The sequence below is a fragment of the Streptomyces sp. NPDC003393 genome, assembly GCF_053589015.1.
The window spans coordinates 170,963-284,921 of sequence record NZ_JBSFRB010000004.1 but is presented as its reverse complement, the minus strand read 5'-3'; the positions used below and the strand labels follow the sequence as shown (position 1 = coordinate 284,921).

Annotated in this window: 93 protein-coding genes, 1 tRNA gene, 3 pseudogenes and 1 riboswitch (2 of these 98 cut by a window edge); of the genes and pseudogenes, 40 read left to right on the top strand and 57 right to left on the bottom strand. The window is 71.2% G+C overall.

Annotated elements, in window-relative coordinates:
- Both ACWDUZ_RS06665 and ACWDUZ_RS06660 read right to left on the bottom strand, forming a co-directional pair.
- Positions 1–939: the 5' portion of a phosphomannomutase/phosphoglucomutase gene (locus ACWDUZ_RS06665; RefSeq protein ID WP_451630687.1), read on the bottom strand. Its footprint begins 426 nt before the window's first position; the window shows 939 of its 1,365 coding nt (coding positions 1–939); the start codon lies at positions 937–939; the stop codon falls past the left edge of the window.
- 245 nt (positions 940–1,184) lie between these two features.
- Positions 1,185–1,610, bottom strand: a complete 426-nt coding sequence (locus ACWDUZ_RS06660) for a DUF3499 domain-containing protein (protein WP_030182488.1) — start codon at positions 1,608–1,610, stop codon at positions 1,185–1,187.
- A 384-nt stretch (positions 1,611–1,994) separates the two neighbouring features.
- Between ACWDUZ_RS06660 and ACWDUZ_RS06655 the strand changes: the two genes are divergently transcribed.
- On the top strand, positions 1,995–2,444 hold the full coding sequence (locus ACWDUZ_RS06655; RefSeq protein WP_451630710.1) for a metallopeptidase family protein: 450 nt from the start codon (positions 1,995–1,997) through the stop codon (positions 2,442–2,444).
- Positions 2,445–2,520: 76 nt separating this feature from the next.
- On the opposite strand, the gene ACWDUZ_RS06650 is transcribed toward ACWDUZ_RS06655, so the two are convergent.
- The 3 genes from ACWDUZ_RS06650 to ACWDUZ_RS06640 form a co-directional block, all read right to left on the bottom strand.
- Positions 2,521–4,029, bottom strand: coding sequence for a DUF5719 family protein (locus tag ACWDUZ_RS06650; RefSeq protein ID WP_451630686.1), 1,509 nt, complete (start codon positions 4,027–4,029; stop codon positions 2,521–2,523).
- A complete protein-coding gene (locus ACWDUZ_RS06645; RefSeq protein ID WP_451630685.1) occupies positions 4,026–7,862 on the bottom strand; it encodes a glycosyltransferase in 3,837 nt (1,278 codons plus the stop codon). Before ACWDUZ_RS06645 ends, ACWDUZ_RS06650 begins: the two co-directional genes overlap by 4 nt.
- 229 nt (positions 7,863–8,091) lie before the next feature.
- Positions 8,092–8,355 carry a WhiB family transcriptional regulator gene (locus ACWDUZ_RS06640; protein ID WP_003975777.1) on the bottom strand — a complete coding sequence of 88 codons (264 nt, stop codon included), beginning with the start codon at positions 8,353–8,355 and terminating at the stop codon, positions 8,092–8,094.
- A 682-nt stretch (positions 8,356–9,037) separates the two neighbouring features.
- On the opposite strand from ACWDUZ_RS06640, the gene ACWDUZ_RS06635 reads away from it, so the two are divergent.
- The 4 genes from ACWDUZ_RS06635 to ACWDUZ_RS06620 all read left to right on the top strand — a co-directional run bounded on the left by ACWDUZ_RS06635 (position 9,038) and on the right by ACWDUZ_RS06620 (position 13,103).
- A complete protein-coding gene (locus ACWDUZ_RS06635; protein ID WP_451630684.1) occupies positions 9,038–9,556 on the top strand; it encodes a cysteine dioxygenase in 519 nt (172 codons plus the stop codon).
- Positions 9,557–9,702: 146 nt separating this feature from the next.
- Positions 9,703–10,662: a 2-phospho-L-lactate transferase gene (gene cofD, locus ACWDUZ_RS06630; RefSeq protein WP_451630683.1), complete on the top strand. Its 960-nt coding sequence runs from the start codon at positions 9,703–9,705 to the stop codon at positions 10,660–10,662.
- A complete protein-coding gene (locus ACWDUZ_RS06625) occupies positions 10,659–11,966 on the top strand; it encodes a coenzyme F420-0:L-glutamate ligase (RefSeq protein WP_451630682.1) in 1,308 nt (435 codons plus the stop codon). Before cofD ends, ACWDUZ_RS06625 begins: the two co-directional genes overlap by 4 nt.
- Positions 11,967–12,074: 108 nt before the next feature.
- Positions 12,075–13,103, top strand: coding sequence for a DNA-3-methyladenine glycosylase family protein (locus tag ACWDUZ_RS06620; protein ID WP_451630681.1), 1,029 nt, complete (start codon positions 12,075–12,077; stop codon positions 13,101–13,103).
- 75 nt (positions 13,104–13,178) lie between these two features.
- Here the strand turns inward: ACWDUZ_RS06620 and ACWDUZ_RS06615 are convergent, their stop codons facing one another.
- The gene (locus ACWDUZ_RS06615) at positions 13,179–14,261 is read right to left on the bottom strand and encodes a sugar phosphate nucleotidyltransferase (RefSeq protein ID WP_451630709.1); all 1,083 of its coding nucleotides are present in this window, start codon (positions 14,259–14,261) and stop codon (positions 13,179–13,181) included.
- A 255-nt stretch (positions 14,262–14,516) separates the two neighbouring features.
- Positions 14,517–15,161 (bottom strand): annotated as a pseudogene (locus tag ACWDUZ_RS06610) (peptidoglycan recognition protein family protein); the annotation flags it as partial.
- Positions 15,162–15,292: 131 nt separating this feature from the next.
- Between ACWDUZ_RS06610 and ACWDUZ_RS06605 the strand changes: the two are divergent.
- The 4 genes from ACWDUZ_RS06605 (at position 15,293) to ACWDUZ_RS06590 (ending at position 21,471) form a co-directional block, all read left to right on the top strand.
- Entirely contained in the window at positions 15,293–16,048 is a 756-nt protein-coding gene (locus tag ACWDUZ_RS06605) for a TIGR03089 family protein (RefSeq protein WP_451630680.1), read from the top strand.
- 369 nt (positions 16,049–16,417) lie between these two features.
- Positions 16,418–17,689 carry an LCP family protein gene (locus tag ACWDUZ_RS06600; RefSeq protein WP_451630679.1) on the top strand — a complete coding sequence of 424 codons (1,272 nt, stop codon included), beginning with the start codon at positions 16,418–16,420 and terminating at the stop codon, positions 17,687–17,689.
- A 229-nt stretch (positions 17,690–17,918) separates the two neighbouring features.
- Positions 17,919–19,697, top strand: a complete 1,779-nt coding sequence (locus tag ACWDUZ_RS06595; protein ID WP_451630678.1) for an LCP family protein — start codon at positions 17,919–17,921, stop codon at positions 19,695–19,697.
- A gap of 91 nt (positions 19,698–19,788) precedes the next feature.
- Positions 19,789–21,471, top strand: coding sequence for an LCP family protein (locus ACWDUZ_RS06590; RefSeq protein ID WP_451630677.1), 1,683 nt, complete (start codon positions 19,789–19,791; stop codon positions 21,469–21,471).
- Between the two features lie 60 nt (positions 21,472–21,531).
- On the opposite strand, the gene ACWDUZ_RS06585 is transcribed toward ACWDUZ_RS06590, so the two are convergent.
- Positions 21,532–22,563, bottom strand: a complete 1,032-nt coding sequence (locus ACWDUZ_RS06585; RefSeq protein WP_451630676.1) for a glycosyltransferase family 2 protein — start codon at positions 22,561–22,563, stop codon at positions 21,532–21,534.
- A 128-nt stretch (positions 22,564–22,691) separates the two neighbouring features.
- Here ACWDUZ_RS06585 and ACWDUZ_RS06580 point away from each other — a divergent pair, with 128 nt between their 5' ends.
- Positions 22,692–24,203, top strand: a complete 1,512-nt coding sequence (locus ACWDUZ_RS06580) for an LCP family protein (RefSeq protein ID WP_451630675.1) — start codon at positions 22,692–22,694, stop codon at positions 24,201–24,203.
- A gap of 13 nt (positions 24,204–24,216) precedes the next feature.
- Here ACWDUZ_RS06580 and ACWDUZ_RS06575 read toward each other — a convergent pair whose 3' ends face one another.
- Positions 24,217–24,774 carry an acyl-CoA thioesterase gene (locus tag ACWDUZ_RS06575; protein ID WP_451630674.1) on the bottom strand — a complete coding sequence of 186 codons (558 nt, stop codon included), beginning with the start codon at positions 24,772–24,774 and terminating at the stop codon, positions 24,217–24,219.
- Positions 24,775–24,893: 119 nt separating this feature from the next.
- Between ACWDUZ_RS06575 and ACWDUZ_RS06570 the strand changes: the two genes are divergently transcribed.
- Positions 24,894–26,222, top strand: coding sequence for an LCP family protein (locus tag ACWDUZ_RS06570; RefSeq protein ID WP_451630673.1), 1,329 nt, complete (start codon positions 24,894–24,896; stop codon positions 26,220–26,222).
- Between the two features lie 95 nt (positions 26,223–26,317).
- Here the strand turns inward: ACWDUZ_RS06570 and ACWDUZ_RS06565 are convergent, their stop codons facing one another.
- Entirely contained in the window at positions 26,318–26,680 is a 363-nt protein-coding gene (locus ACWDUZ_RS06565) for a four-helix bundle copper-binding protein (RefSeq protein WP_451630672.1), read from the bottom strand.
- A 175-nt stretch (positions 26,681–26,855) separates the two neighbouring features.
- Positions 26,856–27,740 (bottom strand): hypothetical protein, encoded by an 885-nt coding sequence (locus ACWDUZ_RS06560; RefSeq protein WP_451630671.1) that lies wholly within the window; start codon positions 27,738–27,740, stop codon positions 26,856–26,858.
- 505 nt (positions 27,741–28,245) lie between these two features.
- Between ACWDUZ_RS06560 and ACWDUZ_RS06555 the strand changes: the two genes are divergently transcribed.
- Entirely contained in the window at positions 28,246–28,473 is a 228-nt protein-coding gene (locus tag ACWDUZ_RS06555) for a DUF2945 domain-containing protein (RefSeq protein WP_451630670.1), read from the top strand.
- A 6-nt stretch (positions 28,474–28,479) separates the two neighbouring features.
- The gene (locus ACWDUZ_RS06550; RefSeq protein ID WP_451630669.1) at positions 28,480–28,812 is read left to right on the top strand and encodes a DUF3140 domain-containing protein; all 333 of its coding nucleotides are present in this window, start codon (positions 28,480–28,482) and stop codon (positions 28,810–28,812) included.
- A 178-nt stretch (positions 28,813–28,990) separates the two neighbouring features.
- On the opposite strand, the gene ACWDUZ_RS06545 is transcribed toward ACWDUZ_RS06550, so the two are convergent.
- Positions 28,991–30,148 (bottom strand): acyl-CoA dehydrogenase, encoded by a 1,158-nt coding sequence (locus ACWDUZ_RS06545; RefSeq protein WP_451630668.1) that lies wholly within the window; start codon positions 30,146–30,148, stop codon positions 28,991–28,993.
- 186 nt (positions 30,149–30,334) lie between these two features.
- Between ACWDUZ_RS06545 and ACWDUZ_RS06540 the strand changes: the two genes are divergently transcribed.
- On the top strand, positions 30,335–31,678 hold the full coding sequence (locus ACWDUZ_RS06540) for a UDP-glucose dehydrogenase family protein (protein ID WP_451630667.1): 1,344 nt from the start codon (positions 30,335–30,337) through the stop codon (positions 31,676–31,678).
- Positions 31,679–31,796: 118 nt separating this feature from the next.
- Here the strand turns inward: ACWDUZ_RS06540 and ACWDUZ_RS06535 are convergent, their stop codons facing one another.
- Positions 31,797–32,303: a CGNR zinc finger domain-containing protein gene (locus ACWDUZ_RS06535; RefSeq protein WP_451630666.1), complete on the bottom strand. Its 507-nt coding sequence runs from the start codon at positions 32,301–32,303 to the stop codon at positions 31,797–31,799.
- A gap of 115 nt (positions 32,304–32,418) precedes the next feature.
- Here ACWDUZ_RS06535 and ACWDUZ_RS06530 point away from each other — a divergent pair, with 115 nt between their 5' ends.
- Positions 32,419–32,778 carry a VOC family protein gene (locus ACWDUZ_RS06530; protein ID WP_451630665.1) on the top strand — a complete coding sequence of 120 codons (360 nt, stop codon included), beginning with the start codon at positions 32,419–32,421 and terminating at the stop codon, positions 32,776–32,778.
- A gap of 220 nt (positions 32,779–32,998) precedes the next feature.
- Here the strand turns inward: ACWDUZ_RS06530 and ACWDUZ_RS06525 are convergent, their stop codons facing one another.
- The 3 genes from ACWDUZ_RS06525 to ACWDUZ_RS06515 all read right to left on the bottom strand — a co-directional run bounded on the left by ACWDUZ_RS06525 (position 32,999) and on the right by ACWDUZ_RS06515 (position 35,903).
- Complete coding sequence (locus tag ACWDUZ_RS06525; RefSeq protein ID WP_451630664.1) at positions 32,999–34,177, bottom strand: dipeptidase; 1,179 nt, start codon at positions 34,175–34,177, stop codon at positions 32,999–33,001.
- 5 nt (positions 34,178–34,182) lie between these two features.
- Positions 34,183–34,686 carry a 5-(carboxyamino)imidazole ribonucleotide mutase gene (gene purE, locus ACWDUZ_RS06520; protein WP_451630708.1) on the bottom strand — a complete coding sequence of 168 codons (504 nt, stop codon included), beginning with the start codon at positions 34,684–34,686 and terminating at the stop codon, positions 34,183–34,185.
- Between the two features lie 77 nt (positions 34,687–34,763).
- Complete coding sequence (locus tag ACWDUZ_RS06515) at positions 34,764–35,903, bottom strand: 5-(carboxyamino)imidazole ribonucleotide synthase (protein ID WP_451630663.1); 1,140 nt, start codon at positions 35,901–35,903, stop codon at positions 34,764–34,766.
- A 219-nt stretch (positions 35,904–36,122) separates the two neighbouring features.
- Between ACWDUZ_RS06515 and ACWDUZ_RS06510 the strand changes: the two genes are divergently transcribed.
- Entirely contained in the window at positions 36,123–36,677 is a 555-nt protein-coding gene (locus ACWDUZ_RS06510) for a GtrA family protein (protein ID WP_451630707.1), read from the top strand.
- 49 nt (positions 36,678–36,726) lie between these two features.
- On the opposite strand, the gene ACWDUZ_RS06505 is transcribed toward ACWDUZ_RS06510, so the two are convergent.
- Together ACWDUZ_RS06505 and ACWDUZ_RS06500 are read right to left on the bottom strand one after the other, a co-directional pair.
- Positions 36,727–37,998, bottom strand: a complete 1,272-nt coding sequence (locus ACWDUZ_RS06505; protein WP_451630662.1) for an ATP-binding protein — start codon at positions 37,996–37,998, stop codon at positions 36,727–36,729.
- A 54-nt stretch (positions 37,999–38,052) separates the two neighbouring features.
- Positions 38,053–38,730 (bottom strand): response regulator transcription factor, encoded by a 678-nt coding sequence (locus ACWDUZ_RS06500; RefSeq protein WP_451630661.1) that lies wholly within the window; start codon positions 38,728–38,730, stop codon positions 38,053–38,055.
- Positions 38,731–39,292: 562 nt separating this feature from the next.
- Here ACWDUZ_RS06500 and ACWDUZ_RS06495 point away from each other — a divergent pair.
- Positions 39,293–40,789, top strand: a complete 1,497-nt coding sequence (locus ACWDUZ_RS06495) for an oligopeptide:H+ symporter (RefSeq protein WP_451630660.1) — start codon at positions 39,293–39,295, stop codon at positions 40,787–40,789.
- 138 nt (positions 40,790–40,927) lie between these two features.
- Here ACWDUZ_RS06495 and ACWDUZ_RS06490 read toward each other — a convergent pair whose 3' ends face one another.
- Complete coding sequence (locus tag ACWDUZ_RS06490; RefSeq protein WP_451630659.1) at positions 40,928–41,476, bottom strand: ATP-binding protein; 549 nt, start codon at positions 41,474–41,476, stop codon at positions 40,928–40,930.
- Positions 41,477–41,747: 271 nt separating this feature from the next.
- Positions 41,748–42,125: an STAS domain-containing protein gene (locus tag ACWDUZ_RS06485; RefSeq protein ID WP_451630658.1), complete on the bottom strand. Its 378-nt coding sequence runs from the start codon at positions 42,123–42,125 to the stop codon at positions 41,748–41,750.
- 239 nt (positions 42,126–42,364) lie between these two features.
- Here ACWDUZ_RS06485 and ACWDUZ_RS06480 point away from each other — a divergent pair, with 239 nt between their 5' ends.
- The gene (locus ACWDUZ_RS06480) at positions 42,365–43,303 is read left to right on the top strand and encodes an RNA polymerase sigma factor SigF (protein WP_451630657.1); all 939 of its coding nucleotides are present in this window, start codon (positions 42,365–42,367) and stop codon (positions 43,301–43,303) included.
- A gap of 196 nt (positions 43,304–43,499) precedes the next feature.
- Here the strand turns inward: ACWDUZ_RS06480 and hutI are convergent, their stop codons facing one another.
- The 4 genes from hutI to hutU form a co-directional block, all read right to left on the bottom strand.
- Complete coding sequence (gene hutI / locus ACWDUZ_RS06475) at positions 43,500–44,678, bottom strand: imidazolonepropionase (protein WP_451630656.1); 1,179 nt, start codon at positions 44,676–44,678, stop codon at positions 43,500–43,502.
- Positions 44,679–44,704: 26 nt separating this feature from the next.
- Entirely contained in the window at positions 44,705–46,051 is a 1,347-nt protein-coding gene (locus tag ACWDUZ_RS06470) for a formimidoylglutamate deiminase (protein WP_451630655.1), read from the bottom strand.
- The gene (locus tag ACWDUZ_RS06465) at positions 46,051–47,253 is read right to left on the bottom strand and encodes an allantoate amidohydrolase (protein ID WP_451630706.1); all 1,203 of its coding nucleotides are present in this window, start codon (positions 47,251–47,253) and stop codon (positions 46,051–46,053) included. Before ACWDUZ_RS06465 ends, ACWDUZ_RS06470 begins: the two co-directional genes overlap by 1 nt.
- A gap of 185 nt (positions 47,254–47,438) precedes the next feature.
- Positions 47,439–49,103 carry a urocanate hydratase gene (gene hutU, locus ACWDUZ_RS06460; protein ID WP_451630654.1) on the bottom strand — a complete coding sequence of 555 codons (1,665 nt, stop codon included), beginning with the start codon at positions 49,101–49,103 and terminating at the stop codon, positions 47,439–47,441.
- 173 nt (positions 49,104–49,276) lie between these two features.
- Here hutU and ACWDUZ_RS06455 point away from each other — a divergent pair, with 173 nt between their 5' ends.
- The 5 genes from ACWDUZ_RS06455 to ACWDUZ_RS06435 all read left to right on the top strand — a co-directional run bounded on the left by ACWDUZ_RS06455 (position 49,277) and on the right by ACWDUZ_RS06435 (position 53,091).
- Positions 49,277–50,665 carry a diaminopimelate decarboxylase gene (locus ACWDUZ_RS06455; RefSeq protein ID WP_451630705.1) on the top strand — a complete coding sequence of 463 codons (1,389 nt, stop codon included), beginning with the start codon at positions 49,277–49,279 and terminating at the stop codon, positions 50,663–50,665.
- A gap of 170 nt (positions 50,666–50,835) precedes the next feature.
- On the top strand, positions 50,836–51,228 hold the full coding sequence (locus ACWDUZ_RS06450) for a hypothetical protein (protein ID WP_451630653.1): 393 nt from the start codon (positions 50,836–50,838) through the stop codon (positions 51,226–51,228).
- Positions 51,225–52,181 carry a hypothetical protein gene (locus ACWDUZ_RS06445; protein WP_451630652.1) on the top strand — a complete coding sequence of 319 codons (957 nt, stop codon included), beginning with the start codon at positions 51,225–51,227 and terminating at the stop codon, positions 52,179–52,181. The genes ACWDUZ_RS06450 and ACWDUZ_RS06445 overlap by 4 nt, the downstream gene beginning before the upstream one ends.
- A gap of 13 nt (positions 52,182–52,194) precedes the next feature.
- On the top strand, positions 52,195–52,698 hold the full coding sequence (locus ACWDUZ_RS06440) for a roadblock/LC7 domain-containing protein (protein WP_451630651.1): 504 nt from the start codon (positions 52,195–52,197) through the stop codon (positions 52,696–52,698).
- Positions 52,699–52,716: 18 nt separating this feature from the next.
- Positions 52,717–53,091 (top strand): hypothetical protein, encoded by a 375-nt coding sequence (locus tag ACWDUZ_RS06435; protein ID WP_451630650.1) that lies wholly within the window; start codon positions 52,717–52,719, stop codon positions 53,089–53,091.
- Here the strand turns inward: ACWDUZ_RS06435 and ACWDUZ_RS06430 are convergent, their stop codons facing one another.
- Both ACWDUZ_RS06430 and ACWDUZ_RS06425 read right to left on the bottom strand, forming a co-directional pair.
- Entirely contained in the window at positions 53,092–53,712 is a 621-nt protein-coding gene (locus tag ACWDUZ_RS06430; protein WP_451630649.1) for a hypothetical protein, read from the bottom strand.
- Positions 53,713–53,826: 114 nt separating this feature from the next.
- Positions 53,827–54,669: a MurR/RpiR family transcriptional regulator gene (locus tag ACWDUZ_RS06425; RefSeq protein WP_451630648.1), complete on the bottom strand. Its 843-nt coding sequence runs from the start codon at positions 54,667–54,669 to the stop codon at positions 53,827–53,829.
- 299 nt (positions 54,670–54,968) lie between these two features.
- Between ACWDUZ_RS06425 and ACWDUZ_RS06420 the strand changes: the two genes are divergently transcribed.
- Positions 54,969–55,409: a hypothetical protein gene (locus ACWDUZ_RS06420; protein WP_451630647.1), complete on the top strand. Its 441-nt coding sequence runs from the start codon at positions 54,969–54,971 to the stop codon at positions 55,407–55,409.
- 335 nt (positions 55,410–55,744) lie between these two features.
- Here ACWDUZ_RS06420 and ACWDUZ_RS06415 read toward each other — a convergent pair whose 3' ends face one another.
- Positions 55,745–57,133, bottom strand: coding sequence for a cystathionine beta-synthase (locus ACWDUZ_RS06415; protein WP_451630646.1), 1,389 nt, complete (start codon positions 57,131–57,133; stop codon positions 55,745–55,747).
- A 157-nt stretch (positions 57,134–57,290) separates the two neighbouring features.
- On the opposite strand from ACWDUZ_RS06415, the gene ACWDUZ_RS06410 reads away from it, so the two are divergent.
- The 3 genes from ACWDUZ_RS06410 to ACWDUZ_RS06400 all read left to right on the top strand — a co-directional run bounded on the left by ACWDUZ_RS06410 (position 57,291) and on the right by ACWDUZ_RS06400 (position 60,898).
- On the top strand, positions 57,291–58,316 hold the full coding sequence (locus ACWDUZ_RS06410; protein WP_451630645.1) for an SGNH/GDSL hydrolase family protein: 1,026 nt from the start codon (positions 57,291–57,293) through the stop codon (positions 58,314–58,316).
- A 217-nt stretch (positions 58,317–58,533) separates the two neighbouring features.
- On the top strand, positions 58,534–59,754 hold the full coding sequence (locus tag ACWDUZ_RS06405) for an acetyl-CoA C-acetyltransferase (protein WP_451630644.1): 1,221 nt from the start codon (positions 58,534–58,536) through the stop codon (positions 59,752–59,754).
- 313 nt (positions 59,755–60,067) lie between these two features.
- Positions 60,068–60,898 (top strand): hypothetical protein, encoded by an 831-nt coding sequence (locus ACWDUZ_RS06400; protein ID WP_451630643.1) that lies wholly within the window; start codon positions 60,068–60,070, stop codon positions 60,896–60,898.
- Between the two features lie 85 nt (positions 60,899–60,983).
- Here the strand turns inward: ACWDUZ_RS06400 and ACWDUZ_RS06395 are convergent, their stop codons facing one another.
- Positions 60,984–61,295: a hypothetical protein gene (locus ACWDUZ_RS06395; RefSeq protein WP_451630642.1), complete on the bottom strand. Its 312-nt coding sequence runs from the start codon at positions 61,293–61,295 to the stop codon at positions 60,984–60,986.
- 101 nt (positions 61,296–61,396) lie between these two features.
- On the opposite strand from ACWDUZ_RS06395, the gene ACWDUZ_RS06390 reads away from it, so the two are divergent.
- Positions 61,397–61,624, top strand: a complete 228-nt coding sequence (locus tag ACWDUZ_RS06390) for a DUF4287 domain-containing protein (RefSeq protein ID WP_030164109.1) — start codon at positions 61,397–61,399, stop codon at positions 61,622–61,624.
- Positions 61,625–61,758: 134 nt separating this feature from the next.
- Here ACWDUZ_RS06390 and ACWDUZ_RS06385 read toward each other — a convergent pair whose 3' ends face one another.
- The 6 genes from ACWDUZ_RS06385 to ACWDUZ_RS06360 all read right to left on the bottom strand — a co-directional run bounded on the left by ACWDUZ_RS06385 (position 61,759) and on the right by ACWDUZ_RS06360 (position 67,750).
- The gene (locus ACWDUZ_RS06385) at positions 61,759–62,685 is read right to left on the bottom strand and encodes a Bax inhibitor-1/YccA family membrane protein (RefSeq protein ID WP_451630641.1); all 927 of its coding nucleotides are present in this window, start codon (positions 62,683–62,685) and stop codon (positions 61,759–61,761) included.
- Positions 62,686–62,900: 215 nt separating this feature from the next.
- A complete protein-coding gene (locus ACWDUZ_RS06380; RefSeq protein WP_451630640.1) occupies positions 62,901–64,076 on the bottom strand; it encodes a 4-hydroxybenzoate 3-monooxygenase in 1,176 nt (391 codons plus the stop codon).
- A gap of 208 nt (positions 64,077–64,284) precedes the next feature.
- Entirely contained in the window at positions 64,285–64,941 is a 657-nt protein-coding gene (locus ACWDUZ_RS06375; RefSeq protein WP_451630639.1) for a hypothetical protein, read from the bottom strand.
- A gap of 276 nt (positions 64,942–65,217) precedes the next feature.
- Positions 65,218–67,152: a hypothetical protein gene (locus ACWDUZ_RS06370; protein WP_451630638.1), complete on the bottom strand. Its 1,935-nt coding sequence runs from the start codon at positions 67,150–67,152 to the stop codon at positions 65,218–65,220.
- Between the two features lie 113 nt (positions 67,153–67,265).
- On the bottom strand, positions 67,266–67,484 hold the full coding sequence (locus tag ACWDUZ_RS06365; RefSeq protein ID WP_451630637.1) for a hypothetical protein: 219 nt from the start codon (positions 67,482–67,484) through the stop codon (positions 67,266–67,268).
- A gap of 50 nt (positions 67,485–67,534) precedes the next feature.
- Positions 67,535–67,750 (bottom strand): hypothetical protein, encoded by a 216-nt coding sequence (locus ACWDUZ_RS06360; protein ID WP_451630636.1) that lies wholly within the window; start codon positions 67,748–67,750, stop codon positions 67,535–67,537.
- A gap of 241 nt (positions 67,751–67,991) precedes the next feature.
- On the opposite strand from ACWDUZ_RS06360, the gene ACWDUZ_RS06355 reads away from it, so the two are divergent.
- Positions 67,992–68,390 (top strand): helix-turn-helix domain-containing protein, encoded by a 399-nt coding sequence (locus tag ACWDUZ_RS06355; protein WP_451630635.1) that lies wholly within the window; start codon positions 67,992–67,994, stop codon positions 68,388–68,390.
- 162 nt (positions 68,391–68,552) lie between these two features.
- On the top strand, positions 68,553–68,813 hold the full coding sequence (locus ACWDUZ_RS06350) for a hypothetical protein (RefSeq protein WP_229903480.1): 261 nt from the start codon (positions 68,553–68,555) through the stop codon (positions 68,811–68,813).
- Between the two features lie 245 nt (positions 68,814–69,058).
- On the opposite strand, the pseudogene ACWDUZ_RS06345 reads toward ACWDUZ_RS06350, so the two are convergent.
- Positions 69,059–69,465: pseudogene (locus tag ACWDUZ_RS06345) on the bottom strand (DUF1684 domain-containing protein).
- Between the two features lie 323 nt (positions 69,466–69,788).
- Positions 69,789–69,871, bottom strand: a tRNA-Leu gene (locus ACWDUZ_RS06340).
- A gap of 468 nt (positions 69,872–70,339) precedes the next feature.
- On the opposite strand from ACWDUZ_RS06340, the gene ACWDUZ_RS06335 reads away from it, so the two are divergent.
- Together ACWDUZ_RS06335 and ACWDUZ_RS06330 are read left to right on the top strand one after the other, a co-directional pair.
- On the top strand, positions 70,340–71,110 hold the full coding sequence (locus tag ACWDUZ_RS06335; protein WP_451630634.1) for an ABC transporter ATP-binding protein: 771 nt from the start codon (positions 70,340–70,342) through the stop codon (positions 71,108–71,110).
- A 51-nt stretch (positions 71,111–71,161) separates the two neighbouring features.
- Complete coding sequence (locus ACWDUZ_RS06330) at positions 71,162–73,690, top strand: ABC transporter permease (RefSeq protein ID WP_451630633.1); 2,529 nt, start codon at positions 71,162–71,164, stop codon at positions 73,688–73,690.
- Positions 73,691–73,759: 69 nt separating this feature from the next.
- Here the strand turns inward: ACWDUZ_RS06330 and ACWDUZ_RS06325 are convergent, their stop codons facing one another.
- Positions 73,760–75,067 (bottom strand): class I SAM-dependent methyltransferase, encoded by a 1,308-nt coding sequence (locus ACWDUZ_RS06325; RefSeq protein ID WP_451630704.1) that lies wholly within the window; start codon positions 75,065–75,067, stop codon positions 73,760–73,762.
- A gap of 215 nt (positions 75,068–75,282) precedes the next feature.
- Positions 75,283–76,665 carry an NAD(P)/FAD-dependent oxidoreductase gene (locus ACWDUZ_RS06320; protein WP_451630632.1) on the bottom strand — a complete coding sequence of 461 codons (1,383 nt, stop codon included), beginning with the start codon at positions 76,663–76,665 and terminating at the stop codon, positions 75,283–75,285.
- Positions 76,666–77,242: 577 nt separating this feature from the next.
- Between ACWDUZ_RS06320 and ACWDUZ_RS06315 the strand changes: the two genes are divergently transcribed.
- Both ACWDUZ_RS06315 and ACWDUZ_RS06310 read left to right on the top strand, forming a co-directional pair.
- Positions 77,243–77,515: a type II toxin-antitoxin system Phd/YefM family antitoxin gene (locus ACWDUZ_RS06315; protein WP_451630631.1), complete on the top strand. Its 273-nt coding sequence runs from the start codon at positions 77,243–77,245 to the stop codon at positions 77,513–77,515.
- Positions 77,512–77,781, top strand: coding sequence for a type II toxin-antitoxin system RelE family toxin (locus ACWDUZ_RS06310; protein WP_451630630.1), 270 nt, complete (start codon positions 77,512–77,514; stop codon positions 77,779–77,781). The genes ACWDUZ_RS06315 and ACWDUZ_RS06310 overlap by 4 nt, the downstream gene beginning before the upstream one ends.
- Positions 77,782–77,785: 4 nt before the next feature.
- On the opposite strand, the gene ACWDUZ_RS06305 is transcribed toward ACWDUZ_RS06310, so the two are convergent.
- The 8 genes from ACWDUZ_RS06305 to ACWDUZ_RS06270 form a co-directional block, all read right to left on the bottom strand.
- Positions 77,786–78,727 (bottom strand): Ppx/GppA phosphatase family protein, encoded by a 942-nt coding sequence (locus tag ACWDUZ_RS06305; protein ID WP_451630629.1) that lies wholly within the window; start codon positions 78,725–78,727, stop codon positions 77,786–77,788.
- Entirely contained in the window at positions 78,724–79,272 is a 549-nt protein-coding gene (locus ACWDUZ_RS06300; RefSeq protein WP_451630628.1) for a DUF501 domain-containing protein, read from the bottom strand. Before ACWDUZ_RS06300 ends, ACWDUZ_RS06305 begins: the two co-directional genes overlap by 4 nt.
- 26 nt (positions 79,273–79,298) lie before the next feature.
- The gene (locus ACWDUZ_RS06295; protein WP_451630627.1) at positions 79,299–79,784 is read right to left on the bottom strand and encodes an FtsB family cell division protein; all 486 of its coding nucleotides are present in this window, start codon (positions 79,782–79,784) and stop codon (positions 79,299–79,301) included.
- A 121-nt stretch (positions 79,785–79,905) separates the two neighbouring features.
- The gene (eno, locus tag ACWDUZ_RS06290) at positions 79,906–81,192 is read right to left on the bottom strand and encodes a phosphopyruvate hydratase (RefSeq protein WP_451630626.1); all 1,287 of its coding nucleotides are present in this window, start codon (positions 81,190–81,192) and stop codon (positions 79,906–79,908) included.
- Positions 81,193–81,488: 296 nt separating this feature from the next.
- The gene (locus ACWDUZ_RS06285; protein WP_451630625.1) at positions 81,489–82,181 is read right to left on the bottom strand and encodes a transglycosylase family protein; all 693 of its coding nucleotides are present in this window, start codon (positions 82,179–82,181) and stop codon (positions 81,489–81,491) included.
- A gap of 4 nt (positions 82,182–82,185) precedes the next feature.
- Positions 82,186–82,351: riboswitch (cyclic di-AMP (ydaO/yuaA leader) on the bottom strand.
- Positions 82,352–82,533: 182 nt separating this feature from the next.
- Positions 82,534–83,655 (bottom strand): transglycosylase family protein, encoded by a 1,122-nt coding sequence (locus tag ACWDUZ_RS06280; RefSeq protein WP_451630624.1) that lies wholly within the window; start codon positions 83,653–83,655, stop codon positions 82,534–82,536.
- A 159-nt stretch (positions 83,656–83,814) separates the two neighbouring features.
- Entirely contained in the window at positions 83,815–85,155 is a 1,341-nt protein-coding gene (locus ACWDUZ_RS06275; RefSeq protein WP_451630623.1) for a cytochrome P450 family protein, read from the bottom strand.
- 100 nt (positions 85,156–85,255) lie between these two features.
- Positions 85,256–86,644 carry an alpha/beta fold hydrolase gene (locus ACWDUZ_RS06270; RefSeq protein ID WP_451630622.1) on the bottom strand — a complete coding sequence of 463 codons (1,389 nt, stop codon included), beginning with the start codon at positions 86,642–86,644 and terminating at the stop codon, positions 85,256–85,258.
- Positions 86,645–86,893: 249 nt separating this feature from the next.
- On the opposite strand from ACWDUZ_RS06270, the gene ACWDUZ_RS06265 reads away from it, so the two are divergent.
- On the top strand, positions 86,894–87,895 hold the full coding sequence (locus ACWDUZ_RS06265) for a helix-turn-helix domain-containing protein (RefSeq protein ID WP_451630621.1): 1,002 nt from the start codon (positions 86,894–86,896) through the stop codon (positions 87,893–87,895).
- Here the strand turns inward: ACWDUZ_RS06265 and ACWDUZ_RS06260 are convergent.
- The 4 genes from ACWDUZ_RS06260 to ACWDUZ_RS06245 form a co-directional block, all read right to left on the bottom strand.
- Positions 87,892–88,881: a nucleoside triphosphate pyrophosphohydrolase gene (locus ACWDUZ_RS06260; RefSeq protein ID WP_451630620.1), complete on the bottom strand. Its 990-nt coding sequence runs from the start codon at positions 88,879–88,881 to the stop codon at positions 87,892–87,894. The genes ACWDUZ_RS06265 and ACWDUZ_RS06260 overlap by 4 nt on opposite strands.
- 40 nt (positions 88,882–88,921) lie before the next feature.
- Positions 88,922–89,563 carry a SurA N-terminal domain-containing protein gene (locus tag ACWDUZ_RS06255; protein ID WP_451630619.1) on the bottom strand — a complete coding sequence of 214 codons (642 nt, stop codon included), beginning with the start codon at positions 89,561–89,563 and terminating at the stop codon, positions 88,922–88,924.
- 159 nt (positions 89,564–89,722) lie between these two features.
- Positions 89,723–90,346: a hypothetical protein gene (locus ACWDUZ_RS06250; RefSeq protein ID WP_451630618.1), complete on the bottom strand. Its 624-nt coding sequence runs from the start codon at positions 90,344–90,346 to the stop codon at positions 89,723–89,725.
- Positions 90,347–90,460: 114 nt separating this feature from the next.
- A complete protein-coding gene (locus ACWDUZ_RS06245; RefSeq protein ID WP_451630617.1) occupies positions 90,461–91,288 on the bottom strand; it encodes a glycoside hydrolase domain-containing protein in 828 nt (275 codons plus the stop codon).
- 410 nt (positions 91,289–91,698) lie between these two features.
- Here ACWDUZ_RS06245 and ACWDUZ_RS06240 point away from each other — a divergent pair, with 410 nt between their 5' ends.
- Both ACWDUZ_RS06240 and ACWDUZ_RS06235 read left to right on the top strand, forming a co-directional pair.
- Positions 91,699–92,409 (top strand): hypothetical protein, encoded by a 711-nt coding sequence (locus ACWDUZ_RS06240; RefSeq protein ID WP_451630616.1) that lies wholly within the window; start codon positions 91,699–91,701, stop codon positions 92,407–92,409.
- 55 nt (positions 92,410–92,464) lie between these two features.
- Positions 92,465–92,845: a hypothetical protein gene (locus ACWDUZ_RS06235; RefSeq protein WP_451630615.1), complete on the top strand. Its 381-nt coding sequence runs from the start codon at positions 92,465–92,467 to the stop codon at positions 92,843–92,845.
- Positions 92,846–92,856: 11 nt separating this feature from the next.
- On the opposite strand, the gene ACWDUZ_RS06230 is transcribed toward ACWDUZ_RS06235, so the two are convergent.
- Positions 92,857–93,288 carry an ATP-binding protein gene (locus ACWDUZ_RS06230; protein WP_451630614.1) on the bottom strand — a complete coding sequence of 144 codons (432 nt, stop codon included), beginning with the start codon at positions 93,286–93,288 and terminating at the stop codon, positions 92,857–92,859.
- Between the two features lie 133 nt (positions 93,289–93,421).
- Here ACWDUZ_RS06230 and ACWDUZ_RS06225 point away from each other — a divergent pair.
- The 3 genes and pseudogenes from ACWDUZ_RS06225 to ACWDUZ_RS06215 form a co-directional block, all read left to right on the top strand.
- Positions 93,422–93,808 (top strand): annotated as a pseudogene (locus ACWDUZ_RS06225) (DUF5753 domain-containing protein); the annotation flags it as partial.
- 4 nt (positions 93,809–93,812) lie between these two features.
- A complete protein-coding gene (locus tag ACWDUZ_RS06220; RefSeq protein WP_451630613.1) occupies positions 93,813–94,010 on the top strand; it encodes a DUF397 domain-containing protein in 198 nt (65 codons plus the stop codon).
- 324 nt (positions 94,011–94,334) lie between these two features.
- Positions 94,335–96,038 carry a multicopper oxidase family protein gene (locus tag ACWDUZ_RS06215; protein WP_451630612.1) on the top strand — a complete coding sequence of 568 codons (1,704 nt, stop codon included), beginning with the start codon at positions 94,335–94,337 and terminating at the stop codon, positions 96,036–96,038.
- 58 nt (positions 96,039–96,096) lie between these two features.
- On the opposite strand, the gene ACWDUZ_RS06210 is transcribed toward ACWDUZ_RS06215, so the two are convergent.
- From ACWDUZ_RS06210 to ACWDUZ_RS06185, 6 genes are all read right to left on the bottom strand, one after another.
- A complete protein-coding gene (locus ACWDUZ_RS06210; protein WP_451630611.1) occupies positions 96,097–96,462 on the bottom strand; it encodes a hypothetical protein in 366 nt (121 codons plus the stop codon).
- 13 nt (positions 96,463–96,475) lie between these two features.
- Positions 96,476–107,572, bottom strand: a complete 11,097-nt coding sequence (locus tag ACWDUZ_RS06205) for a LamG-like jellyroll fold domain-containing protein (protein ID WP_451630610.1) — start codon at positions 107,570–107,572, stop codon at positions 96,476–96,478.
- 271 nt (positions 107,573–107,843) lie between these two features.
- Positions 107,844–108,617 (bottom strand): tetratricopeptide repeat protein, encoded by a 774-nt coding sequence (locus ACWDUZ_RS06200; RefSeq protein ID WP_451630609.1) that lies wholly within the window; start codon positions 108,615–108,617, stop codon positions 107,844–107,846.
- An 85-nt stretch (positions 108,618–108,702) separates the two neighbouring features.
- Positions 108,703–108,852, bottom strand: a complete 150-nt coding sequence (locus tag ACWDUZ_RS06195) for a hypothetical protein (protein ID WP_451630608.1) — start codon at positions 108,850–108,852, stop codon at positions 108,703–108,705.
- Positions 108,853–109,001: 149 nt separating this feature from the next.
- Positions 109,002–109,505 carry a hypothetical protein gene (locus ACWDUZ_RS06190; RefSeq protein ID WP_451630607.1) on the bottom strand — a complete coding sequence of 168 codons (504 nt, stop codon included), beginning with the start codon at positions 109,503–109,505 and terminating at the stop codon, positions 109,002–109,004.
- Between the two features lie 106 nt (positions 109,506–109,611).
- Positions 109,612–113,959, bottom strand: the 3' portion of a protein-coding gene (locus ACWDUZ_RS06185) for a LamG-like jellyroll fold domain-containing protein (RefSeq protein ID WP_451630606.1). It continues 6,344 nt past the right edge of the window; the window shows 4,348 of its 10,692 coding nt (coding positions 6,345–10,692); its start codon lies beyond the right edge, outside the window — the gene reads right to left on this strand; the stop codon is at positions 109,612–109,614.

Genomic DNA, 113,959 nt, shown 5'->3' with positions numbered 1-113,959 from the left:
GATGAAGGAGTGGCCCACCCGGGTGCGGACCGGGGTGCCGCCGTTCTCCTCGACCACCTCCGGGACCGACCAGGAGGTGATCAGGTTGTGGATGATCACGCCCTGTCCGCCGTGCCGGGCCAGCTCGCGGGCGGCGACCAGCGCGGTGATCGCGGACGGGGAGACCGGCTCGCCGTGCTCGTCGACCACGAAGCAGCGGTCGGCGTCGCCGTCGAAGGCCAGGCCGAGGTCGGCGCCCTCCTGACGGACCCGCTTCTGGAGGTCGACGAGGTTCGCCGGGTCCAGCGGGTTCGCCTCGTGGTTGGGGAAGGTGCCGTCGAGTTCGAAGTACATCGGGACGAGGTCGACGGGCGAACCGGTCAGGACCGTGGGGACGGTGTGGCCGCCCATGCCGTTGCCCGCGTCGACGACGACCTTCAGGGGGCGGATGGCGGAGACGTCGACGAGGGAGCGCAGATGGGCCGCGTAGTCGTCCAGGGTGTCGCGCCGGGTGATCGTGCCCACCCGCACGGCCGGTTCGGGGGCGCCCGACTCGCTCCACCGTTCGACCAGTTCGCGGATCTCGGTCAGGCCCGAATCCTGGCCGACGGGCGCCGCGCCCGCGCGGCACATCTTGATGCCGTTGTACCGCGCCGGGTTGTGCGAGGCGGTGAACATGGCGCCCGGCAGGCCGAGCGCGCCCGAGGCGTAGTAGAGCTGGTCCGTCGAGCACAGGCCGATCTCGGTGACGTCGACGCCGAGCCGGGCGGCGCCGCGCGCGAAGGCACCGGCCAGGCCGGGCGAGGAGGGCCTCATGTCGTGCCCGGTCACGATGGCGTCGGCGCCGGTCACCCGGGCGAAGGCCGCGCCGAGGAGTTCGGCCAGCGACTCGTCCCACTGGTCCGGGACCACACCGCGCACGTCGTACGCCTTCACGATCTGCGACAGATCAGCAGCCACGGCCAACCCTTCTGGAGTTCCATCGGTCACCACAAACTACCCGTCCCGATCGGCGGGGCCGACGGGTGCGTGACTGTGTACTCGTACTGGTGGACGTGCGCGGACGTACCGCCGGGGAGACTCGGATGGACCGATGGGACAACTCGGAAGGGCCGGCGAGGCGTTGGGCCGTGTCCTCGGCCTGCCCGGCGCCTGCGGCCCGGCTGGTGGGCGCGCCTCGGCGCACGCGGTGGTGAACGGTTTTGTCAGTTGTCCGGTGACCGGAGCACCCTCAGGTGACCGCGGCGCGCGACCTCCATCGGGTCGGCACCGCGCGCTCCGCCGCCACCGGCCTGGGCCGCCCGCTCCTGGGGGCGGGCCGCCTCACGCACCGCGTTGGCAAGCGCTTCCAGGTCGTCGCCGCTGGGGCGGGCGGGCGCCGAACCGTCGAGCAGTCGTACGACCTCCCAGCCGCGCGGGGCGGTGAGGCGCTCGGAGTGCTCGGCGCACAGGTCGTAGCAGTGGGGTTCGGCGTAGGTGGCGAGCGGACCGAGGACCGCGGTCGAGTCGGCGTAGACGTACGTCAGCGTCGCTACGGCGGGACGGCCGCAAGCGGTGCGCGAACAGCGACGTACAGGGCTCACGACGTTGGACGGTACCGCACTCTTGAGCGGGCCGCGACGACTCTCCACCAGGTCACCCCACCGTGTCGTGCTTCAAGCCCCTTCGGGAACACCCCTCTGACCTGCACAGACGGCCGAGAAGGCGATCTCCGGCCCATCCTGCCCCGGTCACGACTGGGTACAAACACCGTCAATCGTCTCGAGATCGACGGTCTCGGAGAGTTACGGAAACGAGCCAGGCTTGGCCGGAATCGATACCAAGTGAGCAGTCGTCGTGACCGATATGACCGGTCGTCGTGACGTGTGTGACCGGTCGTCGTGGCCTGTGTGACCGGTCGTCCTGACCGGCCGCCGTGATCCGCGACCGCGCGGACGGCCGGTGTCCGGCACGTGTCCGGCATGCCGCGCCGGGCACGGGCGTGATCAGTCGGCGGGGACTACGCTTCAGCAGTGATGGACAACCGTGTACCGCCCCGCTCCGCCGCCCCGGGGCCTCGACGACGTGATCGCCACGGCCGGGGCATGCGCGGCCCGATCGCACCGCCCCAGGTGCCGCTCGCCGCGAGCCGTGCCGAGGCGTTCGCGGATCTGGTGCAGGACTCCGTGGAGCGTCTGGAGCGACGCTGGCCGCAGCTGGCCGACATCGACTTCGTGGTGCTGGAGGTACCGCGGCTGGACGGGCCCGGGCAGCCCTGGATCGACGAGCCGGTGCCGCTGGGCGGCACGATGCCCGCACGGGACGGCCACCAGGCGCGGGTGGTCGTCTACCGGCGGCCGGTGGAGATCCGCAGCAAGGGGCGTGACGAGCGGGCCGCCCTGGTGCACGAGATCGTCGTCGAGCAGGTGGCCGAGCTGCTCGGGCTGACACCGGAGACGGTGGATCCCCGGTACGGAGAGGACTGAGGCGGGGCCGGACCTGGCTGGATCAGATCCCGCCCGCAGAGGCTTTCGCCCAGGGTCCCCGTCCCTCTGGCCGGGTTCAGGACTTTTGCAGCACCGACACGTCCTCGTCCGCATGCGGCACCGACACCGTCCCCCGGTCGTCGGGCAGGGTCTGGACCGTGAACCCGGGGACGCCGTTCTCCGTGGCGGTCAGGGTGCGCGCCCCGTACACCGGGCCGCCGGACAGACGCTCCACCGTCAGGGCGTAGGTGCCCTTCAGCCCGGACGGGGCGGGCGGGGTGATGTCCTGGGTCGTGCCCGCCTTGATCGTGTACGTCTTCGTCACCGCCGTACCGCCCTCGCTGCCCGCCGATGCCGTGACCTTGACCTGCGCGGCGGCGGTGGGGGCGGTCAGGGAGAGCGTCGAGCCCTTCCCGCTGTTGTCGGCGGACGTGGCGCGCGCGGCGACGGGAGCGGTCGCGGGGATGAACGCCGTCTCCTGCTTGCCGCCCTTGCCGCGGGTCACCCGCAGCGCGGCGACCACCGGCACGGACGGGGAGGTCTGGGTCAGCACCAGCGAGCCGGCCTCCCCGCGGGTGAGGTCGCCCAGGTCGACGCCGGTCGTCATCCCGCCCTTGAGGTGCACGGTGTCGTGGCCCGCGGGCGTGATCAGCCCGGACGCCGAGGCCAGTCGCACCTTGAGGTCGGTGTCGGCGTCGGCCGGGGTGAAGGCGACCAGCCGCACGGAGGTGGCGTCCTTGGGGATGCCGGGCAGGACGAGGCTGTCCGCCGGGTCCGCGGCGGCCGCCAGCCAGTCACCGCCGATCTTGTCGTCCAGAGCCTGCACCGCCGCGCCGACCCGGCCGCTGCGCACGCTCACGTGCACCGTGAGGTCCTCCTGCGGCGCGTCGGCGAGCGTGGACAGCAGAACGGGCTCGCTGGAGTGCGGTGCGACGGTGATGCCCTCCCCCACCGTCGACTTCACGGCGCCGTCCTTGCCGTAGAGCCCGATGTCGACGACGGCGGCGGAGTCGTCCGGGTTGGTCAGGTGCACGTAGTCGGAACGGCCGGCCGCGGTGCTGGCGCCGGGAAACCAGAACTCGGTGTCCGGGGCGGTGCAGTCCACGCCCAGCAGGCCCCGGCCGGTGCCGGCGGCGACCTCGGTGGTCTGCTGCATCGTCCAGCCGGGCGCGAACCTGCCCTCGGCGGTGCCGATCAGCGCGGGCGCGTCCCCGCCCGAGGTGTCGCCAGTGACCGGCTTGCCGGGCTCCTTCGGCTGCAGGACCGGCTTGGGGGCCTTCTTCTTGCCGTCCTTCTCGCCCTTGTCGTCGCCGGTCGTGGCCGACTCTTCGGCGGCGGACTGGAGTCGGGCCTCGCCGTCGCCGTCCGCGCCCGTGGTCACGGGGGTGAAGGACGTGTACGAGGTGTCGGCGATGTCCGAACTGCTCGGGGCCGGGCACACCAGGGTGGTGCGCTCGACGGGCAGCCGCGCGGCCGCCTTGGCGTTGCCGGCGCCCGTCGCGTCCGGGGTGTCCAGCGCGGCGAATCCGGTGACAGCGGCGAGCGCGGCCACACCGGCGATCAGGGACAGGGTCGTGCGGTTCACTGCTGGCTCCCGTCGGGCCGCTCACTGCCGATGCCGTGCGCGTGGTCCTGCGCGTGGTGCTGTGCCGGGTCGTACGGCTCCCTGTAGCCCTGGTCGTACGGGTCCTCGTAACCCTGGTAGGCCGTGGGGTCGTAGGGGCCCGCCGGCGTCCCACCGCCGTAGGCGTACGGGTCGTACTGTCCGCCCTGGTACGAGCCGGCCTGGCCGCCCTGGTAGGGGTCCTCGTAGGCGCCTGCCGGGTACTGCCGGTCCTGGGCGGGGGCGTTCTGGTACTGCTCGCCGCCGTAGGCGCCGTACTCGGTCGCCGTTCCGGCACCGGGGGCCCCGGCGTAAGCGGTGGTGTCCCAGTCGTCGTAGGACTGCTGGCGCGGTACGGCGGGAGCCTCCGCCGGAGGAGGAGGCAGGGTGTCCGCGTCCTGCGGCTGGGGTTCGCGGGCGGCCTCCTCGGCCTCCGCCTGGGCGCGCAGCCGGCGGGCCCGGCGCCCCTCGCCGCTGATCGCCTCCGCGGGAACGGGCTGCTCCTCGGGCAGGTCGTCGTCGACGTCGCGGCGCCGACCGGGCAGGGCGAGGACGACGAGGACGACGGCGAGCAGGCCCTGGGCCCACAGCCAGGCGGTGTGGCCGATCGGGTCGTCGAAGGTGACGTCGAGCTTGCCGCCGGACGCGGGGAGCTGGAAGCCCTGGGCCCAGCCGTCGAGGGTGGTGCGGGTGAGCGGCTTGCCGTCCAGGGTGGCCGTCCAGCCCGGGTCGGCGACGTCGGCCAGGCGCAGGACGCGGCCCGCGGCGCCGGCCGGGATCGTGGTGTGGATCTCGACGGGTCCGGCGGCGACGGGCCGCGCCGCGCCGGCTGCGGAGGCCGCCCCCGAGTCCTCGCCCGAGTCCCGGCCGGAATCCGAGCCGGAGGCGGGCACGACGACGGCGCGCGAGACCTCCCGGTCCACCCGCCACAGGGCGCTGCCGTCCTGCTGGCTGAGCCGGCTCAGGCCGGGGGTGGAGTCCAGGACGCGGCTGATCTCGCGGGGCGCGCCCTTGTGGACGAGGACGTAGCGCACGGCGAAGCCGCCGAGCTGGTTCGCCTGGTCCGCGCCGGAACCGGCGACCAGATTGGCGACGACCTTGTCGAGCCTGCTGTTTCCGCCGTCCGCCGCGACCAGTTCGGCGTCGCCCATCCGGACCCCGAAGCCGCGCACGAGCATGTAGCCGACGTGGGCGGCGGAGTCACTGTCGATGACCAGGGTGCGGGCCTGGTCGCGGGTGCTGCTCTCCTCGGCGACGAACGCGGGCACCTGCGCCACGTCGCGCCGCTCCAGCGGGCCGTCGGCGCCGCGGATCATCCAGCCGGCGACGACGAGCAGCGGACCCGCCGCCGAGGCGAAGGCGACGAGCGCGGCGACCGGCTGGCGCCAGCCGAAGCTCTGCTCGGCCACGCGCGCGCGTGCCCCGTCGGCACCGAGCACGGCGGCGGCCAGCAGGGCGATGCCCTCGACGAGGGTGGCCGGGCCGGCCCAGGCGGAGTCGTTGGACAGGACCGCGAAGACGAGCGCCACCAGGGCGACCGCCCAGCTGGTCCAGATGGCGAACTGCCGCTCCGAACGCAGCAGCGCGGCCAGCGCGGCCAGGACGATGCCGATCAGCATCAGCCCGTGCACCGTGCCCGGGCCGCCCGGGGAGGCGCCCAGCAGGTCGAGGGCGGAGGCGGCGGAGGAGCCGTACTCCAGTCCGGCCTCCTTGAAGAAGCCGAACGGCAGCAGCGACAGCGACCAGGGCGCGAGGGCGAGCAGCGGGGTGCCCAACTGGGCCAGGAAGCGGAGCGCGTGGGCGACGATGTCGCCGCGGCGCACGGCCAGGACACCGACGCCGAGGACGAGGGCGAGCGGCCAGACGATGGGCGTGAACGCGGTGGCGAGGGTCAGCAGCAGCGCGTACGCCCAGGTGGCGCGCCAGCTGCCGCGGGCGCCGGAGGCCCGTGCCAGGCCGCTCGCGGCGATGCCCGCGCGGGCGATGAGCGGCAGCAGCACGGCCAGTACGGCGGTGCCGATCCGGCCGCCGGCCAGCGCGCCGGTGGTGGCGGGCAGGAAGGCGTAGACGACGGAGGCCCAGGCACGCAGCAGTCGCGAGGGAACGAGCGGGCGAGAGGCGAAGTAGGCGGTGAACCCGGCCAGCGGTACCGAGCCGATGAGCAGGACGGTGACGGCCAGTCCGCTCGAGCCGAGCAGCACCGAGGCGAGCATCGCCACCAGCGCCAGGTACGGCGGGGCGGACGGGGTGCCGCCGGTGCCGACCGGGTGCCAGGAGTCCAGGTAGCGCGACCACAGCTCGGAGGAGTCGGCCGGGGCGGGCAGCAGGGCACCGCCCGCGAGCGCGCCCGGGCCGAACAGGTTCCGGCAGGCGGCGAGGGTGACGAGCAGCAGCACCAGGAAGAGGACCGGGCCCGGTCTGCGGGCGATCCGCTTGAGCCGGGCGAACTGTTCGATCTCCAGGAAGTCCGCGTCGTCGCCGCCGGGCCCGGACTCGATCGCGCCGCCGTGTCGGCCGGCCGAGGAGACCTCGGGGTCGGAGCGGCCGACCAGGTTGCTCGCGACCTGTTCGACGGTGGCCCGGATCGTCGCTCCGGGCGGCGGGAACAGGGCCCTCAGCTCGCCCTTGTCGATCTGCGGCCTGCCGCGCCGGCGCCGGCCGGCGATGATCCGCTCGGGCCTCAGCAGTGTGCCCATCAGGCCGCGGATCTCGTCGACGGCCTGTCCGGGGACCTTGCCGACGAGGTAGGCGAGGGTGCGCAGCAGGGTGCCGAGGACGAGGCGCAGCAGCACCCAGGGCAGCGCGGCGGTACGGGTGTTGACGAGGAGGGTGTAGACGGCACCGGCCTTGTCGACCTTGTGCGGGGAGGCGGTGGTGCGGCCGACGCAGTCGACGGTGCGGCGCTCGCGGGAGGCGGCCTCGGCGTGCCGTACGACGGCCTCGGGGGCGACGAGGACGCGGTGACCGGTGGCGTGGGCGCGCCAGCACAGGTCGACGTCGTCGCGCATCAGGGGCAGTCGGCGGTCGAACCCGCCGAGCTGTTCGAAGATGTCACGCCGGATCAGCATTCCGGCGCTGGAGACCGACAGCACGGTCCGGACGTGGTCGTGCTGGCCCTGGTCCTGTTCACGGCGGTCCAGCCCGGTCCAACGGCGGCCGGAGTTGGCGATGCTGACGCCCACTTCGAGAAGCTGTCGCCGGTCGTACCAGCCGCGCAGCTTCGGGCCGACCACGGCCACGTCCTCGCGGCCGAGTTCGTACTCGTTGTCGACGACCCGCAACAGCTCGGCCAGGGCGTCGGGCTCGGGGGCGCAGTCGTCGTGCAGCAGCCAGAGCCACTGCACCGGTTCGCCGTGGGGGAGTTCGGGCAGGTCGTAGGCGTCGTCGCGCCAGGAGCGCGTGACGGGGTCCCAGCCGCTGGGGCGCCTGAGGTACGGCAGTTCGTCCGGGGTGAGGACCGGGGCGATGCGCGTGGCCTCGTCGACGGCCTGTCCGAAGCCGGTGCGGCGGGCCAGGTGCAGCACGCGGTCGGCGCCGAGGGCGTCGGTGAGCACCTGGGCGGACGCGTCCGCGCTGCCGGTGTCGGCGGCCACGGCGTACTGCACGGGGCGTTCCTGGCCGAGCAGGCCCGCGAGCGCGTCGGGCAGCCAGCGGCCGCCGTCGTGGGAGACGAGGACGGCGGTGACGACGTGCCGCGGGAACTCCGGCGGCCGGCTGGGGTCGGACTGCGGGGCGAACTGCGTCGCGCCCGCGGAGTCCGACGGCGCTGCGGCGGCGACGCCGTAGTGGGCTGCCGTATGGCTGTGCACGGACATCGAGATACACGGCCCCGGTTCGGTGGACTGCGGTGGACGCCTGTGCCCCTGGGAGCGGCTCGGCGTCTCGGACGAGCGACCACACTACTGGCTGGCCATGACGGCGGCCCGCCGCCTGTGGATAACCCACCGGCGACGGGCCGTTCGTGATGGTTGTGCGGGGAATGTACGCGTACGTCCAGTGGTCGGACGGTGACCGGGCGCCGGAGGGACGGCGGCCGACGTGCCGTCAGACGGCGGCCTTCTTCAGCCGGCGCCGCTCACGCTCGGAGAGGCCGCCCCAGATGCCGAAGCGCTCGTCGTTGGCGAGGGCGTACTCGAGGCACTCGGAGCGGACCTCGCAGGCGAGGCAGACCTTCTTGGCCTCGCGGGTGGAGCCGCCCTTCTCGGGGAAGAAGGACTCGGGGTCGGTCTGGGCGCACAGCGCGCGCTCCTGCCAGCCGAGTTCCTCGTCCGCGTCGTCGACCAGCAGTTGCTGCACCAGCTCGGTCATGTGCGCCCCTCGTCTGTCTTTCGCGTCCCCGTGATGTAGCCGTTACCGATCCCGGCTGAACGACACGAGTGAAATTACAAGTGTGCTGCTCCGGGCGAGTCAAGCCGAGATCTGCTATTGGGCCCCTTATTCACTCTGCGGAACCAAGGCCATGCGGAAAGTGTTCAAATCGGCATAAACCTTGACACACAGCCGAGGTCCTGACGGTCCGTCGCCCCGCGCGGAGCCCTCACCGAGCCCTCATGAGGAAGGACGCCCGGACCTTCGATCTCGTTCCGACACGCACGCCTCCGCGACCCTGATCACAGTCGGATCACGGGATCGCAACGGGGTTTGCGCGCCCGGCATGTGCGCCATGTGTCCCGCGCTCCGGCCGAGCAAACCTTTCACTTACCAGATGAACCGGATGAGGTGAAACATGTCCCACATTCCGGGCGTCGAGTTGACACGCATGGTGTGAACCGGTGTGCTTGTGGGCATGCTCGCGAACTCGGCACCCACCTCGACCCGCACCGCCGGGTCCCACGGTGCTGCCCGCGCTCGCTGTAGCTGTCGCTGTTCCGGCTGTTGAGCCCCCGCGCGCACGCGCGCTCCAGCCGCCGTCCGGGCCCCTTCCGACACCGCTGTGCGGCCCGGCGTCCGTTCCCTCCGACCGGCCCCACCGAGGAACCACGACACCCTCATGAACAGCGACAGCGACCTCCAGATCGCCGGCGACATCCTCGAAGTCCCGCACCTGCTCCAGACCCCGCGCGAGCACCCGGCCACCGTGGCCGAGTTCGCCGGCCTGGCCCGTTCCGTCGCGGCCGACCGCGCCCAGTGGGAGCACCTCGTCCGGTACGACGCCACCACTCGCTGGTACCACCGGCTCAGCACCGGTCCCGGCTACGAGGTGTGGCTGCTGTCCTGGGTGCCCGGCCAGGGCAGCGGGCCGCACGACCACGGCCGCTCCTCCGGCGTGCTCACCGTCCTGGACGGCACCCTGACCGAGCACACCCGGCGGGGCACGCGCGCGCTGGACGCGGGCGCGCAGCGCGTGTTCGCCCCGGGATACGTGCACGAGGTCGTCAACGACGCGCTGCGGCCGGCGGTCAGCCTGCACGTCTACTTCCCGGGACTGACCGAGATGCCGATGCACTCCACCGCGTCCTGCTCGGGGGCCGGGGCCGCGCAGCCGGTGGTGGGCGTCGTCGGAGCGTAGGACTCCGGCGTGCGGGGCGCCCGGCGCACAGGAGTCCGGCCGGAGGGCGGGGCGCGGCGTCGCCGTGCCGGCACCGCGTAGTCACAACGGACACCAGTTGTCGTCCCGGCACCGCGATGTCGTACCCGCCTGACAGACTTGGCCCCATGCGCATTGTGGTTCTGGCAGGCGGCATCGGTGGTGCCCGGTTCCTGCGCGGTCTGAAGCGGGCCGTGCCGGACGCGGACGTCACGGTCATCGGCAACACCGGCGACGACATCCACCTCTTCGGGCTGAAGGTCTGCCCGGACCTGGACACGGTGATGTACACGCTGGGCGGCGGCATCAACGAGGAGCAGGGGTGGGGGCGGGCGGACGAGACCTTCCACCTCAAGGAGGAGCTGGCGGCGTACGGCGTCGGGCCCGAGTGGTTCGGCCTGGGCGACCGGGACTTCGCCACGCACATCGTGCGGACGCAGATGCTGGGCGCGGGCTATCCGCTCAGCGCGGTCACCGAGGCGCTGTGCGACCGCTGGCAGCCGGGCGTGCGGCTGATCCCGATGAGCGACGACCGCGTGGAGACGCATGTCGCCGTCGAGATCGACGGCGAACGGAAGGCGGTCCACTTCCAGGAGTACTGGGTGCGGCTGCGCGCGTCCGTGCCCGCCGAGGCCGTCGTGCCGGTGGGCGCGGAACACGCCAAGCCCGCGCCCGGCGTGCTGGAGGCGATCGCCGAGGCGGACGTGATCCTCTTCCCGCCGTCCAACCCGGTCGTCTCCGTCGGCACCATCCTGGCCGTGCCCGGCATCAGGGAGGCGATCGCCGACGCCGGGGTGCCGGTGGTGGGCCTGTCCCCCATCGTCGGGGACGCTCCCGTGCGCGGGATGGCCGACAAGGTGCTCGCCGCGGTGGGCGTGGAGTCCACCGCCGCGGCGGTGGCCGAGCACTACGGCTCGGGGCTGCTCGACGGCTGGCTCGTCGACACGGTGGACGCGGCCTCGGTGGAACGGGTGGAGGCGGCCGGGATCCGGTGCCGGGCGGTGCCGCTGATGATGGCCGACGTCGACGCCGCCGCGCAGATGGCGCGGGAGGCACTGACGCTGGCGGAGGAGGTGCGGGCGGCTTGAGCGAACAGGCGCCCGGGTACCGGGTCTGGACGATCACCGGGATCCCCGAGGTCCAGGAGGGCGACGACCTCGGCAAGCTGATCGCGGCCGCCGAGCCGGGACTGGCCGACGGCGACGTGCTGCTGGTCACCTCCAAGATCGTGTCGAAGGCGGAGGGCCGCGTCGTCGCGGCGGCCGACCGGGAGGCCGCGATAGACGCGGAGACCGTACGGGTCGTGGCCCGGCGCGGACCGCTGCGGATCGTGGAGAACCGGCAGGGCCTGGTCATGGCGGCGGCCGGCGTCGACGCCTCCAACACCCCTTCCGGAACGGTGCTGTTGCTGCCCGAGGACCCCGACGCGTCCGCGCGCGCGATCCGGGAGGGGCTGCGCGACGCGCTCGGCGTCGACGTCGGCGTCGTCGTCACCGACACCTTCGGGCGGCCGTGGCGCGCGGGACTCACGGACGTCGCGATCGGCGCGGCGGGGGTGCGCGTGCTGGACGATCTGCGCGGCGCCACGGACACGCACGGCAATCCGCTCAGCGCGACGGTCGTGGCCACCGCGGACGAGCTGGCGTCCGCCGGTGACCTGGTGAAGGGCAAGGCGGCCGGACTGCCCGTCGCCGTGGTGCGCGGCCTGGCCCATGTGGTGTCCGGGGAGCACGGCGAGGGAGCGAGGGCCATGGTGCGCGACGCGCGCGACGACATGTTCCGGCTCGGCACCTCCGAGGCGGTGCGGCAGGCGGTGACCCAACGGCGTACGGTGCGGGCGTTCACGGACGAACCCGTCGACCCCGGGGCGGTACGGCGGGCGGTGGCCGCCGCCGTGACCGCGCCGGCGCCGCACCACACGACGCCGTGGCGGTTCGTGCTGCTGGAGTCCGCCGAGTCGCGGACCCGGCTGCTGGACGCCATGCGGGACGCGTGGATCGCCGACCTGAGACGGGACGGCAAGACGGAGGAGTCGATCGCCAAGCGGGTACGCCGGGGCGACGTGCTGCGGAACGCGCCGTACCTGGTGGTCCCCTGCCTCGTCATGGACGGCTCGCACACCTACGGCGACGCGCGGCGGGACGGGGCCGAGCGCGAGATGTTCGTGGTCGCCGCGGGCGCGGGCGTGCAGAACTTCCTGGTGGCGCTGGCCGGGGAGCGGCTGGGCTCCGCGTGGGTGTCGTCGACGATGTTCTGCCGCGACGTGGTGCGCGAGGCGCTCGGCCTTCCGGAGACCTGGGATCCGATGGGCGCGGTGGCGGTCGGGCATCCGGCGGAGCCGCCGCGACCGCGGCCGGAACGGGAGGCGGGGGCGTTCATCGAGGTGCGATGAACCCTCCTTCCTCCGTCCGGCTTCCGCCGGCTTCCGGGCACGACCGCTCGGTCCCGTCGGTCTCGTACGTTTCGCAGCACCACTCCGGCGACCTCTGGGGACTCATTCGTGGCAGGACGTTTCGCTCCGCGGCCCACGCGTACGACCGTGCGCGGCGGGCATGTCGCCGTGCCGCCGGGCGGTGCGGCGCCCGCCGGTGGTGTGCCCCGGCAGGCCGCCGCGCCGGGACGGGTGCGCACCTGGGTGCCGGACGGACCGCTGGACCTCGGGCTGGTGCTCGGGCCGCTGCGGCGCGGGCCGGGCGATCCGACCTTCCGTGCGACGCCCGACGGGTCCGTGTGGCGGGCCAGCCGTACGCCGCTGGGGCCCGGGACGCTACGGGTCTTCGCGCGCGGCGGGGAGGTGTGCGGCCAGGCGTGGGGGCCGGGGGCCGAGTGGCTGCTGGAGCGGCTGCCCGAGCTGCTCGGTGCCGCCGACGACCCGTCCTTGTTCGAGCCGAGACACCGGCTGCTCGCGCTGACCCGGCACCGGCGGCCGGGGCTGCGGCTGACCCGGACCGGGCTGGTGCTGGAGTCGCTGATCCCGTCGGTCCTGGAGCAGAAGGTCACGACGGTGGAGGCGTACGCGGCGTGGCGGACGCTGGTGCGCAGGTACGGGGAGCCGGCGCCCGGCCCGGCACCGGCACGGATGTACGTCATGCCGGCGCCGCGCACCTGGGCGCTGATTCCCTCGTGGGACTGGCACCGGGCCGGGGTCGACGACAAGCGGGCGTCCACGGTGCTGCGGGCGGTGCGGGTCGCGGCGCGGCTGGAGGAGGCGGTGCGGATGCCTCCGGCGGCGGCACGGGAACGGCTGGAGCTGGTGTCCGGGATCGGGCCGTGGACGTCGGCGGAGACCGTGCAGCGCAGTCATGGCGCGGCGGACGCGGTGACGGTGGGGGATCTGCATCTGCCGGGGATCGTGGGGTTCGCGCTGGCGGGGGACCGGTATGCGGACGACGCGGAGATGCTGCGGTTGCTGGAGCCGTATGCGGAGCAGGGGCAGCGGCACCGGGCGGCCCGCTTGATTCTGCTGAGTGGGCGGGTGCCGCCTCGGCGCGGGCCGCGGATGCCGGTCGGTGACATCGGGCGCTTGTGAGTCACGGCGGTGTGACGCGGGGCGGGGCGCCCCGCGTGCGGAGGCACCACGGCCCGCAGCCGGACACCGGTGGGTCTACTGGTCCGAGGAGAATCTCACCGCGCCCGCCGGGATTCGCGCGTCGCACCAGATGCGTACGCCGTCGCGGAGTTCGTTGTCGGGGCCGACGATCGCGCCGTCGCCGATGACCGTGCCGGTGAGGACGGAGCGGGTGCCGATGCGGGCGCGGGTGCCGATGAGGGAGTCGGTGATGACGGCGCCGGGTTCGATGACGGCGCCGGGCAGGATCGTGCTGCCGGACACCCGCGCGCCCTCGGCCACCAGTGCGCCCTCGCCGACCACCGTGCCGGCCGTCAGCTTGGCGTCGGGGGCGACGACGGCCGTGGGCAGGACCAGGCGGTCGCCGCAGCGGCCGGGGACGGCCGGGGAGGGGGCGCGGCCCAGGACCAGGTCGGCTGAGCCGCGGACGAACGCGGCCGGGGTGCCGAGGTCGAGCCAGTAGGTGGAGTCCACCGTGCCCTGGAGGTGGGCGCCGGCGGACAGCAGGTCCGGGAAGGTCTCACGCTCCACCGACACCGGGCGGCCCCGCGGGATCGTGTCGATGACCGAGCGGCGGAAGACGTACACCCCCGCGTTGATCTGGTCGGTGACGATCTCCTCCGGGGTCTGCGGCTTCTCCAGGAAGGCCAGCACGCGCCCCGTCTCGTCGGTCGGGACCAGGCCGTAGGCGCGTGGGTCCGTCACCCTCGTCAGGTGCAGCGAGACGTCCGCGCCGGTCTCCTCGTGGGTGCGCACCAGCGCCGGGATGTCCAGGCCGGTCAGGATGTCGCCGTTGAAGATCAGAACCGGCTCCTCTGGGCCGGAGCGCAGCCGTGAGGCGACGTTGCGGATGGCTCCGCCCGTGCCCAGGGGCTCCTCCTCCGTGACGTACTCCAGGTGGAGCCCGAGGGAGGAGCCGTCACCGAAGTACGGTTCGAAGACCTCGGCCAGATAGGACGTGGCGAGCACGATGTGCTCGACGCCCGCCGCTCTCGCGCGCGCCAGCTGGTGGGTCAGGAACGGCACCCCCGCCGCCCGCACCATGGGCTTCGGGGTGTGCACCGTGAGCGGACGCAGCCGGGTGCCCTTGCCGCCGACCAGAAGGATCGCTTCTGTCACCTGTCGTCTCTGCTTCCTGCCGGGACCGGCCGATCTGTCGTTCGGCCGGCCAGTGTATGCAGGCCGTTCCCGGCCGCCTTCGAGGGACGTGCGGTGTGGTCCGGCCTCAGCGGTTCCGGTAGCGCGCCGCGGTTCCGCGGATGCTGCCGAGCTTTCCGTACAGCTTTGCTTCGGGGCAGTCGGTGGCGAACCGTCCCGGTGGCCGGAGACCGCGTTCAGGCGTACGTTCTTTCCTTTTTGGTAGAGGTTGCCACCGGCGGACTTCAGATATGTCTTTCCGCGCGGATTCATCCCGCAGAGACCGAGCTTCCACGCGACGAGCCGGGCGACGGCCCTGACGGCGGCCGAGGAGGGATCGGACCTGCTGTAGGTGCCGATGACGGCGATGCCCACGCTGTTGCTGTTGAAGCCCATGGTGTGGGCGCCCAGTACCGGTTTCGCCACGCCGCCGGCCCGGCGCTCGTAGAGGGTGCCGCACGTGTCGACGAGGGAGTTGTGGCCGATGTCGCGCCGGCCCATGCTCAGGACGTGGTAGTGGCAGATACCGCGGATGACCGAGGGGGCCTGGGAGCAGGTGTAGTTGTTGCCCGTGGCGGTGTGGTGCACGAATACCGCCTTGTCCTTCTTCGTGTGGACGAACCCGCCGGAGCGCAGGGACTCGTCCGCGCCCCAGCCGCGGCGGGTGACGATCTTCGGGCGGGGTGCGATGGAGGGGCGGGCGCGCTGTCGTTCCGTCAGTTCCGTCGCCGCGCAGGGCGAACAGTTCGCGTTCGGTGTCCTCGCGGTCGCGGCCGCAGCGGCGGGCAGGGCAGGCGTCAGAGCGAGGGCCGCCGCACCGGTGACACCGGTCGAGGACGCGAGAAATCCATGTCGTCGGCGCCTGCCCCCGATCTCGGACATGGTCATCCATATATGCCCATCAGCGAACTGCCGGTGCGTCGGATGACGTTCCGCCGAACCGGGGTCCGCCCGCGGGCCGCACGGACGTCGCACCGCGCCGCGCGGGTGCGGCGCGGCGTACGCTAGCGCGGGTGAACGCCACCGAACGCACCCCTGCCGACCTGCTCGGTTCCGCGCTCGCCGCGGATCCCGGACGCCCTCTGGTGACCTTCTACGACGACGCCACGGGGGAACGTGTCGAATTGTCCGTGGCCACCTTCGCCAATTGGGTGGCCAAGACCGCGAACCTCCTCCAGGGGGACCTCGCCGCCGGGCCCGGCGACCGGGTCACCCTGCTGCTGCCAGCGCACTGGCAGACGGCGGTGTGGCTGCTGGCGTGCGCGTCGGTGGGTGCGGTCGCGGACGTCGGCGGGGATCCGGCGGCGGCCGATGTCGTGGTCAGCGGGCCGGACACGCTCGACGCCGCACGGGCCTGCACCGGCGAGCGGGTCGCGCTGGCGCTGCGGCCGCTGGGCGGGCGGTTCCCGCAGCCGCTGGCGGGGTTCGTCGACTACGCCGTCGAGGTTCCGGGGCAGGGTGACCGGTTCGCGCCGTTCGCGCCCGTGGATCCGGAAGGCCCCGGCCTGATCGTGGCCGGCGCGGAGTACACGGCGGCGGAGGTCGTCGAGCGGGCCCGTGCGGACGCCCCGGATCTGGATCTGACGGGCCCGGGTTCCCGGCTGCTGTCGGGACTGCCGTACGACACCTGGGAGGGGCTGAGCGCGGGCCTGTACGCCCCGCTCGCCGCCGGCGGATCGGTCGTGCTCTGCCGCCACCTGGACCGGCTGGACGAGGAGTCCCTGGCCAAGCGCATCGAGACGGAAAGGGTCACGGCGACGGCACGGTGACGGCCCCCCGCCAGGCCTCCGCACAGCCCCGCTGACGACGGCCGGAGGCACCGCCGCGGCCAGTCCCGGCAGTCGGCGCGCGCAGGCACGGCCGGGACGACGGCGACGGCGGACTCCCAAGGGGCACAGGCCCCCACCGCGCGGTACCGAACCGGCTCCCCCGTTCGGCCCATCAGTATCCCTCGCCCGGGCTCTTCCGGGGCCATGGTCGTAGGAGCGGACGGGAGAAGAGGGGTGGTTCCAGACGTGAGCCGTGGGGCAGGCGGGAGCCGCCGCGCCGAGGGCCGTGCAGGTGAACCGAGCGGCCCGGTTGTCGGACCGGGCCTGGGAGGATCGGCCACCGGGGCCGGGCTCGCGCGCCGGCGGCGCATGCTCTGGCTGCGGTGGACCGCGCTCGGCGCGGCCGTCCTGGCCACCGCGGCCGCCGGGATCGGGTGGACGGTCTACGTCAAGCTCAGCGACAACATCACCCCCGACGAGGCGGCCGCAGCCGAGTTGCGGCGCTACGAGAAGGAGCGGCCCACCGCGCTGGTCGAGGGCGCGCAGAACATCCTGCTGATCGGGTCGGACACGCGTGCGGGCGACGGCAACACCCGGTACGGCCGGGACTCGGGGACCGAGCGGTCCGACACCATGATCCTGCTGCACCTGGCCGCGAACCGGCGCAGCGCCACCGCCGTGTCCCTGCCCCGCGACCTGATGGTGGACGTGCCCGACTGCCGCCGCCCGGACGGCAGCCGCACCGAGCCGATGTTCGCGATGCTCAACTACGCCTACCAGACGGGCGGACCGGCCTGCACCATCCGTACCGTCGAGAAACTGACGGACATCCGGGTCGACCACCATGCCGTCGTCGACTTCAGCGGCTTCAAGGCGATGGTCGACGCGGTCGACGGCGTCGAGATGTGCCTGAAGAAGCCCGTGAACGACAAGGACGCCGGACTGCGACTGCCGGCGGGCCGGGTGACGCTCGACGGGGAGCAGGCGCTCGGCTACGTCCGCGCCCGAAAGTCCCTGGGCGACGGCAGCGACACCGACCGCATGGAGCGCCAGCAGCGGTTCCTCGGCGCCCTCGTCAGCAAGGTGCGCGGCGACGACGTCCTGCTGAACCCGGCGAAGCTGTATCCGGTTCTGAACGCGGCCACCTCCTCACTGACCACCGACCCGGCGCTGGCGAACCTGCGCGGCCTCTACCAACTCGTGCGCGGGCTGCGCGAGATTCCCACGGAACAGGTCCGGTTTCTCACGGTTCCGAGGGAGTCGTACGTCTACGACGCCGATCGCGACCAGCTCGTGGAACCGGAGGCCGAAAAACTGTTCGCCCGCCTGCGGGCGGACCAGCCGGTGACGGTGGCCAAGGAGGTTTCACAGCATTCCGGCATGAACGGCGCCAATTCGACCGCACCGTATTCCGGCTCCCCGGCCGGTCCGCCGGCTTCTCCGGCCGGCCGGCCGGATTCCGCGACCCGGGCGCCCGATTCCCCTGCCGACAGCGGTTCGGCTGCGCAGTCACACGACTACGTTCAGTACGTTTCGGAAAACGCACCGAAGCGCCGGGCGCACCATGCCGCTTTCGCGAACCCACCGTCACCCACCCCGTCGTTCCCCGGCAACACCGCTGCGGAGGACATCTGCGGGTAAAGCCCCGACCAAAGGCGAACTTTTGTTCCCGGAAATGGGCGGATTGCCCAGTTGTAGGGACGTGGAATTTGTCACCGCCGTCGCTGAATCCGCAAGCGGCCGGATAGTGTGAGCGGTCCGGTGCTACCGGCCGCGAGGTCTCCCTGGGGTCGTGCACTGTGTGAACGAGACCCTGAGCGCCTTTGAGGGGAGAGGCGCCGCGTGGCCCCGACGGAGGATTCGGACAATCGTGGACGCGCAAGGCCGTGGGCGGGCGGACAACATCGATCCCGCAGACCAGTGGGTGCTCAATCCGAACACCGGCGAATACGAACTGCGACTGACTCCTTCCGCTCCGCAGTCGTCAGTCCCCAGCCCGCGCAGACCGTCGTCGCACGGTGCCGGCGGCAACGCGACGGGCGGGCGGGCGGGCGCGCCGGGAGAGCGGTCCGCGCCCGGACGGCAGCAGTCCCGCGAGGCGGCTCCCGGCCGCACCGTGCCCGGACCGCGCCGTCGTCGTGGGGCGCCGCCGCCGGAGGAGCCGCTGCCCGGTCGGCGCGGGCGCCGGCCGGAGAAGAAGAAGTCGAAGACCAAGAAGGTCCTGGCGTGGACCGGCGGCACCATGGCGTTCGTCCTGCTCGGTGTCGGCACGGCCGGCTATCTGCTCCTCAAGCACCTCGAGGGCAACATCTCCACCACCGACGTGGGCACCGCGGCCAAGAACGGCTTCAGCAAGGACGAGGCCTTCAACATCCTGGTCATCGGCACCGACAAGCGGACCGGCAAGGGCAACGGCGGCTACGGCGACAAGGGCAGCGTGGGCCACGCGGACACGAACATCCTGCTGCACGTCTCCAAGGACCGTACGAACGCGACCGCGTTGAGCATCCCCCGCGACCTGATCGTGGACGTCCCGGACTGCCGGACCAAACAGTCCGACGGCACCTGGAAGGTCATCCAGGGCACGCAGGACGTCCGCTTCAACACGAGCCTCGGCCAGTACGGCCGCGACGCGGGCTGCACCATGCGCACGGTCAAGGAGGTCACCGGCATCGCGCCCGACCACTTCATGATGGCCGACTTCAACGCGGTGAAGACCCTGACGTCCGCCGTGGGCGGCGTCGACGTGTGCCTCAAGCACGCCGTCGACGACAAGGACTCGCATCTGAAACTGCCCGCCGGCACGCACAAGGTCGAGGGCGAACAGGCGCTGGCGTTCGTCCGCACCCGGCACAGCTTCGGCAATCAGGGCGACCTGGACCGGATCAAGGTGCAGCAGCAGTTCCTCGGCTCGCTGATGCGCAAGATGTCCTCCAGCGACACCCTCACCAACCCGGCCAAGCTCTACGACCTGGCCGACGCCGCCACCAAGGCACTCACCGTCGACAAGGGCATCGACAAGGTCAGCACGCTCAAGGACATGGCCCTGGAGCTGAAGAAGGTGCCGCCGAAGAACATCACCTTCCTGACGGTGCCGGTCCTCGACAACCCGGCGGACGGCAAGATCCACAAGACGGTCATCGTCAATCCGAACACGGCACCCCAGGTCTTCGAGACCATCAGCAACGACGTCTCCTTCACCGAGGTGAAGAAGAAGCAGAAGCAGGCGAAGGACGCCGAGGCCGGCCGGCTCAAGGGCCCCCAGGCGGAAGCCTCCGACGTACGCGTGCGGATCCTGAACGGAGGCGCCCCCGCCGGTTCCGCCTCGCGGACGCTGACCTGGATGCAGAACCAGGAGGGCGTCACCAAGTCGGAGAACGCGGGCAACGCGCCCGAGACCATCGGCAAGACCACGCTCGAGTACGCGCCCGACCAGGCCGACCAGGCCCGTAAGCTGGCCGCGCTGATGGGGCTGTCCGGTTCCGCGCTGAAGCCGGGCAAGAGCGTGACCAACTCCCAGGGGCTGCCGGCGATGACGCTGACCCTGGGCAAGGACTTCAAGGGCGCAGGAGTGCCCCTCACCGCTCCGACGAAGGCGCCGGACGTGGACGGGAAGTCCACGGCGGACAAGGTTCAGTGCGCGAGTTGAGCGCGCTGGGGCCACCCTTCGGGCCTGTCGAGCGTCTAACTGGGCGCATGACAGGCCTGTTCGGTGAAGTCAGGGTGGGGAGGATGGGGAGTTGACCCAGAGCGGTCTGCGCGGGGAGGGGCCTGCGGTCCAGGATGCGGCGCCCCTCGCGTCACGAGGCAAGAACGCATCCGGCGGCCGCGGCCGTCACGGCGGCAGAGGACAGGGTGGACGCGGCAGACGCGGCACCGCGGGCAGACGTCCCAAGCGGCGCCTGCTGCGCTGGTCGGCGACGGTGCTCGCGGTGGTGATACTCGGCACGGCCGGCGCCGGATACCTCTACTACCAACATCTCAACCACAACATCCGCAAGGGCGAGCGCAACAGCGGCGACTCCAAGGCGCGGAAGGCGAAGCCGAACGCGGCCGGCCAGACGCCCGTGAACATCCTGCTGATCGGCTCCGACGACCGTAATTCCGACGCCAACGTGGCGCTCGGCGGCAGCAGGGAGAACCGGGGCAACCCGCCGCTGGGCGACGTGCAGATGCTCATCCACCTGGCCGCGGACCGCAAGAGCGCGGCCGTGGTGAGCATTCCGCGCGACACCCGCGTCGACATCCCCAAGTGCACGGACCCGAAGACCGGCCACGTCTACCCGCCGACCAACGCCATCATCAACGAGTCGCTGGCCCGCGGCGGCGCCGGCTGCACCCTCGCCACCTGGCAGAACCTCACCGGTGTCTACATCGACCACTGGATGACCATCGACTTCGAGGGCGTGGTGAAGATGGCGGACGCCATCGGCGGCGTCGAGGTCTGCACCCGGCAGAACGTGTGGGACCGCCCGCTGCCGCGCGTGCCGGGCGGCTCGGGGCTGAAACTGAAGGCCGGGACGACCAAGGTCAAGGGCAAGCAGGCGCTGCAGTGGCTGCGCACCCGGCACGCCTGGGGCAGCGACCCGCTGCGGGCCAGGGCCCAGCACATGTACCTGAATTCGATGATCCGCACGCTGAAGAGCCAGAGCGTCTTCACCGACACCGGCCGCCTGATGGACCTGGCCGAGGCGGCCACGAATGCGCTTCAGGTCTCCAAGGAGATCGGCACCGTCAAGAAGCTGTACGACCTGGCGATGCAGCTCAAGACGGTTCCGACCGACCGCATCACCATGACGACGATGCCGTACGTCGAGGACCCGCAGAACAAGGACCATCTCGTACCGGACGGCGTCAACGCCGAGAAGATCTGGAAGATGCTCCGCGACGACGTGTCCTTCGACGCCAACGGCAAGGAGTCCGACGGCAAGAAGGACGGGGCCGGCGGCAAGCAGGGCACGGACCAGGGGCAGGCCTCCGCGGACCCCGCGCACTCCGACGACCAGATCGGCGTCGCGGTGCAGAACGGCACCCGTACGGCCACTCTCGCCCCGGTCTCCCACCGGGCGACCGACATCAGCCAGGAGCTCGTACGCAAGGGCTTCACCAGGGCCGCGGCGGACGCGTCGGTGACGCCGTCCGCGGACGAGACGGTCGTCCGCTACCCGAGCGCCGAGCTGAAGGGCGACGCGGAACGGGTCGCGGCGGCGCTGAACATCCCGATGTCCTCGGTGGAGAAGTCGACGGACGTCACCGGGGTGACCCTCGTGGTGGGCTCGGACTGGCGCACGGGCAGCAGCTACCCGAAGCAGGAAATGCCGAAGGCCGGGGACATCCCGAAGAACTCCGACGCCCTCAACGCGTCGGAGGACGTCGGTGTCGACGGCCAGTGCATGGACGTGTACGCGCCCTACCGCTGGTAGTCGCACGAAGGCCCCTCCCGGACGACCCGGGAGGGGCCTTGCGGCACGGGCGCCCGGTGCTCAGTCGGCAGTGGCGACGACCGCAGGGCGGCGCGAGGCGATGACCTTCCTCGCCAGCGACTTCGGGCTGGCCAGAAAGCCCCAGCCCCACGACATGTGCATGGTGGCCAGGGCCACGGGTATCCGCAGCCGGGCGCTCAGCGGCAGGCCCTTCCCGGCCGGCACCGACCCGGCGAGGATCGCCGCGAGATACCCGCCCGGCACGACGAACGCCCAGGGGGTCAGGGCCGCGCCCACCACGATCCCGGCCGCGATCGCGCACACGGCGGTCGGCGGGGCGAGATAGCGCAGGTTGATGGAGCCCTCGTGGTAGCGGGCGACGACGTGCCGCCAGCGGCCGTAGTCCTTGTACTGCTTGGCGAGCGCCTTCACGTTCGGGCGCGGCCGGTAGGAGACCCTCAGCTCGGGCGAGAACCAGATCAGGCCGCCCGCCTCGCGGATGCGGAAGTTCAGTTCCCAGTCCTGGGCGCGGATGAACTCCTCGTTGTAGCCGCCCTGTTGCTCCAGGGCCGCACGGCGGAAGACACCCAGGTAGACCGTCTCGGCCGGACCGGCCTCGCCGCCGGTGTGGAAGGCCGCGCTGCCCACGCCGATCTTCGAGGTCATCGCCGCCGCGACGGCGTGCTCCCAGGCGTTCTCGCCCTCGGCGTGCATGATGCCGCCGACGTTCTGCGCGCCGGTCTCCTCCAGGAGGCGTACGGCCGTGGCGATGTAGTTCGGCGACAGCATGCCGTGGCCGTCGACGCGGACCACGATCGGATGGCGGGAGGCCTTGATCGCGGCGTTCAGCGCGGCGGGGGTGCGGCCGGTGGGGTTCGGGACGGTGTGGACGCGCGGGTCGTCGCGTACGAGCTCGGCGGCGATCTCGTCCGTGCGGTCCGTGGACGGACCCAGGGCGATCACGACCTCCATCTCGCCGTCGTACTCCTGCGCGAGGATCGCTTCGACGGCCCCGCGCAGATGCCGCTCCTCGTTGAGGACGGGCATGATCACAGACACGGCGGGGAACCGCACGTCGGGCTTGGCGTTCATCGGTGCTCACGTTACCGCGTACGGGGGACAGCGGTGCGCGCCGCAGGGTGCACTGTCCCGGTGCGCAGATCGTATGGCCCTACGGTGCTCACGGTGCCCACCCACGCCATATGCGGAGGTGTCCCTGCATGTCCCCCACGCCGCCCCGGTCGTCCCCGCAGTCCCGGTCCGCCGCCCGGTCCCGGCGCGGATCGCGGCAGGCCACCGTGGAGCAGCGGCCGGACGGACTGCCGTACGCGCCGGTGCCACGCCGCCGACCGCGTTGGGCCATGCGGGCGGCGACCACGCTGTCGGTGGTGGTGCTCGCCTCGGCCGGCATCGGGCACGCGGTGGTCTCCAGCCTGGACGCCGGCATCGTCCGGGTCGACCCCTTCAAGGACATGAAGAACCGCCCGCCCAGGGGCCACGGGATGAACGTCCTGCTGGTCGGCACCGACGGCCGGGACAAGATCAGCGCCGAGGAGCGGCGCAAGTACCACCTGGGCGGGCAGCCCTGCCACTGCACCGACACGATGATGATCGTGCACCTGTCGGCGGACCGGGAACGGGCCAGCGTGGTCAGCCTGCCCCGCGACTCCTACGCCGAGTTGCCCGCCCATGTCGACCGCAACACCGGCAAGCGGCACGAGCCGCACCCGGTCAAGCTGAACGCGGCTTATTCCGAGGGCGGACCGAACCTGACCGTGCGCGTGGTCGAGGGCATGACCCGGCTGAAGATCGACCACTACCTGGAGGTGGACTTCACCAGCTTCATGCGCACCGTCGACGTCCTCGGCGGCGTCCCGGTCTGCACCGCCGAACCACTGAAGGACTCCTACACCGGCCTGGACCTGCCCGCCGGCACCCACACCCTCACCGGCGGCCAGGCCCTGCAGTACGTCCGCTCGCGGCACATCGACGCGGCCAGCGACTTCGGGCGGATGCAGCGCCAGCAGCGATTCCTGGCCGCGCTGATCAAGCGCGCGACCTCCTCCCGGGTGCTGCTGAACCCGATGAAGTTCCGGGACGTGACCCGGGCCGTGCTCAGCTCGGTCCGCGCCGACCGGGGATTCCACACCGACGAACTGCTCGACCTCGGACGGGCGATGCGCAGCTTCTCCCCCTCCTCCTCCGAGTTCACCACCGTGCCGGTGGAGCAGACGGCCGTCCCCGTCGACGGGCTCGGTTCGACCGTGAAATGGAACAAGGCCAAGGCGGAACAACTGTTCCGGGCGCTGCGCGAGGACCGCCCGCTCGCGGTGCGCAAGCCGGCGCCGCGGCGGGACCGCGCCGTGCCCGTGGAGGTCCCCCCGCGCCAGATCCGGGTCCAGGTGGAGAACGGCACCAGCACGGTCGGGCTCGGCCGGCGCGTGGACACCGCGCTGGCCGCGGCCGGGTTCCTCACCACCAAGACCCCCGCGGACTCCAAGGAGCGCGGTGTGAAGCGGACCGTGGTGCTCTACGACCCCCGCTGGGACCGGTCGGCACGGTCGCTCGCCGCCGCGCTGCCGGGAGCCGGACTGCGGGCCGTGCCGGGGCAGGGCCCGACCCTCAAGGTGATCGCGGGCAACGACTTCCGCCAGGTGCGCAAGGTCCGCGTGGAGGACCCGGCGCAGGGCGCGGCCCGCGTGGTCAGGGGCGACGAGGTGCAGTGCGGGTGAGGCCGCCGGGAGCTCAGTCCTCGTAGCCCTCCGCCGCCCGCCTCTCCCGCAGCTCCTTGATCGCCCGACGGCGGGCCAGGCGGTGCGTGCGGCGTATCTGGGCCTCCTGGTAGCGGCGCTTGTCCCGCTCGGTCTCGGGCAGCACCGGCGGCACCACGCGGGGCTTTCCGTCGGCGTCCACGGCGGCGAAGACCAGGTAGGCGGAGCCGACCTGGGTGGCCGGGGTCGACTCGTTCCAGCGTTCGGCCAGGACGCGGACGCCCACCTCCATGGAGGTCCGGCCGGTCCAGTTGACCTGGGCCTTCACATGGACGAGGTCGCCGACCCGGACGGGCTCCAGGAACACCATCTCGTCCATGGAGGCGGTGACGGCCGGGCCGCCGCTGTGCCGGCCGGCCACCGCGCCCGCCGCGTCGTCGACCAGCTTCATGATCACACCGCCGTGCACCGTACCCAGGAGGTTGGTGTCGTTGTGCGTCATGATGTGGCTGAGGGTGGTCCGGGACGCCGAGGTGGGCTTGCCCGGGACGTCCGCGGTTCCGTGTTCCGCGGCGAAGGCCTGGTCTGTCATGGCCCCCACCTTATGCCGAGGCGACATACGGGGGATTTGTGTCGGCTTCGCAACAGCCGTGACCTGATTTTCCGACGGCCCTTGTACGCCATACGGGCGGGACCTGCACACTGGGCCCCATGAATGATTGGCCCGAGGGGTGGTCCGGCGACGAGCGCGGACCTCGGTACGGACGCGGCAGCGCCGGAGCGCAGCCGGAAGGCGCGCGCGTGATGCGCCAGGTGCGGCGCGGCGGCCCGGCGGTACCGCCCGGGCAGGGCGCCTACGGCAGGCCCGGCGGGCAGCGGCCCGCGGCGCCTCCGTACTCGGTGCCGCAGCAGCCGTCGTACGTCGACGGCGGCTACACGGACGGCTACACCGACAGCGACGACGGTTACGGCTACGACAGCGGCTACAACACCGGGCAGGTCTACGGCCGGCCGGGCGGCGACGGCCCCGGCGGTCCGGGCGAAGGCCGCGGTCCGCGTCCCGCGCCGAACTGGGGCCGCCGGATCAAGTGGACCGCGGTGACCCTGGTCACCGCGCTGGTGGTCACCTCGGTGGCCACCTACTTCTGGGCCGACTCCAAGCTTCACCGGGACGTCGACCTGTCCAAGGTCATCGACCGGCCGGAGACCGGCAAGGGCACGAACTACCTGATCGTCGGCTCCGACAGCCGTGCCGGAATGTCCGCCGAGGACAAGAAGAAGCTCCACACCGGATCCGCCGAGGGCAAGCGCACCGACTCGATGATGATCCTGCACGTCGGGGACAACGGCGACACGCTGATCTCCCTGCCGCGCGACTCCAACGTCACCATCCCGAAGTTCCGCGGCTCGGAGTCGGGCAAGATCAGACCCGCGATGGGCGCGAACAAGCTGAACGCGGCGTACGCGATCGACGGGCCGACCCTGCTGGTGCGCACCATCGAGTACAACACCGGCCTGCACATCGACCACTACGTGGAGATCGGCTTCGCCGGCTTCGCCAACATCGTGGACGCGGTCGGCGGCGTCGAGATGACCATCGACAAGCCGTTCAAGGACAAGTGGTCCGGCGCCGACTTCCAGGCGGGCAGGCAGAAGCTGAACGGCCGGCAGGCCCTGGCCTTCGTCCGCACCCGGCACGCCTTCGCCGCCTCGGACCTTCAGCGCACCAAGAACCAGCAGAAGTTCCTGTCCGCCCTGGCCCACCAGGTGGCCACCCCGTCGACGGTCCTGAACCCGTTCACATTCTATCCGACGATGAGTGCGGGCCTGGACTCCCTGGTCGTCGACAAGGACATGAGCCTGTGGGACCTGGCCTCCATGTTCTGGGCGATGAAGGGCGTCAGCGGCGGTGACGGCAAGTCCATGAACATGCCGATATCCGGCTCCACGGGCGGCAACCTCGTCTGGGACAAGGCGAAGGTCAAGACCCTGGTCGACGAGTTGAAGAACGACGAGACGGTGACCGTCTCCGGCAACTGACCGGCCGGCCGCCGGACGACCGGACGGTCACCGGACGACCTGTCGGGGGCGAGGCCCCGCGGTAAGCGGCCGCGGGACCTCGCCGGCCGGCCGGGTCACATCCGGGCGCCCGTCATCGCGCGACACATCTCCGCGCAGCGGCGACACGCCTCCGCACAGCGTTGCATCATCTTGTCCTCGGGCAGCGACATACACGCCTCGGCGCACATGTCACAGGCCTTGGCGCACATCGCGCACATCTCCGCCGCCATCGGCGAGCGGCGCATCATCATGTCCGCGCACATGCGCGTGGTCTCGGAGCAGTCCATGAGCGCGCGCATGATCTGCATCTGCGCCTGGCCGCCCATCTGCATGCAGGAGCTCATGGCCTCCTCGCAGACGGTGTGGCAGGTCATGCAGGCCTCGACGCAGTCCTGCATCTGCTTGCTCATGGCAGTCATGGTTCCGGGCTGGGTCATGGCTCCTCCTGGGGGGACGAAGGCAGCCGGGGCCTCGGGGCGGGCCCCGTGCCCTTCCGTCGTACGCCCCTCGGCCATCCGCCGCCATCCGACGGAAGCACGGAGTCCGCTACGCCCGCCCGGGTGAGGTGAGGCGGCGCCCGGTGACCGCGTCCGCCACTCCCCCGGCCGCGGCTCAACCCGCCTTCGCCGGGTCCTTCCCGTACAGGGCGGAGGCCGCCCGGGCCCCGGCCACGTCGCAGGCCTCCTGCTCGTCGGCCGGGGCGAGCCAGAACGGCACCAGGCGGGACGCGGGGGACGAGGAGTCCATCCGCAGGTAGTGGCAGGTGCCGTTGACGCGCAGCGCGAACACGCCCACGCCACCCCCGGCGGGGCCGCCGGAGACATCGCTCACGGCGTCCTGCGCGACGACCAGCCGCTTGTCCCTCAGGAAGTCCACGGCGCCCCGCGCGGAGTGCGGGTATCCCGCGGTCGCCATCCGCGCGGACGCGCCGGTCGACTGCCGCGCGAGCAGCCCGCCCATCTGCGCCACGAGGCTCCCGGGCCGGCCGTCGGTCCGCGCCGCCGGGCAGTCCAGGCCGGCCTTCTCCACGCTGTACGTGCCGAGGGCGAAGGTGTAGCGGTAGCAGCGGACCGGATAGGCGTGCGCGTCGACGGTTCCCTTCTCCGGCGCCACCAGCCCCAGCATCACCGTCAGCGTGTGCGTCCGGCCGCCCGGCCCGCCCGGGACCGTGTTCAGGCTCAGCGGCACGCCGCCGTGCGCCTCGACCCGGGCGACGAGGCTTCCTCCGGTGAACTGTCCGCCGTAGGTGTGCCCCGGCGAGTAGAAGCCCGCGTTCAGGTACGCCCGCAGATCGTCGGCGAGCAGGTCGGCCTGTGCGTCGACCGCCGCCGTGTCCTGGGCGGTCACCCGCTGGTACACCAGAGTGCCCGCCACGCCCGCGGCACCTGCCACCAGCGCGGTCAGCACGAGCAGCAGCCGGCGGACCAGGGCCCCGTGCCACCGCCGTTCCGCGTGGGGCCGTCCGTCCTGCCGGACCTCCATCACATCTGCCGCCACGTCACCTCTCCCCTCGGCGGGACGTCTCCCCCGCCGACGGGACGCCCGGATCACCTCACTGCCCGCCGATCCTGCCATTCCCACCGTCAATACCGGCGCCGGGCCGGAAACTTGCCGGTGCGAGCACACACCTCCAGGCCCCGCGCCCACAGAGCGGGAAAGGCGCCAGGAGGGAGGGTGCGCCGGTGCGCCTCGTCCCGGGGCGACGCGGTGGACGGCCGAGGGCGTCGCGGCCCTGCACGAGTTGCGCGCCCACACGCCGCCCGGCGTGCGGACCGCCCACGCGGCCGACGCGGTCGCCGCCCGCCCGGCTCGCGCCGTGGAGCGCCGCGGCGGCATCGGACGACGGCCGGCCGGGCCGATCCCCCGCCTACGCAGCGGGACGGCCTCCGCAGGCGCTCCGCGCTGCCGGGGGGGGGCGGCCTCGCGTCGCGGAATCGCACGGAAACCGCCACGCTGGAAGAGCGGGAGCGGATGGCCGGCACAGGTGCGAAGGGGAGTCGGCATGGCGAAGAAGCGCGATGCGGACGAGGAACTGAAGAAGGGTGATCACGTCACCTGGAACAGTCACGGAAGCCAGGCCGGGGGCGAGGTGGAGAAGAAGATCACCGAACGGACCGAGGCCGCGGGCCGCACGGTGGACGCCTCGCCGGACGACCCGCAGTACCAGGTGCGCAGCGAGAAGTCCGGCAGGCCGGCGGTGCACAAGCCGTCCGCGCTGAAGAAGGAATGAGCCGGCGTGAACGGCGACGAGCGCGAGAAGGTCGATGAGGCCTTTCACGAGCTGGTGAACATGACACCGGCCGAACTGGCGAAGTGGCTGGACTCCGACCAGTCACGCGATGCCGGGCAGCACAAGGACGGAGGCGAGTCCACCGGACACGCCTCCGGCCGCCGGATCGTTCAGATCCTGCGGGCGAAGAAGGGCGATCTCTCGGACGACGACTACCTGCACATGCGCAAGGTCGTGGGCTACATCCGCCGGCATCTGGCCCAGCGGCCCCCGGGCGACGTACGGGACACCAGGTGGAGGTACTCACTGATGAACTGGGGGCACGATCCGCCGGCGTGACCCCACCCGCCGGACCGGCGCGCTGGACGGCTCACCGGCCTCCGTGAGCCTCGGTTCTTCTTCTCCGCCGCCCGCGGGTGGCCGTCACACCCGAGCGGGTGCGGGTACGGGCCCGGCGCGCAGGAGAGCAGTGAAGGGTGCCCACAGGTGTGAGCACCCTTCCGCGGTCAGCCGGCCGTCACGGCAGGTTGCGCGCCATCACGATCCGCTGGACCTGATTCGTACCCTCGTAGATCTGGGTGATCTTGGCGTCGCGCATCATGCGCTCCACCGGGTAGTCGCGGGTGTAGCCGTAGCCGCCGAGGAGCTGGACGGCGTCGGTGGTGACCTCCATGGCGACGTCGGAGGCGAAGCACTTGGCGGCGGCGCCCTGGTAGGTGAGGTCGGCGTCGCCGCGCTCGGAGGCGGCGGCGGCCTGGTACGTCAGGGCGCGGGCGGCCGAGAGCTTCATGGCCATGTCGGCGAGCATGAACTGGATGCCCTGGAAGTCGGCGATCGGCTTGCCGAACTGCTTGCGCTCCTTGACGTAGCCCTTGGCGTAGTCCAGGGCGCCCTGGGCGATGCCGAGGGCCTGGGCGGCGATGGTGATGCGGGTGTGGTCCAGGGTCTTCATCGCCGTGGCGAAGCCGGTGCCCTCCTCGCCGATCATGCGGTCGGCGGGGATGCGCACGTTGTCGAGGTAGACCTCGCGGGTCGGGGAGCCCTTGATGCCCAGCTTCTTCTCCGGCGCGCCGAAGGAGACGCCCGGGTCGGACTTCTCGACGACGAAGGCGCTGATGCCCCTGGAGCGCTTCTCCGGATCGGTGACCGCCATCACCGTGTAGAAGTCGGAGACGCCCGCGTTGGTGATCCAGCGCTTGACGCCGTTGAGCACGTAAGTGTCGCCGTCGCGGACCGCCTTGGTCTTCATGCCGGCCGCGTCGGAGCCCGCGTCCGGCTCGGAGAGGCAGTACGAGAACATCCCGTTGCCCTTGGCGAGCGGGGCCATGTAGCGCTTCTTCAGGTCCTCGGAGCCGGACAGCAGCACCGGCAGGGAGCCCAGCTTGTTCACCGCGGGGATCAGCGAGGAGGACGCGCAGACGCGGGCCACCTCCTCGATCACGATGACCGTCGCGAGAGCGTCCGCGCCCGCGCCGCCGTACTCCTCGGGGACGTGCACGGCGTGCAGGTCGTTGGCGACCAGGGCCTCCAGTGCCTCCTGCGGGAAGCGGGCCTCCTCGTCCACCGCGGCGGCGTACGGCGCGATCTTCGCCTCGGCCAGCGAGCGGACGGCGTCGCGGAGCATGTCGTGCTCCTCGGACGGGCGGTACAGGTCGAAATCAGCCGATCCGGCCAAGGTCTCTCACGCTCCAAATACGACCAGGGTGACGCTAACTACCGTTAAGTAACCCGAATTTTAGGGGCCTGCCCGCGCAAGTGATACGTGAGCTTGGCGACAGCAAGGACATTGCCCGGCGATGGGCCCCGGCATACCCCCGATATGCTCGGGCAGCGCATCACCATCGTCCCTCCTGGAGCATCCATGAGCCTCAAGATCACCGTGATCGGCACCGGCTATCTCGGCGCGACGCACGCCGCGGCCATGGCCGAGCTGGGGTTCGAGGTGCTGGGGCTGGATGTCGTTCCCGAGAAGATCGAGATGTTGCAGCGGGGCGAGGTCCCGATGTACGAGCCTGGTCTGGAGGAGCTGCTGCGCAGGCACGTGGCCGGCATCGAGGGCTCCAGCGGGCGGTTGCGCTTCACCCGGGACTGGGCGGAGGTGGGCGCCTTCGGCGACGTCCACTTCATCTGTGTGAACACCCCGCAGAAGCACGGCGAGTACGCCTGCGACATGTCCTACGTCGACTCCGCGGTCGCCTCGCTCGCCCCGCATCTGACCGGGCCCGCGCTGGTCGTCGGCAAGTCGACGGTGCCGGTCGGCTCGGCGGACCGGCTGGCCCGGACGCTCGCCGGGCTGGCGCCCGCGGGCGAGGACGCCGAGCTGGCCTGGAACCCGGAGTTCCTGCGCGAGGGCTTCGCCGTCCAGGACACGCTGCACCCGGACCGGATCGTGGTCGGCGTGCGCAGCGAGCGGGCGGAGAAGCTGCTGCGCGAGGTGTACGCGACGCCGGTCGGCGAGGGTTCGCCCTTCGTCGTCACCGACTTCCCGACCGCCGAGCTGGTGAAGACCGCGGCGAACTCCTTCCTGGCCACGAAGATCTCCTTCATCAACGCGATGGCGGAGGTGTGCGAGGCGGCCGGCGGCGACGTCGCCAAGCTGGCGGAGGCGATCGGGTACGACGACCGGATCGGGAAGAAGTTCCTGCGCGCCGGGATCGGCTTCGGCGGCGGCTGCCTGCCCAAGGACATCCGCGCCTTCATGGCGCGCGCCGGCGAGCTGGGCGCCGACCAGGCGCTGACCTTCCTGCGCGAGATCGACTCGATCAACATGCGGCAGCGCGGGCAGATGGTGGAGCTGGCCCGGCAGGCGCTGGGCGGCGGGCCGTTCCTGGGCAAGCGGGTCGCGGTGCTCGGCGCCACCTTCAAGCCCGACTCGGACGACGTGCGCGACTCGCCCGCCCTCAACGTGGCCGGGCAGATCCACCTCCAGGGCGGCCAGGTGACCGTGTACGACCCCAAAGGGATGGACAACGCCCGGCGCGTCTTCCCGACGCTGGGGTACGCCGAGTCCGCGCTGGAGGCGGTCCGGGGTGCCGATGTGGTGCTGCACCTGACCGAGTGGCGTCAGTTCCGCGAACTGGACCCGGCCGAGCTGGGCGAGGTCGTCTCGTCCCGCCTGGTCCTGGACGGCCGCAACGCGCTGGACCCGGAACTGTGGCGGCGGGCCGGATGGACGTACCGGGCGATGGGCCGCCCGACGGCTTAGCCCGCACGACCGGCCGAACAGGCGACGCCGGTTCGGCCGAGGCTCAGTCGGCCGAACCGGCGTCTTCCCGCATTCTGCACCATCCGCCCGGGCGCCACCCGTACGACCCGGGCAAGGGTCAGGGCGCCTTGGCGCGGTACCGGCGCATCTTCGCGCGCGCCCCGCACACCTGCATCGAGCACCAGCGCCCGCGGCCGGCCGGGCTGCGGTCGTAGTACGCCCAGTGGCAGGTGACCGCTTCGCAGGCCTTCAGCCGGGTCCAGGTGCCGGCGACCAGCGCCTCGGCCACGGCGGCCGCGACCCGGGAGGTCAGGCCGGCGGCGTCGGCGGCGGCGAGGACCGCGGAGCCGTCCCGGGCGTCGACCTCCACCAGCAGTGGGGCGCGCGCCAGCAGTTCGCCCAGGGGGGTGACCGCGCGGTGCGGCGGGTGGCCGGCATGGGCGAGCAGAGCGGCCCGCAGCGACTCGCGCAGCTCGCGTGCGGCCGGCAGCTCGGACTCGGTGATCCCGAAACGCGCCCGGACGTCCGGTGAGTCCAGCGAGTCGCCGCCCGACTCCAGGTCCAGCGTGTTCACCAGGGACTCGACCAGCGCCAGGCCTCCGGGCGCGGCCGATCTCTCACTCATGCCGCGACGTTACCTCCAAAAGCCCTTGCACGGTTACCCGCCCTGAGGCAGCATGCGGTAACCGTTACCGGTTACTCGGCGCTACGGGTAACCCACTACTCCTCGGGAGGAAGTCATGGCTCTCGCCAAGCTGGGTGTCGTCGTTCTGGACTGTCCCGACCCGCGCGCGCTCGCCGGTTTCTACGCCGAGGTGCTCGGCGGGACGGTGGAGGGCGAGGGCGACTGGGTGGACCTGAAGGCGCCGGGCGGGCCGTCCCTGGCGTTCCAGGCGGCGCCCGGGTACGAGCCGCCGAAGTGGCCGCGGTCCGACCGCTCGCAGCAGTTCCACCTGGACCTCGTGGTGGAGGACCTGGACGCGGCGGAGAAGGGCGTCCTCGCGCTCGGCGCACAGCCGCTGGACGCCGCGGACCGCACCCGCACCTTCCGGGTCTACGCCGACCCCGCCGGGCACCCGTTCTGCCTGTGCGCCTGCTGAGCGGCGCCGGTCGGTCGCGGTAGCGGTAGCGGGCCTTGAGGGTCTTCACTTCCTTGTCGTCCGCCCGGTGCACGAACCGGTCCTCGTCGTCGATCCGGCGGGACAAGTAACCGCACAGGGACCCCCTTCCGCGGTTCGGGCGTGCCGATACCGCTGAAGGGGGTCCCGTTGGATCTCGCCGATCAGGCGGGTGATCCGGCGCGCCGTTCCGCGGGCGGCCTCACCCGTCGAGCGCCTCGATCGTCGCGTTGGACGGCGCGCGCGTGGCGCTCAGGTCGCGGGCCACGTCCTCGGCCGCGCCCAGCACCCGGACCGCGTTCTGCCAGGTCAGCTTGGCCAGGTCGGTCTTCGACCAGCCACGGTCCAGCAGCTCGGCGATCAGGTTGGGGTAGCCGGAGACGTCGTTGAGGCCGTCGGGGGTGAAGGCCGTGCCGTCGTAGTCGCCGCCGATGCCGAGATGGTCGATGCCCGCGACCTCGCGCATGTGGTCGAGGTGGTCGGCGACCGTGGCGGCCGTGGCGACCGGGCGGGGGTTGGCCTCCTCGAAGGCCCGGTGGACCTTCATGGCCTCCTCCGTGGTGTCCAGGTGGTGGAAGCCGTGCGCCCGCATGTTCTCGTCGGCCGCGGCCGTCCAGTCGACGGCGGCCTGGAGGACGAACTTGGGCACGAACGTCACCATGGCCATGCCGCCGTTGGCGGGCAGGCGTTCGAGGACCTCGTCGGGGATGTTGCGCGGGTGGTCGCAGACGGCCCGGGAGGAGGAGTGGGAGAAGATCACCGGGGCGCTCGAGGTGTCCAGCGCGTCCCGCATGGTCGTCGCCGCCACGTGGGAGAGGTCCACCAGCATGCCCAGGCGGTTCATCTCCCGCACCACCTCGCGGCCGAAGGCCGACAGTCCGCCCACGCCCGGCTCGTCCGTCGCCGAGTCCGCCCACGCCACGTTGTCGTTGTGGGTGAGGGTCATGTAGCGCACGCCGAGCGCGTACAGACCGCGCAGAGTGCCGAGCGAGTTCGCGATGGAGTGGCCGCCCTCCGCGCCCATCAGCGAGGCGATACGGCCGTCCGCGCGGGCCGCCTCCATGTCCGCGGCGGTCAGCGCGGGCGCCAGGTCCGCCGGGTAGCGGGCGAGCAGCTGCCGTACGCAGTCGATCTGCTCCAGGGTCGCCGGCACGGCGTCGGGCAGGTCCGAGCGGACGTACACCGACCAGTACTGCGCGCCGACGCCGCCCACGCGCAGCCGCGGGATGTCGGTGTGCAGGTGGGCGTTCTGGGCGGCGGCGATGTCGCGGGCGCCGAGGTCGTAGCGGACCTGCTCGCGCAGCGCCCAGGGCAGGTCGTTGTGACCGTCGACGACCGGGAAGTCGCGCAGCAGTTCCCGGGCTTCCTCGAGGGAGGCCATCGGCGTCACTTCCCCGTGCCGAAGCCGAAGCCGCCGGTGCCCTCGACCTTGGCGCGCAGCCGCTTGCCCTTCTCGGCGGCCTGGTCGCCCAGGTCCTGCTGGAACTCCCGCATGCGGGTCAGCAGCTCCTCGTCGTGGGCGGCGAGGATCCGGGCGGCGAGCAGGCCGGCGTTGCGGGCGCCGCCGACCGAGACCGTCGCGACCGGCACGCCGGCCGGCATCTGCACGATCGACAGCAGCGAGTCCATCCCGTCCAGGTACTTCAGCGGAACGGGCACGCCGATCACCGGCAGCGGCGTGACGGAGGCGAGCATGCCGGGCAGGTGGGCGGCGCCGCCCGCGCCCGCGATGATCACCTTCAGTCCCCGCTCCGCCGCGTGCTCGCCGTAGGTGATCATCTCGCGGGGCATGCGGTGCGCGGAGACGACGTCGACCTCGTAGGAGATCTCGAACTCGTCGAGCGCCTCGGCGGCGGCCTCCATGACGGGCCAGTCGGAGTCCGACCCCATGACGATGCCCACCGAAGGAAAGAGGCGCGCGTCAGCGCTCGTTGAGGGGTGGTGGTCGGGCGACGGGTGGGCTGGGCTCATTCGGTGATCGTGCCTCTCAGGTAGCCGGCTGCGTGACGGGCGCGCTCCAGCACGTCGTCCAGGTCGTCGCCGTAGGTGTTGACGTGTCCGACCTTGCGGCCGGGCTTCACGTCCTTGCCGTACATGTGGATCTTCAGCTGCGGGTCGCGGGCCATGCAGTGCAGGTACGCGGAGTACATGTCGGGGTAGTCGCCGCCGAGGACGTTGACCATGACCGTCCACTTCACGCGCGGGCGCGGGTCGCCCAGCGGCAGGTCGAGGACGGCGCGGACGTGGTTGGCGAACTGGGACGTGATCGCGCCGTCCTGGGTCCAGTGGCCCGAGTTGTGGGGGCGCATCGCCAGCTCGTTGACGAGGATGCGGCCGTCGCGGGTCTGGAACAGCTCGACGGCGAGGTGGCCGACGACGCCGAGTTCCTTGGCGATCCGCAGGGCCATCTCCTCGGCCTGGAGCGCGAGGGCCTCGTCCAGGTCGGGGGCGGGGGCGATGACCGTGTCGCAGACGCCGTTCACCTGCCTGGACTCGACCACCGGGTAGGCGACGGCCTGGCCGTGCGGGGAGCGGACGACGTTGGCGGCGAGCTCGCGGACGTAGTCGACCTTCTCCTCGGCGAGCACCGGGACGCCCGCCTTGAACGGCTCGGCGGCCTCCTCCACGGAGTCCACCACCCAGACGCCCTTGCCGTCGTAGCCGCCGCGGACGGTCTTCAGGACGACCGGGAAGCCGTCGCCCTCCGCGGCGAAGCGCGCCACGTCCTGCGGGTCCGTCACGATGCGGTGCCGTGGGCAGGGCACCGAGATCGCGTCCAGTTTCGCGCGCATCACCCCCTTGTCCTGGGCGTGCACCAGTGCGTCGGGGCCTGGGCGCACGGGTATGCCGTCCGCCTCCAGAGCCCGAAGGTGCTCGGTGGGCACGTGCTCGTGATCGAAGGTGATCACGTCGCATCCGCGCGCGAACTCGCGCAGCGTGTCCAGGTCGCGATAGTCGCCGACGACGACTTCGTTCACGACCTGCGCCGCGGAATCCTGAGGAGTGTCACTGAGGAGCTTGAACCTGATGCCCAGCGGGATGCCCGCCTCGTGTGTCATACGAGCGAGCTGGCCACCGCCGACCATGCCGACTACCGGGAACGTCACGCCCCCAGGGTATCGGCCGCGCCGGCATGGCCGGATTCCCTGCCCTGCGTCCGCTCACCGCTCGTCCTCTTACCGATCGTTTCGCATGTTCTTCCCGGTCTCTTCCGGCTCCCTTTCCGTCCCGCCTGCGGCTCGTGGCCGGTCCCCGGGCGCGGCCACCGGCCGCTGGTTAGCATGGCGTGGTTGACGCAATCGACCCGGACGGGGGCCTGCACGACCATGGGACGTGGTTCCTCGGGGCACCGACCGGCGCCCACGACTCCCCGGGACGCGTTGTTGCGGCGCGTCGGCCGGCTCTGGCGGGAGGTCGCCAAGTTCGGAGCGGTGGGCGGAGCGGGTCTCCTCGTCAACCTGCTCGTATTCAACCTGGTACGGCATGTCACCGATCTCCAGGTGGTGCGGGCGAGCGTCATCGCGACGGTCGTCTCGATCATCTTCAACTACGTCGGCTTCCGGTACTTCACCTACCGGGACCGCGACAAGAGCGGCCGCACCAGGGAACTGACCCTGTTCCTGCTGTTCAGCGTGGTCGGACTGGTGATCGAGAACGGCGGGCTGTACCTGGCGACGTACGGCTTCGGCTGGGACAGCCCGTTGCAGAGCAACGTCTTCAAGTTCCTCGGCATCGGCATCGCGACCCTGTTCCGCTTCTGGTCCTACCGCAGCTGGGTCTTCCGCGCCCTTCCCGTCCGGGAGGCCGTGGCCGACGCCGAGTCGTTCCTCCACGCGGGAGCAGAGGGGAAGCGGCGGCGCCCGAGCAGGGTCTCCCGCTGACCGGCCCCTCCCGCACCCACCTCGCGGGGCACGCCGAGCCCCCGCAGGCCTACCGGACCGTCGGCTCCGCGTCCGTCGATTTCTTCAGCGGGGGCGTACGGGACAGGAACAGCCCGAAGACCGGTGGCTTGGCCTGGAGGAGTTCCAGGCGCCCTCCGTCGGCCTCGGCCAGGTCGCGGGCGACGGCCAGCCCGATGCCGGTGGAGTTGCGGCCGCTGATCGTCCGCTCGAAGATCCGCGCGCCCAGGTCGGCGGGGACGCCCGGCCCCTCGTCCGTGACCTCCACCACGGCCTGGTTGCCGGTCACCCGGGTGCGCAGCGCCACCGTGCCGCCGCCGTGCATGAGGGAGTTCTCGATCAGCGCGGCCAGCACCTGGGCGACCGCGCCCGGGGTGCCCACGGCCCGCAGGTGCCGCTTGCCGGAGCTGACGATCGCGCGGCCGGCACTGCGGTAGGCGGGCCGCCACTCGGCGATCTGCTGCTGGATGACCTCGTCGAGGTCGAAGGAGACCGCGGAGCCCGTGCGCGGGTCGCGGGAGTTCGTCAGCAGGCGCTCCACCACGTCCGTCAGCCGCTCCACCTGGGTGAGCGCGACGTTGGCCTCCTCCTTCACCGTCTCCAGCTCCTCGGTGAGGGTGATCTCCTCCAGACGCATCGACAGCGCGGTCAGCGGCGTACGCAGCTGGTGGGAGGCGTCGGCGGCCAGGCGCCGCTCGGCGGTCAGCATCCGGCCGATCCGCTCGGCGGAGGAGTCCAGCACATCGGCCACCCGGTCCAGCTCCGGAACGCCGTAGCGCTTGTGCCGGGGACGCGGGTCGCCCGAGCCGAGGCGCTCGGCGGTCTCGGCGAGGTCGGTCAGCGGGGAGGCGAGCCGGTTGGCCTGACGGATCGCGAGCAGCACCGCCGCCACCACCGCCAGCAGCGCCACCAGGCCGATGATCAGCAGCGTGCGGCCGACCTCGCGGGTGACGGAGGAGCGGGACTCCTCCATCCGGACGGTCTCACCCTGCTCGCCCTCGGCGGTGGCGTGGATCACGTCGCCGTCGGGCTTGGAACCGATTTCGATGGCCGGCCGGCCGGGAATGCCGATCACCGCGTACTGGCCGGGGGCCACCTGGTCGCGCAGGACCCGGGCGTCGACCGTCTCGTCGCCGAGCAGCCGGCCGTCGACGATGCTGGCCAGCCGGATCGCCTCGGAGTCGACCCGCTCCTGGGCACTGTTGCTGATCGTGCGGGTCTCCACGAGCACCAGGGAGACTCCGAAGACAGCGATCACCACAAGTACCACGGCGAGCGTGGACTGGATCAGTCGACGGCGCATGACCTTCTACCTGTACTTACCCGTGAGCACCCGTGAGCAGCCCTGGAGCGGCGCTCAGCTCTTCTCGAAGCGGAAGCCCACGCCGCGCACGGTCGCGATGTACCGGGGGTTCGCCGCGTCGTCGCCGAGCTTCTTGCGCAGCCACGAGATGTGCATGTCGAGGGTCTTGGTCGACGACCACCAGGTGGTGTCCCAGACCTCCCGCATCAGCTGGTCGCGGGTGACGACCCGGCCCGCGTCCCGCACGAGGACCCTGAGCAGGTCGAACTCCTTGGCGGTGAGCTGGAGCTCCTCGTCGCCCATCCAGGCGCGGTGGGACTCGACGTCGATGCGCACGCCGTGCGTGGCCGGGGGCTGCTGCGGCTCGGTGGCGCCGCGCCGGAGCAGGGCCCGGACCCGGGCGAGCAGCTCGGCGAGGCGGAAGGGCTTGGTGACGTAGTCGTCGGCCCCCGCGTCCAGGCCGACGACCGTGTCGACCTCGTCGGCGCGCGCCGTGAGGATCAGGATGGGCACGGTGTGACCGTCGGAGCGCAGCCGGCGGGCGACCTCCAGGCCGTCCATGCCGGGCAGACCGAGGTCCAGTACGACCAGATCGACGCCGCCCTGCATTCCGGCGTCGAGCGCGGTGGGTCCGTCCTCACGCACCTCGACCTCGTAACCTTCCCGGCGCAGAGCGCGGGCCAGCGGCTCCGAGATGGACGCGTCGTCCTCGGCGAGCAGTACACGGGTCATGGAGTGATGGTAGTCCGAGGGTGCCGCCTGCCGGGCTGGTGCTGCGGTGTGATCGGCCTCGGGCGCTCTTACCTTTCGCCCCGGTGGTCACGGAGTCCCCCCGAGGGGAGGCGTGGACCCGCTCACCCCCGGTCCGGACCAGTGGGCGGGGGATGCGAACCTGGAACAGACATCGTGGTGTCACCTTCGAAAGAGTGGGCACGGTTCCCCGTGGACCTGTGATCCGTGTCTCAAGTCCTTCCATACCGGGCGGTGTCCTGCCGTATGGTGAGCTGAACGCCTGTAGCACGCAGCGGACCTTTGGCGCTCATTCGACGCCGAGGGTCCCTTTTGTGTGCGGGCCGGCTCCGACCGGCCTCGAAAGGAATGACCTACGGCCGGGCCTCATCGCGCGTCACGACGCGTCGCGAGGCGTGGATCCCGGTGGCCGCCGTCCGCCGCTCCGTCACCCGGAGCGGACTCCCCTGGGCGTGGGGTGGACGGCCGGTCCTGCCGGTGCCGGCCGCCCCCCACCGGGCGCGCAGCGGCTCGTCCCGCGCGTCCCGACCAGCAAGGAACGACCATGGCGTCCAGCCTGACGAAGGACTCGGCCCGCCCGGGCAGCCCCGGTTCCGAGAAGACCTTCTTCGGCCACCCCCGCGGCCTGGCCACCCTCTTCATGACCGAGATGTGGGAGCGCTTCTCCTACTACGGCATGAGGGCTCTGCTCCCGCTGTACCTGGTGGCTCCGGGCGGCCTGCACCTGAGTGCGGCCACCGCGACCGCGATCTACTCGGTCTACCTGTCCCTCGTGTACCTGCTCGCCCTGCCGGGCGGCTGGTTCGCCGACCGGCTGCTCGGCCCGCGCAGGACCGTCGCCGTCGCCGGCACGGTCATCATGCTGGGGCACCTGACGCTGGCCCTGCCGTGGGCGGGCAGCTTCTTCGCCGGTCTCGGTCTCGTCGCCATCGGCTCCGGTCTGCTGAAGGCCAACATCTCCACGATGGTCGGCCACCTGTACAAGGGCACCGACGACCCGCGCCGGGACGGCGGCTTCACGATCTTCTACATCGGCATCAACCTGGGTGCCTTCGCCGCGCCGCTGGTCATCGGTACGGTCGGTGAGAACGTCAACTGGCACATCGGCTTCGCGCTCGCCGCGCTCGGCATGGCGCTGGGCCTGGCCCAGTTCCTGCTCGGCTCCCGCCACCTGGACGCCCGCTCCGACGTCGTGCCGACGCCGCTGTCCGCGCAGGAGAAGTCGGCCGTACTGCGCAAGTCGGCCCTGTGGGCCGCCGTCGCCGTCGTCTTCTACGCGATCATCGGCTTCTCCGGTGTCTACACCCTGAACTGGCTGCTGGTCCCGATCACCGTGGCCGGCCTGCTCATCCCGGTCCTGGTCATCGCCCGGATCAAGCGGGACAAGGAACTGGACCGCACCGAGCAGTCGAAGATGACCGCGTACATCTGGTTCTTCGTCGCCGCGGCCGTGTTCTGGATGATCTACGACCAGGGCGGTTCCACGGTGTCGCTGTTCGCCGAGAAGTCGGCCGACAACACCGTCTTCGGCTGGGGCTTCCCGGTCTCCTGGTACCAGTCGGTCAACCCGGTCATGATCATGGCGTTCGCGCCGGTGTTCGCCTGGCTGTGGGTCACGCTCGCCCGGCGCGGCAAGGAGCCGAGCACCGCGGTGAAGTTCGCGCTGGGTCTGCTGTTCATCGGCGCGTCCTTCTTCCTCTTCCTCGCTCCGCTGGCGATCGCCGACGGCGGTCACAAGGCGGCCGCGCTGTGGCTGGTGGCGATCTACTTCGTCCAGACCGTCGGTGAGCTGACGCTCTCCCCGGTCGGCCTGTCGGTCACCACCAAGATGGCGCCCGTGAAGTACGCCTCCCAGATGATGGGTGTCTGGTTCCTGGCCGTCACCGCCGGTGACGCGACGACCGGTCTGCTCTCCATCGCCGGCGTCGACCTGAACCAGACGGGCATCGTGACGCTGGAGGCGGCGCTCGCCGCCGTGGCCGGTGTGGCGGTGTGGATGTACCGCAAGAAGGTCAAGGAGCTCATGGGCGACGTGCACTGACGTTCGCCGGACGTACGTCTCCGGCTCGTCGGTCCGCCGGTCGTCCGCCGCACCGGAAGGGCCCTCGCATCCCGTACGGACGCGAGGGCCCTTCGGCGTTCTCGGGAGGCGTCAGGCGGGCTCCGGCGCCCGGCGCGGCTACGCGGGGGCGCCCAGCTCCGCCCAGACCTTCTTGCCGGCGACGCCGGGAACGCGTACGACGCCCCAGTCGAGGCACAGGCGCTGGACGATGAACATGCCGTGACCGCCGGGGCGGCCCGCGCGGTGCGGGGTGCGCGGGGCCGGCTGACCGGTGCCGCGGTCGGAGACCTCGATGTGGATCACCTTGTTGTCGCAGGTGATCTCCATCTGGTCCGGTCCCTCGGCGTGCAGACAGGCGTTGGTGACCAGTTCGGAGACGACGAGGAGCACGTCCTCGGCGGCGGCCCGCTGGTCGGCGCTCGCGGCGGGCAGCCAGCCCCACGCGTACAGCGCCTGGCGGGCGAAGTCGCGGGCGAGCGGCACGACGCCGCTCTCGCCGTCGAAGCTCAGCCTGCGGACCTGACGACCCCCCGACGGGACCGCGGGCACGGTCGTCGCGCCGCCCGCGGACGTCCCGTCCGCAGGCGCGCCCCCCTCGGACGCCCCGGAAGCGCCGCTGGGCTCCGGGCCGCGGTCGCCCGGCGAGTAAGGCCGGGTGGTGCTCATCAGCGCTTCACCTCACCGATTCACCAGTTCACGTTTCACACGTCACTACACAACGTCACTGCATACCCACATGTCGGTACGCCGCCTGCCGATGCGTCCAGCATGACTCCTGCCCGACCGATCCCATGGGACACCCCCCGTTTTCCGGCGCGTGGGGCGTCCTCCTCGGCGCGCCCCCCGCCACGGGCCCACGGACAGCCGATCGCAGGTTTCCGCAGAACAGCACACGGAAGCGACGTGCAGGCTCCCGACAGGCGGCCCGACGGCCGGATCAGCCGGTCTCGTCGGCCAGCGCATCCTCGAGCGTGTCGTGCACGCTGAAGACCGCGTCCGCTCCTGTGATCTCAAACACACGCGCCACCACCGGCAGCATGCCGGCGAGGTGCACACCTCCCCCGGCCGCCTCCGCCTTCAGCCGCGCTCCCAGCAGCACGTTCAGCCCCGTGGAGTCACAGAACTCCAGGCGCGAACAGTCCACCACCAGGCGCGAGCGCCCCTTGTCGAGGCACTCCTTGAGAGGCTCACGCAGCAGGTCGGCCGTGTGGTGGTCCAGCTCACCGGCCGGAGTCACGACGGCGCTGGAGCCCTCTTGCCGCACCTCCACCAGAAGCCGGCCCGACTGTGCGCTGCCGACCGTCCCGCGGTCCATGCCGTCTCTCTCTCCCGGGGTCTTGGCTGCTGACTGACGCCCTCGAACACTACGCCTTCCCTCACCCCTCCGACACCCGAACAACCGCACAGAAACGGACATATAGCCACATAAAGCACTTGCGGTGGCCGTGGTGAAGCGGGTAGGGCTAGTAGAGACACGCACCCGACACGGCCGGCTTTGGAGGCGCCGCACACCGCAGTGCACGAACTGGCTTCGGCAGCCATATGCCGAGAACGATGGAGGACATCATGTCACCCCGGCTCGACGCCTCGCATACCCAGACGCCGACGTCGACACCCCCTCCGGACCATCTGGATCCCATCGAGCTCGAGGACGACGTACGCGCCGAGCGGGCCGACCCGGCCGTCGCGCTGGACGGACTTCCGGACATCCCCCCGTACGACGAGGTGGCCCCGGACGACGCCCGAGCACTGTCCAAGACCCTCTTCGAGCGGCTGGAGGCCCTCGAGGAAGGCACCCACGAGTACTCGTACGTCCGCAACACCCTCGTCGAACTCAACCTCGCGCTGGTCAAGTTCGCCGCCTCCCGCTTCCGCTCCCGCAGCGAGCCGATGGAGGACATCATCCAGGTCGGCACCATCGGCCTGATCAAGGCGATCGACCGCTTCGAGCTCTCCCGGGGCGTCGAGTTCCCGACTTTCGCGATGCCCACCATCATCGGCGAGATCAAGCGCTTCTTCCGCGACACCTCGTGGTCCGTGCGGGTGCCGCGCCGACTCCAGGAACTGCGGCTGGACCTGGCCAAGGCCGGTGACGAGCTGGCCCAGCGCCTGGACCGCGCCCCGACGGTGACGGAACTGGCCGAGCACCTCGGCCTGTCCCGGGACGAGGTGGTCGAGGGCATGGCGGCGTCCAACGCGTACACCGCCTCGTCGCTGGACGCGCAGCCGGAGGAGGACGACTCCGAGGGCGCGCTCGCGGACCGCATCGGCTACGAGGACCACGGACTCGAAGGCATCGAGTACGTCGAGTCGTTGAAGCCGCTGATCGCCGAACTGCCCAGCCGAGACCGGAAGATCCTGTCCCTGCGGTTCGTGGCGGGCATGACCCAGTCGGAGATCGGCGACGAACTCGGCATCTCGCAGATGCACGTCTCACGGCTGCTGTCGCGCACGCTGGTACGACTCCGCAAGGGGCTGACCGTCGAGGACTGACGGCCTGACACGAGGTTCTCCGCCCGGTGCCACCAACGGCGCCGGGCGAACCCGTCGTGCACCGCGCCGACGGCTCCCGGTCACCCGCCCCGCCGACGGCAGCGACGGCGACGTCAGTTCCTCGCCGTGATCGGGCCCGAACGGCGTCGTCGGCACTCGTGACGAGCACGCCCGGGCGGCGTCGGCCCCGAGCCGTTCAGGGGCGTGCGACCTCGCGCACACCGTGCCGCCAGACCTCGCTCACCAGCGGTACGCCCGGCCGGTAGGCCAGGTGGACGTGGCTGGGCGCGTCGAGGACCATCAGGTCGGCGCGGGCGCCCGGCGTCAGACGGCCGACGTCCGTGCGGCGCAGGGCCGCGGCCCCGCCCGCGGTGGCGGACCAGACCGCCTCGTCGGGGGTCATACCCATGTCCCGCACGGCGAGCGCGATGCAGAACGGCAGTGAGGACGTGAAGGACGAGCCCGGGTTGCAGTCGGTGGACAGCGCGACCGTGACGCCGGCGTCGAGGAGGCGGCGGGCGTCGGGCCACTCGGCGCGGGTGGAGAACTCGGCGCCGGGCAGCAGTGTGGCGACGGTACGGCTGTTCGCGAGGGCGTCGACGTCCGCGTCCGTGAGGTGGGTGCAGTGGTCGGCGCTGGCCGCGTCCAGCTCGACGGCGAGCTGCACGCCGGGGCCGTAGGACAGCTGGTTGGCGTGGACGCGCGGGTGCAGGCCCTTGGCCTTGCCGGCGGTGAGGATCGCGCGGGCCTGGTCGCCGTCGAAGGCGCCCTTCTCGCAGAAGACGTCGATCCAGCGCGCGTGCGGTGCGCAGGCGTCGAGCATCTCTCCGGTGACCAGCTCCACGTACGCCGCCGGGTCCTCGGCATAGTCCGGGGAGACGATGTGGGCGCCGAGGTAGGTGACCTCGTCGGTGTGCGCGGCGGCGATGCGCAGCGCACGGGCCTCGTCGGCGACGGTCAGGCCGTAGCCGGACTTGGTCTCGAACGTGGTGGTGCCCTGGCGCAGTGCCTCGGCGAGGTAACGGGTGAGGTTGGCCTCCAGTTCCGCGTCCGACGCGGCCCGGGTGGCGGCGACCGTGGTCCGGATGCCGCCCGCGCTGTAGGCCCGGCCGGACATGCGGGCGTTGAACTCCTCCGTGCGGTCGCCGGCGAAGACCAGGTGGGAGTGGGAGTCCACGAAGCCCGGGAGCACCGCCCGGCCGCCCGCGTCGACCCGGTTGTCAGTGGCGGGTGCTTTGCTGGATTCACCGGTCCACGCGACGCGGTCGCCTTCGATGACGACGGCCGCGTCCCGGATCAGGCCCAGTGGGGACGCACCGAGGGAGGGGTCGTTGGTGACCAGCGTGGCGATGTTGCTGATGACTGTGCTGCTCATGGTGTCCTCAGGGATGGCGGGGGGATTCAGCCGCGCAGCGCTTGGACGGCGCCTGCCAGCGCCGACGCCACATCGGGTACGAGAGCGTGGACTCCGTCGCGCACGACATGACGGCCTCCCACGACCGTGTGGCGCACGTCCGCCGCGGAGGCGGCGAATACGGCCGTCTCGGCGGCGAGTCGCGGCTGCGGGCCGGCTGTCCTGACCGTGTCGAGGGCGATCGTCGTGAAGTCGGCGAGCGAGCCCGGCCGCAGATTGCCGGCCTCCTCCCAGCCCAGGGTGGCGTGACCGGCCTCGGACGCGGCGTGCAGCAGGGCCGCGGCGTTCCAGTGCCCGCGGGTGCGGGTGCGCAGCCGCTCGTTCAGTTCCATGGCTCGGGCCTCTTCGAGCAGGTCGATGACGGCGTGGCTGTCGGAGCCGAGGGAGAGGGGGGAGCCGGCGCGCTGGAGGGCGACGGCGGGGCCGATGCCGTCCGCCAGGTCCCGTTCGGTGGTCGGGCACATGCAGGTGCCGGTGCGGGACCCGCCGAGCAGGGCGATGTCCTCCTCGGTGAGGTGGGTGTTGTGCACGCCGGTCGTGCGCGGCCCGAGGACCCCGTGGTCGGCCAGCAGCCGGGCGGGGGTGCATCCGTGGGCCTGGAGGCAGGCGTCGTTCTCGGCGGTCTGCTCCGACAGGTGCACATGGAGCGGGGCCCGCCGCTCCTCGGCCCACCGCGCCACGGTCGCCAGTTCGTCGGCGGGCACGGCCCGCACCGAGTGGACGGCGGCTCCGATCCGCGCGTGATCCCGTTCCTTGAGAAGTGAACAGCGTTCGGCCCAGGCCTCCGCCGTCCCGTCCGAGAAGCGGAGCTGGTGCTGCTCGGGCGGCTGCCCGAAGCCGGCGGAGAGATAGCAGGTGTCCAGGAGGGTGATGCGGATGCCCGCTTCGGCGGCGGCCTCGATCAGTGCCTCGCCCATCGCGTTCGGGTCGGCGTACGGGGAGCCGCCCGGGGCGTGGTGGACGTAGTGGAACTCGCCGACGGCCGTGATCCCGGCGAGGGCCATCTCGGCGTACACCGCGCGGGCCAGCGCGTGGTAGGTCTCCGGGGTGAGCCGTCCGGCGGTGGCGTACATGACCTCGCGCCAGGTCCAGAAGGTTCCCGAGCCGACCTGGACGGTGCCGCGCAGGGCGCGGTGGAAGGCGTGGCTGTGGGCGTTGGCCAGCCCGGGGATCGTCAGGCCGCGCAGGGGCTCGGCCTCCGGGGGCGGGGTGGGCACGCCGGTGCGGACGGCCGCGATGCGACCGTCCCGCACGTCGAGCGCCACGCCCGGCTCGGCGTGGGTGCCGAGCCAGGCGTGCTCCAGCCAGTACGTCCGCGTCCGCTGCGTGGGCATCACGTGCAGGCCAGTCCTTCCAGTACGTCGGCGAGTGCGAGCACCCCCGCCGTGCAGTCGTCCTCGGCCGCGAACTCGGCCGGGGAGTGCGAGACACCGGTGGGGTTGCGCACGAACAGCATGGCGGTCGGGACGCTCCCGGAGAGGATTCCGGCGTCGTGTCCCGCGCCGGTGCCGAGCACCGGCACCTTCAGATCTGTCGGGCCGCCGAGGATGCGGGCGAGCTCGTCGCGCAGGGCGTGGTCGAACTCCACGACGGGAGTGAAGGACTCGCGGACCACCTCGAGGTCCACTCCGTGCGCGGCGGCGTACGCGCGGGCCGCCTCCCGCACACCGGCGACCACCGTGTCCAGGGTCTGCTGGTCGGCGGCGCGGGAGTCGAGCCAGCAGCGCACCAGGGACGGGATCGCGTTGACCCCGTTCGGCTCCACGGCGATCTTGCCGAAGGTGGCGACGGCACCGGCGAGTTCCGCCTGGCGCCGGGCGGCCAGCACGGTCTCGGCGTACGACAGCATCGGGTCGCGCCGGTCGGCCAGCCGAGTGGTGCCGGCGTGGTTGGCCTCGCCGCGGAAGTCGAACCGCCACCGGCCGTGCGGCCAGATGGCACTGGCCACCCCGACGGCGTCCCCGGTGAGGTCGAGGGCACGCCCCTGCTCGACATGCAGCTCGACGAAGGCGCCGATGCGCGCGAGCCGTTCGGGGTCCGGGCCGATGGCGTCCGGGTCGTACCCGGCGGCCTCCATGGCCCGGGGCAGCGTGATCCCGTCGGCGTCGGTCAGCCGGTGCGCCTGCTCCACGGTGAGCCGGCCGGCGGTCAGCCGCGACCCGACGCAGGCCAGCCCGAACCGGGCGCCTTCCTCGTCACCGAAGTTGACGACGGCGAACGGCTTGTCGAACCGCGCTCCCCTCCCGCGCAGTTCGTCGAGCGCGGCGAAGGCCGAGACCACGCCGAGCGGTCCGTCGAAGGCGCCGCCGTCGGGCACGGAGTCGAGATGCGACCCGGCCACGACGGCGTCCGCACCGCCGGGATCCCCGAGCCAGGCCCACTGGTTCCCGTTCCGGTCGACCTCGTACGACAGCCCTCGCGCCTCGGCCTGCTCCCTGAACCAGTCCCGGCACTCGGCGTCGGCCCCGGTCCAGGCGTAGCGCCGGTAGCCCCCGGAGTCGGCGTGCCGCCCGACGGGCGCGAGCTCACGCCACATCTGCTGGAAGGAGGGGGCGGCTCCGGCACGGACGCCTGGACGGCCGGACCCGCCGGGCTGTGGGCGGTCGCTCTGCCGGGGGTCCCTCCCGGCCGTCGAGGCGCCGGGGGAGGAACGGGCGGGCGCGGCCGGACCGGCGGACGGCCCCGAGGCGCCGGCCCCCGTCGGAGCGTGGCCGTTCCGCGTCACGCCGGGTCACCTTCACGCATCGGCACGCGCACGCCCCGCTCGGCCGCGACGGACTCCGCGATGTCGTACCCGGCGTCCACATGCCGGATGACGCCCATGCCGGGGTCGTTGGTGAGCACCCGCCGGATCTTCTCGCCGGCGAGCGGCGTACCGTCGGCGACGGTCACCTGCCCGGCGTGGATGGACCGGCCCATGCCGACGCCGCCGCCGTGGTGGATGGAGACCCACGAGGCGCCCGAGGCGACGTTCACCATGGCGTTCAGCAGCGGCCAGTCCGCGATCGCGTCGGAGCCGTCGAGCATGGCCTCGGTCTCGCGGTACGGGGAGGCGACGGAGCCGCAGTCGAGGTGGTCGCGGCCGATCACGACCGGCGCCTTGAGCTCACCGCTCGCGACCATGTCGTTGAACCGCTCGCCCGCCTTGTCGCGTTCGCCGTAGCCGAGCCAGCAGATGCGTGCGGGCAGGCCCTGGAAGTGGACGCGCTCGCCGGCCATCTTGATCCAGCGGGCCAGGGACTCGTTCTCGGGGAACAGCTCCAGGATCGCCTTGTCCGTCCTGGCGATGTCGGAGGCCTCACCCGACAGCGCGGCCCAGCGGAAGGGGCCCTTGCCCTCGCAGAACAGCGGCCGGATGTAGGCGGGGACGAAGCCGGGGAAGGCGAACGCCCGGTCGTAGCCGGCCAGCTGCGCCTCGCCGCGAATGGAGTTGCCGTAGTCGAAGACCTCGGCGCCGGCGTCCTGGAAGCCGACCATCGCCTCGACGTGGCGGGCCATGGACTCGCGGGCCCGGGTGGTGAAGCCGGCCGGGTCCTTGGCGGCCTCGTCGGCCATGTCCTCGAACGCGATGCCGAGCGGCAGGTAGGCCAGCGGGTCGTGGGCGGAGGTCTGGTCGGTGACGATGTCGATGGGCGCGCTCATGGCGAGCAGCTGCGGGACCAGCTCGGCGGCGTTGCCGAGGACGCCGATGGACAGCGGCCTGCGCTGGTCGCGCGCCTCGACGGCCAGCTGGAGGGCGTGGTCGAGGGAGTCCGCCTTCACGTCCAGGTAGCGGTGCTCGATGCGGCGTTCGATGGCGCGCGGGTCGCAGTCGACGCAGATCGCGACGCCGTCGTTCATGGTGACGGCGAGCGGCTGGGCGCCGCCCATGCCGCCGAGACCGGCGGTGAGGGTGATCGTCCCGGCGAGCGTGCCGCCGAACTTCTTGGCGGCGACGGCGGCGAAGGTCTCGTAGGTGCCCTGGAGGATGCCCTGGGTGCCGATGTAGATCCAGGAGCCGGCCGTCATCTGGCCGTACATGGTCAGGCCGAGGGCCTCCAGGCGGCGGAACTCCTCCCAGTTGGCCCAGTCGCCGACGAGGTTGGAGTTGGCGAGGAGGACGCGCGGCGCCCACTCGTGGGTCTGCATGACGCCGACGGGGCGGCCGGACTGGACGAGCATGGTCTCGTCGGCCTTGAGTGTCCTCAGGGTGCGGACCATGGCGTCGAAGGAGCGCCAGTCCCGGGCGGCCTTTCCGGTGCCGCCGTAGACGACGAGCTTGTCGGGGTGCTCGGCGACCTCGGGGTCGAGGTTGTTCTGGAGCATCCGCAGGGCGGCCTCCTGCTGCCATCCCAGGGCGCTCAGTTCCGTACCGCGCGGCGCTCGTACGGGCCGTGGTCCTGACATGGTCTGCCTCCTGCGGTTGCTCCCGAGGGATTGTTGCTACGTCTATTCACATCCTGACCTGCTGAATAGAACTAGTCAATACGTCGGTGTGCCGACATCGGCGCACTCCGGGGTGTTTGGCTGGACCCATGGTGTGCACGACTGCCGACAGCAGGGGAGCGGGGGACGAGGACATGGGCGGCTACGGCGACGGGGACCGGGCGGGCCGTACGGACGGCGAGCGGGCCGTACGACGGGACGAGGCGGTGCGGGCCGCGGTGGAACAGGGGCTGCTCGGGCCCGACCGCCCGCTCGTGGGCCTGCTGGACGTCCACGGCATCCGGGAGGCGGCGGCGGACCTCACGGCGGCGTTCGCCGCGGTCGTGGCCCCGGGGACACCCGTGCTGCACGCCTTCGCGGTGAAGGCGACGCCGCTGGTGCCCGTGCTGCGGCTGCTGCACGAGGAGGGCATCGGCGCCGAGGTGGCGAGCCCGGGCGAGCTGGCGCTGGCCCGGGCGGCCGGGGTGCCGGCCGACCGCACGGTCCTGGACTCGCCCGCCAAGACCCCGGCCGAGCTGCGCGAGGCACTGGCCCTGGGCGTCGCCGTGAACGCCGACAGCCCCCAGGAGCTGGACCGCATCGACGGCCTCGTACGGTCCTCCACGCCTCGCTCCCCGCTCGGGATCCGGGTGAATCCACAGGTCGGCGGCGGCGCCATCGGAGCGCTGTCGACCGCGACGGCGACCTCGAAGTTCGGGGTGGCGCTGCGCGACGAGGGAGCGCGCGAGTGGGTCGTACGGGCGTACCTGGACCGGCCGTGGCTGACCCGGCTGCACACCCACACCGGCTCGCAGGGCATCCCGCTGTCCCTGATGACGCGGGGCGTGGCGGAGGCGTACGCGCTGGCCGAGGAGATCAACGAGAGGGCGGGACGGCGGCAGATCGACACCCTCGACATCGGCGGCGGGCTGCCGGTGAACTTCGGCTCGGAGGCGACGACGCCGACGTACGCGCAGTACGCGCGGCTGCTGGGCGAGGTGGTGCCGGGGCTGTTCGACGGGCGGTACGGGCTGGTGACCGAGTTCGGGCGGTCGCTGCTGGCCAAGCAGGGCACGGTGGTGGCGCGGGTGGAGTACACCAAGAGCGCCGGCGGCCGGCCGGTCGCCGTGACGCACGCGGGCGTGCAGGTCGCCACCCGGACGGTGTACGCGCCGGGGTCGTGGCCGCTGCGGCTGGCCGCGTACGACGCCAAGGGGCGACCCAAGGGAGGTCCGGAGGCGGTGCAGGACGTGGCCGGGCCGGCGTGCTTCGCGGGCGACCTGCTCGCCGAGGCCCGCGCGCTCCCCCCGCTGGAGCCGGGCGACCACGTGGCCGCGCTGGACACCGGCGCGTACTACTTCGCGCACCACTACGCCTACAACTCCCTGCCCCGGCCCGCCGTCTACGGCTACGCACCGGACGGTACCGGCGGTGTCGCCTTCGCGACGGTACGCGCGCCGCAGCGGATCGAGGAGATCGTGTCCGAGGCCGGAGGGGCGCACACGTCGGCACTCACCACCCTGCGCGCACCCGAGCGCCCTTGAGGCACACCGGCGGCAACCGGCGCAACTGGGAGGAAACCCGGGTCAGTTGACCCACATTAGCCCCTCGGTCGCATGTTCCTCTGGAAAATGCCGTAACCCCCACCAGCTTCGCACACCCTGCGTAGCGTCGCCTTCACTCAGCCGACACACCAGGCGGGAGGGGAGCGACGGTGCCCGGAATCGACGAGTGCCTACTGGAGGCCATGCGGCTGCCCGGCGCGCGGGGCGCCGCGCTGGTCGACTGGACGAGCGGGCTGGCCCTGGGCACCGTCGGGGAGGCCCCGGGCGGCGACCACGAGACCACCGCGGCCGAGGCCGCCGAGCTGGCCCGGCTCGCCGCGGAACACGGGGCGTTCGCCGCCGACGACCCCGCCGGCGGCGAAAGCCCCCCGGTCGAGGACCTGATCGTCTGCAACCGGGACAGCTACCACCTGCTGCGGTTCGTGGAGACGACCTTCGACAGCACCGTGTTCCTGCACCTGTGGCTGACCCGGGCGGAGGGCAACCTCGCGCTGGCCCGGATACGCCTGAGCGAGATGGCCGAGCGGCTGGTGCTGGGATGACCGTGGTCGACACCCCTCCCCCGCCCCGGCTGCCGGTGCGCGACCGGACGGTCGCCACCGAGCGGGCCTGGGGCGGCCTGTCGCCGATGCTGACCCGGCTCGCCGCCGAGCGGGCCAGCGGCGTCCTCGTCCGCGAGCGCGGCACGCTGCACCTCAGCGAGGGCCTCGTGGTGCACGCGGAGAGCCCGCTGGCCCCGGGCCTGGACACCCTCCTCACCGCGCACGGCACGCTCACGCGCGAGGCCTGGCGGGACGCCGTCTCCCGGGCCGACGAGCACGGCGGCGTCGTCCACCTGCGGCCGGCCGGCGGCCGGCTGACCGAGGGGGCGCTGCAACTGTGCCGTCTGGGCGCCCTCTACGACGCCGCCTACTTCGCACTCGCCCCGAGCAGCACCCCGGGCCGTTTCCGCTACGGCCTCGCCCACCGGCTCGGCCCCGTCCTGCCGGTCCCGGTCGACGCCCTGCAGCGCGAGACCCTGCGCCGCCGGGACCTGCTGCGTCGCATCTGGCCCGACGCCCGGGCGGACAGCGCCCCGCTCGCGCGGACGCACCCCACCGCGGCCCCGAAGCTCACCGCCCGACAGCGGGCCCTGCTGGAGCGGGTCGACGGCACCCGTACGGCCGCCGAACTGGCCCGGGAGCTGGGCCGGCAGGCGTTCCACACCCTGGTGGACGTGCGCCGTCTGGCCTCGCTCGGCCTCGTGACCCCCCTCCGGCCGGAGGCGGACACCAGGCCGCCGGCGACCGAGGGCGGGCGGACGACGGCTCACGCGGCGCCGGCGCCCAGCGACGCGGGGTGGACGGCCGGGTACGGCGGGCCGGCGGGCGCGGGAACCGCAGCGGCAGCCTCGGGCGCCGGGCCGCCGCCCGGGGCGGCCGAGCTGATCGCGGACCCCACCGACCCCCACATCACGCTGCTGAAGAGGCTCAGGGATGCGCTGGAGGCCCTTTGAAAGGAGACACCGGATGGCGGCGGAGCCCGAGATCCTGGACGAACTGCGCCGGCTGAGAGTGCACGTCCCCCAGCTCACCGGTGCCCTCGCCGCGAGCATCGACGGCCTCGTGCTGGCCCACGACACCCCGGACGTGGAACCGGAGGGCGTGGCCGCGCTGACCGCGGCCGCGCTCGGCGTCGCCGTACGCATGGCGGACGTGACCGGCCGGGGCGAGTTGCGCGAACTGCTGATGCGCGGCGTCCACGGCTATGTCGCCACCTACGCGGCGGGCCGCACCGCCGTCCTGACGCTGCTCGCCCAGGACCGCGTCAACGTCGGCCGCCTCCACCTGGAGGGCCGCAGGGCCGCGGCCGCCATCGGAGAACTGGTCGACGCCGAGGCGGCCCGGGGCCTCGGACGGGTGACACCGGCGAGGGCCACGGGCGCGGCCGCCAGGACCGCCGCCCCACGAACCAGAACGACACGCGTGCCGGGCCCCGCCGGCTCCGGCACGCCCACCACCACCGAAAGTTAGAGAGCAAGGAGACCGGCCATGGCCAACACCGAGACCTGCCTGAAAGAAGCCCTCGCCGCCATCGAGGGCGCGACCGGAGTCGCGCTCGTCGACTACACCAGCGGCATGGCGCTGGGCACGATGGGCGGCAGCAAGACCTTCGACCTGAACGTGGCCGCCGCCGGCAACACCGACGTGGTCCGCGCCAAGATGCGCACCATGGAGCACCTCGGCCTCAAAGGCCAGATCGAGGACATCCTGATCACCCTCAACGACCAGTACCACCTGATCCGCCTGGTCGGCGGCCGTGGTGGCAACGGCCTCTTCCTCTACCTCGTGCTGGACGCCAAGCGGGCCAACCTGGCGATGGCCCGCCACCAGCTGAAGAAGATCGAGGAGGACCTGGAGGTCTGATCAGACGAGCGCCGCGGTGCGGCGACGCGCCCCGCCCGGGGCCGCGTCGCCCGCCGCGATGCCGGTGCTGCGGTAGCCCTTGACCGCCGGGCCCGCGGGGCGGCCGCCGTACCTGCCGAGCCAGTCCACCCGTACCCAGAGCAGCACGTCGTCGGCCCGCTCGCGCCGCCCGATCCAGGCGGCCTTGAGCCGCAGCCCGGCCCCGGCACCGGCCAGCAGCATGCCGGCGGCCGCCGGCACGGCGAACGAGCTGCCGAGCGCGGCCACGAAGGCGAGCAGCAGCCACCAGCGGTGTCCCCACCGCCACGCGCGGGCGGTGACCGCCCGGTCCTGGAGCACGTCGTGCCGGCCGGCCCGGCTCGCGGCGCGGGCGAGGGCGGAGTAGCGGCGGCGCCGGGCGCAGGCGACGACGGCCACGCTCACCAGGAACAGCGCGGCGCCCGCCGTCACACCGATACGGCGCCCGGTCAGTCCCGGCCACGCCGCCCCGGCCCCCGCCGCGACCACCCCGAACCACCACAGCGGGGCCGCCCCGGCCCGTACGACGACGGCCACACGGGCCAGTCCCTGTCCTCCGCGACCCTCGCGCCCTCCGCGTGCCACCTGCCGCCTCCTTCGCATCCCGGCACATCTGCGTTCGGGCCGGCAGGCTAGCGAGCGTTCGTGAGACGAATCTGAGAGCGAGGCCTCGCGGTCACGAGGACGGCCGGCCACGGGCGGCCGGCCGCCGCCGGTTCAGTCCACGAACAGCCCGCGCGCCGCCGCCCGTGAGTCGAACTCCTCCAGTCGCGCCTGCGCGTCCGGCAGGTCGTCGCAGATCGCCTCCAGAAGCACCCGCCCGAGCAGCATCGGCGCGCACGCGGTGTCGAAGGCGAGCCCGGTGCCGACCGCCGCCGGCAGCAGCAGGTCGGAGTACTTCGCGACCGGCGCGAAGGCCGAGTCCGCGACCGTGACCACGGTCAGCCCCGCGTCCTTGGCGTAGGCGAGGGTGTCGACCACCTCGCGCGGGTGCCGCGGCAGCGCGAAGCACAGCAGCGCCGACGCACCCGCCCGTACGGCGCCGTCGACACGGTCCTGGATCATCGAGCCGCCCTCGTCGAGCAGCCGTACGTCCGGGTGGACCTTGCCGGCGAAGTAGGCGAAGCCGTAGGCCTGGGAGGCCGCGGCCCGCAGTCCCAGGACCGGCAGGGGACGCGAGGCGGCGAGGATCCGGCCCGCCTGGCGCACCGGCCCCGGATCGGCCAGCGCCTCCGCCAGGTGTCGCAGGTTCTCGATCTCGGCCTCGACGGCCTGCTGGTACTCGTTGTACGACACCGGTTCGGCGGCCGGTTCGGCCGGCCCGACCTCGCGCAGGTGCCGGCGCAGCGCCGGGTAGCCGTCGAAGCCCAGGGCGACCGCGAACCGCGTCACCGAGGGCTGGCTGACCCCGGCCAGCTCGGCCAGCTCGACACTCGACAGGAACGGCACGTCGGCGGCGCGCCGAACCATGCTGTGCGCGATGCGCCGCTGCGTCGGCGTGAGCCTGTGCCCCTCGAAGAGCGCCTGCAGACGTGCGGCAGGGCTGTCGGTCCCGCTCATGACGTGCTCCCCCTCCAGAAGTCGTCGACGACCCGGGAGAGTACTCCCCGACCAGTTCCTATTCAGACACCAAAAACTCTGCATGAAGTCATACAGGCCGGGCAAGGGATCGACCAAGTGCGGCGGAACGGGCACGGGTCGCGACCGTCGGTGTGCTACTGGTGGATGCAGCCACCGCCGTCGGCGCGCGCCCCACCGCAGCCGCATCCGGGCGCCGCCGGCGGCGGGCGGCCTTCCCCCGCGGAAGTCGGGGGCTAGCCCCAGTGCGGGCGGCCGCCCCGGTCCCTAGCCTGGTCGGTATGAGCGGAATGGACGCGCGTGACACCGACCTGAAGAAGGAACTCGACGCCACCCTGCACGCCCGCAGGGAACTGGGCGACGACTACGAGTCCGCGCTGGTCGAGTCGTTCCTGGAGAAGGTGGACCAGCGCATCGACGGCGCCGTCGAGCGCCGTGTCCGCCGGCAGCTCGCGGAGCAGCGGATGACGGTGGCCCGCGACGCCCGTTCGCCGAGGGCCACCGACTCCTGGGGCGAGCGCTTCGGCTTCGGCATCGTCTCGCTGGTGCTGGCCGTGCCGCTGTCCGCGATCGGTGGCGGCGTCGCCCACCTGCCCGGTCTCATCGCCGCCTGGGCCGGCATCGTCGGCGTCAACGTCGTCCAGGCCGCCCGGACCAACCCCGGCCTCTTCGGCACCCGCCGCGCCAGGACCTCCCAGGAGGACGACAGCTGGGAGGACTGACACAGATGTACGCGGGGACCGCCGCACCCCCATCGCTGGGGGGCGGGACGACGGCGGTCCCCGCGGGGGACGCGGGCCGGGTCGGAACCGGGCTTGCGCGTCCATGGCGTCCAGGAGGTCCGGGAGCCGCTCCGGAGGTCCTGCCGCCGCACGTCGCCGACCTGGAGAGGCGCCTTCCCCCTGAGCATGACGCCCGGGTGGCGTCCGGGTGGCCCCGCTCCCGTCGACGTCCCCCAATCTGCCGGACTCGTGTTAAGCGCGTACTGCGTGCACGTGACACGCTCGTACCACTTTCGCGACTGCGACCTCAGCCGCGGGTCACCGCCCGTTTTCCGTCACTGCTTTCCCGCCCTGGCCAGGAACGACAGCAGGTCCTGCCGGCTGACCACGCCGGTGGGCTTGCCCTCCTCCAGCACGATCGCCGCGTCCGCCGCGCCCAGCACGGACATCAGGTCGGCGACCGGCTCGCCGGAGCCGACCTGCGGCAGCGGCGCGCACATGTGCTTCTCCAGCGGGTCCTCCAGCGAGGCGCGCCGGGTGAACAGGGCGTCCAGCAGCTCCCGCTCCACGACGGAACCCACGACCTCCGCGGCCATGACGTCGGGGTGGCCGGCGCCCGGCTTCACGATCGGCATCTGCGAGACGCCGTACTCGCGCAGCACCTCGATCGCCTGTCCGACGGTCTCGTCCGGGTGCATGTGGACGAGGGAGGGAATGCCGCCCTCCTTGTCGCGCAGCACGTCGCCGACGCGGGCGCTCGGCCCCTCGTCCTCCAGGAAGCCGTAGTCGGCCATCCACTCGTCGTTGAAGATCTTGCTGAGGTATCCGCGTCCGCTGTCCGGCAGCAGGACGACCACCACGTCGTCCGGGCCGAGGCGCTCGGCGACGCGCAGCGCCGCGACGACCGCCATCCCGCAGGAGCCGCCGACCAGCAGGCCCTCCTCCTTGGCCAGGCGGCGGGTCATCTGGAAGGAGTCCTTGTCGGAGACGGCGACGATCTCGTCGGCGACGGTGCGGTCGTAGGCGGTGGGCCAGAAGTCCTCACCGACGCCCTCGACGAGGTACGGCCGTCCGGAGCCCCCGGAGTACACCGAGCCCTCGGGGTCGGCGCCGACGACCTGGACCTTGCCGTCGCTGACGTCCTTCAGGTAGCGGCCGGTGCCGGAGATGGTGCCGCCGGTGCCGACGCCCGCCACGAAGTGGGTGATCCGCCCCTCGGTCTGCTCCCACAGCTCGGGCCCGGTGGAGTGGTAGTGGGAGAGCGGGTTGTTGGGGTTGGAGTACTGGTCGGGCTTCCAGGCCCCCGGGGTGTCACGGACCAGCCGGTCGGAGACGTTGTAGTAGGAGTCCGGGTGCTCCGGCGCCACGGCCGTCGGGCACACCACCACTTCCGCCCCGTACGCGCGCAGCACGTTGATCTTGTCGGTGGAGACCTTGTCCGGGCAGACGAAGATGCACTTGTAGCCCTTCTGCTGGGCCACGATGGCCAGGCCGACGCCGGTGTTCCCACTGGTCGGCTCGACGATGGTGCCGCCCGGCTTCAGCTCCCCGCTCTGCTCGGCCGCCTCGATCATCCGCAGGGCGATGCGGTCCTTCACGGAACCGCCGGGGTTGAAGTACTCGACCTTGGCCAGGACGGTCGCCCTGATGCCCTTGGTGACGCTGTTGAGCCTCACCAGCGGAGTGTTGCCGACGAGGCTGATCATCGAGTCGTGGAATCGCACCGTTGTCTCCGGTTGCTGCACAAAGTGGTCGTGGTGGTCCCGCCAGCCTAAGGCCAGGGGTGGGTACGGGGTGGTCGTTCACTCTTCGTGGAGATTGGATGACGGTGGGTACGGGGCAAGGAGTGGATGTACGGCTCTGCAGGAGGTGGCGGCGAGCATGACGAGCATGTCGAGGGCGAGGGTGGCCCGGCGGATCGCGGCCGGCGCCGCGTACGGCGGCGGCGGGCTCGGCCTGGCCGGCGCGGCGGCCATGGGGCTGCTGCTGGCCGAGGTGCAGCTGGCCAAGCGCCACGTGGGCAACGGCACGGACAACCACGTGCCGGTCGCGGACGGGCTCTACGGCCATGTCTACGACGCCCCCGGCGACCCTCCGCTGCGACTGACCATGCTCGGCGACTCCACGGCCGCGGGCCAGGGCGTCCACCGGTCCGGACAGACGCCGGGCGCGCTGCTGGCGTCGGGCCTGGCGGCGGTGGCCGAGCACCCGGTGCTGCTGCGCAACGTCGCGGTGCCCGGCGCCCGCTCGGACGACCTGGACCGCCAGGTGGCCCTGGTGACGGCCGACCCGGCGCAGGTGCCCGACGTCTGCGTGATCATGATCGGCGCGAACGACGTCACCCACCGGATGCCCCCCACCCAGTCGGTGCGTCACCTGTCGGCGGCGGTACGCCGGCTGCGCACCGCCGGCGCCGAGGTGGTCGTCGGCACCTGTCCCGACCTGGGCACCATCGAGCCGGTGCAGCAGCCGCTGCGCTGGCTGGCCCGCCGGGCCTCCCGGCAGCTGGCGGCGGCGCAGACGATCGGGGTGGTGGAGCAGGGCGGCCGCACCGTGTCGCTGGGCGATCTGCTCGGCCCGGAGTTCGAGGCCAACCCCCGGGAGCTGTTCGGCCCGGACAACTACCATCCCTCGGCCGAGGGGTACGCCACGGCGGCGATGGCGGTGCTGCCGACGGTGTGCGCGGTGCTGGGGCTGTGGCCGGCGGAGGAGGAGCGGCCGGACGTGTCGCGGCGCGAGGGGTTCCTGCCGGTGGCCCGGGCGGCGGCGGAGGCCGCGTCGGAGGCGGGTACGGAGGTCACCGCCGCGATGCCGACGGGGCCGCGGGGGCCGTGGGCCCTGCTCAAGCGGCGCCGGCGCCGGCGGGTCACGGAACCGGCCCCCACACCGGTCCAGGCCCCGACCTGATCCCGCGACCCCGCGGACGTCCCACCCCCGTATCCAGCGACCCCGCGGACGTCTCTTCCCCCGGACCCCGTGCCGCGGGCGGGCGCCCCGCTCTCAGAAAGCAAGCGCTTAGAAAGTTGCGGCGAGAATCACACCGCCGTTCCCGTGACCCAGGCCATACGTGCGGGTAACTTCCCAGTGAGCCCTGCCCCGTACCTCGCATGCCACTGGAGCCGTGATGCCCGAAGCCGTCATCGTCTCGACCGCCCGCTCCCCCATCGGCCGCGCCTTCAAGGGCTCCCTCAAGGACCTGCGCCCGGACGACCTGACCGCCACGATCATCCAGGCGGCACTGGCCAAGATCCCCGAGCTGGACCCGAGGGACATCGACGACCTGATGCTCGGCTGCGGCCTGCCCGGCGGCGAGCAGGGCAACAACCTGGGCCGGATCGTCGCCGTGCAGATGGGCATGGACCACCTGCCCGGCTGCACGATCACCCGGTACTGCTCCTCCTCGCTGCAGACCTCCCGCATGGCCCTGCACGCCATCAAGGCCGGCGAGGGAGACGTCTTCATCTCGGCCGGCGTCGAGACGGTCTCCCGCTTCGCCAAGGGCAACTCCGACAGCCTCCCGGACACACACAACCCGCTGTTCGCCGAGGCCGAGGCCCGTACCGCGGCCGTCGCCCAGCAGGAGGGCACCACCTGGCACGACCCGCGCGAGGACGGCCTCCTGCCCGACGCCTACATCGCGATGGGCCAGACCGCGGAGAACCTGGCGCGCTGGAAGGGCATCACCCGCCAGGAGATGGACGAGTTCGGCGTCCGCTCGCAGAACCTGGCCGAGGAAGCCATCAAGAAGGGGTTCTGGGAGCGGGAGATCACCCCGGTGACCCTCCCGGACGGCACGGTCGTCAGCAAGGACGACGGCCCGCGCGCGGCCGTCACCATGGAGGGCGTCCAAGGTCTGAAGCCGGTCTTCCGCCCCGACGGCCTGGTCACCGCGGGCAACTGCTGCCCGCTCAACGACGGCGCCGCCGCGGTCGTCATCATGTCCGACACCAAGGCCCGCGAGCTGGGCCTGACCCCGCTCGCCCGGATCGTCTCCACCGGCGTCTCGGCCCTCTCCCCGGAGATCATGGGCCTCGGCCCGGTCGAGGCGAGCAAGCAGGCCCTCGAGCGCGCCGGCCTGACCATCGACGACATCGACCTGGTGGAGATCAACGAGGCGTTCGCCGCCCAGGTGATCCCCTCCTACCGCGACCTCGGCATCGACATCGACAAGCTGAACGTCAACGGCGGCGCCATCGCGGTCGGCCACCCCTTCGGCATGACGGGCGCGCGCATCACCGGCACGCTGATCAACTCCCTCCAGTGGCACGACAAGGAGTTCGGCCTGGAGACGATGTGCGTCGGCGGCGGCCAGGGCATGGCGATGGTCATCGAGCGCCTCAGCTGATCATCCGGCGGTCCCCGGCGGCCGCTTGAGGGACCGTCAGTGCGCGCCATAGCACCCAGCGTGAGCGAACGGCCCGGAATCCAAGAAACCCCCGGATTCCGGGCCGTTTTGTGATCCAATCTCCCCCAGAGTGTGACCTACGTCCCCCAGAAAGGAGATCTCCGCAGGTCAGCAGCGTCGCGCCCGGCAGTTCAAGCGCCACACAAGCCGCATTCATGCCCGTTTCGTGACGTTACGCACTGACAGCTGGACAGTCCGCCCTTCAAGCTGATGTAGGAAGTCGGGGGTCGACCTTGAACCCAGGAGTACGTCAGTGAGCGCCATGCCGATCGCCCTGCTGCTCACCACGGCCGCCACCGGCGCCGTGGGCGTCGCCGTCCTGCGCACCATCTTCGCGCTGCGCCGCCAGGTCACGGCCCTGCAGAACCAGCTCGCCGAGAACCACGCCGCCGCGGCGCGGGCCCTGCTGCCCGCCGCCCGCGGACAGGCGGACGCGGAGCAGATACGGGCCGCCGTGGTCCAGGCGCTGGCCGAGGAGCGGGAACGGGAGCTGGCCGAGGCGCGGGCCTTCTGGGCCGCCCAGGAGGCGCGGGACGCCACGGACGCGCCCTCGCTGCTGGGGCTGCCCGACAGCGAGCTGTTCCTGCCTCGGCAGGCCGACTTCGCGGGTTTCGAGAATCTGGAGCCGGTCGCCGAGACGGGAACGGACGCCGACGAGCTCTCCGGGCTCCCCGGCAGGGACTCCGCCCAGAGCGGTACGTCCGGCGAGTCCGCCGAGCTGGCCGCGGCCCGCCGCCGCCACCCCTCGCACCCGGACTTCACCCCGCACCCGTCCCCGGTCGTGGGCGACCACGAGCGTACGGTCGCCACGCTGGAGGAGCTGGCCACCTCCGGCGTGGAGCTGGCCGACGTCCGCCCGGGCCCGCTGGGCACCCTGGACGTCTACGTCTTCGCCGACGGCACGACCCTGTGCATGACCCCGGGCCACCGCGAGACCGCCGAACGCCTGGCCGAGGCCCTGCGGGCGGGCCGGTCCCCCGTGCTGCTGGGCGGCTCCGGCATCTCCGGCGCCTACACCCTGACCTTCTCCTGCGGCGAGGAGAACGTGTACATCCTGGCGGACCGGGTCATCGCCTCGCTGTAACGAGCGGCGCGGCGGTCCGGTGCCGGGCCGTCGCCGCGACGGTGCGCCGGGCCCGGCCGGGCGCGGGCTCACCACCCGCGCTTTTTCACACGCCCGCCCGTTTCCGGGCCTCCTCCACCAGCCGGACGGCCTCCTCGACCTCGGCATCGCTCTGAAGTACGAGTGCCAGGTCGTGTCCGGCCACGGTGATCTGGTCCGCGGCCGCGAACATCCCGGCGTCGGGCATCTCCCGCGGCTCCGCCGAGGGGTCCTCCAGCAGTTGTGCCCGCCGGGCCAACTCCCTTGCCAGCGCGAGCGCTTCGGCGGCGGCGGCCCGTTGCAGCCGGCTCTGCGGCGCCGCCCTGAGTCGGTCGGCGAAGTGATCCACTGCCCGGGTCAGTGATGTCGTGTCAACCACGTCGCGAGACTACGCGCCGCACCAGGACTGTTGCCAATACGCGAACGCTCAGGCACGGTGACGTGAAGGACCGGCTTCATCGAACGCGTCCGGAGGCGCCGATGTCCCAAGTCTTCTCCGAAGAGACCCACCGCAACCTGCTCGCCCGCATCCCCCAGTGCACCGGTCGTGAAGTCGCCGACTGGTTGCGCACCGTCGAAGAAGGCCCGGCACTCTGCTTCGAGGAGAGGCTCAGCTGGCTCCGCCACGAGCACAACCTCGCGTACGGCCACGCCAAGGCGATCATCCACGAGTACGACCTGAGGAGGGCCGCGCGCAAGCTGCTCTAGGGCTGTCCCGCAATCCCTGGCGGGCGCGCCACGGCGCACCGGCGGACGACGAAGGGCCCCGGAGGAACCGGGGCCCTTCGTCGCGCGGACGACCACCGCGGACGACCGATGACGGTCGCTGCCGCGGACGGCCGCTAGTCGTTGCTGTTGAGGATCGCGATCAGCCGCAGGAACTCCATGTAGATCCACACCAGCGTCACCGTGAGGCCGAAGGCCGCGAGCCAGGCCTCCTCGCGCGGCGCGCCGTAGGCGATGCCGTCCTCGACCTGCTTGAAGTCCAGGGCGAGGAAGCAGGCGCCGAGGATGACGCCGATGACACCGAAGACGACGCCGAGCGTGCCGCTTCGGAAGCCGAGACCGTCGCCGCCGCCGATCGCGGCGAACAGCAGGTTCACCACCATCAGCAGCACGAAGCCGAGCGTGGCCGCCATCACGAAGCCGGCGAACCGCCGGTTGACGCGGATCCAGCCCGCCTTGTACGCGACCAGCACGGCGGCGAAGGTCGCCATCGTGCCGATCACGGCCTGCATGGCCGCGCCGCTCGCGATGTGGGTGTCGACGATGTTGGAGACCACACCGAGGAACACGCCCTCGAAGGCGGCGTAGGAAAGGATCAGCGCGGGCGAGGCCTTGCGCTTGAAGGACTGCACGAAGGCCAGCACCATGCCGATCACCGCGGCACCGATGCCGATGCCGTACGACCGGCCGATCTGCGCCTCGTCGACCGGGAGCAGCGCCCAGGCGAGCGCGGCCGTGACGACCAGGGTGCCGAGCGTGGACGCGGTGCGCACGACCACGTCGTCCATCGTCATCCGGCCGGTGGTGGCCGGGGCCTGCGGCGGCGCACCGTGCTGCAGGTCCTGCTGGGCGTAGGGGTTCTGAGCGTAAGGATTCTGCGCGTAGGGGTTGCCGCTCGGCTGGGCGTACGGATTGCCCTGCGCGTACGGATCGCCCTGCGTACCGACAGCGGGGCCCCCGGCCTGCGGCGCGGTGTTGAAGCCCGCGTATCCGTTGTCGCGGCTGAATCCCCGTCGCGAGAAGACCGGGTTTCTGCTCCTCATCTCACTCCTCCATGGTCGACACGACGCGACCTTGGCTCAAGAGTAATGGAACGGCAAAGGATCGACCCTACTACCTGGGAAGGATCTTTCCCTCGTCATGCTGCGGAACACGCTACGCGAGCAGGTGATTCCCGGCGACGGGCGAGCCCGTTCATGACCAACCTGCGACACGGCCGGAACCGGCCGGAGATCCAGGAGGATCCGGGAACACCCGGTCAGCTGATCGGGAACCCGGTGTAGCCCTCGGCGAGGTCGGTCTCGGCCGCCCGGCAGGTGGCGATCCGGTCCAGGCGGGCCACGTGCAGCCGCTCGTCGAACGGCGTGGCGTCCGGGTGACGGTGCAGCATCGTCGTCATGTCGTAGCTGAAGCGCTCGGCCTGCCAGACCCGCCGCAGACAGGTCGCCGAGTAGGTGTCCAGCAGTGCGGTGGACCCGGTCTCCTGTCGGTGCGTCAGGGCCCGTGCGAAGGTGACGACGTCGCCGACGGCGAGGTTCAGGCCCTTGGCGCCGGTGGGCGGCACGATGTGAGCGGCGTCACCGGCGAGGAAGAGCCGGCCGTGGCGCATGGGCTCGTGGACGTAGGAGCGCATCGGGGTGACCGACTTCTGGGTGATCGGTCCGCGCCGCAGCGTCCAGTCGTCGTCCGTCTCCAGCCGCCGCTCGAGTTCGTCCCAGATCGCCTCGTCGGTCCACGTCCCGGCGTCGGTGTCGGCGGGTACCTGGAGGTAGAGCCGGGACACGGAGGGGGAGCGCATGGACAGCAGGGCGAAGCCGCGGTCGTGGCGGGCGTAGACCAGCTCGTCGTGGGAGGGGGCGACGTCGGCGAGGATGCCCAGCCAGCCGAAGGGGTACGTCCGCTCGAACACGCGCGAGAGCGCGGCGGGGACGGCCTTGCGCGACACTCCCCAGAAGCCGTCGCAGCCGACGACGTAGTCGCACTCCAGTACGTCCTCGCGCCCCCCGTGACGGAACCGGACGACCGGGTGGTCACCCTCCACGCCCTCCACGGACAGCGCCTCCGCCTCGAACAGCAGCGGTCCGCCCTCCTTGAGCTGAAGGGCTATGAGGTCCTTGCAGACCTCCGTCTGGGCGTAGACCATCACGGACCGCCCACGGGTCAGCCGGGGGAAGTCCACCCGGTGCCGGCGACGGTCGAACCGCAGCTCGATCCCGTCGTGCCGCAGCCCCTTGCGGTCCATCCGCTCCCCGGCTCCCGCCGCGCGCAGTACGTCGACCGTGCCCTGCTCCAGGATCCCGGCCCGCTGCCGCTGCTCGACGTAGTCGCGGTCACGGCTCTCCAGGACCACCGAGTCGATTCCGGCGTTGTGGAGCAGCCGGGCGAGGAGCAGGCCGGCCGGGCCGGCTCCGATGATGCCGACGGTGGTGCGCATCGGTCGTTCCCTTCGGGTGGGCGTCATTGCCTTGTTCGCATAGTGAACTTTTATTCACCGATTTCGCCTGGGCCGAGTCTCCGCCCTCATCCACCCGATGTCAATGGTTCCCGCCCTCGCACGACGACGGCCGACCGCCGGGTCCGCGTTCACGGTCGCGGACCCGGCGGCCGGCCCCAGGAGGACGACCGCGACGGTTACGGCGCGGTCAGTGCCCGGGCCAGCCCTCCAGGTGACGGTGCAGGGTCACGGCCGGCCGCACCGCGCCCTGCGGCGTCCGCACCGCCTTCGGGGCGGTGGCGACCGCGTCGTGCAGCACGGTGTCGACCTCGGCCGCCAGACCGTCGACCCGCGACTTCAGTTCGGTGGCGGGCAGCGAGGAACGGGTCAGCGCGTCGAGCCGGCGGTGGATGTCGTCGAGCTTGCGCCGGGTGGCGGCGTCGAAGGTGAGCGGGGTCGGCGTGGAGACGACGAACTGGTAGGCGCCCGCCAGGGTCTGACAGCCTGTGCACCTCTTGTTGGCGGCGTCACTGATGTTCACCGCGTTCAGGTGCGTGCGCTCGCCGGCGAACGTGACGATCTGGAAGGACAGAGCCACGGAACGGCACGCGTCGTCGGCCGAGCAGCCGACGGAGACGGCGTTGGCCTGGTTGCGCACGGCGGCGGCCTTCACCGTGCCGTACTGGCGCACGGTGAACGAGTCCCTGGCCTGGGTGTGGTGCAGCCGGCCGGCGTGGCTGAAGACGTGGTCGGAGGCGACGGCGGCACGCGGCGCGGCGGCGGCACGCGGCGCGGCGGTGGCCGCCTGCGCCGGCACGGCGGTCGCCACGCCGGCGACTCCGGCGGCGAACAGCCCTATCCGCACGGCTCGCCCGGTAAGGGGACGAGTGGCGGAACGTGGCTTGCGATGACTGCTCATGGGCATCTCCTGCGATGAATTGAGAATGGGTGGGCCGCACCGGTGTGGCCGCGGGCGGCGTCCCTCCCCCGGGGCTGAACACCCGGGAGGTGCCGCCAGGGGCGGCACGGGTGGGCGGCGGGGGCGCCCCGCCCGAGCGAGCGCGGGGAAGCCGCCCCGTACGCGCGGGCAGGCGCCCCCACACCCCACGCCGAGCCCGCGCCGGTCGCACCGCTGCGGCCCTCAGGGTGAGGCGGCAACAGGACTGGCGGACCCGCTGTCGGACGGCGGCGGCGCGGCGGGCGTGCTCTCGCTCGGCACGGCCGACACGCTCTCCGACGCCGTGGGCGAGGCCTCCGACGCCGGTCCCTCGGCCGACACGGACGGCGCCGGCTCCCTCACCGTCCCTTCGCCGCTGGGCACCTCCCGGCCCGTGGCGCTCGGCTCCACGGAGGCCGCACCCGACGCCTCGGCGGAGGCGGACGCCCTGCCCGACGCCGATGCCGACGGTCCGTCACTCGGCCCCGCCGTGCCTGCGGAAGCCGCCCCGGCCGTGCCCGACGGCACCGCGGAGGCCCCGCCGGACGGTTCGTCCGACGACGGCCCGCCCGGTGTCGAGGCCTGCCGCGGCCGCGGCTCCCGCGTGGACACCCCCGGCTGGAGAATCGGTGCGATCGGCGGCTTCTTCGGCAGGGGCTGTGGCGTCATCCCGGACACCCAGGCGTAGCCGAGCCCGCCCAGCGCGGCCAGCGTCAGCGCACACACCGCCAGCCGCAGCGCCGGCCGCCCCGCGGTGGCCCGCTTCGCGGCGCGGTGGAGCCGGCCGCCGAGCTTCACGGAGAGATAGACGACGCCGGCCATCGGGCACAGCAGCATGACGCAGCCGATGAGGCCGACCAGGCCCTCGACGATCCGGCCGTCGACGAACGCCGAGCCGGTGCCGACGACCTGCTCGGTCAGCGACCGGATCATGGTGGCGATGATCCGCGGCAGGTTCCACAGGGCGTAGCCGAGTTCACCGACGATCAGCGGGACCATCGTCAGCACCCAGGTGGCGACGATGGTGCGGGCCGACTTCTTCAGCCCGGCGACCTCCTTGCGGGCGGCCCGGCCCTTCCTGCCCGGCACCAGGCCCAGCAGAATCGGCTTGATCTTGCCGTACAGGTCGGGCACCCCGGCCAGGTCGCCGAGGATGTAGTAGCCGTCGAGGCGGACGGCCGGCATCAGCTGTTCCAGGATCTCGAAGTGACCGAGGTAGACGGCGGCGAGGAAGAACGGTGCCCCGGTGGCGAAGTACGCGCCGGCCATGACGAGCATGAAGACGACGTTGAAGTACACCCCGCCCAGGTCGGTGCGGAGCCGTCCGCCGCGGCCGATCCGGTAGACGTCGGTGACGTCGGTGTACATCGACGGCCAGATGAGGAAGAGCCCGCAGCCGATGCACCCGGGGTGGGCGCCGCCGTATCTGCAGGCCGAGGCGTGGCCGAACTCGTGGAAGACGAGGGAGGCCACGGTGAGGACGAAGACGATGAGGATGAGGACGGGCTGGTCGAGAACTTCCAGCACCGGCTCGATCGCGCCGAAGAAGCCGAACAGCCAGACGTCCATGACGACCGCCGAGGCGAGCACCAGCGCGACCACGACCGGCCGGTGCAGCCAGGCGAACGTCCGGGCGATCTTCGCCGTACGGCGCTCGTTGAAGATGACCCGGTGACCCTTGAGGGCGAGCAGGAGGTCGGAGCGCGGTGCGTCGACCTCCTCGCTCTCCTGGCCGTCGGGGACCGTCACACCGAGCGGTTCGAGTTTGTTCTCGACCAGGTAGCGGATGTTCTCGCCGCTGACCTCGCGCCCGAACCGTGCGCTGACGCGGTGGGCGATGGTCTCGGTGTCGCGGACCCCGTCGACGGACGAGGCGACGAGATACAGCAGCCGTGACAGCTGCACGACCTGCCCGTCCCCCCGACGGGCGATGTACTTGGGCTCGGTGAATCCCGATCCCTGGTACTCGCCGTGCAGCCGCAGGCCCGCGCTCAGGCGTGGGACCAGCGGCGGCGGTTGCTGCTCGACCAACGGCAGGGTGCCCGTCGCCACCTGCTCGTAGGTCACCGGCCAGCCGCCGGGCCCGGGGACCGGGCCCGTCTCGTGCAGTGTCGGCGCCCCGTCTCCGAGCACCGTCATATGTGGTCTCCCCCCACGTCATCCCGCCGGGGGCGGACCGCGTCGTACCCCCCGCGCGGTCCGCCCCCGGTGGCGTCGTCGTCAGCGCCGCTCGGGGCGCCGACGTGGTGCCGCTACTGCGTGACGTTGATGCTCTGGACGGCCTGCGACTCGGCGACGGACCACGCGGAGTGGTCGTTGAGCGCGGCGGACTCGTTGTGCGCCGAGATGTTGGCCACGTGCTTGGTGACGTTCACCGACTTGGTGAAGCTGAACTTCAGCCGGCCGAGCGCCTCGCGGCCCGGCAGCAGCTCCGCCGACTCGGTGTCCAGCTCGTGCATGTCCATGCTCATGACGGACGTCCTTTCGAAATGTGAGTGTCTGGGTGGGTGTGCAGCGGGTGTTACTGGCTGACGGTGATGCTCTGGCCGGCGCCGGAGCTGGCGACGGAGTTGAACGAGTGGTCGTTCAGGGCGGCGGACTGGTTGGCGGCCGAGATGTTGGCGACGTGCTTGGTGACGTTCACCGCCTTGGTGAAGCTGAACTTCAGCCGACCGAGGGCCTCGCGGCCCGGCAGCAGCTCCGCGGACTCGGCCTCGAGCTCGTGGGCGTCCATCATGGTCAATTCCCCCTCAGGGATGGGCGTGTCCGGTCGGAGAGAGTCAGGTTCCCCCCGGACTCTGTCCAACTTGGTCGGACGAGTTGTCCAACGAGATTGGACACTAGGGCCTCGTGAACCACTTGCGCAACCCGTTCCGGGAATCCCCCTCTCGGCCGCATGCGCCGACGCCCGTAGAATCAAGCTCCACGTGGAGGGTTCCCACGGGTTTTGCCAGGCGGCGAGCAGGAAGTGACCACCGGTGGCCAACGCACTGCAGCAGTTGATCCGTGAGCGCCTCGACCGCAAGGGCTGGTCCTACGGCGACGTGGCGCGCCGCGGCGGCATCCCCCGCTCCACGGTCCACCACCTGGCCACCACCGACCGCGTGGTGCGCATGCCCCAGCCGGCCACCCTCGAGGGACTGGCCAAGGGCCTGGAACTTCCGTTGGACACCGTCCGCCGGGCGGCCGCGGAGGCCTGCGGCATCCACGTCTACGGCTCCTCCGCCGCCCCCGGCGCCGACGGGGAGGGGTCCCGCACCGCGGACCCCGAGGTGGACCTGCTCATCGCCAGCGTGCAGAAACTGTCGGCCGACGACCGCCGCCACGTCGCGGCCCTGGTGGAGTCCCTCCTGGACCGCGCGTCACGGGAGAGCTGACAGCTCGGAGCGCGGACCGGACGCCGTCGACACCGAACGGACGTTCTCCCGCCAAGTCGGAAAAAGAATCCAGACGAGCCGATACCCATCGAGATCCGCCGCTAGTCTCTCGTCTGCCCGAGGCGCGAAAGCCGCACGACCCCGGGCTCCCAGGGGGCACATGTGTTGTTCGTGCATGGCGGACCGACCACGGCCGTGGTCCGGAATCCCGCCGGAGACGCGATGGTCCTGCTGTCCGGTGAACTGCCCGAGGTGCTCACCGACGAGGCCCTCGCCGAGCTCCTGGACCTGGCCGCCGCGATATTGGACGCGGAGGAACTGGTCCTGTTCCACACCTGCCTGCGCACATTGCGCCGCAACGGAATGCGCGCGGGCCGCCGCATCGAGATCGACGGCGCCGTCCTGACCGTCTACGAGGGCTGACACCTCAACCGGAGGACGAACGGCACCCCTCCGGCCCCGCGGACCGCCGAAGGGCACCTCCCTGCTCCACGGACAGGAGCGGTGCCGTGACGGCCCGGCTGTCCGACAGAGGGGTGAACGGGCCTTCGAAGACGGTCCCGAGGGCCCGCAAGGGCGGCTCCGCCTCGACCGCGCACCGCGTACCCGCAGTTCGGTCAGGCCGAAGCCCCGTACCCCCCACCACATGACGGGACTCGGCCGCCTCCTCACGTGGCCGGGGTCTTCTCGCCGGCTTCGACACGGAAGGGGTACCGGTTGCCGGCCGGCGGGGTGGGGCAGATCGGGAAGTGGTCGCCGAAGGCGCAGGGCAGGTTGACGGCCCGGTTGAAGTCGAGGGTGACGGTGCCGTCCTCGGCCGGGACGGGGATGTCGAGCGCACGGCCCGCCGGGTACGTGACGTCACCGCCGTGGCGTCCGCGAAGACGGTCGTGTAGTGCCCGTGGGGGCTGATGACCTGCATCTCGTAGGGCTCGCCGGCGTATTCGAAGCGCACCACACCCGGGCTGGGGTAGTCGTGTGCGCGCCGGCCGACGGTGTCCAGGGTGAGCGGCCGGGCGGAGTCGTACGCCTCGAACGTGCCCGTGATGATCCAGCCGCGATCGGCCGAATCGATTTTTCCTCCTGTTCCTGCGGCATCAGCCGGGCTTCAGGAGTCTCGACGAAGCGGGGCGCAGACGAACAATTCCTTGCCGGGTTCGCAAGACGCGCGGGCGAGTGATCTGCCGTGCGGGCCGTTCACACGAGTCGCCGCGGACCCCGGGCCCGGCCGGCTCCGCCAGGCGAGGGCCCTCCCCGGACGACGGGTCCACCGGTATGCCCCCGGTGAACGTCTTGTGCGCATGCGGGACGCGGTCCCCGAGCCGGGCCAGGACGTCCCGGCCGGCCGCGCAGGCCCCGTAGGGCCGTTTCCACAGTCACGTGATGTGCAAGAAGAGGTGCCCGGAACCGGATTCGAACCGGTACGCCCGCGAGGGGCAGCGAGGTTTAAGCTCGCCGTGTCTGCATTCCACCATCCGGGCAGGCCATGGGCTCCGCGCTGAGGTTCCGAGCCTATCGGGAGGCGTCCCCCGAACAGCGGACTGACGGACCTATGTTGTCTTATTTTATTGATGTCTGAGGGACCATCAGCACTCCTCGCAGCCGGTCGGCACCTGCCAACAGCCTTCCGGGCCGGGTCCGCCCGCGCACGCGGAATGACGGAATTTCACCGTCTGAACAACGCCGCTCCACCCGGTCGCGACGTCGCCCTTCCGGGGGAGCGCCCTTGACGGGTCTCAGGGACCGGGGTCATCCCCAGGTATGACACAGGCGCGTGCGGTCCGACCCGAGTCGCCCCCCGGAACCGGAGCAGCGGCTGACTCGGTGGGCCCGTCCAACGACGACGATGGTCACGGCTCCGAGAAAGCCCGAGCACCCCGAGGTCTCGAGACCTCCCCAAGACCCGAGAACCCCGGGATCACCCGTCGTCCCGTCAGGAGCGTTCACCCGTGACCACCTCTTCCATCGCCGGCCGGACCACCGCCGTGGCCGCGCGTGCCACGGATCTGTCGAAGATCTACGGACAGGGCGAGACCCGGGTGGTCGCCCTCGACCGGGTCTCCGTCGACTTCCGGCAGGCCGAGTTCACCGCGATCATGGGTCCCTCCGGGTCCGGCAAGTCCACGCTGATGCACTGCGTGGCGGGCCTGGACACCTTCTCCTCCGGGTCCGTGCGCGTCGGCGAGACGGAACTGGGCTCCCTGAAGGACAAGCAGCTCACCCGGTTGCGCCGGGACAATATCGGCTTCATCTTCCAGGCGTTCAACCTGCTGCCGACGCTGACGGCCCTGGAGAACATCACGCTCCCCATGGACATCGCGGGCCGCAAGCCGGACAAGCAGTGGCTGGACACGGTGATCGCGATGGTCGGGCTCGCCGACCGGCTGGGGCACCGGCCCTCGCAGCTGTCCGGCGGGCAGCAGCAGCGCGTCGCCGTCGCCCGGGCGCTGGCTTCCAAGCCGGACATCGTCTTCGGCGACGAGCCCACCGGGAACCTCGACTCGCGCTCGGGCGCGGAAGTGCTCGGCTTCCTGCGCAACTCCGTGCGCGAGCACGGCCAGACGGTGGTGATGGTGACCCACGACCCGGTGGCGGCGGCGTACGCGGACCGGGTGGTGTTCCTCGCGGACGGGCGGATCGTGGACGAGGTGTACGGGCCGACGGCCGACACCGTCCTGGACCGGATGAAGCAGTTCGACGCCAAGGGCCGCACCAGCTGACCTCCCCGGACAAGCCCCTCCCCACCTCGTACCCCTGGACAGAGACAACCCATGTTCCGCACCGCCTTGCGCAACGTGCTCGCGCACAAGGCCCGGCTCCTGATGACCGTGCTCGCCGTGATGCTCGGCGTCGCCTTCGTGTCCGGGACCCTGGTCTTCACCAACACCATTTCCGACGCCTTCCAGAACAGCGCCGCCAAGGGCTTCGGCCACGTCGACGTCGCCGTCGAGGCCACGTACCAGAAGAGCGAGGGCGACCGGGTCGGCAGGACCCCCGAGCTGACCCGGACGACCCTGGAGCAGAGCGCCCGGGTGCCGGGCGCGGCCTCCGCCCTCGGTGTCGTCCGCGGCTTCACCGCGATCGCCGACAAGGACGGCAAGCTGATCGGCGGCGGCTTCCAGTCGGAGGGCGGCAACTACTGGGGCGCCGAGGACCCCCGCTACCCGCTCACCGACGGCACCGCCCCGCACGGCGAGGGCCAGGTCCTCATCGACTCCGAGACCGCCCGGCGGGCCGGCTACCGGGTCGGCGACGCCGTGCGCATCTCCGTCGACGGCCCCGTCCTCACCCCGACCGTCAGCGGCATCTTCACCACCGAGGACGGCAACGTCGCCGCCGGCGGCAGCCTCGCCCTGTTCGACACCGCCACCGCGCAGAAGCTGTTCGGCAAGCCGGGCGCGTACGACGAGATCGACGTCAAGGCCAAGGCCGGCACCAGCCAGACGGCACTGAAGGCGCAGCTGGACGCGGCCCTGCCGAAGGGGAAGACCGAGACGACCACCGCCCGGCAGCTCGCCGACGACCAGGCGCGGGCCATCTCCTCGTCCATGAGCAGCATGAAGCAGGGGCTGCTGGTCTTCGCCGGGATCGCGCTGTTCGTCGGCACGTTCATCATCGCCAACACCTTCACGATGCTGGTCGCCCAGCGCACCCGGGAGCTGGCGCTGCTGCGCGCGGTCGGCGCCTCCCGCCGGCAGGTCACCCGGTCGGTGCTGACCGAGGCGTTCGTGGTGGGCGCGGTGGCCGCCGTGACCGGTCTGGTCGCCGGTATCGGCATCGGCGCGGGGCTGCGGTCCCTGCTGGGGACGCTGGGCGCCACCGTGCCGGACGGGCCGCTGGTCGTCACGCCCGGCACCGTCGCCACCGCCCTGGCGGTCGGCGTCCTCGTGACGATGCTCGCCGCGTGGCTGCCCGGCCGGCGCGCCTCGAAGATCCCGCCGGTGGCGGCGATGGGCAGCGTGCACGCGCAGGCCACCACCAGGTCGCTGGTGCTGCGCAACACGCTCGGCGCCCTGTTCTCGGCGGCCGGCGTCGCGGTGATCCTGGCGGCCACCAAGATGGACGGCGACTCCGGTCAGGCGCCCATGGGGCTCGGCGCGGTCCTGCTGATCGTCGGTGTGTTCGTCCTGACCCCGCTGCTGTCCCGGCCGCTGATCGCGGCCGCCGCCCCGCTGCTGCGCGTCTTCGGTGTCTCCGGCAAGCTGGCCCGGCAGAACTCGGTACGCAACCCGCGCCGTACGGCGGCCACCGCGTCGGCGCTGATGATCGGGCTGACCCTGATCACCGGTATGACCGTGATGGCAGGCAGCCTCCAGCAGGCGATCGACAGGATGGCGTCCTCCTCGATCCGCGCCGACTACGTGGTGTCGATGGCGAACGGCAACGGCCTGTCCCCGGACGTCGACCGGAAGCTGAAGGCCGCCGAGGGCGTCACCGCCACCAGCCCGCTGCGCAACGCTCCCTCCCGGATCGACGGCGAGACGGAGTACCTGACCGGCGTGAACGGCGCCGTGATCGGCGAGCTGACCGATCTGAAGGTCGACGACGGCTCCTTCTCGGTCGGCGACACCCGGGTGGTGGTCGACGAGGACACCGCCGAGGACCATCACTGGACGGCCGGTTCGTCCTTCACCGTCTCCTACGAGGACGGCAGGAAGCAGAAACTGACGGTCGCCGGCGTCTACGAGGGCAACGAGATGATCCGCGGGATCATGCTCGACAACGCCACCCTCGACCCGCACCGCTCGGACCCGACCGACATGCAGGTCCTGGTGAAGACCGCCCACGGTGCGGCCGGCGCGGCCAAGGACCGGCTGGTCGAGGCGCTCGGCTCCAACCCGGCGATCAAGGTCCAGGACAAGAAGGACATCTCCAACACCATCGCGCGCAGTTTCACGCTGCTGCTGAACATGCTCTACGGCCTGCTCGGCATGGCGGTGATCGTGGCGGTCCTCGGCGTCGTCAACACCCTGGCGATGTCGGTGTTCGAACGCTCGCAGGAGATCGGCATGCTCCGCGCGATCGGCCTGGACCGCAGGGGCATCAAGCGGATGGTCCGCCTGGAGTCCCTGGTGATCTCCCTGTTCGGCGGGATCCTCGGCATCGGCCTGGGCGTGTTCTTCGGCTGGGCGGCCGGTCAGCTGCTCGGCGCCAGGATGGCGACGTACGAACTGGTGCTGCCCTGGGCCCGGATGGCGGTCTTCCTGCTGCTGGCGGCGACGGTCGGCGTGCTGGCCGCGCTGTGGCCGGCCCGGCGGGCGGCCCGGCTGAACATGCTCCAGGCCATCAAGTCGGAGTAAGGCCCCCTCGGCGAGGGGGCCCCGTTCCGCGGCGGAACGGGGCCCCTCGGCGCGGGCGCGGGTCGTCCGTCAGGTGGCCGGTGCACCCCACGTACGGGCCCGCAGCGCGAACCCCGACTCGCCGGATTCGGGAGTCTTCACGGCCAGCACCTGGTTGACGCCGATGCGGTTGCGCTCGAAGGCGAGGGCGGAGGCCGCCATGTACAGCCGCCAGACGCGGGCGCGGCCGGGGCTGGTGAGCCGTACCGCCCGCGCCCAGTCCGCCTCCAGGTTGGTGACCCAGCGGCGCAGGGTGAGCGCGTAGTGCTCGCGGAGCGACTCCACGTCGCGCACCTCGAAGCCGGCGCGCTCCAGCTGGGTGACGGTGCTGCCGATGGGGGCGAGTTCGCCGTCCGGGAAGACATAGGCGTCGATGAACTCGTCCACGTGGTACGCCGACTCGTCGCGCTGCGGGCGGCGGCCGATCTGGTGGTTGAGGAGCCGTCCGCCGGGCTTCAGCAGGGCGTACAGGTCGTTCGCGTACTCCAGGTAGCGGGCGGCGCCGACGTGTTCGGCCATGCCGATGGAGGAGATCGCGTCGTACGGCCCGTCGGCCACGTCGCGGTAGTCCTGGATGCGGATCTCCACCCGGTCGGTCAGCCCCTCGTCGGCGACGCGCTTGCGGGCGTACGCCGCCTGTTCCTGGGACAGGGTGACACCGACGACGCTCACGCCGTGCTCGCGGGCCGCGTGGATGGCCATCGAGCCCCAGCCGCAGCCGACGTCGAGGAGACGCTGACCGGGCTTCAGGCCGAGCTTGCGGCAGACGAGTTCCAGCTTGTCGTGCTGGGCCTGCTCGAGGGTGGCGTCCGGTTCGGGGGCCGGCCAGTAGGCGCAGGAGTACACCATGGACGGGCCGAGGACGAGTTCGTAGAAGTCGTTGCCGACGTCGTAGTGGTGGCTGATGGCGCGCTTGTCGGAGCGCCGGGTGTGCAGGTGGCCGGGGCGGCGGACCTCCTCGGCGGGCGGGGCGGGCGGCAGTGGCGGTCCCGCCAGCTTCACCAGGCCCAGGACGGCGGCCCGCGCCCGCGGGTCGCGCAGGGTCCGGGCGAGGCCTCCGGCGTCCTCCCCGCGCTCCCAGATCAGGCCGGAGAGCAGGCCCAGGGCGGTGTAGAGGTCACCGTCGACGGTCAGGTCACCGGCCACCCAGGCGCGGGCCAGACCGAGTTCGCCTGGCTTGAACAGCAACCGGCGCAGCGCGCGGCGGTTGCGCACGACGAGGGTCGGCGTCCCGGGCGGCCCGGACTCCGAGCCGTCCCAGGCGCGGACGCGCACCGGTAGCGGGGCACCCAGCAGCTGTTCGAGCAGTTCTGTGAGCCGCAGCGCGGCGTCGGGCATGGTGCGCACCTCCGTGACGACGAACGCCGGAATGTCATCCACCACGTAAACACCAGGATGCCTTCCGCGCAGTCCCGCAAGCGGGTTACGACTGGGCAAAACAGTTGCAGCGCACACACATTCGGGGTCCGGAGCCGCTTCGGGGACGCCGAAGGGGCCGCCCGCACCACGGATGGCGGGCGGCCCCTTCCGAGAGGTGGACCGGTGAGCGTCGGTCAGGAGGCCTTGGCCTTCGCCTCCGGCTTGCTCACGGCGGGCACCGGCGCGGGCTTGGCGGCCTCGTAGAACTCCTCGCGGGGGTTCTCCATGGCGCCCAGGGAGACGACCTCGCGCTTGAGGAACATGCTGAGGGTCCAGTCGGCGAAGACGCGGATCTTGCGGTTCCAGGTCGGCATGGCCAGGCCGTGGTAGCCGCGGTGCATGTACCAGGCGAGACGGCCCTTGAGCTTGATCTTCATCTTGCCCAGGACGATCATCGCGACGCCCTTGTGCAGGCCGAGGCCCGCGACCGCGCCCTTGTTGGCGTGGCTGTACTCCTTCTGCGGGAAGCCCCGCATGCCGGAGACCACGTTGTCGCCGAGGACCTTGGCCTGGCGCAGCGCGTGCTGCGCGTTGGGCGGGCACCAGGCGTTTTCGTTGCCCGCCTTGCGGCCGACGAGGTCCGGCACCTGGGCGTTGTCGCCGGCGGCCCAGATGTAGTCCGTGCCCTGCACCTGGAGCGTGGCCGCGGTGTCCACGTGGCCACGCGGGCCGAGCGGCAGACCGAAGCGGGCGAGGACCGGGTTCGGCTTGACGCCGGCCGTCCAGACGATGGTGTTGGCGTCGACCTCGAGGCCGTTCTTGAGCACCACGTGACCGTCGACGCAGGACTCCATGGAGGTGGAGAGGTAGATCTCCACGCCACGGCTCTCCAGGTGCTCCTTGCCGTACTGGCCGAGCTTCGGGCCGACCTCGGGCAGGATCTTGTCCGCGGCGTCGACGAGGATGAAGCGCATGTCCTCGCGGGACACGTTGGTGTAGTACTTGGCCGCGTCCCGGGCCATGTCCTCGACCTCGCCGATGGTCTCGGCGCCGGCGAAGCCACCACCGATGAAGACGAAGGTGAGCGCCTTGCGGCGGATCTCCTCGTCCGTGGTGGAGTCGGCCTTGTCCAGCTGCTCCAGCACGTGGTTGCGCAGGCCGATGGACTCCTCGATGCCCTTCATGCCGATGCCCTGCTCGGCGAGGCCGGGGATCGGGAAGGTGCGGGAGACCGCGCCCATCGCGATGACCAGGTAGTCGAACGGCAGCTCGTACGCCTCACCCACCAGCGGGGCGATCGTGGCGACCTTGCGGTCCTGGTCGATGGTGGTGACCCGGCCGGTGAGGACCTCCGCCCTGGGCAGGACGCGCCGCAGCGGGACGACGACGTGCCGAGGGGAGATGCTGCCGGCGGCGGCTTCGGGGAGGAAGGGCTGGTAGGTCATGTACGACCGGGGGTCGACGACCGTGACGGTCGCCTCTCCGTAGCGCATCTTCTTGAGGATGCGCCGAGCTGCGTACAGGCCTACGTACCCACCGCCTACTACGAGGATCCTGGGACGCTCCGTGGTGCTCATGCCATCGAGTATCCACCCGGCTCAGGGGGGCACCTCGTGCGCCCCTTCACAAGCTTCGACAGGCCTTGTGCTAAACTCCGCGACCCACGTGACGGAGATCATGACACCGGAACGGAACCGGCGCCCGGCAGTGACCGTTGTCAAGGGCGCGTGAGCTGCTGCTCCCGGTCCCCACACCCCCCGCAGAGGGGCTCAGTCCGACCCTCGCGGAACCTCCCGCGAACAAGGCTCCCAGCACCCCGGGAGGTCCACAAGGGGCCCAGAAGACCCCCTGAGGGCCGAGGGACCCGCCTCTTGGACCGAATTCCTTGTGAAGAACTTCACGAAGTTTCCCGTCGGGCTGCCGTCCGGCTGCCCAGAGGGTCCGGCCGACCCCGCTCATCCGGGCATCGCTCCTGCTCAGGCGATATTACCGAGCAGTAGCATACAGGCGGGAAGCGAACCCTCTCCGGCGGGCCGGCCGCCCTTTCAGGCCACCGACCACGCGATCCTGCCAGGGATCGCTCACGCACGCGACTCTCCGAGCCACGCGACGTCCAGACCCGCATGTGTACACGAACGCGCGTACACTAACCTCATGGCTGAGAACACCGTGACCATACGAGAGGCCCGCGCGCATCTCGCGGACCACATCAACCGGGCCGAGGAAGGCATCCCGACGGTCATCACGCGCAACGGCACACCGGTGGCTGCCGTGGTTCCGATCACGGACTTCGAAGCGCTGGAGGAGGCGGCCGACGTGATGTTGGCGCGCGAAGCGGAGGCGGTCCTGACCGAGGGCGGCCCCACCGTGACGATGGCGGAATTGCTGGCGGATCTGTTCACCGAGCATGGCGGCGAGGCGGCGTGAAGTACGCCTTCCGGTTCACCACGGCGGCGCAGCGACAACTCCGGGCCGTCAGCCGACCCGACGCCATGCGCATCCTGACCGCGCTGACCGCGCTCGGCGACGACCCGTACCGTGAGGACGCCGACGTCAAGAAGCTCACCGGCCCGTCCGGGCTCTACCGGCTCCGGGTCGGAAACTACCGGGTCGCCTACCAGATCAACGACGGCGAACTCGTCATCCTCGTCGTCAAGGTGGGCGACCGGCGGGACGCGTACCGCAACCTGTAGGCGGTCAGGCCACCGACCACGCGATCCCGTCGAGGATGTCGTGCTCGCTGACCACGACCTCCTCCGCGCCGATCCGTTCCATGATCGCCAGCAGGACCAGCGAGCCGGCGCCGATCACGTCGACCCGGCCGGGGTGCATGGACGGAATCGTGGCCCGCTCGGCGTGCGTGGAGTGCAACAGCGCACCGGTGATCTCGCGGACGCGGTCGTGGGAGACACGGGAGTGGTGGATGCGGGCCGAGTCGTACTCGGGCAGCTCCTGCGCGATCGCCGACACGGTCGTCACGGACCCCGCCAGCCCCACCAGGGTGCGTGCCTCGCGCAGCGGGACCGTCTCCTCGACGAGGTCCAGCGCCGCGTCGATGTCGGCCCTTATCGCCGCGATCTGCGCCTCGGTGGGCGGGTCGCTCACCACGCCGTCCCGCACCAGGTGGCGCTCGGTCATACGGACGCAGCCCACGTCCACCGAGCGCGCGGCCCGCACATGGTCCTCGCCCACGACGAACTCCGTGGAGCCGCCGCCGATGTCCACCACCAGGAACGGGCGTTCCAGATGGTCACGACCCGTCAGTTCCTTCGTCGCACCCGTGAACGAGAACTCGGCCTCCTGGTCGCCGGTGATCACCTCGGGTTCGACACCGAGAATGTCCACCACCCCGCGCACGAACTCGTCCCGGTTCTCGGCGTCCCTGGACGCGGAGGTGGCCACGAAACGCAGCCGTTCCGCGTCGTACTCCTTGATGACCTGGGCGTACTCGCGGCAGGCGGCGAAGGTGCGCTCCAGCGCCTCCGGCGCTAGCCGGCCGGTGCGGTCGACGCCCTGGCCGAGCCGCACGATCGTCATGCGCCGCTCCAGGTCGACGAGTTCACCCGTCTCGGGGTTCGCGTCCGCGACGAGCAGACGGATGGAGTTCGTACCGCAGTCGATGGCGGCGACCCGGCTCACTTGGCGTCCTCCTCACTCGCGGCGGGCTCGCCCGGCACCGTCACGCACGGACCCTTGCGCCACCACTCCGGCAGCATGGCGATCGCCTCGTCGCCCAGGGGGTTCACACCCGGCCCGGCCGCCAGCGAGTGGGCGACCAGGACGTGCAGGCACTTGACCCGGTCGGGCATGCCGCCCGCACTCGGAAAGCCCGTCAGCTCCTCGATCTCGTCCCGGCGCCGGATGTAGTCCTCGTGCGCGGCCCGGTACGCCGCCGCCAGCTCCGGGTCGCTCGCCAGCCGCTCGGTCATCTCCTTCATCACACCGTCGGCCTCCAGCGTGCCGATCGCCGACGCGGCCCGCGGGCAGGTCAGGTAGTACAGCGTGGGGAAGGGTGTGCCGTCGGGCAGCCGGGGGGCCGTCTCCACGACGTCCGGCTGTCCGCACGGACAGCGGTGGGCGATCGCGCGCAGCCCGCGCGGCGGCCGCCCGAGCTGCTGCTTGAAGGCCTCGACGTCCGCGTCGGTGGGTTCGGTGCGCGGGGTGGGCGGCGGGGGTGTTTCCATGCCTGTGGGGAAATCTCTCTGTCGGTTCACTGGTGGCCGGCGTCGGACCTGTCGACCTGGTACCAGACGTTGGTGTACCAGGGGCGGCGAGCCGTCTCCCGCTCGGTGCGGGACTGCCTGGCCGCTCCCGGGTCGACCACGATGTACCCGGTCTCCCCGGGCAGCACATAGTGCAGCCGGTGCCGGATCTGCTGCTCGGCGTAGGCGTCGTCCTGCCAGCGCGCCTTCAGGTCGCGCAGCTGCTCGACCCGCTCCTGGGCCTGCCGTTTCTGTCGCTTCAGGTCGGTGATGTCGGCACGCTGGGAGACGTACTGCCGCATCGGGTAGGCCAGGGCGACCACCAGCGAACAGACCACGAGCGCCAGCAGCGCGGCCCGCCCGGTGAGCCGGGAGCGTCGGGCCTGACGCCGGGTCTGGGAGCGGTAGACGCGGGCCGCGGTCTGCTCGCCGAGCAGCCTGAGCCTGGTCGTGGTGGAGAACCGGTCCCGGTCATTCCGGTCCTTCACGGCCATGGTCCCGCCTCCCCTGCACACGTGCGTACGTCCCCGGACACGGTACGGGACCGGGCACGGAGACGTACGGGCGACTGGCTGAGCCTCACCCCGGGTCGGGTCGGCCCCGGGAGACCTCGGCCTAGGCCCTGAAGCGCGGGAAGGCGCTGCGGCCGGCGTACACGGCGGCGTCGTCGAGGATCTCCTCGATGCGCAGCAGCTGGTTGTACTTGGCGACGCGCTCGGAGCGGGCCGGGGCGCCGGTCTTGATCTGGCCGCAGTTGGTGGCGACGGCCAGGTCGGCGATGGTGACGTCCTCGGTCTCGCCGGAGCGGTGGGACATCATGCACTTGAAGCCGTTGCGCTGGGCCAGCTCGACGGCGTCCAGGGTCTCGGTCAGCGAGCCGATCTGGTTCACCTTCACCAGCAGGGCGTTGGCGGTGCCCTCCTCGATGCCGCGGGCCAGACGCTCGGGGTTGGTGACGAACAGGTCGTCGCCGACCAGCTGGACCTTGTCGCCGAGCTTGTCGGTGATGACCTTCCACCCGGCCCAGTCGTCCTCGAACAGCGGGTCCTCGATGGAGACGAGCGGGTAGGCCGCGACGAGCTCCTCGTAGTACTCCGTCATCTCGGCGGCGGAGCGCTCCTTGCCCTCGAAGAGGTACTTGCCGTCCTTGTAGAACTCGGAGGCGGCGACGTCGAGCGCGAGGGCGATCTGCTCGCCGGGCGCGTACCCGGCCTCCTTGATCGCCTCGAGGATGAGGTCGAGGGCCTCGCGGTTGGAGCCGAGGTTCGGGGCGAAGCCGCCCTCGTCGCCGAGGCCGGTGGACAGGCCCTTGGTCTTCAGGACCTTCTTCAGCGTGTGGTAGACCTCGGTGCCCCAGCGCAGCGCCTCGGAGAAGGACTCCGCGCCGATCGGAGCGATCATGAACTCCTGGATGTCCACGTTGGAGTCGGCGTGCGAGCCGCCGTTCAGGATGTTCATCATCGGCACCGGCAGCAGGTGCGCGTTCGGGCCGCCCAGGTAGCGGAAGAGCGGGAGGTCGGACGCCTCGGAGGCGGCGTGGGCGACGGCGAGGGAGACACCGAGGATGGCGTTGGCCCCGAGGGAGCCCTTGTTGTCGGTGGCGTCCAGGTCGAACATGGCCTGGTCGATCAGACGCTGCTCGGTGGCGTCGTAGCCGACGAGCTCCGGGCCGATCTGCTCGATGACGGCGAGGACGGCCTTCTCGACGCCCTTGCCCTGGTAGCGGTTGGGGTCCCCGTCGCGCAGCTCGATGGCCTCGAAGGCACCCGTCGAGGCGCCGGACGGAACGGCGGCACGACCCGTGCTGCCGTCGTCGAGGCCGACCTCGACCTCGACCGTGGGGTTGCCTCGGGAGTCCAGGATTTCCCGGGCTACGACGACGTCGATGGACGGCACGAGCATCTCCTTCGTGGATGTGACGCTGAAAGTGCGGGGCTTGTGAGCCTTGCGACTAGAGCCTAACCGTCCCCGGGCCCCGGCCGTCCGACCGACCGTCCCGTGGACAGGGTGACGGCCACATTGTTCCACACCGGAACAAAAGGAGGGAGCAGTTGCGGAAAGTCGAGGGAAACCGCCGGCGAAAAGGGCCCCGCCCCGGCGCGTACGGGGGAACACGCGCCGGGGCGGGGGGACTGGGGGGACGGGACCCACGGGACGGGGAGCCCGCGGGAGGGGAGCGGACCCGCGGCCCGCGCCGCCTACTTCAGGTGCAGCTGCTGGCCGGGGAAGATGAGGTCCGCGTCCTCGACGATGTCCTTGTTCAGCTGGAACAGCTTCTCCCAGCCGCCCTTGACGTGGTGCTCGGCGGCGATGGAGCTGAGCGTGTCACCGGAGACCACCTTGTACTCGCCGTCACCCTTCTCGACCTTCTTGCCGGCCGGGGTGGTGACGGTCTTCTTCGGGGCCGGACGCGTGGCGGAGCGGTCGGCCGCCTGCTGCTCGGTGGAGCGGGTGGTGGTGCTCTTGGGCGCGGTGCTCTTGGCGGCGCTGCCGGCGGGGGCGGTGGCACCGCTGTAGGGGGTGCTCGACAGGCCCTTGCCGCACACCGGCCAGGCGCCCTTGCCCTGACCCGCCAGCACCTTCTCGGCGACGGCTATCTGCTGCGCCTTGGAGGCCAGGTCGGCGCGCGGGGCGTAGGCGGTGCCGCCGAACGCGGCCCAGGTGGAGTTCGTGAACTGCAGGCCGCCGTAGAAGCCGTTGCCGGTGTTGATGGACCAGTTGCCGCCGGACTCGCACCGGGCGACCGCGTCCCACTCGGAGGCGGTGGCGGCGGAAGCGTTGCCGGCCGCCATCAGCGGGCCGGCGACGGCGGCGGAGGCGACACCGGCGAGTGCGATGGCGCGGGTGGCCTTGGAGGAACGACGGTGCTTGCCCTTGCCGGAAAACAGCATGGATGGATCCCCTCACCGACGCCTGCGAGGTGAGCTGTCGGGTTCGGGCCGGTTGAGTTGCCCGGCCGTGCCCTCGAAGAGGCACGGCTACACCCCAAGCCGCTCGGGCGAACTGCCCGCTGCGGCACTTACCTTGGGTCCCCCGCTCCTGCCTACGGCGCTCGACGCGACGACTGTTCCCGTGCGGCCGCCGGCAGGATTCGGCGTGGCGGCAGCCGGGGCTCGCGGTGGCGAGCGGTCATGACCGTAGACACGAGATCGACGGGATTTCAAAGACGATCACGGCTTCTGAGACTCATCCCACACTTTCACCGAATGGGACATTCAGTACGAAGTGTGACGTGAACTCCTGCTAGTTCTGGGCGCTTTCGACCGGGACATCCAGGCTCTGACCGGCGACGATGCGGTTCGGGTCGGAGCCGATGGCCGCCTCGTTGGCGTCGTAGAGGGCGTGCCACCCGCCGTGGACGTCAAGGGAGTCGGCGATGGAGGCGAGCGAGTCGCCGGCGCGGACGGTGTAGGAGTCGGCGGAGGCGGTGTGCGCGCCGCCGTCGCCCCGGGAGGCGTGCCGGCCGCCGGCCGCGCTCTCCGTCAGGTCCTCGGCGGCGCTGCCGCCGCGGTGCCGGCCGGTGCCCAGGGCCCCGGTGTCGACGAGAGCCGAAGATCCGACACTCTGCCGGTAGTTGTCCGAGTCGTCCCGGTCGGGTGCGGTCGAAGGCGACGCTTCGGGCGTCGCGACACCCTCCGTGCCGGACCCGGGAGTCGCACCGGACTCGGGGGCGCCGCCCTGCTCGCCGGACCGCGAGGGCGCGTCGGACGGATTCACGGGGGATGCGGAGGACGAATCGCCCGAAGAGGAGGATCCGGCACCGAGGCCGGCGTCCGAATCGGACGAGGACGAACCGGAGTTGCCGTTGTTCCGCGACGAGTCATCGAGCCCGGGGTCACTCACATCGGACGATCCGGACGTGCCGGATGCATCACTCGACTCCGACGATCCCGACGCATGCGACGAGTGGGACGCACCGGAGGAGCGGGAGGAACCGGACCTCGAGGACGAGTCGTAGCCAAGACCCGTGTCGACCTTCGCGGCACCGGTGTCCTTGGTGAGCCCGGAGAGCAGGCCGCAGGTGGGCCAGGCGCCGGGGCCCCGGTCGGCGAGGATCTTCTCGGCCACGGCTATCTGCTGGGACCGGCTGGCCTGGTCGGCGCTCGGGGCGAAGTCGAGGCCGCCGTACTCCTCCCAGTCGTCCTGGGTCAGCTGCAGACCGCCGTAGTAGCCGTTGCCGTTGTCGGCGCTCCAGGAGCCGCCCGTCTCGCACTGGGCCACCTTGTCCCACGTAGTGCCGTCGGCCGCGTGCGCGCCGGTGGCGCCGAGGAGCGGGATGGCGATGGCGGAGCCGGTCACTCCGGCGGTGACGAAGAGGGCCGGAGCCTGACGGGGGCGACGGTGACGGCCGTTCCCGGAGAGCATGCAAGGACCTTTCGGCGACAACAGATACCGACGTGACGGGTGATGCTCGTACGCCACGCTGATGCGTGAACGTATCGGCTGAGGATCCTCCGTCACAAGTTCATGCCGCGCAGATCACGTGAAGATCACACAGTTGAACGTGTGTCACCTTTGCTTCCGTCAACGCCGTTCTGCCGGTGGGAGGCCACGCTCTGCCGGGGTGAAGCGCACGGGCAGCGTCCGCAGTCCCCGCATGATGAGTCCGCCACGCCGGCGCAAGTCGTCCGGTTCGGCGTCGAGTCGGAGGTCGGGAAGCCGGGTGAGGAGCGTGGCGAGGGCGGTCTGGCCCTCCAGGCGCGCCAGCGGGGCGCCGAGGCAGTAGTGGATGCCGTGCCCGTACCCCAGGTGCTGGTTGTCGCGCCGGCCGAGGTCCAAGGTGTCCGGGTCGGCGAACCGCTCCGGGTCGCGGTCGGCGGCGGCGAGCACGACGAGCACCGGGTCGCCCGCCGCGATGTCCTGTCCGCCGATGGTGAGCGGCCGGGTGGCGAACCGCCAGGTGGCCATCTCCACCGGGCCGTCGTAGCGGAGCAGTTCCTCGACGCCGGTCTCCAGCAGGCCGCGTTCGCCGCGGGCCAGGGAGTCCTGGAGGCGGTGTCGCTGCTCGGGATGGGTGAGCAGGGCGTAGGCGCCGTTGCCGATCAGGTTGACGGTCGTCTCGAAACCCGCGAAGAGGAGGATGAAGGCCATGGCGGCGGCCTCCTTCTCGGTGAGGTGCTCACCGTGGTCGGAGGCGCGGATGAGGCCGGAGATCAGGTCCTCGCCGGGGGCCGGCTCCGCGGGCAGCGCCTGCCGCTTGCGGTGGATCAGCTCGGCGAGGTAGCCGCGCATCTTCTTCACCGACCGCGCGACGCCACCCCGCGGGCTCTTTCCGTGCCCCTGGGGGTCCGAGGGCTTGCCCCCGGGAAAATGCAGCATCATGCCCGCCCAGTCGCGGAAGTCGTCCTGGTCCTCGCGCGGGACGCCGAGCATGTCGCAGATGGCGTAGATGGGCAGCGGGAAGGCGAACTCGTGGATGAGGTCGGCGGTGCCGCGGTCCGCGAACCCGTCGATGAGCCGGTCGGTCAGCTCCTGCACGCGCGGCGCGAACTCGGCGACCCGGCGGGGCGTGAACGCCTTGCTGACCAGGCGGCGCAGCCGGGTGTGGTCCGGCGGGTCGATGTTGAGCAGATGCGTCATCAGCTCGGCCTTGCGCTCGCCGGGGATGCCGGTCCTGTCCTTGGCGTGCGCCGGCTCGTCGTGGTGCGCGGGGTTCTTGCTCAGACGCTGGTCGGCCAGGGCCTGCCGGGCGTCGGCGTAACGGGTGACCAGCCAGGCCTCGACTCCGCTGGGCAGGCGGGTGCGGTGCACGGGGGCGTGCTCGCGGAGCCAGGCGTAGGCGGGGTAGGGGTTGCTCGCGAACTCCCAGGTGAAGAGTTCGGGGGCGGGCTGCTGGGGCTCGTCGGTCCGGGACTGGTCGGTCACTCTCCGACCGTATCCCGGGGGTCCGTGACCGGCCCGCCCCGGACCGTCGGCGCGGGGCAGCGCACCTGTGGCACGCGGCCCCGCCCAGGAGGAACGCCGCTCAGTGTTTGAGGAGGAAGTCGTACACCGCTTGCCGGCCCTCGTCGTTCGCGGCCCTGCTCTGCACCGAGTGCGCGGCTCCCTCGACCACCACGACCTCGGCGCGCGGGGTGAGCTTCTTCTGGTCGTACAGCCACTCCACCGGCGTCGACAGATCACGGTCGCCGCCGAGCAGCAGGACCGGGATGTCGCCGGGGAGCCTGCGGTGCGGCGACGGCAGCGGGGGCGCCTGGGTGAGCGGCCAGTGCAGGCAGCTGAGCATCGAGCCGAGGCCCGTGGCGGTGGCGGCGTCGAAGGGGCCGTAGTCGTGGGGGGTCAGCCCGGCGCCCGCCTTCTCCAGCGCCTCGCGCCGTCCGGCCAGGGGGGCGTCCGACCTGCCCCAGGGGTAACGGCCGTCCAGGCACAGCGTCGAGGCGTGCAGGCCCTGGCTCAGCTCCTCGGCGGTCGCGGCGTTGCCCTGCCGGGTGCCCGCGATCAGGCCGTGCAGCGGTCCGGGGTCGCCGCCGGCGGCCTTGTGCAGGGCGTCGATCATCTCCGCGTAGTCCGGGTCGACGAATTCCCAGGTGGTCAGCGCGTCGATGACGTCGACGCCGTTGCCGTAGGTGTCCACGACCTCGGCGAGGTCCGCCGCGGGGTCCGTGGTGCAGTGGATCGCCGCGCACGCCGTCCGCAGCACGCGCGGTGCCGCGCGCAGGGCGGCGCGGTCCATCGGGTCGTACCCGCTCTGCGGTACGACCGAGTCCAGCACCAGCCGTGCGACACGGCCCGGGTGCGCCAGCGCGTACCGCGAGGCGGTGTACGTGCCGTAGGAGACACCGTCCAGGGTCAACTTCCGTACGCCCAGCGCGAGGCGCAGCAGCTCCAGGTCGGCGACGGTGTCACCGGTGCTGTAGAAGCGGCGCTGTTCGCCGACGGCCGCGGCGCAGTCCTTCACCGCCTGCTCGGTGGGCGGGGTGAGGTCGGATGCGCCCATCTCCTGCTGGAGCCGCGGGCACTGCAGCGCGCCCCCGCCGGTGCCGCGCTGGTCGATCATCACCAGGCGGTAGTCCTTCAGGACCGGCGCCATCCTCTCGCTGATCCGCTGCACGAACGGCACGCCCGGCTGGCCCGGGCCGCCCGTCAGGAACAGCAGGACGCCCTTGGGGGCCTTGGCGTTGTCCGCCATCGCGACGTTCAGGCCGAGCCGGCCCGGTGTGCGCCCCCGGTGGTCGAGCGGGACGCTCAGGGTCGCGCAGGTGAAGCCCTCGAGGCCGGGGCAGGCCGCGGCGCCGGAGAGTCCCCCGCTCTCCCCGGCCGGCGCCGCGGCCGCCCCGCCCTGCCGGTCCTGCGCCGCCGAGGTGCAGGTGCCCGACACCAGCAGGACTCCGGCGGCGGCGAGCGCCACGGTCACCCGTGACCGGGGTCTCCGTGCCCCCCGCGCCCTCCGTACGGGCGGTACGGGCGCCCCCGCCCGGGTCCTTCGGATCAGTCGAATCCCTGGTGCCCTGCGCATGCCAGCCCCCTCGTCTTCGTCGACCGGGGCATCAGGGTGCGCCGGGGCGGTTGGTCGCGGCGAGCGCTCGTGCCACGATTCGACCAGGTTCGAAAGGTGTGGGTGTGCGTACGGTGCGCACGGGGGCCGGCCCGGGGGGGGGCAGCAGTGATCGAACTCACGGTGGACGCGGAGGGGCTGGCCCGCTCCCGCTTCGCCGTCTCACCGCTGCACGAGGTGACGTCGACGCTGCTGCCGTGGGGTCTGCGCGCGGAGTCCGGCGCCGACCCGTGGGTCGCCCGCGCCCGCCGGGTGCTGCGCCGGGCGCGGCTGCCGCTGCTGTCGGCGCTGGCGCTGGACGCCGGGGGATACGTTCCGGACTTCCTCAGTCCGCATCCGTCCGGTCCCTCCCCCACCGTCGAGGAGGAGCTGGAACAGGTCCGCGCCACTCCGCCCGAGCGGCTCCTGGCCGAACTGGAGACGCTGCGCGACGGCCGCCCGGGCAGCGGCCTTGCCGGTACGGAACTGCCGGAGGTGGTGCGGTGCGCCATGGCCCGCGGCGGCGAGCGGGTGGCACGGCAGGCGGCGGAGGAGCTGCGGCGCTACTGGGAGCTGGCCTTCGCCCCGCACTGGGAGGCGGCGCGGGCCACCCTGGAGGCGGACGTCGACCGGTGCGCGGGCGTCCTGGCCCGGAGCGGCGCGGCCGCGATGTTCAACTCGCTGCACCCCGGCATCCGGTGGTCCGACGGCACCTTGCGGGTGGAGAGCCGGTTCACGGTGTGCCTGCCGGTGCCGCTGATGGTGGTCGTTCCGTCGCTGGTGGCACCGGCGCCGGGGGTGGCCGTGGACCCGGTGCCCGGTGGGCGGAGGCCGCCGATGCTGGCGTACCCCGTGCGGACCGGGGCCGGCGTCCCGGCGACTCCCCCCGCCGAGCTGGCCGGACTGCTCGGCCCCACCCGCGCCGGGCTGCTGGCCGCGCTGGCCCGTCCGGCGTCCACCGCGCAGCTGGCGGCCCGTCACTTCCTCAGCCCGGCCACCGTGTCGTACCACCTGGGGGTGCTGCACCGGGCGGGCCTGGTGACCCGCGCCCGCTCCGGCCGGTCCGTCCTCTACCGCCACACTCCGGCGGGGGCGCGACTGGCGGGGAGCGGCGGCGCGCGCGTCCGCTAGTGTCCCTCGGCCGCCCGCACCGCGTCCCGGTACGCCCGTGCCGCCGCTCTCAGGGCCGCCTCCGGGTCCACGCCCTCCGCCTCGGCGCGGGCCGCGAGGGCCAGCAGCTCGTAGCCGACGCCCTCGCCTCCCGGGAAGGGGACCTCCAGGCCCGCCGTGCGGACGCGGGAGGCCAGTTTCGCCGCGAGGGCGAGGCCGGGCTGGTGCAGGGGGATGCCCTCGGTGACGGAGGTGCGGCGCTTCTCCTCGGCCTTGGTGCGCAGCCAGTGCTCCTTGACCTCCTCCGGCGTCGTCGCCGTCTCCTCGCCGAAGACGTGGGGATGGCGGTGGATCAGCTTGGCGACGATGCCGCCGGCCACGTCGTCGATGGAGAAGGGCTCGTCCGGGTCCTCCTCGGCGATGCGCGCGTGGAAGACGACCTGGAGCAGGACATCGCCCAGCTCCTCGCGCAGCTCCTCCCGCTCGCCCTCCTCGATCGACTCCACCAGCTCGTACGCCTCCTCGATGGCGTACTTCGCCAGTCCCTGGTGGGTCTGCCGGGACGACCACGGGCATTCGGCGCGGATGCGGTCCATGACCTGTACGAGGTCCAGCAGGCGGGCGCCCGGCAGATCGTAGGAGGCGGGCAGCAGCTCCAGTTCCGGCATGACGGCCCGCCCGGAGCCGGCGAGACGGGCGAGGCCGTCGGTCAGGGTGGGCTCGCCCTCGCCGGTCGCCACCACCACGACGGTGCGCCCGCCGGCGCAGGCGTCCACCAGTTCCTCGGCGCTCGGCGACGCCTCGGCCACGGCCACGCCCGCCTCGCGCAGATACGGCAGCTGCGGGTGCGCGACGTCCGCGCACAGCACCTCGTCGGCCGTGTGCAGCGCCTGCCAGGCCGGCCAGGACAGCAGCCCGGGGGCGACCCGGTGGCTGGTGGTGAGCAGGACGATGCGGCCGGGGGCGGGCGGGGTCGTCGCCGAGGCGTGGTCGGTGGTGGTGTTCACGCCTTCGAACGTAACGCACGCCCGCCGGGACGCAGGTGGCTCAGGCGGTCTGCTGCGCGGCCGGCGCCGAGACGTTCCGCAGCCACGGGGTCTTCGCGTCGACGCCGCCCTTCTCGACGTCCCAGGCGCCGTAGCGCGGGTTGAGGTCGATGCGCAGTTCGCGGGAGGCGGTGGACAGGGCGTTCCAGAAGGCCGGCTGGCTGGTGTCGGTGTTCAGTGCCATCGCCAGCTTCTGGGCCTCGACCTGGAGGCGGAGGTTCTCGTCGAGGCGCTGGGGCGGCACCCCGTACTGCTGGAGCCACGCCGTCTCGAGCCCCTGGGAGCCGCCCGCCTGCTGTTCGAGGCCGGCGCGCGTGTCCTGCACCTCGCGCGCGGAGACGGTGACCCCGGCGTCCTGGGCGGCACGGTCCAGCACCCGGTCGAGCACCATCTGGTGCAGGGTGTCCCGGGCGAGGGTGCCGGTGCGGGCGACGGCCTGCTCGTACTGCGTCTCGTCGGCCACCGCGGCGCGCTGCGCGCGGCGGACCTCGTCCACCCGGCTCTGCAACTGGGCGACGGTGATCCGCTGTCCGTCCACGACGGCCGCCGCGCCGGGGTGCGCGTCGTTTCCACAGGCGGCGAGGAGAGGCGCCGCGGCGATCGCGGCGGACAGGACGAGCGCGGTGCGACGGCGGCGGTGCAAGGAAACCTCCCGAGGAGATTGTGCGGCGGTGCACAAAGTCTTGCGGTGATCGATGTTAGGCAGCGGGCGGGCTCCGGCCAACCCATTCGACCAACGATTCCCGGGGTGTTTCAGGTACTGCCCGGGGATTCAGGCACTGCCTCGTCTCCGCACGGCGGCTCAGCCGCGGGCGCGCACCGCTCGCTCCACGGCGGCGGCCACGTCGGCGCGCAGCCCGTCGCCGGTGCGGACCGTGGTGACATTGCCACCCGCGTGTCCGCCACCGACCAGTACGAAGCCGATCTTCCGGTAGTGGGGTGCCGTCTCGCTCGCCGCGGCGACCTCCGGCCGGCCGACGGCGAGGACGACGTCGCAGGAGCGCTGGAGCATCCCGTTGAGGAACGGGCGGGCGTTACCGACGCTCTGCTCGCCGGTGACCTGGCCGTAGCTGACCCGGGCGTGGGTGGTGCGGGAGGCGTCCTGCATGCCCTGCCAGACCTCGGCGGCGGTGCCGGCGGTGATGCCGTCCTTGCCGGTGAGCAGGCAGGCGTCGGTCTCGGTGTAGTGCCGGGCGCGGGTGTCCGGGACCGGCGGGCGGTCGTCGTGCCGGGAGAGCAGGACCCCGGCGGCGACGAGCGCGCCGGCGACGGCCACCGCGCCCGCCGCGAGGGCGATGGTGCGCCCGCGCAGTGCGCGCAGCCGCCGGGCGGCGGCGCGCCCGGCCACGGCGAGCGGGCCGCCCGCCGGCGCCTGCGCCTCCTTGGCCGGACGCGCCTGCGTCACCTGTCTGACCTGCTTGCTCACGTGCTCCCCGCTCTCCTGCCGGTCCGGTGTCGGGTGGTCCCGCCGATCGAGGCGAGCCTCATCTGCCGTCCCCTTCCCTGTCGTTGTGCGCCGTCCGGTCCTACGTCCGCGAGGTCAGCCGGTGATGGCCACGGGCCCGTCCCACGCGTCGCGGTCGACGGTGAGGGTGACGCCGCCGTGCGCCTCCTTGCTGTTCACCATGTACTGGTGGCCGCGGCTGTGGCCGGTGAACTGGGTGGAGCGCCAGGGCCAGTCCTTGGTGGTGGTGTTGTTCTTGTCCCAGAGGGCGTACCAGAGGTTGCCGGGCAGGTCGGTCTTGTTGCTCGCGGTGGCGATGGCCTTGGCGCTGGAGCTGGTGAAGCCGTAGAAGCCGGCGCGGTAGGTCTTGGCGCGCAGCTCCTTGTCGAAGGCGCGCACATAGTTGAGCACCGCGTCGTTGCACGACTTGTCGGTGATGTCGTACGGCTCCATGTCCAGGTAGATCGCGCTGCCGGCCTTCATGCCGAGCGCGGAGGCCTTGGCCACGGCGTCCTTGGCGTCACCGGTGCCCAGCGAGGAGGCCGTGGAGGCGGTGAGCTTCTCCGGGTCGGAGCTCTTCCGGCACGGTGGCTGGGCGCCGACGTAGAGGGGGATGAGCTTCCAGCCGATGGAGCTGACCGACTTCACCCAGGAGGCGGTCAGGTTGGGCTGGGAGCAGCCCCGGTTCCTGCCTCCGACGTACACGGCGGCGGCGCCGTAGAAGCCCGTGTGCCAGGCCTTCATGGTGGACAGCGAGGGCGCGGTGCAGGTGTCGAAGGCGCGTCCGGTGAACGTCTTCTGGGCCGGCCAGGTGGTGGCGGCCATCGAGGTCTGCGCCGCGATCCCGGCACCCGCGAGAACGGCGGCGCCGGCCACTCCCCACGTGATGTACCTGCGCTTCCTGGACTGCCGGTGCTCGGCCATCCCCACCCCTGTCTGTGGCTGTGTGCACGCGCGCGTGTGCGCGCACGAGCACGTGTGCGTGTCGGATCGGCGTACGGCGGCGGTCGCGCGACGTACGTCCGCTGGAAAACGTTGCTGGGCTTCTGGATACGGCGCGTGCGTCCGGCCGCGGACACTCCCCCGGCGCCTGAAGCGGATCGCAAAGTAGCCGACGCGGTTCCTGTGAACGGGAAACGGGGCCCCTGGATCAGCACATGATTCTCACAAGTAACGGCAAAAACATCCGTGCGGGCAGTGGCAGCTCCACTCCCGGCACGCGAACTTCTCGATCTTGACCGGCTGTTGGCGCATCTCTGACCTGTACATGAACTGTGCGCGTCCTGTGCGTCGTATGGTCCACCGGCCACCCTGGCTCGTTCAGAAGGACCTGCATGCACATCCCGTCCCGCGCCGCCCGTGTTCTCGCCGTGGCCGCGCTCCCCCTCGCCCTGGCGGCCTGCGGCTCGACCGAGAGCTCCTCCGCCGGGGCCACGGCGTCTCCGTCGCACTCCAAGGACCCGAACGCCGGCCTGTTCACCGGCACGCAGCTGAAGAAGGCGCTCGCCCCCGCGTCGTTCTTCCGGACCGGTTTCACCTCCGACCCCGACGCCACCCGGGACTCCGGGGACGCCTACGAGCCGCCGGCCACCAAGAGCCCGGCGAAGCCGGACTGCTCGCGGCTGGAGGGCACGTCCTGGATCGACGTCACCGGTGTCACCGGGGTCTCCTTCGCCCAGGGCGACTACGTCGACAAGAACACGTCCGAGGAGATCGCGCAGCAGATCGACACCTACCGCGGCACGACGGCGGCGAGCGTGCTGAAGGACGTGGAGCAGATCGCCACCACCGACTGTGCCACCTTCACCGACTCCGAGACCCACGCGAAGGTGAAGGTCGCCGGACAGGCCACGCCCGGCCTGGGCGACGAGGCCTTCACCGTCACCCTGACGAGCCCCGCCTGGGAGAACGGCACCACACTCGTCGCCACCCGGGTCGGCACCGACCTCGTCAGCGTGCTCTCGACGGACGGCCACGACAACGGCGCCGCCACGGCGGAGAAGCTGACGCGGCAGATCGTCGCATCCCTGAAGAAGACGGCCTGACCGTGCCCTACGCTTGCCCCCTGCGATGCCGTGGGGGGCAAGAGGTGGGGTGGAGATGGACAAGCGTCTGGAAGCCGGCCGGCTCCAGCGAATCGCGTGGTCGGTTGTGGCCTGGGGGTCACTCGGCCTGCTGATCTGGGTGCCGTTCCTGTACGTCGCGATCCGCCGCCGCCGAGCCTCGGACTGGGGCGCGTTCGCGGCCTTCACCCTCTACGAGTGCGTCACCCTGCCGTGGGCGTCCCGGACGGCCGGCGGTGACGGCGACCCGATCCTGGGCGCCGTCGCCATGCTGTGCCTGCTGGTGGCGACGGCCATGCTGCTGTTCGCGGTCTTCGACGCCCCGCGGCCGAAGCAGGGCGCACAACTGCCGTACGACGCACCGCCCCTGCCCGCATCCCCGCAGGGCCAGCCGTACGGGTACCCGTACGGGCGGTAGCGGCAGACAGGTCAGGCGGCGGCCAGTTCGCACCAGACGACCTTGCCGCGGTTGCCCTCCCTGGCGGGCGGCTGCCATCCCCAGAGGTCGGCGCACGCCCGGACGAGCCCGAGCCCGAGCCCCCGCCCCTCCTCCAGGTCGACGGCCCGCTCCAACGGCACCGGCGGCTCCGGCGGCGCGGGATCGGCGTCCCACGCCCCGATCCGCAGTACGCCGGCCGCCCAGCGGACGCGGAGAGCGGCGGGCCCCTTGGTGTGCCGCACGGCGTTGGACACCAGCTCGGTCGCGAGCAGTTCGGCGATGTCGACTAGTCGGATCAGTCCGTGCATGGTGAGGATCAGGCGGAGCGTACGGCGACTGACGGTGACGGCGCGGGGGTCGTTGGGGATGTAGAGGCAGTACTCCCAGGGGTCGGCGGGGGCGGCCTGGGCGGTTTCGGGCATGGGTGAACTCCGTTCGGACTCAGGAGGTGATTGCGGTGCCAGGGCGGTGGCCTGCCGCAGCCGTCATGGCAGGACGGAGCGGTGCGCTTCCGGTGACCCGGGGTTTCGCAGCGTGTGCGTCGCGTCACCGACACGGAGGGCCGCCATCGAGCGGCCCGACCCGATCCCGTACGAGGCTGTCATCCATGAGGCGGCACTGCGCATCCGAGTCGGTGACCGTGGCGCGGCACGCGCTCAACTCAACCGCGTCCTGGAGCTCTCCGAAGCCGGCCACGTCACCGTACGAGTCATCCCGTTCGACCTGGATGGTTTTGCCGGAGCAGGCAGCGCCATGGTGTACGCGGGCGGCTCCATCCCGAAGCTGGACACGGTGGTGCGCGACGGCCCCCACGGCACGGTGTTCATCGATGCGGAAGCTCAACTGTGCCGCTTCCGACCACTCTTCCGTAGGCTGGAAGCCGCGTCGCTCGAACCCGAACGTTCCCGCGACTTCATCCACAGGCTGGCGAAGGAACTGTGAAGCGATGACCAACCACGGAACCTGGCAGAAGTCGTCCTACTCCGGCGGCGGCGAGGGCAACGCCTGCGTAGAGATCGCGCACCGCCCCGCCCACATAGCCGTCCGCGACTCCAAAACCCCGGCCAGAGCCACCCTCACCTTCCCCGTCGAAGCGTTCGGCACCTTCCTCGAAGCCCTCAAGCGGTCCCCCGATTCGCTCTGAATATTGTAGCTTCAATTCCGACTCTGCCGAATTGCTGCCGCAATCAGCTGAAGGAGTGCCTTTCTCCTTAAACGACAAGCGCGTTTGCGGCAGTGTCCCGAACCAGCCCTGTATGCCTTGAACGCCATGTGCGGCGACGAAAGGCTGGCAAAGATGGTGGAGCGAAGGAAATTCCTCATGGCCGGCGCCCTGGGGGGTGCGGCCCTGCTTCCAGGGGGTGTTCCGGGGACGCGGGCGTACGCGGCGCCGGCTCACGGGTCAGGGCCCGCGGACACCCCGCACACGCCTCCGCTGAGGAAGTTCGTCGATCCGCTGCCCAGGCCGGTGACAGCCATCGCGGACTCTTCCGTGTATCCGGGCGCCGACTACTACGAGATCACCATGCGGCAGGGCTCGTGGCAGTTCCACCGGGATCTGAAGCCGGCACCCGTGTGGGGTTACTGGGCGACGAACCCGCACGAACTGCACAAAGCGATCGGCATGGGCTACCTCGGGCCGACCATCAATACGACCAAGGGCCACCCGACGGTCGTCAAGTGGCGCAATGAGCTGCCGACCACCCACATGTTCCAGTTCGTGATCGACAAGATCCGCAACAGCGACCCCCAGCTCACTCCGATCGCCCCGCCTCCCTACAAGAGCGTTCTGCCCTTCCCCTCGAACGTCAACGTGTGGAACGTCGCTCACCAGCACGGCGGTTACACGGCGCCGCAGTCCGACGGGCTGCCGCTCCAGTCGTTCAGCCCGGACGGCATCCATGCCGAGCACTACGCCACCCTGGACCCGAGCCGGGTCGAACCCAACGAAGCGATCTTCGGCTACACCAACCGGAGCCGTTCGTGCATGCTCTGGTACCACGATCACGGCATGGGGATGACCAGCCTCAACGTCTATGCGGGCCTTGCGGGTCTCTACTTCGTCCGCGACCCCGCCGACGAGCGACTCGGCCTGCCGCAAGGCGCATACGAAGTGCCCCTCGTCATCCAGGACCGGACCTTCCACCCGGACGGCTCACTCGCCTACACCATGACGCAGCGGGAGGGCGAGGACACGCCGGTCGTCAACGGCAAGGCGTACCCGTTCCTGGCGGTCGAACCGCGACGTTACCGGCTGCGCATTCTCAACGCCTCGAACGAGCGATTCTGGCGGCTGAGGTTCGACGTTCCCAGGGACGTCCTGCTCGAGCCCACACTGCCGTTCTGGCTCATCGGAACCGACGGCGGTTTCCGTAAGCCGTTGCAGATGCTGAATTTCCTGATCTCGCCGGCCGAGCGGTACGACCTGATCGTCGACTTCAGCCGGATGCCCATGGGCACGAAGGTCACCTTGACGAACTACAACGCTCCGGTCCACTACCCCGGCGGCGGTGGACCGGACATCACGGAAATCATGGAGTTCCGTGTCACCGAACGACTGTCCGGAGGACGGGACAGAACGACGCCGCCCAAGAGACTGAAGCTCTCGTCGCCCGCGCCCATCGAGGTGAATCGGCACACCCGGCGACGGGAATGGGTCACGTACCAGCACAAGCTCTTCAGCACCATGACCTTCAACGCGGTGCCCTTCATGGAGCCGTCGCAGGATTTCGTCAGGGCGGGCTCGACCGAGATCTGGGAGTACATCAATCCCCACCACGACGCCCACCCGATGCACGTCCACCTCGTCACCTTCCGGGTGTTGAACAGGCAGCCGATCGACGCGGCCGCCTACCAGGAGGACTACGACAAGTGGGTCTACGGTGGCCGCAGACCGGAGGACCGTCCGGTGCTCGGGAACTACCTCACCGGCCCACCGATTCCGCCGGACCCGGACGAAGCGCTGTCCGACAAGGACACGTTCAAGTCCTATCCGGAGACGGTGACCAGGATCGTCATCGAGAACATCACCCCACCGACGGACACGATCGCGTCCATCCCGGGCAGCGGCGCCGAGCTTCCGGCGACGTACATCCACCACTGCCACATCCTCGAACACGAGGACGACGATCTGATGCGCCCCTGGACGATCGTGGGGCCCGACGGCAGCTAATGCTGCAACAAGCAACGTTCGCCCCGTCACCACCCCGAGAGGCCGAAGCGAGAAAACCTCACTGTTCGACCCAGGTGTGCCTGGACCACATCTGGTCTCGGTCCGCGGCCTCCAGGAGAACCTGGATCCCCGTCTCCCGAGGGAGGATGGACCCCTTCGGCCAGTGGATCTCCTCCCCGGCGACCATGATCTCCACCTCCTCGGGATCGTCGACGAGCTGCAGGTTGTAGAACGTCCGGTCGCGAAGTGCCGTGACCGTGGAGAACTCCGGTTCCACAGTCACGATCACACAGTCGTCCTCACCGTCGTCCAAGGTCAGGCCGAGGGACGCATCCGACGGAATCGACCGGTACACGTCCGGCAGCTGTGACAGAGGCACCTCTGAGTGACGGTACGAGGGGTCCCACACTTCGACGGTCACCACATTGGACATTCAGTTACCTTCCAGGAGCTTTGACGAACTTCCCCAGTTCACGTGTATATGTACCGACGTGGCCCAGGGGGTCGTAGACCTCGAGAGTATCCAGGTCCAGTTGTTCGGCGTATCCGGCCATCGAGTTACGGCAGAACCTACAGGTGACCCGGTCCGTGTAGATCTTGGCGTTACCGCCGGAGTACCCACGGTCCAGGGCCTGGGTGACCATATCCCCTTCGGCATGATCTTCATACGAAGTGGCGGTCATCCGGTTCCCCTTGCCAGGGAACTTGACGGGGCGGGGGAGTTTACCGTTCTGCCCGTACAGGGGCTCCCGGTCACCGTCGAAGACCATCTTCCCAAGAGTGTTCTTCTTGGCTCCCTTGACCTTGGCGGCCACGTCCGCGTCTTCCTTGGCGACGGAGTCCATACCCATCTCCTTGCGCATCTGCGCGAGTTCGTTCTGGACAGCGGTGTTGCAGTTGTGGACCAGTACGGCGTTCGTGCCGGCTTCCACGTAGTACGTGTGGAGGCTGCCGATGGTCAGGTCGTAGGTCGTGGTGTTCGCGTGGTACAGGCGGACACCGGTGACCTCGGCCGTGCCCGACGGCGTCTGGAGGACGTCGCCCGGCTTCAGGTCCTTCGCCTCGACGAAGGCCGACTGGGTCTCGTCGTAGAAGGGGTGGTGGAAGGTCGTCGTCAGGTGGGCGTCCTGCGCGCCGGCCTTCGCGGCCTGCGCGGACGACACCGTGCTGACCGCCGCCACCGGCGCCGTCGCCGGCTGGTGGGCGTCGCCGTGTCCGTGGCCGCCCGCCAGGGCGCCCAGCACCGCGGCCGACGCCGCCAGGCCGAAGGCCGCCTTGCGGGCCGCCTTCTTGGCCACGGACTTGACCGCAGTCTTCGCACCGGACTTGGCCGACCGCTTGCCCGTGGACTCGCCCGTCTTCCTGATCGCCACGTCCACGAAGTCGTGGTCCGTGTGCGTCACGATCACGGCGGTCACCTTGTGGGCCTCGGTGCCGACGGCGCCGGGCACCGAGTTGGCGATCTTGTCACCGACCCGCACCAGTTCGATGGCCTTGGTCGTGCCGTCGGCCATGAGCACCCGCGTGCCGGCGGTGAAGCTGTGACACTCGACCTCGGACTGGGACTGGCTCCGAGTTCCCGCCCCCTCCGACTCCGCCCGTGAGGCGGCCGCCTCCGTGGCATCCGCGGTCGCTGTCTCCTCGGCCTCCGTGGCCCCCTTGCCGAACAGGCCGCCCACGACCTTCATCGCCTTCGGCGCGACCTTCGCCAGGAGCTTGCCGCCCAGGCTGCCCAGGGCGCCGCCCACGGCGCCCGCGACCGCGCCCGTCACCGCCGAGCCCGCGAAGGCGCCCACGCTGCAGTCGCCGCCGCCGTTCTCCGCGCACTTGAAGCCCTGCTCGACCAGCGAGCCCGCCGCACCCGCGACTGCCGCGCAGCCGATGGAGCCGACGCCGGCCGTGAGCGCCTCGCAGCCGGCGAACACCGCCGTGGAGACCACGAAGGAGGTGATCGCGGCGGCGTGGTGCTTGACGTACTTCGCCGCCGACTTCGCCGCCTTGACCGTGGCGTGGTAGGCCGTGCGCGCCGCGTGGGCGACCGCGTGCGCGGCCTTCTTCACCGCGTGCGCGACCTTGTGCGCCGCCTTCTTCACCGCGTGCACCACGCGGTGCACCGCGTGCGAGACCTTGTGGTACGCGGAGTGGACCGCGTGGACGACCCGGTGATACGCGCGTCTGACGTGGATGGCCGCGTAGTGGTACACGCGCCGCACCACCCGCACCGTGGCGTGGTAGTAGTCCCGCACCTTGTGCACGACCTTGTGGGCCACGTGTTTGACCGCGTGGACGACCTTCTTCGCGGCGTGCTTGACCGCGTGGTAGACCTTGTGGACGACGTGCTTGACGGCCTTCTTCACATGGTGGGCGGCCTTCTTCGCGCCGCACACCACGTCGTACCAGGAGCAGTTGCCCGACTCGTCGGTGCCCGCCAGCGGGTTGTCGTCGACGTAGGCGAACGGGTTCGCCGCCACCGAGTTCGGCACCGCGTCCAGCGAGGCGCTGTCCTTGTTCAGGAACTGCCCGGTGCCCGGGTCGTACCACCGCGAGGCCGTGCCCACGTTGCCCGTGCCGGGCTCCGTCCAGCCGGACTGGAAGCCCAGGTGACCGCTGATCGTGTTCGTCGGCGAGACCACCTTGCCCAGCGGGTCGTAGGACACCGAGCCCGCCAGCGACGTCGCACCCGGGGTGAAGGTGCCGACCACGTCGCTGTGCTGGTCGGTCAGGGCCAGCACCCCGTTGCCGCCACCGACCGGCTTGATGCCCACGACATCGCCTGCCGGGTCGTAGGTGTAGGTGCTGTCGCCGTCCGAGGCGATCGTGTTGTCCGCCCCCGAGTAGGTGAAGGTGCGGGTCGAGTTCGCCTCCGTGTCCCGGTCGGAGATGTTCCGGCCGACCGCGTCCAGCGTGTACGACTGCTGCCCGGCGACGATCTGGCCGCCGAAGGCGTCCGCCTTGTACGACACCGTGCCCGACGCCGACGACTCCTGCGTCATCGTGCCGCGCGCCGAGTAGTCGTAGGAGTGGACGCCGTCCGACGTCAACTCGTCGCGCTCGTCGTAGGTGTAGACGTCCGAGCCGTTGCGGATGCGGTTGCCCGACGCGTCGTACGCGTACGACGTCGTCTTGCTGCCGTCGTTCCACGACGTCAGGCGGTTCGCCCAGTCGTAGGTGTAGGTGTTGGCCGACGCGCCCGAGACGCCCGTCGTCGTCTTCGACGTCAGGTTGCCGTTCTTGTCGTAGCCGTAGCTGAAGCTCGCCAGTGTGGAGGCGCCCTGCACCAGCACATCGCTGGTCAGCTCGTGCGCGCTGTTGTAGCCGAAGGTGCGGGTCTGGCCCGTCGCGCCGTACTTGACCGTCCTGAGCTGGTTCAGCTGGTCGTAGGTGTACGTCAGCTGGTTGCCGGTGGCCGCGTCGTTCAGGGAGGACAGGCGGCCGGCCGTGTCGTAGCCGTACGTCGTCGTGCCCGCGGCGTCCGTGCGGGACGTCATCTGACCGTCGTCGCTGTAGGCGAAGCTCGAGGAGCCCGCCGAGCCCGACGCCGTCAGCACGTCGCTGCGGTCGTCGTAGGTGAACTGCTCGTGGGTGGCGTCCTGGTGGTCCACCGCCCCGGCGATGCCCGCCTCGTCGGTGTCCGCCGACGTGACCCGGCCGTCCGCGTCGTAGCCGAAGCTCCGCTTGGCCGTCGCCGCGTCGGCGCCCGCGCCGGACATCGTCTTCAGCTGGCCGTTGGCGTCGTAGGTCATCGCCGTCGTGACCCCGCCGGGCAGCGTCACGTTCGTCAGCTGACCGTCGGCGTCGTAGGCGAAGGTCGTCGTCGAGTCGGCCGCGGAGGTGTACTTGGCGGTGGTCGGCTCGATCACCTTCTCCTGCTGGCCCCACGGCGTGTACGTGTAGCGCCAGGAGTTGCCGCGGCCGTCGGTGAAGCGGGTCCGGTTGCCGGCCGCGTCGTAGCCGAAGGTCGTGGTGATCGACGTGGAGGCGTCGACCGGCTGGATCTCCTGCGTGATGGTGCCGGCCGCGTCGTAGGTGAAGCGGTTGGTGTGGCCGTCGGCGTCCGTGGTCGACGTCATGTTGCCGACGCCGTCGTAGGTCTGGGAGGTCTCCCAGAGCTTGGTGCCGCCGGCGTCGTAGGACCGCGTGGCCGTCGGGTCGCCGTCGGCGTTGTAGTCGGTCGTGGTGTAGGTGCCGTCCGCGAGGGTCGTCTTCGCTCGGTTGCCCTCGAAGTCGTACGCGTAGCGGGTGGTGTTGCCGGCGCCGTCGGTGACCGAGGTGATGTCACCCGCCCGGTTGTAGCCGTACGACGTCGTCACACCGCCCGGGGAGGTGGTGGAGGCGACGTGCGCGCCGTAGGGGTTGCCCGCGGTGACCGCGTAGGAGGTCGTGGACGTCAGCGTCCGCGTCGACGGGAAGCGCTCCAGCGTCGTCTGCGTGACCTGCCGGCCCAGGAAGTCGTACGTGGCCTGGGTCTGCGCGCCCGCCGGGTCCGTCATGGACAGCTGCTCGCCGTCGGGGTCGTACGTGGCGTGCGTCTTCGTGCCGTCCGGGGCCGTCGTCTGGACGAGGTTGCCCAGCTGGTCGTACAGGTACGACGTGGTCTTGCCGCCGGGCGTGGTGACGGAGGTCTGGTTGCCCTCGCTGTCGTAGGTGTAGACGGTCGTGCCCGCGTTGGGCGTCGAGGCGCCCGCCGGGGTGTACCGCGGCAGGGCCTCGGAGACCTTGTTGCCCTCCGCGTCGTACGCCGTCGTCGTGACCAGGCCGTTCGGGTCCTGCTCCTCGACGGCCTCACCGAAGGTGTTGAAACCGCTGGTGGTGACCGGGCGCACGGTGGCGGCGGTGGTGCCGTCCGGCTCGGCCTGGACGGCGGGCGCGGTGGTGACCGCGAGGTTGCCCGCCTCGTCGTAGGAGTAGTCGGTGGTGTGCTGCTCGGCGTCCGTCATGGACGTGGGCAGGCCCCGCTTGTCGTAGGTGTACTTGGTGGTCTGCGCGTCGGAGGAGCCGACCGTGCCGCCCGAACGGCCCTTGCCGTACAGCGAGGAGATCTCGGACGCGGACAGGGCCCGCTGGTAGGCCTGCGCGTCGGTGACCGCACCGGCGAACCAGTCGGTGTAGGTGTCGGACCACTGGGTGCGGCCGATCTGCATCGGTCCGGTCGCGCCCCACGCCGTCGTGTACGCCGTGGAGCCTTGCAGCTGCCCGTCGACGTAGAGGCTGATCTCCTGCTTCGAAGCGTCGTAGACGCCGGTGATCTGGGTCCACGCGCCGGTCGTCGGCGCGGTGGTGGCCGCCACCTTCTGGTAGGACCAGGTGCCGCCCACCGGGGCGTCCTGGTTCACCGCCCGCAGTGCCCAGGTGCCCGAACTGTTCTCGTAGCCCAGGTAGAACGGGCTGCGGTGCGTGCCGTCCTGGCTGAGCACGGTGCTGTTGTGCGTCGGGACGCTGTCCAGCTTCACCCACGCCGAGACCGTGTACGAGCTGCTGGTGTCCAGCACCGGGCCGCTGGTGGCCAGGTGACTGCTGGTGCCGTTCAGCGTGGCGGCGCCGTCGTTCCAGGTGACGTCGGTGGCGGTGGCGGTGTTGCCGGTGCCGGAGGCGTCGGTGACGTTGGTGCCGGACGTCTGGTTCAGCTTCCACCAGCCGGACGGATGACCGGAGGCGTCCCCGTACAGCGTCTCGCTGAGCAGGTTGCCCATGTCGTCGTAGGTGTCGGTGGTGGTGCGGTCGTAGCCCGAGGCGTCGTGGTCGTTCTCGGTGGCGACCTGGTCGTCCGGGGTGTACGACACCGTGGTCACCCGGTCCACGCCGGTCGGGTCCAGCTCCGTGGAGGTGGTCCGGGAGGCGGCGTCCACGGTGTACTTGCTGACGGTCTCGCCGTTGTCCGTGGTGGACTGGAGCAGGTTGCCGGCCGCGTCGTAGCTGTCCGACTCCAGCACATAGGTGCTCTTGCCGTCGGCGCTGGTCCGCTTCACCGTCGCGGTCAGACCGTCGTCGGTGTACGTGTACGACGTGGTGTTGCCCATCGCGTCGGTGATGGACGCGAGCCGGCCGGCCGGGTCGTAGGCCCGGGAGGATTCGATCAGCAGGGCCGGCGACTGCGGGTTCGTCGGGTCGCCGGTGTCCATGACGCCCTGCGTGAGCAGGTTGCCGTTGTCGTCGTAGGTGTACCGGGTCTCGTTGCCGGCGCTGGTGACCTCCTTGGTCTTGTTGCCGGAGGTGTCGTACGTGTACGTCGTGGTGTTGCCGTCACTCGCGCCCTCGGCCGCGTTGGCGTCGGACTCGGTCAGCACGTGGTCGTAGACGTCGTAGGTCCACGTCTGCGTGCGGGCCCGGTCGCCGCCGCTCGCGTCGGAGACGGTCTGCGAGGTGGTGTTGCCGTCCTCGTCGTAGACCGTGCTGGTGACGGCGGCGTGGGTGGCGCCGGTGACGCGGTCGGTGAGCTGCGGGTCGTGCTCCTCGACCACCTGGCCGGCGGCGTCGTACGTGTACGTCGTCACCAGGCCGTCCGGGTAGGTGTCCGAGACGACCTTCTGGCTGGTCACCTGCCCCACGCCGTCGTAGGTGTACCGGGTGACCAGGCCGATGGCGTCGGTGGTGGAGGCCACGTCGCCGTTCTTGAAGTACGACACCCGGTTGACCGCGCCGCCGGGGCTGACGGTCTTCACCGGCAGGCCCCTCGGCACGACGCCGCCGTCGGCGGACGGGTAGGCGCTGGTGCCGTCGCTGTACTCGGTCGTGGTGGTGCGGCCGTCCGGGAAGCCGGGCACCGCGGGACCGGTGATCGCGGTCTGGTTGCCCGCCGCGTCGTACGTGTACGACGTCAGATAGGTGTCGTCGGTCGCGGACGAGGAGCGGCCGTCACGCTCGGTCAGCAACTGGTCGTTGCGCGGGTCCGCGGTGGTCAGCTGGGCCGTGGTGTCGTCCGGGTAGTACGTGTAGTACTCGGTGTTGCACTGGTTCGCGGTCTGGTCCTGGCAGGACGTGGAGGACACGATGTTGCCGCGGACGTCGTGGCCGGTCACGGTCATCGCCCCGTTGGGGTCGGTGACGGTGTGCTCGAAGCCGGCGGTGTCGTAGCCGAAGCTGGTCCTGTTGCCCAGGCCGTCGGTCTCGGTGAGGGCGCGGTTGCCGTGCTCGACGTCGTAGGTGTACGTCAGCGTCGAGTTGGTCGGCGAGGTGACCTTGACGGTCTCCACCGGCAGCAGACCGGTGGAGTTCTTCGCCGCCTGGAACTGCTCGGTGACGTCCGCGGCGGACAGCTGCGAGCGGAAGAGGGCGACGTCCGCGAGCGAGCCCTTGAAGTAGCTCGCGTAACCGGTGTTGTCGCCGGTGTTGTGGTGCGGCTCGTCCGGCCAGTAGCCGCCGACGAAACCGGCGCCGACATAGGTGTACGGCTGATTGGACATCGCCGCGGTGCCGGTCTGGGTGCCGACGAGGGCGCCGTCGAGGTACAGCGACTGACTGGTGGCGGAGGTCGCGAGCACCACGTGGTGCCACTTGTTGTCGGTGACAGCGGCGGAGGAGGCCAGCGGATTGTCCGAGCCGGTGGAGAACCAGTACTCGCCGTAGAGCTTGCCGCTGCTGCCGATGTACAGCACGGGGGTGTACCCGGTGGGGGTCGTGCCGGAGCTCAGCGGGTCTCTGGAGACGCCGAGCAGCACGCCGTTCGCGGTCGACGTCTTGAACCACATGCTGACCGACTCGGGACCCGAGCCCGGCACAGAACCGTTCGGCAGAGTGACCGAGGAGGCCGTCCCGTCGAAGGAGGCGGCCTTGGCGTCGCTGAAGGGGCCGGATCCGCCGAGGGTCACGGAGCCGTAGCTGCCGTCACCGCCGCGCACCTGGTCCACGGCACTCGTGGCGCCCGCGGCCTCGCCGAGGCGGAAGTACTCCGACGGCGCCCCGCCGAGCACGGCTCCCCGGTAGGTGTCGCTGGACCCGGCGACGGTGGGCGCGCCCAGCTTCCACAGGCCGCCGTTCTCGTCGGTGAGCTGGGTCAGCGTGGTGCTGTCCGAGTCGTACGTCATCGCCGCGAAGGTCTTGCCGGACGGCCGGGTGACGGAGCTCAGCAGGCTGGTGCCGTGGGTGCCGTAGGTGTAGAGCGCGTTGACGTCGGCGGCGACCAGCGGGCGCCCGTACCAGGCGGCGTCGGCGATGGAGCCGTTGAAGTAGGTGGCGTAGCCGTCGCCGTCGGTCGTCGAGTGGTGCGGTTCGTCGGGCCACGCGCCGCCGAGGAAGCCGGTGCCGAGGTAGTTGAACGACTGGTTCTTGCCGAAGGCGGTGGCGCTCTTGATGGAGACGGTGCCCGTGCGCGAGCCCACCTTGACCTTGTCCAGGTACAGCGTCTGGGAGTTGCCGGCGGCGGAGAGCACCACGTGGTGCCACTTGCCGTCGGCGACGGACGCGGAGGACACGATCGGGTTGACGCCGCCGCTGTACCAGAACTCGGCGTTCAGCTTGCCGTCGGTGCCGACGTAGATGGACGGGGTGTAGAAGCCGGCGGCCTGCCCGGAGCCGATCGGCTGGGAGGCGTAGGAGTAGAGCACGCCGGGACCTTGCGAGGTCTTGAACCACAGGGATATCGCACCCGAGTCGGTGTCGTTGCCGAGGTTCTTGGGCAGCGCGATGTCGGAGGAGGTGCCGTTGAAGCCGGCGGCCTTCGCGGTGGAGCCGGTCAGCGGGCCGGCCGACTGGCCGAGGGTGACGTTCTCGTACGTGGCGTTGGTGGTGCCCTCGTTGGCGAGGACGGCGTCCTTCGCCGTGGTGCCGGAGGTCTCCGACAGCGGCCAGAAGGTGTGCGGGTCCAGGTCGAGCGCCGCGTTGCGGTAGCCGGAGCCGGAGGCGTAGCCGTAGGTGGTGCACTTGGTGGCCGACAGCGGCGAGCAGACCTTGGTCAGCTGGTCGCCGGTGTAGCCGTAGGTCCAGGTCTGGACGGTGTTCGCGTCGCCGGGGGTGACCGGGTCGGTGACGACGGTGGCCACGTGCGCGGCCTGGGCGCCCGAGGGGGTCTGCCAGGTCAGCGACAGGGAGCGGCCGGAGACCGCGGAGGTCATCTTCGTGATGTGGCCGCTGGTCCAGGTGAGGTTCACCGAGCGGCCGTCGGCGTCCGTCACCGACGTCAGGCCGTAGCCGCCGGAGCCCAGGGACTGGGTGAAGGTGTAGACGGTGTCGTCCTTGTCGGTCAGCGTGTAGCCGCCGGTGACCGACGTGAAGGTGGCGAAGCGTCCGCTGCCGGGTGTGAAGGTGCCGTCGCTGTTCTTGCCGTAGCCGACCTGCGAGCCGTCCGGGTAGGTGACGACGACGCTGGAGACCGCGCCGGAGGCGGTGTACTGCTCGGTGGCCCGGGAGTCGAAGATGCTGGACCAGCCGGCGCCGAACGCGCCCGTCCAGCGCGGGTCGCGGGAGTTGTAGGCGCGTTCGACGTCCAGGGACGGGCCGACGGTGGAGATCGAGGCGTCGGTGTCGGAGGTGGTGTAGTTGCCGATGGACGCGTCGAAGCCGTGGTCGCTGCTGTTCTGCGACAGCCCGGAAGTGATCACGGGCTGCGGTACCTGCACGGACAGCGAGTACAGCTCGGCCGGGGAGTACAGCTTGGTGGTCGCGTCGTACGCCTGGACGGCCCAGGTGTAGGACTTGCCCCAGGCGAGCTTGCCGGCGGGCACGGTCCAGTCGCCGGTGGAGAGCAGGCCGGAGTCTACGATCTTGGTGGTGCCGGAGGCGTCGAAGACCTGGAAGAGGTACTGGTTGGTGCTGCCGCTGGTGGAGTTGGCCCCGCCCGCCCATGCGGTCAGCTCCGGTTGGGTGGTGCCCACGACCGCGTTGTCCTGCGGGAACTGCTCGTACAGCTGCGGCGCGGTGTTCCCGGTGTAGGTGACCTCGATCCACGGGCCCTTGCCCGGATCGTTGAAGGAGCCGAACTGCTTCCAGTGCAGGGCGTCGGCGGTGGAGGCGTACACCGCCAGGCCGTGGTCGGCGGTGGTGCCGTTGAACCAGCCCTGAATGGCGGAGGTGGACAGCGGGACGGTCACCCAGTCGCCGACGGTGCGGTCGGCGGCGGTGTTGGCGCACGCGTGGGGCACGCTCGGGGTGGCGTTGCCGATGGAGGAGCCCTTCGAGGGGCCCGGGTAGGAGGTGACGGACTCGGGGGTCCAGGAGCCGGTCACCAGGGCCACGTCGAAACGCTCCGCCGTGCAGGTGGAGGCCCAGGTGTCGAACAGGTGCAGGGTCGCGGAGGTGACGGTGGCGTGGCTGCCGTCCCAGGCGGTGTCCCAGTGGTTGACGAAGCCGATCGCGGAGTGGGCGCCGGAGTCGTAGGAGCCGGCCTTGATGGTCTGCTCGTAGGAGTGGTCGACGTTGTTGCCGGAACCGGACTCGGCGTAGGTGGTGGTCCAGCCGTCCTCGACGGTCGGGTCGACGGTGACCGGAAAGACGCGGTGGGGGTCGTGCAGCCAGCGGCTGTCCAGCGTCACCTTCAGCGCGTAGCCGTCCTGGGAGCGGACCAGTTCGGAGGTGACGTCGTGGGTGGTGGCCGGGTCGCCGGAGCGGCGGTCGACGTTCGAGTCGTAGGCGTAGGCCGGAGGGATGCGCTCGACGGTCCGGCCGGCGGAGTTCCTGAGGTCGATCCAGCCGTTGTGGCGCTGGACGGGGGTGAGGCCCTTGAGAGTGAGGGGGAAGGTCCAGGAGTTGCCGGCGACCGTGGAGTGCAGGACGACCGACTCCTTCACGCCGGTGGCGGTGGGCGTCACCTTCAGGTCGGTGGCGTCGAGGGCACCGGCGTAGGTGACGGTGGAGCCGCGCGCGGTGCCCTTCACGGGGGCGGCGCCCTGGAGCGAGTAGGCGGCTCGGTGCCCCGGGTCGGTCGCGAGGGAGGCGAGGGCGGGGTCGGTGGCCCTGGCGCCGAAGTCGACCGCGACGGAGTTGGCCTTCTCGTGCCAGCGGCCGTCCGGTCCGGCTCGCACGTCCACGTCGATCGGCGCCCAGCGTCCCTTTCCGACCTGGTAGTTGACCGGGGTGGGCGATATCCGGCGGGTGGTGGAGCCGTCGGCGTTGTCGTAGACCGTCTCGTTGCGCGTGGACTTGGTGGTGTCGCGCTTGCTGGTCTTGGCGTCGAAGGCGCCGCCGCCGCTGCGGCCGTGCGTGACGGCCGGCTTGTGCGGGTGGTAGAGGGACAGCTCGCCGCGTCCCTTGCCGGGGGCGTGGCCCGCGCCGCGATGGGCGTCGGTGGCGTCGGCGGAGACGTGGTGCCGGTGCCCGGCGGCCGTGCCGGACTGCTGGTGCGGCAGCCTGCCCCAGTGCGGGTCGGTGAACCAGGAGGCGATGGAGGCCAGGCTCATGCTCGGCAACTCGACACGGCCCAGTTCGAGACCCTCCGCAAGGGCCTGATCCGTCGTCAGCATCAGCGCCAGCGCGGTGAGCGCCACCACGGCGACGAGGCGCCGCGCCCGGCGGGTGCGGCGTACGGGCCGCGCGGCGCGCGAGGGGCGCGAGGGGCCCGCGGGACGCGCGGGGCGCGGGCGGCGGCTGAGCGGCCACAGAGGCACGGCTTCGACTCCAGCGATCAGGATCGGCATAGAAACGCGCCGATCTTGCCCGCTGTGAACATCCTGTGAACAGATTCAAGAGGTGATCTTGTGCAGCTCTTGACCGCCTCTTGCTGCACATGACCGATTTACCGCCGGGCGCGCCTTTGTGACTTGTGCGCGCCTTTGCCTCGTCATCATGTACAGAACATCAAAGCTTCACCTGACGGTGACTCACGTCTTGACGTACCTACTGCCCTTCACCTACAGCCGTGTGTCCTGGAGCGCGTGGTCAGCGGTACTTCCGGACCGTCTTCACCATGGCCTCGGCCTCCCCGGGGCAGCCGGCCAGTTCACCGGCGCGGCGGATGTCCTCGTCGGTCACGTTGCGCGCGAGCGCGATCGCCTCGTGGAGCCCGTCGGCGTTCCCGGAGTTGACCATCTTGAGGAACCACCGCAGGGCCTCGACACCGTTCCGGCGGCCGGCGGTGCCGTCCCGGTACCAGCAGGCGGCGACGTACATCGCCCCGTCATGTCCGGCCTCCGCGGCCCTCAGATAACTGCGCAGGGCCTCGGCGTCCTGGCCCATGGCCGCGAGCAGGTCGCCGAGGACAACATAAGCGTCGACGACGCCGCCCTCCGCGGCCGACCGCAGGAGATCCGCGACCGACTGAGGGTCACGCTTCCCCCACCACAACTGCGCCAGATTGAACTGCGCGTGTGCATCCCCTGCGTCGGCGGCTTCCTTGAACAGCCGCTCCGCCTCCGCGAGATCCTCCGGGACTCCCAGGCCGTTCGCATATAGATGCCCCAGGCTGCGCTTGCCCATGGCACTGCCCCGGTCAGCGGTCTTCCTGAACCAGAAAGCGGCATCGGAGGGGTTCTCCGCGAATTCCAGGAGAATCCCCCCGAGCACGTTCTGGGCAGCCATGTCGCCGGATTCCGCCGCCGCCGTGAGCGACGGCAGAATGTCGCCGAGCCGGTCAGCCGCGTCCGCATGTCCGTCTTGTGCGGACTCCAGGAGGGCCAGGGCGGTTGCGGCGACACCAAGGAGTTCGCCTGTCATGCGGGCATGGTATCGGCAGGCTCTCCTGCCGCACGAGCAGGTGATTCATTCCGCCGGCCAGCCGGACGACAGCAGAGTCCGTCAATCATCTCCGCACGGCGAGTTCGGCCCCCGGCCAGAGTGGACCCGACGCTCGGTAGATGTTCTGTGCCGCGAAGGTCTTGCCCGATCGCACGGCGTAGATCCCCACCCGGGCGATCGACTCGGCGATGTCGTCGCACTCTGGATCGCACAACAGAATAACTCCTACCAGTGCTGTCCGTCCGCGCCGGGCAGCAGGACGTCACAAGCGCCCGAGGTGCGGCTCGCAGCGGTTCACCCCACCTGCGGAAGAACTCCATGGGAGTCGGGCAGAGCTCTGTCACGGTTGTCGCCCCAGGACCCTCAGGAAATGCCGCAGATCTGCTCGATCAGCGTCAACTGCAGGTCGACCGCCCGGCGGCACCGAGGATCTTCACGCTCCATGTCGACGGTGACGATGCGGCCAAGTGAAGCAAATGACAATACAGACTCGTAACAGGAGGAGAGCACCTCTACAATACCCTCCCCAGCATCCTCGCTCAGCAGAGCGTCCGCGTACTGGGCAAGACCCTGGCAGAGTGACGCCGCTGTGAACGGGGACTTGGAGTCCTGCAAGTCGTATGCGTCCGCGAACAGCTCATCCCATCTTTCGGCGACTTCCTCACTGGCACCGGAAAACGACCGAAACTCTTCAATGGCCTCCTGAAACAAAGTCACACTGGCGTCGTCGAACAACTCGTCCAAGGGGCGCCCGTAGACCGTCACCGTTTCTTCGATCACCCGCAGACCGAGTCCCTGAAGGTCTTCGAAAGGGCATTCCAGCAGGCTGTTCTGCAACCGACCGATCTCGGCGTCCCAGAGAGTCATCGAGTCCTCAAATGTCCATGAAATGAAGGGGTGCATCCTGCCCGAAGGCGGGATGCACCCCATGTTGGCACAGGCTCAGCTGGGCTGGCTAGCTAACTCCTACTACCTACTCATCACGCTCCCAGGGTGCGGTTCGCTTGCGCTCCCACAACTGGATGCCCGGGAACTCGCCCGCTCGGCCTGCACAGTTCTGTCTCTCCGGACCGCATGCGGGGCGCGACGAGGCGACAACTCCTCGATTGGGCAACGTTCCGTCCTCGACGGCGTTGAACAGGATCTGTTCGGCGTCCGTGCGAATTCCTGGATCAATGTGTTCGACGCCATGAATTCGCTCGTAACCGAGCTTGTCCGCCACGGAACGTATCGCCACGGAGGTCTTGTTGTTGTTCACCGAGTAGACCTTGCGCCCGTTGAAGACGCCGGTGGCGACTGTGGTTCCCTGATCGGCCTTCTTACGGCCCGTCTGGCTGGACGCCCGTGCGCTGGCCGCGTCATGGATGGCCTCCGCATCGTCCAGAAGACGGCGCGCCTGTCCCAGCGGGACAGGGCACGCACCGTCGGAGACCCTGCCAATTCCGTCGTCGTTGTGGACGAGGACCGTGATGTCGCCGGCCGCCACCTGGTAGGTGTGCAGACCGTCGACGGTGAGGTCGTACGTGACGCGCTGGGCCGTGTACTCCTTGACGTTGAGAACGACGGTCGTGCCACCGTCATTGTTCTGGAGCTTGTAGCCCTTCTTGAGGTCGCCCGCCTGGGTCCAGGTGTTGCGGCTGACCTCGTAGAACTGGTGGTGCCTGGTGGTCTGGATCGTCTTCGGACCCGACTTGGTGGCCACGGCGACATCGACGTAGTCACGGTCGGTCTTGGTGACGATCACCGCCTTGACCTCGTGCTTCTCCTTCTCCTTCTTGCCGGGCTCGGCGGTCAGGACCCAGTCACCGGGCCTCACCTCGGAGATCGGCTTGGTGAGGGCGTTCGCCATCAGCACACCGGTGGAACCGGTGAAGCTGTGCGGCGTGCAACCGCCCTTGCGGCCGAACTTGCTGGCCGCCGCACCGAAGATGCCGCCCGTGGCGGCGCCGATGGCCGTCGCCTTGGCGGCGCCGCTGGCGCTGCAGCCCTCCTCGCTCATCGCGCAGGTGACGCCGTAGCTGACCGCGCCCTCCGCGGCACCACCGGCGGCGCCCATGGCCGCGCCCTGTGCCACCCTGCCGCCGACGCCGGCGAGCAGACGACCCACCGCGCCGGAGGCCGCACCGCCGGCCGCGCCGGCGAGAGCGCCCGTGACAGCGCCGATGCCGACCGCGCCGATGAAGCCGCCGACGGACTTGGGACCGTCGCTCATCATGTAGCCGACCGCGTTGGCCGCGGCGCCCGCGAGGGCCGCGCAACCGACCGCGCCGACGCCCCAGGTGGCTGCGGTACAGCCGGCGAAGACCGCGACGCCGGTGGCCACCGAGGCGATGGTCGCGGCGTGCTGCTTGACGAAGTTGGCCGTGGCCTTGGCCGCCTTCTTGACGCCTCTGCCGATCTTCTTGACGGCCTTCTTGGCTGCCTTGACCGCCTTGCGGGCTACGTGTTTGACGGCCTTGGCGACCTTGTGGACGGTCTTCTTGACGTGTCGGACGACCTTGTGGACGTACTTCTTGACGCGTTTATATGTCCGTTTGACGTATCTCTTGACCTTCTTGACGCTGTCGTGGACATAGTGCACGGCCTTGCGGACCGTCCGGCGGGCCTTGCGGACCACCTTCTTGGCCGCCTTCTTGATCTTCTTGGCGGCCTTGCGGACGGCCTTCGCGGCCTTCTTGACGGTGTGCTTGGTCTTCTTCCAGGCCGACTTGGCGGTCTTCTTGACCTTCTTGGTGACCTTCTTGACGGCCTTCTTGATGAAGCCGAACCAGTGACCCGTCGGGTCGGTGCCCGTCATCGGGTTGTCGTTGGCGTACGCGTACTGGTTGGCGTTCACCGAGTCCGGCAGCGGGTCGTTGCTCACCGTGTCACGGCTGTTGAACTGGCCGGTCTGCGGCGAGTACCAGCGCGCGGCCATGTTCACCTTGGCCGTCTGCGGGTCGGTCCACCCGGACTGGTAGCCCAGGTTGCCCAGCATGCCGGTCGTCGAGGACGTCTTGCCGAACGGCGTGTACGTCGTCGAACCGGTCAGCGCCTCCGCCGAGTCGGTGAACTGGGCCACCACGTCGTCGTGGACGTCCGTCATCACCAGGCGTGAGGAGACAGCCGTCTTCACACCCAGCAGGGAGCCGTCCGCGTCGCGGCTGTAGGAGGCGATGCCGTCCGAGGCCACGTCGTTGCCGGTACCGCTGTACCTGAAGGAGAAGACGTCGGCACCCGTGTCGTCCTTGGCGCTCAGGACGCGGTCCAGACCGTCGTAGGTGTACGTCCGGTCGCCCTCGTTGATCACCCGGTTGAAGGCGTCGGCCTTGAGCAGGGTCTGCGTCCCGCCCTCGTCCGTGATCGTCTTCAGCGTGCCGCGGGCGGTGTACGTGTACGCGTTGTGCCCGTCCGACGTGAGCCGGTTGCGGGCGTCGTACGTGTACGTGTCGCCGCCGGCGCGGGTGCGGTTGCCCGAGGCGTCGTAGCCGTAGGACTCCGTCGTCGCGCCGTCGTTCCACGACGTGAGGCGGTTCGCCCAGTCGTAGGTGTACGTGTTCGACGAGGCACCGCTGACCCCTGCCGTCGTCTTCGACGTCAGGTTGTCGTTCTCGTCCCAGCCGTAGGCGATGGAGGCGAGGACCTTGCCGGTGGGCGAGGTCAGCTTGTCGTCGGTGATGCGCTCCAGGGAGTCGTAGGAGAACTCGCGCTTGGACTTGCCGGTGCCGTAGTCGACCTGCTTGACGTTGTTGTTGACGTCGTAGGTGTACGTCAGCGCCGAGCCGGTGGCCCCGTCGTCGACCGTCTTCAGCCGGCCGGCCGTGTCGTACCCGTAGGTCGTCGTGCCGGAGGCGTCCGTGCGGGAGGTCATCGCCCCGTCGCCGTTGTAGGCGAAGGAGGAGGAGCCCGACGGGCCGGACGTCGACAGCAGCATGCCGCGGTCGTCGTAGCTGAAGGTGTTCAGATCGGTGCCCGCACCCGCGACGGCCGTGACGTTGTCGTCCGAGTCGTACGCGTAGGTGTGGTCGGCCGTGGCGGCCTCCGCACCCGTACCGGTGGTCTTCGTCAGCCGGTTCCTGGTGTCGTACTCGTTGGTGACGACCACACCGCCCGGGGAACGCTGCTCCTTCACCCGGCCGTTGGCGTCGTACACCGTGGTGAAGGTGCGGTCGGCCGGGTCGGGGTGGGCAGGGGTGGACGGCTCGATCAGCGACTCGGGCAGCCCCCACGTGTTGTAGGTGGTGATGAACGGGTTGCCACGGCCGTCGGTGAAGCGCGTGCGGTTGCCCGCGACGTCGTAGCCGTAGGTCGTGGTGATCGACTCGGTGGCGGAGACGGGTTCCACCGCCTTGGTGACCAGGCCCGTCGGGTCCACGGTGAGCGTGGTCGTGTGGCCGCGGTAGTCGGTCACCGACAGCGGGTTGCCCGCCCGGTCGTACGTGGAGCGAGCGGTGCGCACCACGTTGCCCAGCGCGTCCAGGTCCTGGGTCGTGACGAGCTGGCCGAACCCGTCATAGGTGTTCTTGGTGCTGGTGCCGTCCGGGTCCTTCGAGACGAGGACCTGGCCGTCCATGTTGTACGTGTACGTCGACACGTTGCCCGCGGGGTCGGTCACCTCGGTGACCTCGCCGAGCGCGTTGTACTTGTACGACATGCTCACACCGGTCGGGCTGATCTCCCGGGAGAGATCGCCGCCGGGCGCGTTGTACTCGTTGATCGCCGTGTAGGCCCGTTGCGTCGGCTGGCGCACGATGTCCGTGCTGGTCAGCTCGTTGCCGAGGTAGTCCCAGGTGGACTCCTGACGGGCGCCGTTCGGGCGGGTCGTCGAGAGCAGGTCGCCGTTGGTGTCGTAGACGTACGTCGTCCTGCCGCCACCCGGCTCCGTGACCGAGGCCACGTCGCCGAGCTGCGTGTACGAGTACGTCGTGCGGTTGCCCAGCGGGTCGACCTCGGCCGAGACCTGTCCCAGGTCGTTGTACTCGTTCCAGGACGTGGCCGTGATCGGCGTCGAGGCCCCCGGCGGGGTGTAGTTCGGCAGCTTCGTCGAGGTCTCCTGGCCCTCGGCGTCGTAGGCGGTGACCGTGACGTTGCCGCTGGGGTCGGAGCTTTCGGTCGGCTCGCCGAACGTGTTGTAGCCCGTCATCGTGACCGGACGGACGGCCGTGGCCGTACCACCGTTCGTCTCGGCATTCACCACCGGCTCGGTGACGGTGGTCTGCTGCGCGGCCTCGTCGTACCCGTAGTCGGTGGTGTTGCCGTTCTCGTCGGTCGTCGACAGCGGCAGACCCCGCTGGTCCAGCTTGTACGTGGTGGTGCGCACCGCGCTGCCGCCCGCCGGCAGC

Bases quoted from the DNA above. Each gene is read 5' to 3' on its own strand.
- ACWDUZ_RS06365 (WP_451630637.1), bottom strand. From the start codon at position 67,484: ATGAGCATGGACATGCACGAGCTGGACACCGAGTCGGCGGAGCTGCTG.
- ACWDUZ_RS06220 (WP_451630613.1), top strand. From the start codon at position 93,813: ATGACCAACCACGGAACCTGGCAGAAGTCGTCCTACTCCGGCGGCGGC.
- ACWDUZ_RS06580 (WP_451630675.1), top strand. From the start codon at position 22,692: ATGTCCCCCACGCCGCCCCGGTCGTCCCCGCAGTCCCGGTCCGCCGCC.
- ACWDUZ_RS06315 (WP_451630631.1), top strand. From the start codon at position 77,243: ATGGCTGAGAACACCGTGACCATACGAGAGGCCCGCGCGCATCTCGCG.
- ACWDUZ_RS06285 (WP_451630625.1), bottom strand. From the start codon at position 82,181: ATGCTGTTTTCCGGCAAGGGCAAGCACCGTCGTTCCTCCAAGGCCACC.
- purE (WP_451630708.1), bottom strand. From the start codon at position 34,686: ATGGGGTCGGACTCCGACTGGCCCGTCATGGAGGCCGCCGCCGAGGCG.
- ACWDUZ_RS06330 (WP_451630633.1), top strand. From the start codon at position 71,162: ATGTTCCGCACCGCCTTGCGCAACGTGCTCGCGCACAAGGCCCGGCTC.
- ACWDUZ_RS06525 (WP_451630664.1), bottom strand. From the start codon at position 34,177: ATGGCCTCCCTCGAGGAAGCCCGGGAACTGCTGCGCGACTTCCCGGTC.
- ACWDUZ_RS06235 (WP_451630615.1), top strand. From the start codon at position 92,465: ATGGACAAGCGTCTGGAAGCCGGCCGGCTCCAGCGAATCGCGTGGTCG.
- ACWDUZ_RS06405 (WP_451630644.1), top strand. From the start codon at position 58,534: ATGCCCGAAGCCGTCATCGTCTCGACCGCCCGCTCCCCCATCGGCCGC.
- ACWDUZ_RS06295 (WP_451630627.1), bottom strand. From the start codon at position 79,784: ATGGCCGTGAAGGACCGGAATGACCGGGACCGGTTCTCCACCACGACC.
- ACWDUZ_RS06485 (WP_451630658.1), bottom strand. From the start codon at position 42,125: ATGGACCGCGGGACGGTCGGCAGCGCACAGTCGGGCCGGCTTCTGGTG.
- ACWDUZ_RS06640 (WP_003975777.1), bottom strand. From the start codon at position 8,355: ATGACCGAGCTGGTGCAGCAACTGCTGGTCGACGACGCGGACGAGGAA.
- cofD (WP_451630683.1), top strand. From the start codon at position 9,703: ATGCGCATTGTGGTTCTGGCAGGCGGCATCGGTGGTGCCCGGTTCCTG.
- ACWDUZ_RS06500 (WP_451630661.1), bottom strand. From the start codon at position 38,730: ATGACCCGTGTACTGCTCGCCGAGGACGACGCGTCCATCTCGGAGCCG.
- ACWDUZ_RS06245 (WP_451630617.1), bottom strand. From the start codon at position 91,288: ATGGCCGAGCACCGGCAGTCCAGGAAGCGCAGGTACATCACGTGGGGA.
- ACWDUZ_RS06505 (WP_451630662.1), bottom strand. From the start codon at position 37,998: ATGCGCCGTCGACTGATCCAGTCCACGCTCGCCGTGGTACTTGTGGTG.
- ACWDUZ_RS06370 (WP_451630638.1), bottom strand. From the start codon at position 67,152: ATGACGGTGCTCGGAGACGGGGCGCCGACACTGCACGAGACGGGCCCG.
- ACWDUZ_RS06635 (WP_451630684.1), top strand. From the start codon at position 9,038: ATGAACAGCGACAGCGACCTCCAGATCGCCGGCGACATCCTCGAAGTC.
- ACWDUZ_RS06490 (WP_451630659.1), bottom strand. From the start codon at position 41,476: ATGAGCACCACCCGGCCTTACTCGCCGGGCGACCGCGGCCCGGAGCCC.
- ACWDUZ_RS06600 (WP_451630679.1), top strand. From the start codon at position 16,418: ATGCTCTGGCTGCGGTGGACCGCGCTCGGCGCGGCCGTCCTGGCCACC.
- ACWDUZ_RS06190 (WP_451630607.1), bottom strand. From the start codon at position 109,505: ATGACTCTCTGGGACGCCGAGATCGGTCGGTTGCAGAACAGCCTGCTG.
- ACWDUZ_RS06570 (WP_451630673.1), top strand. From the start codon at position 24,894: ATGAATGATTGGCCCGAGGGGTGGTCCGGCGACGAGCGCGGACCTCGG.
- ACWDUZ_RS06380 (WP_451630640.1), bottom strand. From the start codon at position 64,076: ATGCGCACCACCGTCGGCATCATCGGAGCCGGCCCGGCCGGCCTGCTC.
- ACWDUZ_RS06575 (WP_451630674.1), bottom strand. From the start codon at position 24,774: ATGACAGACCAGGCCTTCGCCGCGGAACACGGAACCGCGGACGTCCCG.
- ACWDUZ_RS06530 (WP_451630665.1), top strand. From the start codon at position 32,419: ATGGCTCTCGCCAAGCTGGGTGTCGTCGTTCTGGACTGTCCCGACCCG.
- ACWDUZ_RS06435 (WP_451630650.1), top strand. From the start codon at position 52,717: ATGGCCAACACCGAGACCTGCCTGAAAGAAGCCCTCGCCGCCATCGAG.
- ACWDUZ_RS06645 (WP_451630685.1), bottom strand. From the start codon at position 7,862: ATGTCCGTGCACAGCCATACGGCAGCCCACTACGGCGTCGCCGCCGCA.
- ACWDUZ_RS06510 (WP_451630707.1), top strand. From the start codon at position 36,123: ATGGGACGTGGTTCCTCGGGGCACCGACCGGCGCCCACGACTCCCCGG.
- hutU (WP_451630654.1), bottom strand. From the start codon at position 49,103: ATGTCAGGACCACGGCCCGTACGAGCGCCGCGCGGTACGGAACTGAGC.
- hutI (WP_451630656.1), bottom strand. From the start codon at position 44,678: ATGAGCAGCACAGTCATCAGCAACATCGCCACGCTGGTCACCAACGAC.
- ACWDUZ_RS06535 (WP_451630666.1), bottom strand. From the start codon at position 32,303: ATGAGTGAGAGATCGGCCGCGCCCGGAGGCCTGGCGCTGGTCGAGTCC.
- ACWDUZ_RS06430 (WP_451630649.1), bottom strand. From the start codon at position 53,712: ATGCGAAGGAGGCGGCAGGTGGCACGCGGAGGGCGCGAGGGTCGCGGA.
- ACWDUZ_RS06555 (WP_451630670.1), top strand. From the start codon at position 28,246: ATGGCGAAGAAGCGCGATGCGGACGAGGAACTGAAGAAGGGTGATCAC.
- ACWDUZ_RS06420 (WP_451630647.1), top strand. From the start codon at position 54,969: ATGAGCGGAATGGACGCGCGTGACACCGACCTGAAGAAGGAACTCGAC.
- eno (WP_451630626.1), bottom strand. From the start codon at position 81,192: ATGCTCGTGCCGTCCATCGACGTCGTCGTAGCCCGGGAAATCCTGGAC.
- ACWDUZ_RS06495 (WP_451630660.1), top strand. From the start codon at position 39,293: ATGGCGTCCAGCCTGACGAAGGACTCGGCCCGCCCGGGCAGCCCCGGT.
- ACWDUZ_RS06540 (WP_451630667.1), top strand. From the start codon at position 30,335: ATGAGCCTCAAGATCACCGTGATCGGCACCGGCTATCTCGGCGCGACG.
- ACWDUZ_RS06470 (WP_451630655.1), bottom strand. From the start codon at position 46,051: ATGCCCACGCAGCGGACGCGGACGTACTGGCTGGAGCACGCCTGGCTC.
- ACWDUZ_RS06320 (WP_451630632.1), bottom strand. From the start codon at position 76,665: ATGAGCACCACGGAGCGTCCCAGGATCCTCGTAGTAGGCGGTGGGTAC.
- ACWDUZ_RS06445 (WP_451630652.1), top strand. From the start codon at position 51,225: ATGACCGTGGTCGACACCCCTCCCCCGCCCCGGCTGCCGGTGCGCGAC.
- ACWDUZ_RS06410 (WP_451630645.1), top strand. From the start codon at position 57,291: ATGACGAGCATGTCGAGGGCGAGGGTGGCCCGGCGGATCGCGGCCGGC.
- ACWDUZ_RS06200 (WP_451630609.1), bottom strand. From the start codon at position 108,617: ATGACAGGCGAACTCCTTGGTGTCGCCGCAACCGCCCTGGCCCTCCTG.
- ACWDUZ_RS06655 (WP_451630710.1), top strand. From the start codon at position 1,995: ATGGACAACCGTGTACCGCCCCGCTCCGCCGCCCCGGGGCCTCGACGA.
- ACWDUZ_RS06480 (WP_451630657.1), top strand. From the start codon at position 42,365: ATGGAGGACATCATGTCACCCCGGCTCGACGCCTCGCATACCCAGACG.
- ACWDUZ_RS06325 (WP_451630704.1), bottom strand. From the start codon at position 75,067: ATGCCCGACGCCGCGCTGCGGCTCACAGAACTGCTCGAACAGCTGCTG.
- ACWDUZ_RS06240 (WP_451630616.1), top strand. From the start codon at position 91,699: ATGCACATCCCGTCCCGCGCCGCCCGTGTTCTCGCCGTGGCCGCGCTC.
- ACWDUZ_RS06390 (WP_030164109.1), top strand. From the start codon at position 61,397: ATGTCCCAAGTCTTCTCCGAAGAGACCCACCGCAACCTGCTCGCCCGC.
- ACWDUZ_RS06300 (WP_451630628.1), bottom strand. From the start codon at position 79,272: ATGGAAACACCCCCGCCGCCCACCCCGCGCACCGAACCCACCGACGCG.
- ACWDUZ_RS06230 (WP_451630614.1), bottom strand. From the start codon at position 93,288: ATGCCCGAAACCGCCCAGGCCGCCCCCGCCGACCCCTGGGAGTACTGC.
- ACWDUZ_RS06455 (WP_451630705.1), top strand. From the start codon at position 49,277: ATGGGCGGCTACGGCGACGGGGACCGGGCGGGCCGTACGGACGGCGAG.
- ACWDUZ_RS06280 (WP_451630624.1), bottom strand. From the start codon at position 83,655: ATGCTCTCCGGGAACGGCCGTCACCGTCGCCCCCGTCAGGCTCCGGCC.
- ACWDUZ_RS06565 (WP_451630672.1), bottom strand. From the start codon at position 26,680: ATGACCCAGCCCGGAACCATGACTGCCATGAGCAAGCAGATGCAGGAC.
- ACWDUZ_RS06425 (WP_451630648.1), bottom strand. From the start codon at position 54,669: ATGAGCGGGACCGACAGCCCTGCCGCACGTCTGCAGGCGCTCTTCGAG.
- ACWDUZ_RS06465 (WP_451630706.1), bottom strand. From the start codon at position 47,253: ATGTGGCGTGAGCTCGCGCCCGTCGGGCGGCACGCCGACTCCGGGGGC.
- ACWDUZ_RS06585 (WP_451630676.1), bottom strand. From the start codon at position 22,563: ATGAACGCCAAGCCCGACGTGCGGTTCCCCGCCGTGTCTGTGATCATG.
- ACWDUZ_RS06440 (WP_451630651.1), top strand. From the start codon at position 52,195: ATGGCGGCGGAGCCCGAGATCCTGGACGAACTGCGCCGGCTGAGAGTG.
- ACWDUZ_RS06385 (WP_451630641.1), bottom strand. From the start codon at position 62,685: ATGAGGAGCAGAAACCCGGTCTTCTCGCGACGGGGATTCAGCCGCGAC.
- ACWDUZ_RS06360 (WP_451630636.1), bottom strand. From the start codon at position 67,750: ATGATGGACGCCCACGAGCTCGAGGCCGAGTCCGCGGAGCTGCTGCCG.